Origin of the sequence: uncultured Sphingobacterium sp. (assembly GCF_964277905.1) — a bacterium.
In the GTDB taxonomy this organism is placed as follows: domain Bacteria; phylum Bacteroidota; class Bacteroidia; order Sphingobacteriales; family Sphingobacteriaceae; genus Sphingobacterium; species Sphingobacterium siyangense.
On sequence record NZ_CAXYKD010000048.1, the window covers coordinates 922,741 to 1,038,083 of the forward strand.

At 38.2% G+C, this 115,343-nt stretch carries 105 protein-coding genes (2 of these 105 only partly in view); 65 read left to right on the top strand and 40 right to left on the bottom strand.

The window, feature by feature from the left end:
* The 9 genes from ACHWSC_RS25725 to ACHWSC_RS25765 all read left to right on the top strand — a co-directional run.
* Nucleotides 1-466, top strand: partial view of a hypothetical protein gene (locus ACHWSC_RS25725; protein ID WP_394678759.1) — the final stretch only. 614 nt of this gene lie to the left of the window's left edge; the window shows 466 of its 1,080 coding nt (coding positions 615-1,080); its start codon lies beyond the left edge, outside the window; it ends in the stop codon at nucleotides 464-466.
* A gap of 423 nt (nucleotides 467-889) precedes the next feature.
* Complete coding sequence (locus ACHWSC_RS25730; protein WP_394678760.1) at nucleotides 890-2,290, top strand: amidohydrolase family protein; 1,401 nt, start codon at nucleotides 890-892, stop codon at nucleotides 2,288-2,290.
* A 402-nt stretch (nucleotides 2,291-2,692) separates the two neighbouring features.
* Complete coding sequence (locus ACHWSC_RS25735) at nucleotides 2,693-6,349, top strand: ATP-dependent RecD-like DNA helicase (protein WP_394678761.1); 3,657 nt, start codon at nucleotides 2,693-2,695, stop codon at nucleotides 6,347-6,349.
* Nucleotides 6,350-6,927: 578 nt separating this feature from the next.
* Nucleotides 6,928-7,698: a hypothetical protein gene (locus ACHWSC_RS25740; protein ID WP_394678762.1), complete on the top strand. Its 771-nt coding sequence runs from the start codon at nucleotides 6,928-6,930 to the stop codon at nucleotides 7,696-7,698.
* Nucleotides 7,688-8,887, top strand: a complete 1,200-nt coding sequence (locus ACHWSC_RS25745) for a cyclic GMP-AMP synthase DncV-like nucleotidyltransferase (protein ID WP_394678763.1) — start codon at nucleotides 7,688-7,690, stop codon at nucleotides 8,885-8,887. Before ACHWSC_RS25740 ends, ACHWSC_RS25745 begins: the two co-directional genes overlap by 11 nt.
* The gene (locus ACHWSC_RS25750; protein WP_306613584.1) at nucleotides 8,868-9,296 is read left to right on the top strand and encodes a hypothetical protein; all 429 of its coding nucleotides are present in this window, start codon (nucleotides 8,868-8,870) and stop codon (nucleotides 9,294-9,296) included. Before ACHWSC_RS25745 ends, ACHWSC_RS25750 begins: the two co-directional genes overlap by 20 nt.
* 61 nt (nucleotides 9,297-9,357) lie before the next feature.
* Nucleotides 9,358-9,954 (top strand): restriction endonuclease subunit S, encoded by a 597-nt coding sequence (locus ACHWSC_RS25755; protein ID WP_394678764.1) that lies wholly within the window; start codon nucleotides 9,358-9,360, stop codon nucleotides 9,952-9,954.
* Nucleotides 9,944-11,473, top strand: coding sequence for a type I restriction-modification system subunit M (locus ACHWSC_RS25760; RefSeq protein WP_306613580.1), 1,530 nt, complete (start codon nucleotides 9,944-9,946; stop codon nucleotides 11,471-11,473). Before ACHWSC_RS25755 ends, ACHWSC_RS25760 begins: the two co-directional genes overlap by 11 nt.
* 38 nt (nucleotides 11,474-11,511) lie before the next feature.
* On the top strand, nucleotides 11,512-12,690 hold the full coding sequence (locus tag ACHWSC_RS25765; RefSeq protein ID WP_394678765.1) for a restriction endonuclease subunit S: 1,179 nt from the start codon (nucleotides 11,512-11,514) through the stop codon (nucleotides 12,688-12,690).
* On the opposite strand, the gene ACHWSC_RS25770 is transcribed toward ACHWSC_RS25765, so the two are convergent.
* A complete protein-coding gene (locus ACHWSC_RS25770) occupies nucleotides 12,683-13,267 on the bottom strand; it encodes a restriction endonuclease subunit S (protein WP_394678766.1) in 585 nt (194 codons plus the stop codon). The genes ACHWSC_RS25765 and ACHWSC_RS25770 overlap by 8 nt on opposite strands.
* A gap of 79 nt (nucleotides 13,268-13,346) precedes the next feature.
* Here ACHWSC_RS25770 and ACHWSC_RS25775 point away from each other — a divergent pair, with 79 nt between their 5' ends.
* Nucleotides 13,347-13,901 carry a restriction endonuclease subunit S gene (locus ACHWSC_RS25775; protein ID WP_394678767.1) on the top strand — a complete coding sequence of 185 codons (555 nt, stop codon included), beginning with the start codon at nucleotides 13,347-13,349 and terminating at the stop codon, nucleotides 13,899-13,901.
* Here ACHWSC_RS25775 and ACHWSC_RS25780 read toward each other — a convergent pair.
* Nucleotides 13,894-15,129 (bottom strand): restriction endonuclease subunit S, encoded by a 1,236-nt coding sequence (locus ACHWSC_RS25780; protein WP_394678768.1) that lies wholly within the window; start codon nucleotides 15,127-15,129, stop codon nucleotides 13,894-13,896. The two genes, ACHWSC_RS25775 and ACHWSC_RS25780, sit on opposite strands and share 8 nt — an antisense overlap.
* Nucleotides 15,130-15,211: 82 nt before the next feature.
* Here ACHWSC_RS25780 and ACHWSC_RS25785 point away from each other — a divergent pair, with 82 nt between their 5' ends.
* From ACHWSC_RS25785 to ACHWSC_RS25795, 3 genes are all read left to right on the top strand, one after another.
* Nucleotides 15,212-16,138: a tyrosine-type recombinase/integrase gene (locus ACHWSC_RS25785; protein WP_394678769.1), complete on the top strand. Its 927-nt coding sequence runs from the start codon at nucleotides 15,212-15,214 to the stop codon at nucleotides 16,136-16,138.
* A 147-nt stretch (nucleotides 16,139-16,285) separates the two neighbouring features.
* The gene (locus tag ACHWSC_RS25790) at nucleotides 16,286-19,438 is read left to right on the top strand and encodes a type I restriction endonuclease subunit R (RefSeq protein ID WP_394678770.1); all 3,153 of its coding nucleotides are present in this window, start codon (nucleotides 16,286-16,288) and stop codon (nucleotides 19,436-19,438) included.
* Between the two features lie 4 nt (nucleotides 19,439-19,442).
* Nucleotides 19,443-20,135, top strand: coding sequence for a M48 family metallopeptidase (locus ACHWSC_RS25795; RefSeq protein WP_394678771.1), 693 nt, complete (start codon nucleotides 19,443-19,445; stop codon nucleotides 20,133-20,135).
* 234 nt (nucleotides 20,136-20,369) lie between these two features.
* Here the strand turns inward: ACHWSC_RS25795 and ACHWSC_RS25800 are convergent, their stop codons facing one another.
* Both ACHWSC_RS25800 and ACHWSC_RS25805 read right to left on the bottom strand, forming a co-directional pair.
* Complete coding sequence (locus ACHWSC_RS25800) at nucleotides 20,370-21,251, bottom strand: hypothetical protein (RefSeq protein ID WP_394678772.1); 882 nt, start codon at nucleotides 21,249-21,251, stop codon at nucleotides 20,370-20,372.
* Between the two features lie 5 nt (nucleotides 21,252-21,256).
* Nucleotides 21,257-22,048, bottom strand: coding sequence for a hypothetical protein (locus ACHWSC_RS25805; RefSeq protein WP_394678773.1), 792 nt, complete (start codon nucleotides 22,046-22,048; stop codon nucleotides 21,257-21,259).
* 1,197 nt (nucleotides 22,049-23,245) lie between these two features.
* On the opposite strand from ACHWSC_RS25805, the gene ACHWSC_RS25810 reads away from it, so the two are divergent.
* The 4 genes from ACHWSC_RS25810 (at nucleotide 23,246) to ACHWSC_RS25825 (ending at nucleotide 26,616) form a co-directional block, all read left to right on the top strand.
* Nucleotides 23,246-24,385, top strand: coding sequence for a helix-turn-helix domain-containing protein (locus tag ACHWSC_RS25810; RefSeq protein ID WP_394678774.1), 1,140 nt, complete (start codon nucleotides 23,246-23,248; stop codon nucleotides 24,383-24,385).
* Nucleotides 24,386-24,539: 154 nt separating this feature from the next.
* Complete coding sequence (locus tag ACHWSC_RS25815; protein WP_394678775.1) at nucleotides 24,540-25,598, top strand: serine hydrolase domain-containing protein; 1,059 nt, start codon at nucleotides 24,540-24,542, stop codon at nucleotides 25,596-25,598.
* A gap of 83 nt (nucleotides 25,599-25,681) precedes the next feature.
* On the top strand, nucleotides 25,682-25,900 hold the full coding sequence (locus tag ACHWSC_RS25820) for a DUF4287 domain-containing protein (RefSeq protein ID WP_120336027.1): 219 nt from the start codon (nucleotides 25,682-25,684) through the stop codon (nucleotides 25,898-25,900).
* A gap of 221 nt (nucleotides 25,901-26,121) precedes the next feature.
* On the top strand, nucleotides 26,122-26,616 hold the full coding sequence (locus tag ACHWSC_RS25825) for a hypothetical protein (RefSeq protein WP_394678776.1): 495 nt from the start codon (nucleotides 26,122-26,124) through the stop codon (nucleotides 26,614-26,616).
* A gap of 253 nt (nucleotides 26,617-26,869) precedes the next feature.
* Here the strand turns inward: ACHWSC_RS25825 and ACHWSC_RS25830 are convergent, their stop codons facing one another.
* The 5 genes from ACHWSC_RS25830 to ACHWSC_RS25850 all read right to left on the bottom strand — a co-directional run bounded on the left by ACHWSC_RS25830 (nucleotide 26,870) and on the right by ACHWSC_RS25850 (nucleotide 31,073).
* A complete protein-coding gene (locus ACHWSC_RS25830) occupies nucleotides 26,870-27,337 on the bottom strand; it encodes a hypothetical protein (protein WP_394678777.1) in 468 nt (155 codons plus the stop codon).
* 600 nt (nucleotides 27,338-27,937) lie between these two features.
* Nucleotides 27,938-29,635 carry an FISUMP domain-containing protein gene (locus ACHWSC_RS25835; RefSeq protein WP_394678778.1) on the bottom strand — a complete coding sequence of 566 codons (1,698 nt, stop codon included), beginning with the start codon at nucleotides 29,633-29,635 and terminating at the stop codon, nucleotides 27,938-27,940.
* Between the two features lie 32 nt (nucleotides 29,636-29,667).
* Nucleotides 29,668-29,853 carry a hypothetical protein gene (locus ACHWSC_RS25840; protein WP_394678779.1) on the bottom strand — a complete coding sequence of 62 codons (186 nt, stop codon included), beginning with the start codon at nucleotides 29,851-29,853 and terminating at the stop codon, nucleotides 29,668-29,670.
* A 12-nt stretch (nucleotides 29,854-29,865) separates the two neighbouring features.
* A complete protein-coding gene (locus tag ACHWSC_RS25845; RefSeq protein ID WP_394678780.1) occupies nucleotides 29,866-30,369 on the bottom strand; it encodes a hypothetical protein in 504 nt (167 codons plus the stop codon).
* A gap of 86 nt (nucleotides 30,370-30,455) precedes the next feature.
* Nucleotides 30,456-31,073 (bottom strand): RNA polymerase sigma factor, encoded by a 618-nt coding sequence (locus tag ACHWSC_RS25850; protein WP_394678906.1) that lies wholly within the window; start codon nucleotides 31,071-31,073, stop codon nucleotides 30,456-30,458.
* A gap of 214 nt (nucleotides 31,074-31,287) precedes the next feature.
* Between ACHWSC_RS25850 and ACHWSC_RS25855 the strand changes: the two genes are divergently transcribed.
* Together ACHWSC_RS25855 and ACHWSC_RS25860 are read left to right on the top strand one after the other, a co-directional pair.
* Nucleotides 31,288-31,590 (top strand): MGMT family protein, encoded by a 303-nt coding sequence (locus ACHWSC_RS25855; RefSeq protein WP_394678781.1) that lies wholly within the window; start codon nucleotides 31,288-31,290, stop codon nucleotides 31,588-31,590.
* 9 nt (nucleotides 31,591-31,599) lie between these two features.
* Complete coding sequence (locus ACHWSC_RS25860; RefSeq protein ID WP_394678782.1) at nucleotides 31,600-32,130, top strand: DUF1697 domain-containing protein; 531 nt, start codon at nucleotides 31,600-31,602, stop codon at nucleotides 32,128-32,130.
* A gap of 102 nt (nucleotides 32,131-32,232) precedes the next feature.
* Here the strand turns inward: ACHWSC_RS25860 and mgrA are convergent, their stop codons facing one another.
* Nucleotides 32,233-33,264 (bottom strand): L-glyceraldehyde 3-phosphate reductase, encoded by a 1,032-nt coding sequence (gene mgrA, locus ACHWSC_RS25865; RefSeq protein WP_120336018.1) that lies wholly within the window; start codon nucleotides 33,262-33,264, stop codon nucleotides 32,233-32,235.
* A gap of 218 nt (nucleotides 33,265-33,482) precedes the next feature.
* Between mgrA and ACHWSC_RS25870 the strand changes: the two genes are divergently transcribed.
* Nucleotides 33,483-34,124, top strand: a complete 642-nt coding sequence (locus ACHWSC_RS25870) for a peptidylprolyl isomerase (protein ID WP_394678783.1) — start codon at nucleotides 33,483-33,485, stop codon at nucleotides 34,122-34,124.
* A gap of 52 nt (nucleotides 34,125-34,176) precedes the next feature.
* Here ACHWSC_RS25870 and ACHWSC_RS25875 read toward each other — a convergent pair whose 3' ends face one another.
* The 4 genes from ACHWSC_RS25875 to ACHWSC_RS25890 form a co-directional block, all read right to left on the bottom strand.
* Entirely contained in the window at nucleotides 34,177-34,812 is a 636-nt protein-coding gene (locus ACHWSC_RS25875) for an HdeD family acid-resistance protein (RefSeq protein WP_394678784.1), read from the bottom strand.
* Between the two features lie 99 nt (nucleotides 34,813-34,911).
* Nucleotides 34,912-36,252, bottom strand: a complete 1,341-nt coding sequence (locus tag ACHWSC_RS25880; protein ID WP_394678785.1) for a TolC family protein — start codon at nucleotides 36,250-36,252, stop codon at nucleotides 34,912-34,914.
* Nucleotides 36,253-36,336: 84 nt separating this feature from the next.
* On the bottom strand, nucleotides 36,337-37,185 hold the full coding sequence (locus tag ACHWSC_RS25885) for a helix-turn-helix domain-containing protein (RefSeq protein WP_394678786.1): 849 nt from the start codon (nucleotides 37,183-37,185) through the stop codon (nucleotides 36,337-36,339).
* 175 nt (nucleotides 37,186-37,360) lie between these two features.
* A complete protein-coding gene (locus ACHWSC_RS25890) occupies nucleotides 37,361-38,200 on the bottom strand; it encodes an aldo/keto reductase (RefSeq protein WP_394678787.1) in 840 nt (279 codons plus the stop codon).
* A 273-nt stretch (nucleotides 38,201-38,473) separates the two neighbouring features.
* Between ACHWSC_RS25890 and ACHWSC_RS25895 the strand changes: the two genes are divergently transcribed.
* Nucleotides 38,474-40,693 (top strand): NADP-dependent isocitrate dehydrogenase, encoded by a 2,220-nt coding sequence (locus ACHWSC_RS25895; RefSeq protein WP_394678788.1) that lies wholly within the window; start codon nucleotides 38,474-38,476, stop codon nucleotides 40,691-40,693.
* Between the two features lie 81 nt (nucleotides 40,694-40,774).
* On the opposite strand, the gene ACHWSC_RS25900 is transcribed toward ACHWSC_RS25895, so the two are convergent.
* On the bottom strand, nucleotides 40,775-41,728 hold the full coding sequence (locus ACHWSC_RS25900; protein ID WP_394678789.1) for a glycoside hydrolase family 43 protein: 954 nt from the start codon (nucleotides 41,726-41,728) through the stop codon (nucleotides 40,775-40,777).
* A gap of 256 nt (nucleotides 41,729-41,984) precedes the next feature.
* A complete protein-coding gene (locus tag ACHWSC_RS25905; RefSeq protein ID WP_394678790.1) occupies nucleotides 41,985-42,878 on the bottom strand; it encodes a DUF4377 domain-containing protein in 894 nt (297 codons plus the stop codon).
* A 39-nt stretch (nucleotides 42,879-42,917) separates the two neighbouring features.
* On the opposite strand from ACHWSC_RS25905, the gene ACHWSC_RS25910 reads away from it, so the two are divergent.
* The 4 genes from ACHWSC_RS25910 to ACHWSC_RS25925 all read left to right on the top strand — a co-directional run bounded on the left by ACHWSC_RS25910 (nucleotide 42,918) and on the right by ACHWSC_RS25925 (nucleotide 47,996).
* Complete coding sequence (locus ACHWSC_RS25910) at nucleotides 42,918-43,799, top strand: hypothetical protein (RefSeq protein ID WP_394678791.1); 882 nt, start codon at nucleotides 42,918-42,920, stop codon at nucleotides 43,797-43,799.
* A gap of 4 nt (nucleotides 43,800-43,803) precedes the next feature.
* Nucleotides 43,804-44,730 (top strand): alpha/beta hydrolase, encoded by a 927-nt coding sequence (locus ACHWSC_RS25915; protein WP_394678792.1) that lies wholly within the window; start codon nucleotides 43,804-43,806, stop codon nucleotides 44,728-44,730.
* Nucleotides 44,731-44,867: 137 nt separating this feature from the next.
* The gene (locus ACHWSC_RS25920; protein WP_394678793.1) at nucleotides 44,868-47,192 is read left to right on the top strand and encodes a TonB-dependent receptor domain-containing protein; all 2,325 of its coding nucleotides are present in this window, start codon (nucleotides 44,868-44,870) and stop codon (nucleotides 47,190-47,192) included.
* Nucleotides 47,193-47,198: 6 nt separating this feature from the next.
* The gene (locus ACHWSC_RS25925; RefSeq protein WP_394678794.1) at nucleotides 47,199-47,996 is read left to right on the top strand and encodes a DUF4249 family protein; all 798 of its coding nucleotides are present in this window, start codon (nucleotides 47,199-47,201) and stop codon (nucleotides 47,994-47,996) included.
* Here the strand turns inward: ACHWSC_RS25925 and ACHWSC_RS25930 are convergent.
* A complete protein-coding gene (locus tag ACHWSC_RS25930) occupies nucleotides 47,993-48,544 on the bottom strand; it encodes a polysaccharide deacetylase family protein (protein WP_376747311.1) in 552 nt (183 codons plus the stop codon). The two genes, ACHWSC_RS25925 and ACHWSC_RS25930, sit on opposite strands and share 4 nt — an antisense overlap.
* A 114-nt stretch (nucleotides 48,545-48,658) precedes the next feature.
* On the opposite strand from ACHWSC_RS25930, the gene ACHWSC_RS25935 reads away from it, so the two are divergent.
* The 5 genes from ACHWSC_RS25935 to ispE all read left to right on the top strand — a co-directional run bounded on the left by ACHWSC_RS25935 (nucleotide 48,659) and on the right by ispE (nucleotide 53,795).
* Nucleotides 48,659-50,038: a TolC family protein gene (locus ACHWSC_RS25935; RefSeq protein WP_394678795.1), complete on the top strand. Its 1,380-nt coding sequence runs from the start codon at nucleotides 48,659-48,661 to the stop codon at nucleotides 50,036-50,038.
* Nucleotides 50,039-50,060: 22 nt separating this feature from the next.
* Nucleotides 50,061-51,365, top strand: a complete 1,305-nt coding sequence (locus ACHWSC_RS25940; RefSeq protein WP_120336006.1) for an efflux RND transporter periplasmic adaptor subunit — start codon at nucleotides 50,061-50,063, stop codon at nucleotides 51,363-51,365.
* Nucleotides 51,366-51,472: 107 nt separating this feature from the next.
* A complete protein-coding gene (locus ACHWSC_RS25945; RefSeq protein ID WP_394678796.1) occupies nucleotides 51,473-52,435 on the top strand; it encodes a helix-hairpin-helix domain-containing protein in 963 nt (320 codons plus the stop codon).
* Nucleotides 52,422-52,949 (top strand): adenine phosphoribosyltransferase, encoded by a 528-nt coding sequence (locus tag ACHWSC_RS25950; RefSeq protein ID WP_046676245.1) that lies wholly within the window; start codon nucleotides 52,422-52,424, stop codon nucleotides 52,947-52,949. The genes ACHWSC_RS25945 and ACHWSC_RS25950 overlap by 14 nt, the downstream gene beginning before the upstream one ends.
* 30 nt (nucleotides 52,950-52,979) lie before the next feature.
* A complete protein-coding gene (gene ispE, locus ACHWSC_RS25955) occupies nucleotides 52,980-53,795 on the top strand; it encodes a 4-(cytidine 5'-diphospho)-2-C-methyl-D-erythritol kinase (RefSeq protein ID WP_394678797.1) in 816 nt (271 codons plus the stop codon).
* 77 nt (nucleotides 53,796-53,872) lie between these two features.
* On the opposite strand, the gene ACHWSC_RS25960 is transcribed toward ispE, so the two are convergent.
* Nucleotides 53,873-54,718 carry an ATP cone domain-containing protein gene (locus ACHWSC_RS25960; RefSeq protein ID WP_120336002.1) on the bottom strand — a complete coding sequence of 282 codons (846 nt, stop codon included), beginning with the start codon at nucleotides 54,716-54,718 and terminating at the stop codon, nucleotides 53,873-53,875.
* Nucleotides 54,719-54,853: 135 nt separating this feature from the next.
* Here ACHWSC_RS25960 and ACHWSC_RS25965 point away from each other — a divergent pair, with 135 nt between their 5' ends.
* Nucleotides 54,854-55,150, top strand: a complete 297-nt coding sequence (locus ACHWSC_RS25965; RefSeq protein ID WP_046676248.1) for a DUF2892 domain-containing protein — start codon at nucleotides 54,854-54,856, stop codon at nucleotides 55,148-55,150.
* Between the two features lie 326 nt (nucleotides 55,151-55,476).
* Here ACHWSC_RS25965 and ychF read toward each other — a convergent pair whose 3' ends face one another.
* On the bottom strand, nucleotides 55,477-56,577 hold the full coding sequence (gene ychF, locus ACHWSC_RS25970) for a redox-regulated ATPase YchF (protein WP_075992480.1): 1,101 nt from the start codon (nucleotides 56,575-56,577) through the stop codon (nucleotides 55,477-55,479).
* A 68-nt stretch (nucleotides 56,578-56,645) separates the two neighbouring features.
* Between ychF and ACHWSC_RS25975 the strand changes: the two genes are divergently transcribed.
* The 7 genes from ACHWSC_RS25975 (at nucleotide 56,646) to trxB (ending at nucleotide 63,592) form a co-directional block, all read left to right on the top strand.
* Nucleotides 56,646-56,981, top strand: coding sequence for a Rieske (2Fe-2S) protein (locus tag ACHWSC_RS25975; protein WP_394678798.1), 336 nt, complete (start codon nucleotides 56,646-56,648; stop codon nucleotides 56,979-56,981).
* 88 nt (nucleotides 56,982-57,069) lie between these two features.
* A complete protein-coding gene (locus ACHWSC_RS25980) occupies nucleotides 57,070-58,074 on the top strand; it encodes an NAD(P)H-dependent glycerol-3-phosphate dehydrogenase (RefSeq protein ID WP_394678799.1) in 1,005 nt (334 codons plus the stop codon).
* A 19-nt stretch (nucleotides 58,075-58,093) separates the two neighbouring features.
* Nucleotides 58,094-58,990 (top strand): oxygen-dependent coproporphyrinogen oxidase, encoded by an 897-nt coding sequence (gene hemF, locus ACHWSC_RS25985; RefSeq protein ID WP_394678800.1) that lies wholly within the window; start codon nucleotides 58,094-58,096, stop codon nucleotides 58,988-58,990.
* A 20-nt stretch (nucleotides 58,991-59,010) separates the two neighbouring features.
* On the top strand, nucleotides 59,011-60,270 hold the full coding sequence (locus ACHWSC_RS25990) for a M16 family metallopeptidase (RefSeq protein WP_394678801.1): 1,260 nt from the start codon (nucleotides 59,011-59,013) through the stop codon (nucleotides 60,268-60,270).
* Nucleotides 60,260-61,582 carry a M16 family metallopeptidase gene (locus ACHWSC_RS25995; protein ID WP_394678802.1) on the top strand — a complete coding sequence of 441 codons (1,323 nt, stop codon included), beginning with the start codon at nucleotides 60,260-60,262 and terminating at the stop codon, nucleotides 61,580-61,582. The genes ACHWSC_RS25990 and ACHWSC_RS25995 overlap by 11 nt, the downstream gene beginning before the upstream one ends.
* Nucleotides 61,583-61,653: 71 nt before the next feature.
* The gene (locus ACHWSC_RS26000; RefSeq protein WP_201668499.1) at nucleotides 61,654-62,607 is read left to right on the top strand and encodes a 3'-5' exonuclease; all 954 of its coding nucleotides are present in this window, start codon (nucleotides 61,654-61,656) and stop codon (nucleotides 62,605-62,607) included.
* A 28-nt stretch (nucleotides 62,608-62,635) separates the two neighbouring features.
* Nucleotides 62,636-63,592, top strand: coding sequence for a thioredoxin-disulfide reductase (gene trxB, locus ACHWSC_RS26005; protein WP_075992486.1), 957 nt, complete (start codon nucleotides 62,636-62,638; stop codon nucleotides 63,590-63,592).
* A 44-nt stretch (nucleotides 63,593-63,636) separates the two neighbouring features.
* On the opposite strand, the gene rnhA is transcribed toward trxB, so the two are convergent.
* The gene (gene rnhA / locus ACHWSC_RS26010; protein WP_075992491.1) at nucleotides 63,637-64,131 is read right to left on the bottom strand and encodes a ribonuclease HI; all 495 of its coding nucleotides are present in this window, start codon (nucleotides 64,129-64,131) and stop codon (nucleotides 63,637-63,639) included.
* A 428-nt stretch (nucleotides 64,132-64,559) separates the two neighbouring features.
* On the opposite strand from rnhA, the gene ACHWSC_RS26015 reads away from it, so the two are divergent.
* From ACHWSC_RS26015 to ACHWSC_RS26030, 4 genes are all read left to right on the top strand, one after another.
* The gene (locus ACHWSC_RS26015) at nucleotides 64,560-66,398 is read left to right on the top strand and encodes an alpha-L-fucosidase (RefSeq protein WP_394678803.1); all 1,839 of its coding nucleotides are present in this window, start codon (nucleotides 64,560-64,562) and stop codon (nucleotides 66,396-66,398) included.
* Between the two features lie 160 nt (nucleotides 66,399-66,558).
* A complete protein-coding gene (locus ACHWSC_RS26020) occupies nucleotides 66,559-67,014 on the top strand; it encodes a hypothetical protein (RefSeq protein WP_394678804.1) in 456 nt (151 codons plus the stop codon).
* 77 nt (nucleotides 67,015-67,091) lie between these two features.
* Complete coding sequence (locus tag ACHWSC_RS26025) at nucleotides 67,092-67,781, top strand: NAD-dependent deacetylase (RefSeq protein WP_394678805.1); 690 nt, start codon at nucleotides 67,092-67,094, stop codon at nucleotides 67,779-67,781.
* A 32-nt stretch (nucleotides 67,782-67,813) separates the two neighbouring features.
* Nucleotides 67,814-68,911 (top strand): DUF2891 domain-containing protein, encoded by a 1,098-nt coding sequence (locus ACHWSC_RS26030; RefSeq protein ID WP_394678806.1) that lies wholly within the window; start codon nucleotides 67,814-67,816, stop codon nucleotides 68,909-68,911.
* Here ACHWSC_RS26030 and ACHWSC_RS26035 read toward each other — a convergent pair.
* Nucleotides 68,900-69,265 (bottom strand): helix-turn-helix domain-containing protein, encoded by a 366-nt coding sequence (locus ACHWSC_RS26035; RefSeq protein WP_153845908.1) that lies wholly within the window; start codon nucleotides 69,263-69,265, stop codon nucleotides 68,900-68,902. The two genes, ACHWSC_RS26030 and ACHWSC_RS26035, sit on opposite strands and share 12 nt — an antisense overlap.
* A gap of 91 nt (nucleotides 69,266-69,356) precedes the next feature.
* Between ACHWSC_RS26035 and ACHWSC_RS26040 the strand changes: the two genes are divergently transcribed.
* From ACHWSC_RS26040 to ACHWSC_RS26095, 12 genes are all read left to right on the top strand, one after another.
* Complete coding sequence (locus ACHWSC_RS26040) at nucleotides 69,357-69,728, top strand: DoxX family protein (RefSeq protein ID WP_201668495.1); 372 nt, start codon at nucleotides 69,357-69,359, stop codon at nucleotides 69,726-69,728.
* Between the two features lie 1,001 nt (nucleotides 69,729-70,729).
* Nucleotides 70,730-71,440: a hypothetical protein gene (locus ACHWSC_RS26045; RefSeq protein ID WP_394678807.1), complete on the top strand. Its 711-nt coding sequence runs from the start codon at nucleotides 70,730-70,732 to the stop codon at nucleotides 71,438-71,440.
* The gene (locus ACHWSC_RS26050) at nucleotides 71,373-73,706 is read left to right on the top strand and encodes a TonB-dependent receptor (protein WP_394678808.1); all 2,334 of its coding nucleotides are present in this window, start codon (nucleotides 71,373-71,375) and stop codon (nucleotides 73,704-73,706) included. The genes ACHWSC_RS26045 and ACHWSC_RS26050 overlap by 68 nt, the downstream gene beginning before the upstream one ends.
* An 81-nt stretch (nucleotides 73,707-73,787) precedes the next feature.
* On the top strand, nucleotides 73,788-74,234 hold the full coding sequence (locus tag ACHWSC_RS26055; protein WP_120335990.1) for a VOC family protein: 447 nt from the start codon (nucleotides 73,788-73,790) through the stop codon (nucleotides 74,232-74,234).
* Between the two features lie 1,140 nt (nucleotides 74,235-75,374).
* Nucleotides 75,375-76,721 carry a Gfo/Idh/MocA family protein gene (locus ACHWSC_RS26060; protein ID WP_394678809.1) on the top strand — a complete coding sequence of 449 codons (1,347 nt, stop codon included), beginning with the start codon at nucleotides 75,375-75,377 and terminating at the stop codon, nucleotides 76,719-76,721.
* Between the two features lie 301 nt (nucleotides 76,722-77,022).
* A complete protein-coding gene (locus ACHWSC_RS26065; protein WP_394678810.1) occupies nucleotides 77,023-77,778 on the top strand; it encodes an NAD-dependent epimerase/dehydratase family protein in 756 nt (251 codons plus the stop codon).
* A 331-nt stretch (nucleotides 77,779-78,109) separates the two neighbouring features.
* Nucleotides 78,110-78,943, top strand: coding sequence for a phosphatase PAP2 family protein (locus ACHWSC_RS26070; RefSeq protein WP_394678811.1), 834 nt, complete (start codon nucleotides 78,110-78,112; stop codon nucleotides 78,941-78,943).
* Entirely contained in the window at nucleotides 78,930-80,450 is a 1,521-nt protein-coding gene (eptA, locus tag ACHWSC_RS26075) for a phosphoethanolamine--lipid A transferase EptA (RefSeq protein WP_394678812.1), read from the top strand. Before ACHWSC_RS26070 ends, eptA begins: the two co-directional genes overlap by 14 nt.
* Nucleotides 80,451-80,489: 39 nt before the next feature.
* Nucleotides 80,490-81,344, top strand: coding sequence for a helix-turn-helix domain-containing protein (locus tag ACHWSC_RS26080; RefSeq protein ID WP_394678813.1), 855 nt, complete (start codon nucleotides 80,490-80,492; stop codon nucleotides 81,342-81,344).
* A gap of 96 nt (nucleotides 81,345-81,440) precedes the next feature.
* A complete protein-coding gene (locus tag ACHWSC_RS26085; protein WP_120335982.1) occupies nucleotides 81,441-82,091 on the top strand; it encodes an HD domain-containing protein in 651 nt (216 codons plus the stop codon).
* A gap of 268 nt (nucleotides 82,092-82,359) precedes the next feature.
* Complete coding sequence (locus ACHWSC_RS26090) at nucleotides 82,360-83,217, top strand: penicillin-binding transpeptidase domain-containing protein (protein ID WP_394678814.1); 858 nt, start codon at nucleotides 82,360-82,362, stop codon at nucleotides 83,215-83,217.
* 50 nt (nucleotides 83,218-83,267) lie between these two features.
* Entirely contained in the window at nucleotides 83,268-83,894 is a 627-nt protein-coding gene (locus ACHWSC_RS26095; RefSeq protein WP_120335980.1) for a trans-aconitate 2-methyltransferase, read from the top strand.
* 62 nt (nucleotides 83,895-83,956) lie between these two features.
* On the opposite strand, the gene ACHWSC_RS26100 is transcribed toward ACHWSC_RS26095, so the two are convergent.
* Entirely contained in the window at nucleotides 83,957-84,298 is a 342-nt protein-coding gene (locus ACHWSC_RS26100) for a helix-turn-helix domain-containing protein (protein WP_182332154.1), read from the bottom strand.
* A 93-nt stretch (nucleotides 84,299-84,391) separates the two neighbouring features.
* Between ACHWSC_RS26100 and ACHWSC_RS26105 the strand changes: the two genes are divergently transcribed.
* Both ACHWSC_RS26105 and ACHWSC_RS26110 read left to right on the top strand, forming a co-directional pair.
* Nucleotides 84,392-85,027, top strand: coding sequence for a peroxiredoxin-like family protein (locus tag ACHWSC_RS26105; protein WP_394678815.1), 636 nt, complete (start codon nucleotides 84,392-84,394; stop codon nucleotides 85,025-85,027).
* Entirely contained in the window at nucleotides 85,024-85,827 is an 804-nt protein-coding gene (locus ACHWSC_RS26110) for a DNA alkylation repair protein (RefSeq protein ID WP_394678816.1), read from the top strand. The genes ACHWSC_RS26105 and ACHWSC_RS26110 overlap by 4 nt, the downstream gene beginning before the upstream one ends.
* Before the next feature lie 215 nt (nucleotides 85,828-86,042).
* Here ACHWSC_RS26110 and ACHWSC_RS26115 read toward each other — a convergent pair whose 3' ends face one another.
* The 3 genes from ACHWSC_RS26115 to ACHWSC_RS26125 all read right to left on the bottom strand — a co-directional run bounded on the left by ACHWSC_RS26115 (nucleotide 86,043) and on the right by ACHWSC_RS26125 (nucleotide 92,069).
* On the bottom strand, nucleotides 86,043-87,194 hold the full coding sequence (locus tag ACHWSC_RS26115; protein ID WP_394678817.1) for an efflux RND transporter periplasmic adaptor subunit: 1,152 nt from the start codon (nucleotides 87,192-87,194) through the stop codon (nucleotides 86,043-86,045).
* Entirely contained in the window at nucleotides 87,187-91,584 is a 4,398-nt protein-coding gene (locus tag ACHWSC_RS26120) for a CusA/CzcA family heavy metal efflux RND transporter (RefSeq protein ID WP_394678818.1), read from the bottom strand. The genes ACHWSC_RS26115 and ACHWSC_RS26120 overlap by 8 nt, the downstream gene beginning before the upstream one ends.
* Nucleotides 91,585-91,691: 107 nt before the next feature.
* Complete coding sequence (locus ACHWSC_RS26125) at nucleotides 91,692-92,069, bottom strand: hypothetical protein (protein ID WP_147420974.1); 378 nt, start codon at nucleotides 92,067-92,069, stop codon at nucleotides 91,692-91,694.
* A 600-nt stretch (nucleotides 92,070-92,669) separates the two neighbouring features.
* On the opposite strand from ACHWSC_RS26125, the gene ACHWSC_RS26130 reads away from it, so the two are divergent.
* A complete protein-coding gene (locus tag ACHWSC_RS26130) occupies nucleotides 92,670-93,143 on the top strand; it encodes a hypothetical protein (RefSeq protein WP_120335973.1) in 474 nt (157 codons plus the stop codon).
* Between the two features lie 12 nt (nucleotides 93,144-93,155).
* On the opposite strand, the gene ACHWSC_RS26135 is transcribed toward ACHWSC_RS26130, so the two are convergent.
* Complete coding sequence (locus ACHWSC_RS26135) at nucleotides 93,156-93,689, bottom strand: O-acetyl-ADP-ribose deacetylase (RefSeq protein ID WP_201668480.1); 534 nt, start codon at nucleotides 93,687-93,689, stop codon at nucleotides 93,156-93,158.
* Nucleotides 93,690-93,973: 284 nt separating this feature from the next.
* Here ACHWSC_RS26135 and ACHWSC_RS26140 point away from each other — a divergent pair, with 284 nt between their 5' ends.
* Nucleotides 93,974-94,354 (top strand): DoxX family protein, encoded by a 381-nt coding sequence (locus tag ACHWSC_RS26140; protein WP_394678819.1) that lies wholly within the window; start codon nucleotides 93,974-93,976, stop codon nucleotides 94,352-94,354.
* An 88-nt stretch (nucleotides 94,355-94,442) separates the two neighbouring features.
* Here the strand turns inward: ACHWSC_RS26140 and ACHWSC_RS26145 are convergent, their stop codons facing one another.
* Nucleotides 94,443-95,501 carry a metallophosphoesterase gene (locus ACHWSC_RS26145; protein WP_394678820.1) on the bottom strand — a complete coding sequence of 353 codons (1,059 nt, stop codon included), beginning with the start codon at nucleotides 95,499-95,501 and terminating at the stop codon, nucleotides 94,443-94,445.
* A 472-nt stretch (nucleotides 95,502-95,973) separates the two neighbouring features.
* Between ACHWSC_RS26145 and ACHWSC_RS26150 the strand changes: the two genes are divergently transcribed.
* Nucleotides 95,974-96,327 (top strand): helix-turn-helix domain-containing protein, encoded by a 354-nt coding sequence (locus ACHWSC_RS26150; protein ID WP_201668478.1) that lies wholly within the window; start codon nucleotides 95,974-95,976, stop codon nucleotides 96,325-96,327.
* Between the two features lie 78 nt (nucleotides 96,328-96,405).
* Here ACHWSC_RS26150 and ACHWSC_RS26155 read toward each other — a convergent pair whose 3' ends face one another.
* The 3 genes from ACHWSC_RS26155 to ACHWSC_RS26165 all read right to left on the bottom strand — a co-directional run bounded on the left by ACHWSC_RS26155 (nucleotide 96,406) and on the right by ACHWSC_RS26165 (nucleotide 99,647).
* The gene (locus ACHWSC_RS26155; RefSeq protein WP_394678821.1) at nucleotides 96,406-97,476 is read right to left on the bottom strand and encodes a hypothetical protein; all 1,071 of its coding nucleotides are present in this window, start codon (nucleotides 97,474-97,476) and stop codon (nucleotides 96,406-96,408) included.
* Nucleotides 97,477-97,690: 214 nt separating this feature from the next.
* Nucleotides 97,691-98,872 (bottom strand): glycosyltransferase, encoded by a 1,182-nt coding sequence (locus ACHWSC_RS26160; protein ID WP_394678822.1) that lies wholly within the window; start codon nucleotides 98,870-98,872, stop codon nucleotides 97,691-97,693.
* A 298-nt stretch (nucleotides 98,873-99,170) separates the two neighbouring features.
* Nucleotides 99,171-99,647 carry a hypothetical protein gene (locus ACHWSC_RS26165; protein ID WP_394678823.1) on the bottom strand — a complete coding sequence of 159 codons (477 nt, stop codon included), beginning with the start codon at nucleotides 99,645-99,647 and terminating at the stop codon, nucleotides 99,171-99,173.
* A 229-nt stretch (nucleotides 99,648-99,876) separates the two neighbouring features.
* Between ACHWSC_RS26165 and xth the strand changes: the two genes are divergently transcribed.
* Together xth and ACHWSC_RS26175 are read left to right on the top strand one after the other, a co-directional pair.
* A complete protein-coding gene (gene xth, locus ACHWSC_RS26170) occupies nucleotides 99,877-100,662 on the top strand; it encodes an exodeoxyribonuclease III (protein ID WP_394678824.1) in 786 nt (261 codons plus the stop codon).
* The gene (locus ACHWSC_RS26175; RefSeq protein ID WP_394678825.1) at nucleotides 100,655-101,122 is read left to right on the top strand and encodes an NUDIX domain-containing protein; all 468 of its coding nucleotides are present in this window, start codon (nucleotides 100,655-100,657) and stop codon (nucleotides 101,120-101,122) included. The genes xth and ACHWSC_RS26175 overlap by 8 nt, the downstream gene beginning before the upstream one ends.
* A 34-nt stretch (nucleotides 101,123-101,156) precedes the next feature.
* Here the strand turns inward: ACHWSC_RS26175 and ACHWSC_RS26180 are convergent, their stop codons facing one another.
* Both ACHWSC_RS26180 and ACHWSC_RS26185 read right to left on the bottom strand, forming a co-directional pair.
* On the bottom strand, nucleotides 101,157-101,567 hold the full coding sequence (locus ACHWSC_RS26180) for a DUF6157 family protein (protein ID WP_312460120.1): 411 nt from the start codon (nucleotides 101,565-101,567) through the stop codon (nucleotides 101,157-101,159).
* A gap of 125 nt (nucleotides 101,568-101,692) precedes the next feature.
* Nucleotides 101,693-102,163 (bottom strand): hypothetical protein, encoded by a 471-nt coding sequence (locus ACHWSC_RS26185; RefSeq protein ID WP_394678826.1) that lies wholly within the window; start codon nucleotides 102,161-102,163, stop codon nucleotides 101,693-101,695.
* Between the two features lie 619 nt (nucleotides 102,164-102,782).
* Here ACHWSC_RS26185 and ACHWSC_RS26190 point away from each other — a divergent pair.
* The gene (locus ACHWSC_RS26190; protein WP_394678827.1) at nucleotides 102,783-104,957 is read left to right on the top strand and encodes an ATP-binding protein; all 2,175 of its coding nucleotides are present in this window, start codon (nucleotides 102,783-102,785) and stop codon (nucleotides 104,955-104,957) included.
* 16 nt (nucleotides 104,958-104,973) lie between these two features.
* On the opposite strand, the gene dapB is transcribed toward ACHWSC_RS26190, so the two are convergent.
* Complete coding sequence (gene dapB, locus ACHWSC_RS26195) at nucleotides 104,974-105,777, bottom strand: 4-hydroxy-tetrahydrodipicolinate reductase (protein WP_394678828.1); 804 nt, start codon at nucleotides 105,775-105,777, stop codon at nucleotides 104,974-104,976.
* 152 nt (nucleotides 105,778-105,929) lie between these two features.
* Here dapB and ACHWSC_RS26200 point away from each other — a divergent pair, with 152 nt between their 5' ends.
* Entirely contained in the window at nucleotides 105,930-107,015 is a 1,086-nt protein-coding gene (locus ACHWSC_RS26200) for a hypothetical protein (RefSeq protein WP_394678829.1), read from the top strand.
* 531 nt (nucleotides 107,016-107,546) lie between these two features.
* On the opposite strand, the gene ACHWSC_RS26205 is transcribed toward ACHWSC_RS26200, so the two are convergent.
* A complete protein-coding gene (locus ACHWSC_RS26205) occupies nucleotides 107,547-107,783 on the bottom strand; it encodes a hypothetical protein (protein WP_075992529.1) in 237 nt (78 codons plus the stop codon).
* A gap of 206 nt (nucleotides 107,784-107,989) precedes the next feature.
* Nucleotides 107,990-108,709 (bottom strand): DUF3575 domain-containing protein, encoded by a 720-nt coding sequence (locus ACHWSC_RS26210; RefSeq protein ID WP_394678830.1) that lies wholly within the window; start codon nucleotides 108,707-108,709, stop codon nucleotides 107,990-107,992.
* A 202-nt stretch (nucleotides 108,710-108,911) separates the two neighbouring features.
* Between ACHWSC_RS26210 and ACHWSC_RS26215 the strand changes: the two genes are divergently transcribed.
* On the top strand, nucleotides 108,912-109,319 hold the full coding sequence (locus ACHWSC_RS26215; protein ID WP_394678831.1) for a putative quinol monooxygenase: 408 nt from the start codon (nucleotides 108,912-108,914) through the stop codon (nucleotides 109,317-109,319).
* A 108-nt stretch (nucleotides 109,320-109,427) separates the two neighbouring features.
* On the opposite strand, the gene ACHWSC_RS26220 is transcribed toward ACHWSC_RS26215, so the two are convergent.
* From ACHWSC_RS26220 to ACHWSC_RS26230, 3 genes are all read right to left on the bottom strand, one after another.
* The gene (locus ACHWSC_RS26220; protein ID WP_394678832.1) at nucleotides 109,428-110,948 is read right to left on the bottom strand and encodes a glycoside hydrolase; all 1,521 of its coding nucleotides are present in this window, start codon (nucleotides 110,946-110,948) and stop codon (nucleotides 109,428-109,430) included.
* A gap of 288 nt (nucleotides 110,949-111,236) precedes the next feature.
* The gene (locus ACHWSC_RS26225; protein WP_394678833.1) at nucleotides 111,237-112,385 is read right to left on the bottom strand and encodes a serine hydrolase domain-containing protein; all 1,149 of its coding nucleotides are present in this window, start codon (nucleotides 112,383-112,385) and stop codon (nucleotides 111,237-111,239) included.
* 234 nt (nucleotides 112,386-112,619) lie between these two features.
* Entirely contained in the window at nucleotides 112,620-113,972 is a 1,353-nt protein-coding gene (locus ACHWSC_RS26230; RefSeq protein WP_394678834.1) for a DUF3472 domain-containing protein, read from the bottom strand.
* 77 nt (nucleotides 113,973-114,049) lie between these two features.
* Between ACHWSC_RS26230 and ACHWSC_RS26235 the strand changes: the two genes are divergently transcribed.
* Nucleotides 114,050-114,499 (top strand): CPBP family intramembrane glutamic endopeptidase, encoded by a 450-nt coding sequence (locus tag ACHWSC_RS26235; protein ID WP_394678835.1) that lies wholly within the window; start codon nucleotides 114,050-114,052, stop codon nucleotides 114,497-114,499.
* A 42-nt stretch (nucleotides 114,500-114,541) separates the two neighbouring features.
* Here ACHWSC_RS26235 and ACHWSC_RS26240 read toward each other — a convergent pair whose 3' ends face one another.
* Together ACHWSC_RS26240 and ACHWSC_RS26245 are read right to left on the bottom strand one after the other, a co-directional pair.
* The gene (locus ACHWSC_RS26240) at nucleotides 114,542-114,958 is read right to left on the bottom strand and encodes a hypothetical protein (protein ID WP_394678836.1); all 417 of its coding nucleotides are present in this window, start codon (nucleotides 114,956-114,958) and stop codon (nucleotides 114,542-114,544) included.
* Between the two features lie 76 nt (nucleotides 114,959-115,034).
* Nucleotides 115,035-115,343, bottom strand: partial view of a Crp/Fnr family transcriptional regulator gene (locus ACHWSC_RS26245; RefSeq protein ID WP_394678837.1) — the 3' portion only. The gene runs 264 nt beyond the window's last position; 309 of the gene's 573 nt are visible here — the last part of the coding sequence; the start codon falls outside the window, past its right edge — the gene reads right to left on this strand; the stop codon is at nucleotides 115,035-115,037.

Consider the following 115,343-nt stretch of genomic DNA (forward strand, 5'->3'; position numbering starts at 1 on the left):
GTGGAGTGCCAGCCCTGATTTAATAGGTGTTGGAAGATTTACAGGGGACGTGAAAGACTTGGTTAAAACTTTGTCTTCACTTGTTAATAAAGAACGTGAAAGTGGACTACTTGAGGTATTAAAGCGAAAAAATGATTCGACTTCAAATTTCACATCTACGGCGTACGCTATCCAAGATACATTATTGAATGATAGCTGGAAAGACTTTAATGATTTTAAGGATGAGATAAGGCTGAGGATTGACTTTGATTATGGAATAGCTGTTGACTCGAAAGTTCTTGATCTCTATATAAATAAATTAAATCCCGAAATATTATCAGTTGACAGAAACGATTTAAAAAATGTCAATAATCTTTTGTGGTTAGGTAAAGATCAGTATGAAAGAGAAAGTGTAAGAGCTATTATAATGGAGAAACCATATATAGCCTTAACAACCGAAAACAAAATTATTGTAAAAATAACATAGGAAGAGAAAGCGTCTTGCGTTACCGATTTGTTCGTAGAACTATTTAAAATCACATCTAAACCGAAGTAAACCATTTCAAATGTGCTGATAATGAATCAATTTGTAATATTTTTTATAGTTTGAATATCATAACTATTTGCATTATTTTATATATTTATTGCACTAACCTAAAAAACTAAAAATCATGAGAATCAATTCTACAAAACCGATCTGTCTGATCGGTAGGGTTTATGACTCGATTACCGATCAATGTTCAGTCAAGAGTTTATTTATTGACAACGGCACAATCATAAAAATTATCGAAGGGAAATCTGACATTGATCTACTTCCAGATAGTTTTATCATCGAACTTGAGGATAATGAGGTTATTTTTCCTTCTTTTATAAATCTTCATACACACATCGGTTATAATGTATTACCATTATGGAACTCTCCCCATATTTGGTCAACAGGCATCAATGGAGAAATTCTCCACAGTACGAAGCAGAAATCAAAGATTTTACAAACTTCATTAAAAAAGAGTGGGCCAGTAAGCCTGCACTGTTGGAAAGCTTTATTGCCGATTTTATTCCAGCAACAAAATTAGCTTCATTGCTATATTATGAGAGTAACAGTTCTTATCGTGAATTTTATATGTTCCGTGCAATAACCGAAGTTGAAAGAATTCATGCAATTCTTTCGGAAATTCAGGCTGTCTGTGGAGGAACAGGACTTCTGCTTCAGACTTTGAGCCTTGATGAAGAAGATCCAGAAATGAAACATTTTCTTATTCGGAATACCGGAAATTCGGAAGATATGGGAATTAATAAGTCACTGAAAGTGTTTCCTGTGGTTGATTTCTATAACCCAAAAATCAGACCGGATGGGACACCTGTCGCTGATACTTCAAATTGGTCTCCTGAAAAACAAGGGAAACTTGACAATTATATAAATTCAGTTAATCAAAATAATGCGAATTACTATTCGACGATTGCGCATATTTGCGAAGGTAAATCAGGAAACTTGTATAATGCCACCAAGAACAAGTATTCGTTAAATGAATGCAAACAACTATTCCACGAATTAAAACAAAAAGTGAAAAGTCAATATCTACGAGAGTCGAATTTGATCTTAGTGCACGCCAATGGAATTGATTATGAAGACAGTGATACTATAAGCTTTTTAAAAGATAATAATATCAGTATTGTATGGTCCCCTGTATCCAACTTGTTGCTGTATAATGATACTTTACCTATAGAAAAACTGTTGGATGAAAATATCAATGTTTGTCTTGGAACCGATTGGACACCAAGTGGAAGTAAGCATATGCTAGATGAGATGAAATTCGCCAGGTATTACTGTGACTATTTTAACAGAGCATGTTCAGACAAACAGATTTTTGATATGTCTACCACCAATGCTGCCAAAGCACTGGGGAATTTAAAGTATTCTGTTATCCAAGAAGGTGCATTTGCTGATCTATTCGTTTATAAAACAAATAATCTTGAAAATGTACTTGGAGATTTTTTACAAAGTGATGATGAAAAGATTAAATTTTTTATGATCAATGGTCGTATTATTTATGGGGACACCATAGTGTTTATAAATATGAAGGTTGATTACCAGAAATTTCCTGATAATGAGGGTCAATTTTCTAAAGATAAGGCGATCAGTATCAATGCGAACCTCAATTTTAATCTTGAAAATGCGATCAAAAAAATGGATAGTTTGATAAAAGCATATTCAACTGAGACTTTGGGACAGGAGCTTTTTAGAACTAAGTTTCTATCTTCAGACGATCAGGTCTATAAAGACCGGATATCAAAATTAATGCAAAACCTTTAGCAAAAGTTATCAAAAATTTAAACAATTACCAGCAGAATTAAAACTACTCGGTTATCAATCAATTTCTTCGAAACACCGAATCTGAACGGAAGCTGATTGTTGATGTTGCTGAATATTAGATTGTGACAGGGTCTCCTTGCTGTTGGGGAAATGCGCATATCATTTTAGATATAAAACAAGATCTAGTTATCTATAATGGAGCGGAGTGACAGACATGAATTTTATAATTATTTGGTCAGCAAAAGTTAAAATATCAGCACTTTATAGTAATGTATTAAGCAGTTATTACTGTTACATTTCGCAATGTTAATAAAATATACAACAATACCTGAGCGACTTATTAAAAAGGATAAAAATTTATTAAATTGCGGTAAGCCTTTAATAAAAAGAATTAACCATCAAATGATTAAACATTTATCCATCAGAGTAACATGGCATGATAGCAAATGGAACGGAACAATCTGCCAAAAACCATCACAAAATTCATTTTGCCTTAATCTCCCCCGCATTTACGCAGAAAAAGACGATGAAGTAGAGGATGATCTGGCAGGTCAGCACTGGGCTGATTTAGAACAGCATCAGTTACCACCATGTAAAGGTGAGGGCGGAGGCTTTATGAGCAGCCGTAGTTATAAACGTCTGTTTAACCATCCTTACAATAAGCCAAACAAGAGAAATATACCCCACTTGGCTTTATTGCCTACAAGCATTGAGGTGCCTCCATATAGTAGTTTTGCGGTTCCGTTTTGGTGGATGCTCCGTAAGAACCAACACGAAATCAGGGAACAGTATCCTGATATACCTGTAGATGAAAATCCTCCCTTTCCATCTTCATGGGTGTATTCAAGTGCAACTCAGGAGGCACTTTTAAACAAATTTTATGGATATATCAAAGAAAACCATTCACTGGTGGTTTTCTATGCTAAAGGAGCTAATCCGGTAGACGAGAACAGCCGTAGAATCATTGTGGGTATTGGAAGTATTTGGAACAAATCAAATATTTTAGAATATGAATCGTCAGCGGATTATACCTACCCATTGTGGGACAGGTTGATCGGTCATGGCATCCGCGCTAACGACCTAAGTAGCGAGGGCCTTTTATTGCCTTATCATGAGTATCTTGCCTTGCCCGACAATTTTCAGATCAATACCAAAGAGGGCGTAAAAACAAAACATGATTTACTGAACGAAATAAAGCTTACTCTTCAGGAGACTGCCAGTAGACAGGAAGTTATCGATGATTTTGCATACGGTACAGCGCATGTGAATGATAGCTCAATACTATTGATACTTGGAAAATTGAGGAGTATCATTGAACGGATTAGAGAGCATGGCATCGTTAAAGATGTTTATGAGCATCATTTGACTTGGATCGACCGTCAGATAGGTAAGGTAAAGGAAAACATGGGGCCCTTTCCCTCTTTTGCAGATGCCCTGCTGGCTCTTGGTTTCCAATTTGGATATTCGTTGGAAGAGGATCTCCGCAATAACGGACATTTGGGAGTTAAAGACAATCCCTGGGACGCATGGGAGGACGTTCTGTTTGGTAAGATTAGTATGGGACAAAGATTATATGTCGCAGACTTACAGTATTTTCGTGACATTTGGTTAAATGAAAGCACTGAACGTAAAGAGCTGCTGATGCTTCTGTCCCGATTTGAACTGAGAGAAAAACAGATCAAAAATTGGTTTGACAGCAACCAACGCCAGAAGCTCGGGTACAAGATCACTGATGCTGAGATATTAATAAATCCTTACCGTATTGCGGAATTGGATGAAGGAAATCAGGAATATTACCCAATTGCCGTTGAAACTATAGATAATGGCTTGTACATGGATAGGGCTATTCAGGGAGAGTTTGTTCCTGAAAAACCACAGTTAGTTGATTCACCTCTAGATCAACGGAGGATTCGAGCGATCATTACCGATGTTTTAAAACGTGCAGCGGAAAATGGTGATACTTTACTTTCTATAAATGAAATAACAGAAACGATCAATACGCTTAATTTTCAGCGAGCAACCGTTTTACCTGCAAATTATATTTTCGCAAATATTGCATTCATAAATGAACAGATTCCTTCTGTAAGATCAGGGGACCAGATTGCTTTACAACTTAAGAAATACGGAGAAATAGAATCCTATTTCCGAAAGATATTATTGGCCCGGGCCAAGAGGGGACTGGAAGGCATCGCTGAAGAATGGGAAAGTCTGATTAAAACTGCCATTGCCAATAATGGGATCACCTTTGATCCTTCGAATTCCAAGCATGCTGCCGCCCTTGCTGACCAGGTTACCGCACTCAGGCAGTTAACCGAGCGGAAAATATCAGTTTTGCATGGACCTGCAGGAACTGGTAAAACTACTGTTTTAGGGGCATTATTCGGATGTAAAACTCTTACAAGTGAGGGGATTTTGCTTTTGGCACCTACCGGCAAAGCTAGGGTAAAATTGGGTAAAATGGCAGGTGGGGAGGCTTATACCATCGCACAGTTCCTAAGTAAGCAAAAACGCTTTGATTGGGATAGGATGAAACCTATATTTCACTCCCCCCAAAAATATAAGGCAGAACAAAATGTGATTATTGACGAATCTTCCATGCTGACAGAAGATGACCTTTATTCATTGTTACAGGCACTGGACCTCGGACATATTAAACGTATTATACTCGTGGGTGATCCATATCAGCTTCCTCCGATAGGTGCTGGTCGGCCGTTTGCGGATTTCTGTACCTTTCTTGATAATCTCACTCCCGAGAGTGCAGATGGAGATGCTATTTCAGCATTGGCAAGGCTGAAAGAAGTCGTACGTAATGTCGATGGTGCTAATTCGGATTCTCTGACGCTCGCCTCGTGGTATTCAGGGATCAAACCTTCGAAAGACGCAGATAGCGTATTTCAGAAATTGGGGGATAACCTGTTGCTCAACGATCTATGTATAGCAACATGGGCAGACGAGCAGTCGCTGATAGAGTCCATGAACACACAGTTGATCGATAAGCTTGGTCTTACTGATGAGCGGGACTTTCAGACTTTAAATAAGTTTTTAGGAGTACAGGGTACAAGGATAGATACTAAAAAAATTGAGGGGTTTCAGCTATTGAGTCCTGTCAAATCGCCGTATTGGGGGGCGTTCAACCTGAACAGAGTTTTTCAGCAACAATTCCGGACTGGGCTTAAGGGGGCTGTTTCAATAGGTGATTATAGAATTGGTTTATATGATAAGGTAATACAGACTGTTAACGAGAAGAAAGACGGATTTCCAGGAGGCATTACATGTCAGATTTCCAATGGCCAGCTTGGACTTGTACGTGATATCACTAAGGGATTTGCTAATGTCATGTTTGCAGGTCAGGATAATAATCTGACATTCGGATATAAATCTCAGGGACAGGCTGAAGGCGATTCTGGTAATATAGAACTGGCATATGCTATTACTGTACATAAAAGTCAGGGAAGCGACTTTGATTATGTATTCCTTGTAATCCCTAAAACGGGAAGGATCATTTCAAGGGAGCTTATCTATACAGCGCTGACCAGGGCCAAAAAGCAGCTTATATTGCTCATTGAAGGTGATAGTCCACATTGGATAATTAATTTATCCAAACCACAATATTCTGAAACTGCTAAAAGGAATACCCATTTGTTTTCCTATGCAGTCCGTGATCAGCATAATACTGTTCCTTATGCGGAAGGTTTAATTCATAAAACCAAGAAAGAAGGGCTTCTTGTCCGAAGCAAATCGGAGGTTATAATCGCCAACATGCTCGTGGAAAAAGGAGTTGAGTTTGAATATGAACGAGAGTTCATCGGTAAAAATGACCAAAAAAGAATTCCTGATTTTACCTTTATTGATGCTGCTGGTGATACTATCTTTTTGGAGCACCTCGGTATGATGTCCTTACCAAGTTATAAGGCCGACTGGGAAAAGAAATTGGCCTTTTATGAGAATAATGGATATAAAATAGGAGATAATCTCTTTACAACGACCGAAAATGAAAAAGGCGGGATTGATTCTCTTGCTATTGCTGATATTATTGACAAAATTTTGGAACTAATATAATGAAAGGAAAAAGACGATGTCAGTAGAGATTTATAGCATCAATTTTACATTGTAAACTATCTGACTTATCAATAAAAATCATTTACTACATATGCTTTTTCGAAATCGCTTTGAACATGTATGCTGTACCTTCAGCTTACGAACTTGGTCGGGCGTTTAGCGATGCTAAGTGCCATGGGATAAGCTGTCGATTGAGATGTTGTGAAGTTGCAAAAAAAAATGTGAAATTATTCTTAAATACAATGAATTGAAAATAAGCTTGTTATGTTTTTAGTAATCTTTGTACTGGTAATTTTATTTGTTTTTTAAAAATAAATTTATACCTTTGTAATGTGATTATAAAATAGAAAAAACCAAATCTATTGGCGTAGAGATGGTTTTTATAAATTTTTAATGTTGACTTACAAATCCTGTATTGAGCTTACAATACAAACACGAGGCTGGTCACCTCATATATGATTTGGAGTGAAGTAGTCATTAATTCCACTACAAAGCTATGTATATTTTTGTTGATATGCAAGTTTTCATTGATTATGGCACTCCATTAAGCATTTTTTTTAAATTTTAAACATAAGCTAATGGCAGTAAAAACAGTTTTAGCGGCTCTTGGTATGGCTGCGGGGAAGGTTATTGTTAAAAAAGCAACAGAATCGTTGCTTGGTAACCTAAACCAATTATATACCTATGGAATATCCAATTTTACCAAAATCAGAAATCAGGATGTCCGTTTTTCAATCAGTTATCTAATCAGAATTAAAATTCCTGGAACTTCAAAATTCCTTCTGGTTCGTGGTCATAGAATTAAGAACCAGTTACAGCCCGTCGGTGGCGTGTACAAAAAAGTAAACGGTTTCTCTGAATTTAGAGAATGGGGTTATAAGGAAGATTCCTCCAATAAAGGAATAAGAACTGACGACGTCAGTCTGAATGACCTGAGATTCCGTGTACAGGGAAAATATACGTTGGATGTTATCAAATGGTTTGAATCTGCTGTAGGTAGAGAGTACACTTTTGAGCGGGAGTTTGAGGAGGAACTTATTGATACAGGTATTCTGGATGCTGAAATCTTTCGTAAGAAATCCCTTGAAAAGGTTTCTAAGGTCATGAAAGTCTTTAACTACAGTACATTTCATCAATGCTATGAGGTGCTAATCTATGACATCGTGGAATTTCATCCAACAGCAGAGCAGTCGCAGGAGCTGAAGCAGCTTCTGGACAGAGCTAGAAATGAGGGAGACGAGTACATGCTGGTTGATGTCACTGAAATCGAAAGATTACTAGTGATGGAAAATGAAGAACAGATTGCTAGAATTGGAGAACATACAAAATACTTAATCAATGAAAAATAACTTACATAAATATACAGAGCAGGAGTTTAAAAAGGATGAACTTCTAGCAATTATAGCTTCAAACCTGGAGCTGGATGAAACACGCAAAAATCAGATGGAATCTGCGTATAAGGCCGTTAATGACGTTCTCTCCAGAGACGTGAATTTTTTTAAGGGCTATACAATCAGTGTATATGCTCAAGGTTCATTACTGATAGGTACAACGATAAAACCTCTTTCTGGAAAGGAGTTTGATTTGGATATTGTCCTTCATATTGAGGATTCTTACCATAATCACAGTCCTTCGGAAATTTACGATGAGCTTTATCGTGTATTGAGTAATAATGGAACCTATCGTGCACTTTTACAGAAAAAAAACCGTTGTGTAAGGATAAACTATAACAGTGACTTTCATATGGATGTTCTGCCGGGATGCATAATAGCCAGCAATAATACCCGGTTGATGATTGCGGAAAATGAATATAGAAAATTTTGGTCAAGAACAGACCCAAAGGGTTATGCTGAGTGGTTTAAGGAAATCTCTGAAAGAAATAACGGGAGTTTTTTGCTCCAGGAAAGATATGGCCTCCTTTTGGAGGCTAAAATCGAAACGGAGGATTTGCCTACCCATCTTTATTTTAAGACTCCTTTACAGCGTACTGTACAGATTGTCAAAAGATATAGAGATTTGTTTTATCTTAATAAAGATAAATATACCAGTCCAGCTATCTCAAGTATAGTATTGACAACACTTCTGGCTCAATGTCACCAAGGTAATCTTTCTATACAGGATTCGCTGAGAAATGCAATGGTTCAGATGAAAAAGCTGGCTGATGACTATAAATACCATGGGATAAAATTTACAGTATACAATCCGGTTGACAATCATGAGGACAAAAGTAAGAGAGAAAATTTTACTGACTCATGGAAGGATAGACATTACAGTAGTTTTGTTAATTTTGTGGAGAGTTTTGAGAAAAAGTTGAATGCGTTCATCAATTACTCTACAACTGAGAGTAATTATACCGACTTATTTGGGGCCGGTTTTTATAAGGAGAATATACAGACTATTGTTCAGCTTGAAGAACGTGTTGCTGGAAATTCAAGATTAGCGGCGTTATTGTCGGGAACTGCATATACGAACTCTTCGGGTAAAATCAATGTGTCATCAGGTGTTAAAAATGGGAGTCATGGATTTTATGCTGAGTGATAGTGAAAAAGCCCGGAAATACTGGGTTGGCTTTCTGTTCAAAACCAAACTAGCTTGTGAAGCAGCTTTTGACTGGCTCACTTTTGAGCTGAAGGGCAGGGTACTGGAAGGAAGGGGTACTTTGGAAGAAAATGGTAAAACATATCATTTTACTATCTTGTATTCTCCGTTTTTCCCTGGTAGGTTTGAACGCGTGAGGGTTGAGACCAAAAAATTAAGAAAGTGTGCCGACACACATTTTAATGGTGACGGTTCGTTATGTCTTTATCATCCTATAATGGATTTAAAAGGTCGAGCTTATCTTGATTTGGTCGAGGTGATACCTTGGATATCCGAGTGGGTTTATTACTACGAAAAATATGTGGTGTATAAGACCTGGTTGGGTCCTGAATATCCCCATAATATTTGATAATAAAATTTTCAGGTTCTCTATCCTTTCGGGATTGAGAACCTGTTAAAAAAAAAATAAAATGAACAATAAGTTTAAATTGTCAGAAATTGTTAGCATCAGGTCTGGAATGGTAGTTCCAAAAACTGTGAATAATGATGAAGAGAAATTAACCGATGCTTTTGTTAGGATGATCGGTACTTCGGATTATAATGATCAGGGAGTTTTAAGACCAAACCTTGAGGCGAACGTACTGTTCAAACCTTCGATAGAAAAAAATTTCCTTGTGAAGAACGAGATCTTGTTTAATTCGAAAGGCAGACGCTTTTTTGCTGCGCTATTTGACAATGAGTATTCTCATACGATAGCCAGCGCCTCTTTTTTGGTATTGACTTTACAGCGTGATGATGTTCTGCCGGAATTTTTGGTCTGGTACCTGAGTCATCCCGAAACCCTGAAAGTCTTCGATTCAAAGATGGTCACGCAGACCATGCCTTCTATAACAAAACAGGAATTAGGTGAACTGGAAGTTATTATACCTAATTTGCATACCCAAAATCAAATCTTATCACTAGACTCCTTGAAAAAACAGCAAATCGCCATTCAGAAAGAGCTGATTGTTCTTAAGGAGGATTTTATCAATAAAGTAACCTATAAAAAATTAAAAAATGAGTTCTAAAGTAAGTCAAAGAGATATCAATAATACCGTATGGAATGCCTGTGATACTTTTCGTGGCACAATTGATCCGTCCCAATACAAGGACTATATTCTTACAATTTTATTTTTAAAATATGTAACTGATGTCTACAATGAGAAAAAGGAAGAGTACGCAAAAAAATATGAGGGCAATGAAGAGCGTATAAAGAGAGCGCTCCAGCGAGAACGCTTTATCGTACCTGATGAATCGAGCTTCTATTTTTTATATGATAATAGGAACAACCCAAAAATCGGGGAAATGATAAATCATGCATTGGCAGAATTGGAAGATGCAAACAGAGAAAAGCTTGGAGGTAATGATGGTTCGAATATTTTTAGGAGTATTGACTTTAACAGTTCCAATCTCGGGGACGAAAGAGGCAAGGTTACAAGACTGCGTACTTTATTAAATGATTTTTATAAGCTTAATCTTTCTTCATCAAATTTGGAAAACAGTGATGTGATAGGCGGTGCTTATGAGTTTCTTATTGCAAATTTTGCCTCAGATTCAGGAAAGAAGGCCGGAGAATTCTTTACGCCTTCTGAAGTATCGACTTTATTGGCAAAATTGACCAAATCCAAGCCTGGTTCACGTATTTATGACCCTACCTGTGGTTCTGGTTCTCTTCTGATCAAGGCGGGACGCGAAGTAGGTGACAACAATTTTTCCCTGTATGGCCAGGAAGCAAACGGTAGTACCTGGGCGCTTGCTGTAATGAATATGTATCTCCATGGTTATGACAGTGCGATTATCCGTTGGGGCGATACATTGAGGAATCCAAAACACAAAGAAGGCGATAACTTAATGCTTTTTGATACCGTTGTTGCCAATCCTCCCTTTTCTTTGGACAAGTGGGGAGCAGAGGAACTGTCGACTGATGTATATAACCGTTTTTGGAGAGGTTTACCGCCTAAGTCGAAAGGGGACTGGGCATTCATTTCGCATATGTTAGAGTCATTAAACATCTCAGGAAAAGCTGGCGTAGTGGTTCCGCATGGTGTTCTTTTCAGAGGAGCAGCGGAAGGAAAGATCAGAACTAAGATTTTGGAGGAAGATTTGATTGAGGCGGTTATCGGTTTACCATCCAATTTATTTTTTGGTACCAGTATCCCTGCTGCAATCATTATTTTCAATAAACAGAAGTTGAATAGGGAAAAAGTGCTGTTCATTGACGCAAGTAAGGCATTTGTGCCAGGTAAAAATCAGAATGTTCTTGGTTCCGATCATATTGCCCATATTTCTGATGTGTTTACGAGATTCCATGATGAATTGGCTCTAACTGGAGTAGTGGAAGACAAATTTGCATATGTGGCGAATTTAGATGAGATCAAAGAGAATGATTTTAACCTGAACATTCCACGTTATGTAGATACTTTTGAGGAAGAAGAAGAAATCGATATAAAATCTGTAATGCAGGAAATAAAGTCTTTGGAAGCACAACGTGCAGAGTTGGATAAAGAAATCGAGGGATATTTACAGGAATTGGGACTTACTCTTTAATTTTTACTATCCTTAATGTTTATAATAAAGACAATTAAATGATAAAGACCGAACAAAAGAAATTAAAGATAGGAAATGTTCCAAATTTGAGATTTCCAGGATTTGAAGGGGAATGGGAAACTAAGAAGTTGGGTGATATTTTACAATTTAAAAACGGAATAAATGCTTCAAAGGAAAAATATGGCAAGGGTGTGAAATTTGTTAATGTTTCTGATATACTTAATAATGAATTTCTTACATACGATAATATTATAGGGTCAGTTGATATTGACAATACAACCCATGAGAAGTACCTAGTGGAGTATGGAGATATCCTCTTTCAAAGAAGTTCGGAAACTAGAGAAGAAGTTGGGACAGCAAATGTATATTTAGATATTGATAAAACAGCGACATTTGGGGGATTTGTAATTAGAGGAAAAAAGATCGGTGATTATAATCCTATTTTTTTTAATAACCTGTTAAAAACTAACTCTTCCAGAAATAGTATAACCTCTAAGTCAGGTGGTAGTACAAGATATAATGTTGGGCAGGAAACTTTGAGTTCGGTAGAACTATTTTTTCCACAAATTCCTGAACAAAATAAAATTGCCGATTTATTGGTACTATTAAATCAACGAATACAAACCCAAAACAAAATAATTGAACAATTAGAAACCTTAATTAAAGGACTAAGTTATCAAATGTTTGAATTAAAGCAATTTGAATTTTCTGTTCTTCCATTAAAATCGATTTGTATAATAAAAAAGGGAGATCAGATAAACAGTTCAGCATTATCTAACACTGGACTTTATTATGTAATGAATGGTGGGATAATACCATCTGGTTACCATTCTGAATATAATTCAGAAGGCAAGACCATTTCTATAAGTGAAGGGGGGAATTCTTGTGGATATGTTCAATTTAACAATACTGAGTTTTGGAGCGGAGGACACTGCTACACACTTATCAGCATTGACAAATGTATTAAAAATAAATATTTATATTACTTTTTGAAAGCCTGTGAAAATAAAATTATGGCACTTCGTGTAGGTTCAGGATTGCCCAATATTCAAAAATCTGCATTGGAGAAATTTGAAATTAAAATTCCCAATCTTCATAAACAACAAAATATAATTTTAATTTTGGACAACTTGTCAAGCAAATTAGATATAGAAAAAGCTCTTCTCAAAGTATATCAACGAAAGAAGCAATATCTGCTGCAGAACTTATTTATATAAATAAGTTCTGCAGCAGATATTGTTTTTTCAATTGGTAGTTCCTTAATAATTTTTTCTCAATTTGTATCTTTGCATCGATAAAAGATAGGAATTCACCAATCGTAATCTGCTCATCTAAGCACGGTAGCGAAATATTCAGTTTCATTAATTCAACTTTTGACAAATTGTATCGCGTACTCCCTTGCGCAAGTTTGATTATCTCATTTCTGAAAATTTCACTCCTAAAAAAATAACTTGAAAATAGCGGATTAAGAACTTGAAATGAAAAAGGTCTATAACCGAAACAAAAACTATTTAGGTAAGTTTCATTTGTATGCTCTAACAGAACAGAAGACATTCCTATTTCTTTAGAAGTTTCGGATGATACAGTAAAAAACACATCTCCATAACGAACAGTATTCTGTTTTTCATTCTCTAAAATCTCAACAAATCCACAATTCTTTATTTCAATTTTTGAAGAATCGAAAACTTGCTTATATTGTATGTACGGTTTACCAAACCCAAAATTATCTTTGTTTTTTCCTGAAAGACCATTATAGGTTGCACCTAAATCTCCCAAATTCTTCAGTTTCCACACATTTTTATAATTCTTGAATCTACTACCCTGAGAAAATAGTTTTTCACTTAGTCCTTTAATTAAGGATTTAATTTCCTGTGTGAATACAATTCGTTATCGACTATTCAAGCAAGTCATTGAGAAAGAAAAGGAGTTCGTAAAGATTAAGAGTATTTTAAAGTATGAGCAGCCGTCTAAATATTTAGTTTTAGATACAAATTATTCATCGGACAGCTCTTTAATTCCGGTGCTAACAGCTAACAAAGCTTTCGTAATAGGCTATACTGAAGAAGCTTTTGGAAAGTATGACAAAGGTCCATGTATCATTTTTGATGATTTTACAATGGATATGAAGTTTGTCAATTTTTCATTTAAAGTTAAGTCTTCCGCCATCAAAATACTTACTTCTAGAGAGAACGTAAACTTAAAATTTGTATTTGAATATTTATCATTTTTAAATCTCTCCTCAAAGGAACATAAGCGGCATTATATTTCTGAAATTGAACCGATGGAAATACAATTGCCAAACTATTGTCAACAGAAATATATGGCCGATTTTCTATCAAAACTAGAGGACAAAATAAAAATTGAACAAGAAATTTTCTTATTATTAACTAAGCGTAAACAATATTTTTTAGCCCACTTATTTATATAAATAAGTGGGCTAAAAAATATGCTTTTTGTTCAATTAACTTTTGAAAGACTTTTATTTCAGTCTCTATTTTCAAATCCATACTAGAAAGAAAATTTGCTATTTTATTTTGTTCTTTTTTACATGGCAATGAAACTTCTATTTTTGAGAAGGATTTTACTGAAACTGTGTATCTTGTACTACCTGTTGCTACTTTAGATAATTGATGTAAAACAGATGGAACATTACAAAAATAATGTGAATATAAGATATCTAATTCTGTAGTTGGACGAAATCTCATTAAATGATAACTAAAAACAACATCTTTTAAATCTTCAAAAACCACCACAGAGTGTCCAATATCATTTGGCGTTTCAGAACTTGGAGTAAATAGGATATCACCTCTTTTTAAATTACAACTTTCAATTTGTGATTCTCTGGCGGTAACAATTTGTAAGGATTTCATTGTTTTTTTATCTATGTTCTGATGCTTGTAAACATTCATGTAATTTACAAGATAAACTTCTTTCTCACTGTCTCTTGATAATTTATCGATACTACTTGTTTGGAAATCCCCAATTTCTCCTAACATTTTTATTTGCCATTTTGGAAAATCTCTACCATTCTCGTCCTTAAACTTCAATTGGCCTTTAAAAATTTTTTCTATAAGTGTATTCTTTAATAACTTCAGCTCCTCAATTATTTTGTTTTGGGTGTCGATTCGCTGATCGATTACTGAAAGAAACCTTGCTATTTTTTCCTGCTCATCTTTTTTAGGTATAAATAGTTTAATACTTTTTATACTTTCAAAATTCAATCCTTCACGTCCACTTCCTGTTTGTAAATTATTAAAAATAATCTGACCTTTATTTGATGAAAATTTTGGTTGGATAAATCTTGGGCTATACTGCTGATTTAGTCTTATTATACATACATGTTGATTGACATTGCCAATCAAAAAATCATCAGGAACAACACAACTCCGTCCTAAAGAAGCACCAGTTATATTTAGAAGTATATCATTAGACTTAACAACACTGTTTTTCATTTGATTATTAATTTCCTCCGATATAAACACAGAGTTTTCTAACTCCAATCTATTGTTGTTGACATTTTGGCTTCTTATAAATAAAACACCTTTATCTATATAGACGGCTTCTCCTCCCAAAGGAGTCTTACCACTATTTACTTTTATGGTTATATCGCTCAATTTTTTTAATTCCCATTCCCCTTCAAATCCTGGAAATCTCAAATTTGGAACCTTAATTTAAAATTATCTCGAAGATTTAGAATCCTTAATTGCTTTCCTTTGGATCGTTAAAAATAATATTATAATGAATCAACAAAAACAACTCGCAGAAGTTATTGAATTATGGAAAGTGGACAAAAAGCAGTATGTAAAGAAATCAAGTTATTCCGCTTATATGCTATTGATAGAAAATCATTTGCTTCCAGTTTTTGGCGATAAGTATTCGATCGAAGAGCCAGATGTACAAGGTTTTGTATTTCAAAAACTTGAAAAAGGCCTGAGCCATAAGACGATCAAAGATATTCTTATAGTCTTGAAGATGGTACTAAAATTTGGAGCTAAGAAGAAATTATTTGAGTACACTCCCTTTGAAGTTCAGTTTCCAACGGACAGGGAAAAGAGCAATATTGAGGTGCTTAGCAGGTCAGATCAGAGAAAAATTATGAGTCATATTCAGGAGCATTTTACTTTTAGGAACTTAGGCGTTTACATTTGTCTAACTGCAGGGATGCGGATAGGGGAGATCTGCGCACTGAGCTGGGAGGATATTGATACCGATAGATCAATTATCAGTGTTAATAAGACGATACAGCGTATTTATGTGATAGAAGATGGTGTTAGGCGGACTGAATTAATTTTGGATACCCCAAAAACAAAAAACTCTATCAGGGATATTCCAATAAGTAAAGAATTGCTAAAAATTTTAAAGCCATTTAAAAAAATTGTTAATTCCTCATATTTTGTGTTGACTAATGATGCCAAGCCTACAGAGCCCAGGACATACCGGAGCTATTATAAAAACTTTATGAGCGAATTGCAAATGCCAGATCTTAAATTTCATGGACTAAGACATAGTTTTGCAACCAGGTGTATCGAAAGTAATTGTGACTATAAAACTGTAAGTGTTTTACTGGGTCATTCCAATATTAGTACTACCTTAAATTTGTATGTTCATCCAAACATGGAACAGAAAAAGAAAGCAATCGAGCAGATGTTTAAAGCACTTCGATAATTTCCATACCTTGAATTACGGGTTAACTGCCCGTAATTCGCATTTATTTCCGTAATTTGCCTAAGTACTAAAAATTAGTTAAACATATTGTTAAGGTTTGCATTGTATAGCAAATAAAGATGGCAAAATGTCAAAAACCGATTAACCATGGCTTTTACAGAAAATAATATATCACAGATTCCAGCACTTAAATTACTAGTCAATTCAGGTTATACTTATCTGAGTAAAAAAGAGGCTTTGGTACTTCGTGATAATAAGGAAAGTAATGTAATCTTAACACATATATTGCGTGAGCGGCTTATGCATATTAATGAAATTAAGATAGGTACAAAGAAAAGGAAATTCGATTCTTCTAATATTGAAAAAGCAATTCAGAAGCTAGGAGACATTCCGTTGTCCGAGGGGCTGGTACATGCCTGTAATCAAATTTACAACTTACTCATATTTGGTTATTCTTTAGAGCAATCTATAGATGGCGACAAAAAGAGCTTTACATTAAAATATATTGATTGGGATACTCCAAGTAATAATTATTTCCACGTTGCTGAAGAGTTTTCTGTACTGCGAACTGGTCGTAAAGATACGTACCGTCCGGATATTGTTCTCTTTGTTAATGGTATTCCATTGTCTGTTATTGAGTGCAAGAGTCCGCTTATCAAAGATTCTCTGAAAAAGGCAATATCTCAGCACATTAGAAATCAACAGGAAAACGGTATTCTTAATCTGTATGTTTACAGCCAGATTCTAGTGGCTACTTCTTTAGTTAGTACGAAGTATGCAACAACCAATACAAAGGAAGAATTTTGGGCGATATGGAAGGAAAAGGATCCTAATTTCCTAGAAGAATTAGATGTTTTAGTGAATACGGCATTGCCAGAAGCCGTAGAGGAAAAACTCTTTGCCGACCCCGATTTGAGAACTTCATCTGATCTCACGTTGTTCAGAGAAAAATATAGTCAATATATCGCCCCTAGCCAACAGGATATTTTCATACACGGTTTACTTAACCCTGATCGGTTAATGTCTATTGTAAAAGACTTTATTCTGTTTGAAGGAGGAGTCGTGAAGAAGATTGCACGTTTTCAGCAGTTCTTTTCAATTAACAAGATAATGGATCGTATTAAACCTATTCGTAATGGTAAAAGAAGAGGTGGGGTGATCTGGCACACGCAGGGTAGCGGAAAGTCATTGACAATGGCAATGCTTGCACGTAAAATCCAGAATACAATACAAAATCCCCAAATCATTTTAGTTACGGATAGGATTGACCTTGACAGGCAGATTACTGCCACCTTAAAAAAAGTTGAGGTTGATGTGATAAACGCAAATTCCGGTAAGCAATTAGTTAGTTTACTAAAAGGAAATGGCGATATGGTTATTACTACGATTATAAATAAGTTTGATGCAGCTGTAAAAAGTCTATCGGACAATCAGTTGTTAAGCCCCAATATTTTCGTTCTCATTGATGAGGCGCACAGGACTCAACATGGAATATTTAATGTTAACATGGAAAGAGTGTTACCTAATGCATGTTTTATTGTATTTACCGGTACTCCTCTAATGAAAAAGCAAAAAAATACAGCTAATAAATTTGGTGGAATCATAGATACCTATCCTATATCGGAAGCTGTTTTAGATGGTGCAATAGTTCCGATTCTATACGAGGGCAGATTGGCTGTACAGGATGTCAATAAAAAAGCTCTTGACAATACGGTTAATATGGTAATTGAAGATCTCAGTGAAAAACATCGTGGTGATCTTAAAAATAAAATGAGCAGGGAGAAACTGATTTCGAAAACTGAACAGAATATTTACCAGATTGCATTTGACATTAGCAAACATTTTCAATCAAATTGGGGAAACGATAGGTTAAAAGGGCATTCCGGTTTCAGAGGAATGGTAGTTTGTCCGGATAAATTGACTGCCGTTAAGTATAAAAAGAATTTTGATCTTATTGGCAAAGTGAAAACTGAGGTAGTAATGTCGGCATCAGATACACGAGAAAATAATGAGGACATCCACAGCTCCGAAGCGCCTGAAGTCACGCAGTATTATGAATTGCTTAAGGCAAAATATGGACCTGATATAGATAGCAATATTATCCAGCATTATGAAAATGGGGAGGATATCGAACTTTTGATCGTAATCGATAAACTACTAACTGGTTTTGATGTACCACAGACTATTGTCATGTATTTATGTAGAAAGTTGAAAGAGCATACATTACTACAAGCTATTGCACGTGTTAATCGAGTTTATCCAGGAAAGGATTATGGATTTATCATAGACTATGCGGGTATTATGGAAGATCTCAAAGAGGCGTTGGAAAGTTATGCTGGTGATGATTCATTTGATCCTGATGATCTTGTGGGTTCTTTGACAAATATTTCAGTAGAAGTGGAAAAATTGCCTCATGCACATAAAGATGTCGTAAATATTTTTAAGGACGTGACTAATAAACTCAACATTGATGAATATGTTGTATTTCTATCTGACCAGGCCATAAGGGAAGAATTCTATAGTAAGTTTAGTATTTTTGCAAGAATTTTAAAAGTAGCATTGTCTTCAATAGATTTTCATAATTCAATATCGGAAACTGAAATAAATCATTATAAGGAGGAATTAAAAAAATATGCTGGTATTCGTGTTGCTGCAAATTCAGTCTATATGGACACAATCAGTTTTGCACAGTATGAAAAGCAAATTCAGAAATTACTAGACCAACATGTGGTCACTGAAGAAATAATTCGTTTGGTTGAACCCTTGAATATCATGGATGTTGATGCTTTTGCGGAAGAAGTTGAAAAGTTGGTTGGTCCAAGAGCTAAGGCTGAGAAAATTGCAGCTGCTACAAGTAGATATTTGTCAATTAATTTGGAATTAAACCCAGCGCTATTTAAGAGATTATCCGAATTGATCAGCGATACTATTGCCGAAATGCGCGCAAATCGTTTGTCTGAATTAGAAGCATTGAAAAAGCTGACTGTATTCAAGGAACAGGCCCTGGATGGGCATACATCCTCGATTCCAGAGGAAGTCAGGGATAAAAAGAGAAATGTGTCGATTTATAATCTTTTAAAGGCCTATGGTGATTTGGATGGTAAGGAGATAGAGATTACCAGGATGTTTGATCAGGTTGTATCCAATTTTGAAGTTGTGGACTGGTACAAGCGGACGGACATTATCAACAAGATAGAATTGGACTTTGGAGATTATTTAATGGATGTTTTCGATTTATCAATAGCAAAGGCGGACGAATTGACTAAGAAATTAATAGAGATAGCAGTTGCAAATAGATAGTGTGATGGTGGATAGTATTCATTACGGAAAGCAGATTATAGAATTTGAGTTGCAATATTCAAAACGAAAAAGTATAGGGATAAAAGTTTTACCGACTTCTTCTGTTGAAGTTACTGCGCCGATAGGTTTGGGTGTTGATAAGATTAAAGAAGAGCTTTTAAAAAAAGCTAACTGGATTATCAAGCAAAAATCTCTTATGTTGAATTTGGACTCAAATCTTGTGGACTATGAAGTTAAATCTGGCTATTCGGTATATTATTTGGGGCGTAAGTATAAAATTGTAGTCGAACAATCGAATAAGGTAGAGGTCTTCTATAAAGGTAATCTGTTCCTGATTAATGTTAAGAGTAAAGATAAGGCTAGAGCTGTGTTTGATAAGTGGCTGAGAGAAAGGGCTATGAGTAAAATAACCGAGATCGCCAAACCTATTATTGATAAATTCTCTGAGCGATTTGAAGCGCCTGAGGATATTTTCTTTCAAAATATGTCTACGCGTTGGGGGAGTTGCACCATTAGCAATAAGCTTATCTTTAATCCTAAATTAATTCATACTCCTAAGCGCTGTATAGAGTATGTTGTTATGCATGAGTTATGTCATATAGTTTATAAAAATCATAATCAAAATTTTTTTAATCTTTTGACTATGATGATGCCCGACTGGGAGAAAAGAAAAGAAATGCTAGATTGCTTTGCCTAGACTGAACCTTGGTTAATACATGATAGATTTTGGTACTCAGAGAGAATGAACAGTAGAACTCCTTAGACAGATAGCTAAAATCTAAAGATATCCGGTATCCAAATGATTTATAATCAATGAGCCTAAAACACGTTAGCGCAGTTAATTACATCTTTTATTTAAATGCGATTTAACTTTGTTGAGAATTTTCTAGCAGCTCTCTTTTGGTTTAGGAAAATCGATTACCTGTAAAAATTATAATATCTTCTTAAGCTTTATGTAGGTATTTATTGAGTTTAGTAAGGTATAAAATACCCATTCCATTTGTTCGGGATAGATTAGATTTTTTGTAGTGTCCTTATTGTGTCGTATATCAAAGGTGTTGACAATCAGGAAGAAGTCTGATACATCTCTTGATGGCAGCACGGTAGAAATATCCTTTCTTAGTGGCTCAAGGACATAACTTAATGTTTCGCAGGCGGACCTCATATTTTCCATTGATTGTGGTTCAGAGAAGAATCGCTGACGTGCTTCGTTTATTTTCAGATCGATCGCTGTGTCGCCACTTGTGATTTCTTGACTGACAAGGCCAAACATTGGCATCTTGGGAAGTTGCTTTTTAGCCTTGTCTTTTCCTATATCTGTCATTGTTATTGCCATGTATAGCCGTGCGCCCCCAGCCAGTCGATGATCTTTACGAACTGATATAAAGTGATCCTGTTTAAGTTGATTAATAATTCTTACAAATTCCTCTGGGCTGGCGTACGCTAAAGCAAAATCTTTCGTGGAATTGAATTCGAATTCCCTGTTTTCTTTGCCATAATTCTCATATATATGTTTCAGCAGATGAACACATTTTTCTTCAAGCTGGGATGGCGGATTCGTATTTTTATATCCTTCAGTAATAAAAGCGGTATCTAGCATAATAGGCTCTTGATTATCTATAGTTCTTTGTTTACATATTCCAGCTAGCAGATAATTTTCATGTTTCCCATTTATAAGTTGACTATAAGTGGAAATGGGAATCTTGACTCTTCCGACATAATCTGTTTCATATTCAATAAACGTTCCTACGGTCGATTTAATATCTCCAGCGAACAAAGCATAGCCAGTTAGTGCGCATCTATCAAAGTTCATATTTATTATTTTTTATTTTGGGATAATTCTTTTTCAGCTAGCAGGTCAAAGGGATTAAAACTTCCCGTATAATTTTCATTAATGAGCCACGGCAAAAAACCTTCCTTTTCAAACGCATCAAAAAACAGCGGAAGCTCCCTTTTATAAATATCGTATACATCCTTGTATTTTTTGCGAACCCTCTCAATAGGATGATTATCTTTTATAAATGCTATTTCTCGCAAAAATCTGAGATCTTCGTCAACTCGGTGGAAAGTGTCTGTTTCTGTGAGTGCTTCCAAGGAAACGGGCAATATACCATTTGCGTAATCGTAAAGGTTTTTAAGTGACTGACAGAGCAAGATATAATCATAATTTTCGGTAAATTGGGTCTTATCAAAAATAACGACGTACTCCGTGAGAGTTTTGTGAATGTAGAGCCCAAAACCCTCCAAAGTACCCTCATCATGGTAGGTATCAATTAAGGCTTTACCATAGTATGCCTGAATGTTGGTTAATTGTGAAAAATTAAATTCCCCATAAGTCAATAATCCTTTGAAATAAACATTAATGAAGGATAGTCTATAGAAAAGCTCCTGCGCATATTCAATTAAGTAGGTACAATAATAGTCCGTACTCCAGTCATTATCTTTATTAAAAACAAGAATGGTATCGGAAAAGACAACAGTCTGGAGTGCATGATGGCTATGAACTTTAAGAGAATCAAAAATTTGGAAAATTTTGTCAATCTTCGAGGAATTGCTTCTTGCCAGGTTTTCAAACCCTAATATATCTATGTATAAAAATGCTCTTTTCATTTATGGTTATTAGATAACCAATATACAAAAAACAAATAAATGAAATTTTGTGTAAGTGTCCTGTATCTGTTGAAATTTGTTGCAATTTAATAAGTAGCTATGAGTTTACAGTGTTAACAAGGTAGGCTCAGTGTTAATCATAGAATAGATGCGCGTTAAGAAATACATAATCTTGGTTTTGTGAATATTTTGTGCTTCATAATTTATAAACAAATGTGTAACTTAGTTTTGAAAATTATCAGTTTGTGAGAGATTGGTACCGTCTTGTCCCCCTAAAGAAATTATAGCCCTAAAATTGGGAATGTCAATTTTTTGTATCGGAAAATCCTAGTTCAAATTTCTAAATTCAACCGGAAACATATCCACCTTCTTTTTAAATAGTCTGATAAAATATTGTGGATATTTAAAGCCAAGTTAAGGATGGTGTATTTCAAATACCACCTCGATGCGGTACTTGATATAGAAAGCATGCTTTATCTTTTAAAATTGTGAAAAAAGCTAGTAGTGGCAAAAGTATTTCCAGATTGACAACCTATCTGAGTAGTGCAAGGAATTTAAAAACAAAATACAAATACCTTAGAACTAGGCTTTTTGTCCTTGAAATGCTTATATTTGCGTATGAACTTAGTTTATTGTAATTAAGATTTTAAGAGAATTAACAAGATACGAGAGTGTGTGGCCCATATGTGGCATCTTTCAATTTTAAATTTGCAAATAGCAGATTTTCAATTGATTGTAAGGTAAGGTGGCAATCCCTCACTCTCCGCCAGGTGCAAATTTAAAGTTTTTAAAAAGCACTAAAAATTTAGAAGTCCTGCAAGTCATTGATTTGCAGGATTTTTTATGTTAGCACAAAGCTATGGATTATTGGCTTAATCTGTGGCTTACAGTTCAAGGCGGAATCAAAAGTTTGCGAATGACACTAAAGGAAAAACAGGCTGCAACACTGATTCTGCATTTGGATCGCCCTGAACGTTGAAGCGACGCATACCAATATAGAATTACCAAAAAAATGTAAGATGCTCGCAGCAATTAAATCAATTAGTGATGCCTCTGAAATATACTTTGATTTAAAAAAGTTCTAACTACGCCAATCTAATTTCTATATTTGCCATATTAGATTTTAAAGCGCGAAATAAGCGTGAAACTCCAATAAAAGTTTACATGTAAATAACCACAAACCCAAAAGAGTCAAAAATGGATAAAATTAATTTATTAATTATTGTAAATATAATTTCTTTATTCATTTCATTGTTTCTAGCATTTTTTCTGATTACACTTAGAACAAAGTACAAAATTAGTAATTCTCTCTTTGCTGTTTTTCTCATATTAAACGCCATAGATATTAGCGAGCCTTTGTTTAATATGGTGTTTGATGGTCTTTCTAATTTGGGAATGTTCAGGACTACCTTTGCCTTTTTGCAAATTCCTGTGTTTTATCTTTATATAACATCAGTCTGTTATTCTGATTTTAAGTTAAAACCGAAGTATTTATTACATCTGCTTCCATTTCTGATTGTTAATTTGGTCTTACTACCTCGTTTTTATACTGTGGATGCTGGATCGAAAATGAGTTTTATTCAAGATCGTCAAAATATGATAGAATTTCAATTCATTCATGTTTTAATACATCTTCAGATTGTTGCTTACATAATTAATGTTTTTAAAGTACTAAGGAAATCAAAGAAACTATATCTTGAAAACTATGCCGGGAAAAATATCAATGCCTATAATTGGTTATTTCAATTTACTGTTATACTGACTATTTTATATGTAGTAGCTCTTTTAAAGAATATGTTGAAATTTTCAGAATATCCCCATATTTCTGAAGGCTTAAAGATCAATATTTGGATTTCTTCTCTTTTTATTTTTTGCTGGTATTTATTCAAAGCATTGAATAATCCAGATCTTTTTAGAAATATGGATTCAAAGCTAAAGCTTGTCTCCGAACTTGTTTCTACAGAAAAAAAAGGTAAACCATTAATATCGATTGAAAAGGAATATAAGGAAGAATTATTGAGACTAAAACAGTATCTGATTGAAGAAAAGCCTTTTCTTAATCCTTCATTAACCATTCAGGACATTTCAAGTGAAATTGGAATTCCTACCAGAGAACTATCTGTCTTAATTAATCATCGATTAGGACAGCATTTTTACGATTTTGTCAATACTTATCGTATTGAAAGCGCCATGGAAATTCTAAAAGATGTTACAAAAAGGAAGGTAACTATTCTTGAAATTCTGTATGAAGTTGGTTTTAATTCAAAATCTTCCTTTAATACTGCTTTTAAGAAACACACGGGAAATACATCAACTTTTTACAGTAAAAATATGTAAATCAATACTTTGTGATTATTCGTGCTTTATTTTGTAAAAACTCGTACTAATTTTTTTGTACAAATTGGACTGAATACTTTTATTCGGTCGCAGGATTTTATCTTATCTTAAATCTTTGTATCGAAATAACATTTTTAACATTAAAAGCGATACAATGAACTTTTCATCAACATTTTTAGTAGTCCTGTTATTCATTAGCAACTTTTCTTTTGGACAAGGCATTTTCAAAAAAATTGACTCTATCATTAATGATAATTATCAGAAAAATCCTGAAGTAGGAATTAGTGTTGGTTTTGTTAATAACAATGAAGAATATTTTACAGCATACGGTAATCTGAATGCAGAGAGTCAAATAAGAATTAATAAAAACTCCTTATTTGAAATTGCATCAATCACTAAAATCCTGACTTCAAATTTAATTGCTCAGGCAGTTATGGATGGTAAAATAAAGCTGGATGATTACATCGATGGATTTCTTCCTAAAGAATATGTATTCCAACAAAATCTTAGAAATAAAATTAAAATTTCAGATCTGGCATCACATCAGTCGGGTTTACCTGATCTAGATTTTGCGAAATTGATTGAACAGGATTCTCAACAGCCCGTAAATAGTGTTACTTCAGAAACATTAGTTGCAATAATCAATAATTGTAGTGACTTAAGTGACTATGGTAAATATCGCTATTCTACAATAGGATATACTTTGCTGGGGCAAATACTGGAGAGCGTCTATGATATGAGCTATGATGAAATTATCAGAGTTAAAGTGATAAAACCACTACACATGACCAATACTTTAACTAAGAATTTCGACGTAAATAACAGAACCACGGCTCATAATCCGAATGGAGGTATCCAGGAATTCTTCAAGTGGAATATCACTGCTTCTGCCGGATTGGTAAAATCTGATGCTTCTGATATGGTTAGATTTTTAAAGGCAGTTTTAAATAAAGAGGCGACAGTAGGCAAAGCCGCTATTATCTCGGAAAAAATAATGTATAAAGATGAAAAAAGAGAAATGGGACTGGGGCTAAATATTGTTACGGATGATAAAAATACAATTTATATGAAGTCCGGAGATTCTATGGGGCAGTCTTCCATTATCTGCTACAACAGGAATAAAAAATGGGGTATTATTATACTTCTTGATCAGAGAAATTCAAAAATGAGACAGGATTTGTTGAATAAAATCTATGACACAGTCTTGAAATAAGGATTGTTTAACGAAACGAAGAACTTCATAAATACACTGGCTATTTAATTACACTATATATTAATTATTAAGAATAAAATTTTATGTCATTTCAAACCTATATTAAAAATATTGAAGAGAAAACGGGAAAATCCCGCTCTGATTTTGAAAAACTTGCTGTTGAAAAAGGGTTTACAGAAGAAGGGAAGCTCAGGAAAGGAGTCAAAGCGACAGAAATAGTCAATTGGTTAAAGGGTGATTTCGAATTAGGGCATGGACATGCAACTGCGATGTATGCCTATATTACTGGTAAACGCGAATAGTAGAAAAAACTTTCTTTTCTCGGGCTGACAGATCTAAATTCACCGTTTTTCAGCCTAAGCTGTCAACTCAGCGAAGTTGATTAATGTGAGAACAAAGTGATTCAGAGGTATGTAATATTCTATCAACTTTTGTAAATTAGAAAAGCGGTAATGGCTTTGTTTTTGCGACATAAGCCTTTCGCTATGCAGTTAATTACTTCTTAGGGGTGAAAGGATAAAATATGGGTGGAAAATTGATTTTAATTCTCTCGTTTCTGTTTGCGCAGGTGCTTCTAGTACAGGGTTGTTTGTACAAATCGCAGCAGACAATAACGGATAATACTAAAAAGGAAATCACAGCGGTTTCAATTTCTACTATTGGCGGATTTACCGCAGTACCCTCAAACGGTTATACGATGAGGATAACAAGAGATAGTGTATATTGTCTGTTTTCAGCAATTGATACAGCCCACAGTGCCCTAAAATCATACAGCAATACGGAGGAAAAATGGAACTTACTATTGAATAAAATTGAATTAGAGAAATTTGCTGACGCTAAAGAAGGGGAATCGCACCAGCCATACGATGGAATAGATATTAAAATAAGCATCGAGACAAAAAGTGGAAAATATGCAAAGCTGAATGCTGATAATAGTCCAAGTTGGGATAGATTGTATAGACAATTGGAAGGATCTTTTTCCCCGCAGTCACTTGAAAACGAAAAAAGTAAACATTAAACAAGGGAATTAATTAAAAAACTTTTGCTTAAAGGAGCTTTTCGTAAAATAGGATATTTTGAAAGTTTTCAGATTATAACTATCCGTAAAAAAATTCATAAAAAGACACTTATGTCAACGGTATTAATGATAAGAAATGTTGCAAGTAATCTGTTTTCCAGTCTCTTTACTGTTAATAAAAAAACGGTGAGTAGAAACCTGAGCTATTCGCTCAGGTATTTCTCTTTATTAAAAGTTTCGGGACAATACGGTTTTATGCTATCACACTGTATATAGCTGTAACCAGTAAGAAATAGACTGCAAAAGCGGCTACAGTGATGCCGATCACCTTGAAGTATTTAACAGCTGCGCTGTCTTCATTTCTAAATACCTGCATATTAAGCATCGCTGCAATTGCTCCAGCGCCGCCACCCAAAGCTCCGCCATATAAAAGTAAAAGAGGAAGAAGTGCTAAGACAAGCTGATACCAAGGGATTTTTGCAACTATTCTGTGTTTTTCACCATTGATTATTAATATGGGGGCAAAGTCGGGAAGGGATGGCTTTGGATAGGCCTTTACAATCGTTCCATTATCATCAGGTATTAAAAAAGGCTTCCCTTTTTCTCCGGATTGCTCAACAAGAGCATCGTTTTTGAACAATATTTGCTTACCCGTCCAGAATGTGATCTGCATGACGAAGCTTGAATCTGGAAAGTCTGGTAAATTAAAAAGGTACTTCATCTAATATGGACTTTTTTCTTTGTACTTGCTGCAAAAGTGCGAAAAATTTGGATAATTGATTAAAACAATATCTGTTTAAGCTCAAATATTCTATCACTCAATTGACTAAGTTTTTTTGTACCGTTAAAGAGTGAGACATTGCGACAAACAACAATAGTAATTGATTTCCCTTTAATGTGCGTTGAATCTGTAACATTGAATCCAATTCCTGGCCGAGGAATAATGTCGGATTATAGCGTGAAGTATTATCCCCAGAACCTCATAGAAAAGAGAGATCGCGATCTTGAAAAGCTATGCAACTGATAAAGTAACCGGTTGATTATCCAGTTGACCACACAACGGTCGAATGAATCGAAATATAGTTATCTGAACCCCGAAACACATATAGGATAATGTTGAAATTTCAAATTTCAAACACATTTTTCTTACGTAGAGCTGTTTTGTGTTCTATGTTGATATTAAGTGTGTTAAGGTGAGGTTTTGTATAATTGGATTAACAGGAAAAGTCTTCTCTTATTAGAAGACTTTTCCTGTTAATCTGAATTCGACGGAATATACTATTTAGCCAACAACTACATTATTCGCATCATTTATTTTTCTTTACTGAGCAATGCATCTGATGTTTTCGCTAGTTGCCTGTTGGTCATAGTTCGAATCGCCAAACATCGGACTTATACCAGTGTTTGTAAAATAGACATGTGAAACCCTACTTGAAGCGTCCGCTGTGCTGAGCCAATATAGTCCAATAACTCCTCTAAAAATGAGGTTGGTAGGAGTTATTCCATTTGCGCCGCCAGTTCCATATCCGTACCCTCCTTGTATAGGGAAGTAAATCACCACATCTCTACGACGTTTACTTGTTAAAATTTTTGCTGCTGTAAAGTTGTTCTCATCGGGCGACCAGGTTCCTTTTTCGCTTGCAACGGTACTATTGATTAATTTCTCCATTTCTGTCTTTGTGGGTACTCTATAGCCGCTTGGGCATGGGTCTCCACTTGCCTTTATCGGATTGGTCTCGGTACCAAGATTCCATGAGTTAGTTGGTAAATCTGTAATACTACTCCAATTTGAGTTGGGGTAGGATTCTGTTTTACCAGCGACAACAGTATTTTGTCCCCATTGATAATAGTCGCCGAAAAGTGAGACTGTCTGTGGAGTCTGTGCAGGGTCGATGCTGATATCGGCCCCGAGATTATGTTGCATCCATATATTCCCATTTATCCTGACAGCAGGGACACCACGATGTGTTAGATATTCGTCTGTAGGGACAATTTTAAGTTTCATATCGTATTTTACACCAGGTGTGATATTCAGACTGCTAAACGGAATTACATTTGTTTGAGTCAGGGGCCCGATGGTAATTGAAGCAATTTTTAATGCCACATTATTACTGGCTTCCGCATTAATAATGTTTGATAAGCTTGTTAATAGCATTCCTCCTGTTGTAGGAAATGTTAAGCTAATATCTGTCCCTGACCCCGAACGTGAAACTGCGCCAGTAGATAAATTAATTGCCGCATTGGGCTGATGTGAAATGGCAATCGACGAGCTGACATGGGTGATATCATATTTGGTTTGCGTAGCGTCTATACTGGTTGTAATCTGACTGAATAAGTGTTTAAGTATAATTTCGAGATTGTTTTGTGAAGTCGCAGAAACAGACATGTCTTTTCGGAAATACATAAAATCTTGTTCACCAGCAACAGATATGTTAGAAGTGGACAATGTTTTGTTACCAATGTCAGAAAAATTTATGGAGGGTAGCTCAGTGGTACTATTAACCGAGTAGGCAATAAATGAATATGTCTTACCGGAAGGAAGCTGAAATGTGTCAGCCAAATTTTCCTTTCCATGCACATAATCCTTTTCAAGAATATATTTTCCTGTTTCGTTATAGACTACGATCTTGTAACGTATGTCAGCATCGACATCATTATTTTCAATAACAGCTTTTTTGTTGCTTGCAAGTGCAACTTTTGCCGGACTTGAACTATTTTCAGCAGGGGCCAGTTCCGCAACTAGTAAGAAGTCATTATTTAGCTCAATTGTATTTGTTTGAATTGGTAGTGATTTCGGGGTGCTGTTCGATTTACCTATGCTTGATTTGGTGCCCAAGGTACCTTCATTTTCGTAAATTGAAGCCTTAAAAATTACATTAACTTTGGCAAGATTCCCGTTTTCTGCGTCGATTTTGGTATTAGGCTCTTTGCTACAGGAGGCGATAGTGGAAAATAGAAATAGACAGGCGCTTAATGTAGCCAATAATATGCTATTTTTATTTATTGATTTCTTTTTCATGATTTGTTTTACGGTTTATACAAGAGTTTTATTTACCAAGAGAGATCATTTTGATATTCTTGTGTTTCCCATTCGTCCTTTAGACCTCCTGAGTTGAATGTTTTAGTAGAACCTGCGGCGATCCCGTTTTCTGTTTGTAATAATATGAACTCAATTTTTGGAGATTCATATTGTTTTTTTGCGCTGGCTGCAAAATTTACCAATACTTCTGTTTTCATTGAAATTTATTGTTAGTTAAATAAGTGAATTATTTTATCGAGGGAAAGTAATAGCGAACTTTTTTGGGGATTATAAGTTGTACTCCAGTTTTTTTCGTCTAAAAAATATGGAGATGGGAGTGGGGGCTCGCAAATTTTTGTTTTATTTTTTGATATAGCATTCTGATCAGATGGTATTTCGATATTAGTCGGCATCGAAATACCATGACGATAATGGGACTGTAATGCTGAGGAACATATAGCAATTATTGCGGCGGCGATAGAAACCCAGAGCAGGTTACTGCTGTTTTGTGATTTTGTCTGTAGACTTATTTTTTCCAACAGTATATGCCGGTTCTTCCTAAGCATGATCGTAAGGAAATCGGGTAAGGGTTGACTTTCTTTTTTTAATAATTCCTCCTGAATAAGTTTTTCTAACTGTGCGGAATAGGTTTCATTTCCAAAATAATGCAATAGGAGTTTCATGTCCTTTGCTTTACAAATACCTTTTAGATACTGCTTAAACAATTTATTCATATATGGCTGCTGCAAATAAGTTTCTTTTCTAGTCTAATAGACGAAGAGAAAAGAAAAAGTATCGGCTCAGTGAAAAAAAATATAGTTTATTTAAAGACGATATATACAGCTATTGCAAATGTAATGTGTGGATTTTGTGCAATGTAGTTTTTAAGAAACTCGGATGATTTGGCCATATGATCTTTTATGGTGCTTGTGGAAACACCAAAATGGATAGAAGTTTCTTCATAGGAATAGCCATCTAACTTGACCATTCGAAATACTTTTTGTCGCTGTGGAGGCAATAGACCTATTAAACTCTCGGCAAGTGCTTTACTTTCTTTTTGGGAAAAAAGTTGTCCAATTGGGTCATAAGAGACGTCTAGATGTTTGATAAGTTGTCTTTCTAGCTCTTTATCCTTTGATGCTTTCCTGTAAAAATCTATTGTTAAATTTCTACAGGTGGTGAATAGATAAGCTTTAATGTTTGTGTTTTCATCCAGTTCATGTCGGATTTTCCATAATCTTAAAAATGCTTCCTGATGTAGCTCCTCAACTATAGTATGGATCTTAATCAATTTGTGAAGCTTTGCTGCCAATATTGCTGCATATTGGTCGTAGATTGACGAAAATGCCATTTTATCCCCATTACGCAATTGAGATAGTAATTCCTTATCGGAAAAGTACTGGATATGATTTTCTTTTTTAATCTTTGGGTTAATTATTTATTAAAGGTAAAAATAGTGAAACAAACCCGTTTTTAAATGTCATTTTTGTCACAAAAAGGTCTGTTTTTGTTTTTTAGGACATCCACAAGGGTAAAGTATATTACCGATGACCATGATGGATTCGCTTATTGAAACGGTGTTTTTTGTATCTTTATTTGGTTCTAAAAATAATAGACGGGATATTTTCCGAAAAATGAAATCATAATATAGTATGGATGAGATTTTCAAAAAACAGGTTTATGAAGTGGCTAAACTCATTCCGAAGGGTCGAGTAACGACTTATGGAGCCATAGCAAAAGCTTTGGGTTTTCCTAACCACTCAAGGCACGTCGGGAAAGCGATGGGCGGATGCCCGAAAGATGTTCCTGCTCATCGTGTTATATCAAGTAGCGGTATACTTGCTGTGCCTGGGTTTCAAGAACGGCTTGAAGCTGAAGGGCTTGTTGTGAATAATTTACGGATCAAGGATTTTAGAAAGTTGTTTTGGAATCCGATGGAGGAATTAATCGATTAATTTAATAACATGAAGAAATACTGTGCTTTTCTACGCGGCGTCAATGTGAAGGGAACCAATATGAAGATGGTAGATGTCTGTCAAGTTTTTAAGGACGCCGGTGTAACTGACGTTACTTCGGTACTGGCTTCTGGAAATATTGTTTTTTCGTCGGACAAAGCGGCCGACCCGCTCAAGCGTCTATTGGAGGAGTCCATGTCGGCATATTTTTCTTATGAAGCTTTTTTATTCATCCGGTCGCAGGAAGAGGTGGAATTGCTGCAGGCAAACATTCCGTTCGAAATGCATAGGGACTTCCATGTATATGCTTTTGTAGGGACAGAGGGTGTCGAAACAATACTGATGGATGAATTCCGCAATTCGACGCAGGTGCCTGGGGAGAAGGCTGAAATTGTCAATACAGTCTTTTATTGGCGTGTGCCTAAGGGAAATACTTTGGACTCCAGCTTTGGAAAGGTGCTAGGGAAAAAGAATCTTAAAGATAAGATGACAAGCCGGAATATCAACACCTTTGAAAAGATATTGAAAAAAATGGGTTAATCAACGGAAAGAGCCCGGATAGTGCCGGGCTCTTTTTCGTTTTATGGAATTCAACCGAGCGCAAAGCGGTTTCCGGGATGAAAACTTCTATTGCTTTAAATCTTAGTCGATCTCAGCCGATTTAGCCCAGATATTAATATGGCCATCTTTTGCATAGAGATCAATTTCGTGAATTTCCTCTGGACTAAACGACAGATTTTTCAGTGCGCCAACGCAATCAACAACCTGTTGTGGTCTTGACGCACCAATGAGCGCCGATGTAACCTGCTTCTTACGTAATACCCAAGCAATTGCCATCTGTGCGAGCGACTGTCCTCTACGCTGTGCAATTGCATGTAAAGCCTGGATGTTCTTTTGATTTTCTTCGTTCAGAAATTTCGTCTGAAGTGATTTAGACTGCGAAGCGCGACTATTCTCCGGGATATGCTGTAAATATTTATCGGTGAGCATACCCTGTGCCAAAGGAGAGAATACGATAGAACCAATGCCTATCTCATCCAAGGTGTCAAGCAAACCATCGGTTTCTACCCATCTGTTTAGCATGGAATAACTAGGTTGATGAATAATAAAAGGTGTACCTAATGATTTCAGGATCGCGTAGGCCTCTTTTGTGCGTTGCGAGTTATAGGATGAAATGCCGACATAAAGTGCTTTTCCGCTGCGGACTAGCTGATCCAGTGCCAACATGGTCTCCTCCAAGGGGGTATTGGGGTCGAAACGATGTGAATAGAAAATATCGACGTAATCGACACCAAGGCGCTTGAGTGATTGCTCACAGCTTGATATCAGATATTTGCGGCTTCCCCATTCTCCATAAGGCCCATTCCACATGTGATATCCTGCTTTTGATGAAATAATCATTTCGTCGCGTAAACCGTAAAATTGTTCTTTTAATATTTGTCCGAAGGCCTTTTCGGCGCTCCCAGCAGGAGGACCGTAATTGTTTGCGAGATCAAAATGGGTAATTCCCAAGTCAAACGCGGTTGTGCAAATATCAACTTTGGTTTGATGGGGCGTGTCGTCACCGAAATTATGCCACATTCCCAATGAGATGGCAGGCAATAGAAGACCGGATTGACCACAACGATTATAGATCATATCTTGATATCGGTCTGGATTTGCTGTATACTGCATAGTCTTGAATAGTTTTAATCCAAACTAAGATAAATTTATGCTTATTTGCAAGTTTTAACTAGACACTTTATATGTAATTTTTTAGTACAGGGCAACTTTCGAAAGGATCTCGAACAAATGTCTTCAAGCGCATTTGGAAAACTGCAGGGTAATGTCTTTCATAAATCGAAATTTAATGTATTTTTATATGAAATCTAAGAAACTGATTAATTCGTACTATGAGGAAAATTCTGACCATCCTATCCTTTGTTTTTATTGTATTAGGGAATTGTTATGCACAATCAAAACATTTGCTTTTCAAGACTGATTTTGGCGATTTTAAAGTTGTACTTTATGACTATACGCCCAATCATCGCGATTTGATGTTGCGATCTATTCGGGATACTGTCTATCAGGGTGCATTGTTTAATCGCATTATCGAAAATTTTGTCGTGCAGGGCGGAGAGCATGATATTGATATTGAAAAACGTGAGGCGGCAGACCCCCTTCATAAAAAACCACGATTGGCAGCAGAGTTCGATGACCGCGCTTTTCATAAAATGGGTGCTCTGGGTGCAGGACGGGATGGAAATCCCGCGAAAGCATCTTTTTTGAATCAGATCTATTTCGTGGTTGGAAAGAAAATCACGGCAGCTGAACTTGATAGTCTTGAATTAAAGAAAGGCATAAAATATACTGCAGCACAACGTAAGGAGTACTTAGCTCGCGGGGGACAGCCAAGACTCGATCATGATTTTACCGTTTTTGGTGAAATTTATGAAGGCTTTGATGTGATCATGAAAATAAGTCGTGTAAAAACGGATAAACAAGATTATCCACTTCATAAAGTGCCTTTTAAGATTGTTGAAATAAATAAATAACCTTGACCACCGAATTAATATTGATAAAAAAAAGGGCTATTAAGCCCTTTTTCTATTTACGATGTTGATCAAATTCTTCTTTAAGTTTCTGATAACGCTCTTTCCACTCGTCTGGTAGCTTTTTCGGGATATCTTTGAGACTTTTCAGTTGAAATGCAAATACACAGGCAGCGAAACCAACCGTACTAATAGCCATTCCTGTCCAGATCATCAGTGAGAAACCGGCAAATAATGGATTCCAAAGCAAGATAAAGCTGAAAATAATGCCTAAAATGGCAAATAACAAATTCCATCCCCAAGATTTACTACCGTAATTTTTGAGATCAAAGGAAAAGGACAGCAGTTGGAAGGATTTAAAAAGTGCATAAAAACCCACGATAAATGCCAAGGTGCTCGCTGATAACAGCGGGTTAGCAATCAGCAATATGCCGAATAGGGTATAGAGGATGCCCCCGGTGAGGTACCAGCCCCAACCATCCACTTCATCTTTATTCTGCACGGCAAAAATGATTTCCAAAATACCGGAAATAATAAATGACCATGAAAATAGAATTGCTAATGTGAGAAATGCAGCAACAGGTGTGGAAATGGTATAGAAACCCAAAAGAATTAATAGAATACCGATAATCAATGGGATATACCAGTGCTTGATGGATGTCCGGATCGTTTTAAAAAATGAATTTGCCATAATAATGAGTTAAAATATTGCAGATAAAAAAGCCCCATTAATTTCTTAACGAGGCCTTACATATATAAAACTGATTAAATTAGGCAAAAGGAAAATGTACTAGATCTTTCCAGTCTCTTTTAAAAGTTTGTAATATGCATACACAATATTGATTTCAGCATTTGTGTATTTCAATTCCGCTTCAAGTTTTGAATTTGAAGCATCCATGATATCGACGATCAACGCCAATTGGTTCAAATACTTTTTCTCAATAATACGATAGTTCTCATCTGCAAGCGCTTTATTGTACTCCAAAGTCTTGCGTTGTGAGTAGGCCTCATTGTATTTAATGTATGCAGTATTAACAGCTACGCTGGTTTTTTGTTTCAGAGCGCTTGCGTATTTCTCGTTTTTTTCAATTTGTAGATCATTTAGCTTAAGCTTTTTTCCAGTTGTGTAGACTGATGAAATCGTATAGCTTAGCGAGATACCCGTATTCCAGGTATTCATGTATTTGTCGATCACCGGCATCACATTGGTGATGGGTTTCACAAGACTGTTTCCCGCGAATACGCTAAGGGCAGGGGATCGTTCTGATTTTGTAATCGCCTTTTCTGTCTGCAGAAGCTCGGTCTCTTTGGCCGCAAGTTGAAGGCCCGGGCTGGACACATAAGCATCTTGTTTCAAGCTCGCAAGGTCTGCCAGCTGAAATCTGCTATCTAATAGTTTATCATCCGGCTCAATTACTGTGCCCTCCTGTAGTCCTAACGCAACTATAAGCTCGTCATTCAGGATTTTCCGATTGTTTTGAATGACCTCTTTTGCTAGTTCCAATTCAGATATTTGCAATTGGTTTCGGATGACATCATTTTTGGTGATCATGCCCTGTTTATATAATTTTTCCGTCAGGTCAAGCCTTTTGTGGGCGAGCTCAATATTTTGATTATAGACAGCTTCTTGATTTTTAAGTTTGAATAGATCAAGGTAATACCCTAAAACCAAAATTTTAATGTTCTGTTCTTCATTCTTATGATCTAATTCAGCCAGTTCTTCTCCAAGAGAGGATGCTTTGATACTATTTTTTACCACACCTCCTTTCCAGATAAGTTCTTTCGCCTCCAAAGCATAATTATTGCCGAAATGGGGTAGAGGTACCTTTTCCGACCCCGAGAGGTCTTTGTCGATCAACGCAGCATCGCCGAGGTAAAAGGCAGATGCCGAAGCGCTGATTTCGGGAAGCCTTCTTAATTTTGCAACTTCAGTTTTTTGTTGGGCGATACTTACAGCTGATGCCGAAACGATAAGATTTGGGTGGTTATGGATAGCAAGTTCGAACAGTTTTTCAATTGTTATTTTCTGGCTGTTTATGCTGTCTTGACCGTATGTTTGATTGCAAAAGAATGTAAAGAAGCATAACGTCAAGTAAAAACCTATTTTTCGGGCTCTTGACTTCGTATTCATGGTATTTAACTTTGTTTATATATGTGATACAAAGTTAGTATGCCTTGGGGGGACAAGAAATGTTTGATTCCTGCTTTATGATGTTCAATTGGTAACAAGATTGGCTTGCTGTTCACGAAATAGCTTGGGTGTTATCCCGACATGTTTTTTGAAAAACTTGCTAAAAGCATATTGATCTGAAAAATTAAATTCCTGTGAGATTTGATTGATTGTTTTGGTAGAAATGGTGAGTTGCGCTCTAGCTTCTGTGACTAGCCAGTTACTAATAATTTCAGAGGGCGATTCTTTTGTGATCTCCTTGACGCTGATCGACAGGTATTTGATGGAGATGTTGAGGCGGTCGGCGTAGAATGCTAGATCGCGCTGTTCTTTGTAGTGATCGGCTATAAGCTGTAAAAAATGAACGGTAATTTCTTCCTTTCTTTTGTTGTGTGTCTTTCCAGAGCTTTCGCCGGCGGTATAGATCACATCGGCCAAAAGGTAAATAATCGCCATAAAAATATTGATATTGGCTTTTTGGAGAAAATCCTTCTTCGGATCGATCGGTTTTTTACGGTTGCTATGCAAAGTGCATAACAATGCCCAGATCGCTTCAAAATCGTTGGGGGCGGGAGTAAAAGGTGTGGAACGATTGGCATTGATTAACCGATACGCATCGTATCGACTGATCGACAATCGTATTCGGTTGGAAAAATTCCGGTCATAATGAAGTATTTTAAATATAGCATCGGTACTAATTGTCGTAAAGCAGTAGTACTTATTGTATCCGATAAAGAGGATATTGCCAGCTTGGAGATCGGTGGGCGTACCATTGCTATTGACCTGAATAGAGCCTCTATACAGCAGGATACAAGTCGTCCATAAGGGGTGATAGTAGTAGTCTTCTCCCTGCGCAGGAAGTTCTGATTGATCTATAAGTTCTATTTCATTCATTTTTTCAATAAAAAAGTAAGGAATAGCGTAGGCAACTTTACCGCTATAATAGCAAAAAATTGTTATATCCTGTTTAGGAAAAAGGGACAATCAGTTTCTTTTGTGCTGGAGGCTCTGCAATATAGGATTTATGGAGCAGCCTTAGAGCGACTCCATAAATTTTGTATTACCGCTCTTAAAAAGCGACTTTTTTAGGGTCCGATCCGGAAAACCCCATTTCAGGTAAATCGAGGATAGTTTTGATATCGTTTACTGTCAGCTCAAAATCGTCGATAGCTAAATTTCTTTTTATATTATCGGGATTGGTTGATTTTGGTAACGGCAAGATGCCCTGAGATAAGGCAAATTTGATACAGAGTTGTCCAACACTTGTATTCTTTTCCTTAGCCAGTGCAACGAGTATTTCATCCTGCAATATTCTGCCCGAACCCAGGGGTGACCAAGCCTGAACAAGGATGTCATTGGATTGGCAGAGCGCCACGGTATCTTTCTGAAGATAACCCGGATGAAATTCAATTTGGTTCACGGCAGGTATGATTGTCGCTGACTCCAATAATTTGGCGAGGTAGTCTTTTGGGAAATTACTCACACCAATGGCTTTTATTTTTCCCTGTTGATAAAGATACTCAAAAGCTCGCCAGGTGTCCGCGTTGATGTCAGCCCAGTTTGCAAATTGTGTTTCATTGGCTGGCCAGTGAATCAGGTAAAGATCGAGATAGTCCAATTGTAGATCGCTGAGTGATTTTTCAAATGCAGCAATAGTCTTATCGTATCCACGTTCGGTATTCCAGAGTTTTGTTGTAATAAACAGTGAATTACGATCTATACCACTGTCTTTTATAGCCTTTCCAACACTCTTTTCGTTTCCATATATAGCCGCAGTGTCAATATGTGTGTATCCAGCGGCAAGAGCTTCTTTAACTGCATGATAAGCTTCTTCGCCCTCGGGAATTTGCCAAGTTCCAAATCCAATTGCCGGAATTTCAACTCCATTGTTCAATTTGAATGTTTTCATTGTCAGTTGTGTTTTTTAATTTGAGCTAAAATAGGATTTCGCCTGTAGTATCCGGTCACTGAAATGTCAAGAGGGATACTTTTGGGTGGAGGTGAAGCGACTTATTCTGTATTGCCAAAATATATTTATTTTCACAATTTTATTGTCAAAAGGGGGGCAATTCCTCGTTAATTATGGCATTAATTCTTATCTTTAGGCGAATTTTTGAGAAATTCAGATTTTTCAATGATTTCACATAGCATTAAAAATTAAACATATTTCTAATAGATTACTATGTCAAACAAATCAAAAATTGTTTGGACAAAAACAGATGAAGCTCCTTTATTAGCGACTTATTCGTTTTTGCCTATCGTTCAAGCGATTACAGCTACAGCTGGTATCGATGTTGAATTGAGAGATATCTCTTTAGCAGGCCGTATTCTTGCTAGCTTTCCAGAATTTTTAAAAGAAGATCAAAAAATTGCTGATGCATTGGCTGAGTTGGGACAGTTGGCAACAACTCCTGAAGCAAACATCATTAAGTTACCGAATATCTCCGCATCAATTCCGCAGTTAAAAGGTGCTATCGCTGAATTACAGCAAGCAGGATACGCCGTTCCGAACTATCCTGATGAAGCGACCACAGATGAAGAAAAGTCAGCCAAAGCTAAGTATGCAAAGGTATTGGGTTCTGCTGTAAATCCTGTATTACGTGAAGGAAACTCAGATCGCCGTGCACCTAAAGCGGTTAAGAATTATGCAAAAGCAAACCCACATAAAATGGGTGCTTGGGCGAAAGATTCCAAAACAAAGGTGTCATCCATGACTTCAGGTGATTTCTATGGTTCAGAGCAGTCGGTAACCGTTGAAAATGAAGGCCAATTCAAAATTGAGTTTGTTGATGCGCAAGGTGCAGTAACAGAATTAAAAGGACTTTCTGCATTGAAAGCGGGTGAAGTTATTGATTCTTCAACGTTAAGCTTAACTGCATTGAAAGCTTTTGTAGCTGATGCTATCGCTGAAGCGAATGCCGCAGGAGTATTGTTGTCTGCGCATTTAAAGGCAACAATGATGAAAGTTTCTGATCCGATTATATTTGGTGCTGTTGTTGAAACTTATTTTGCAGATGTTTTTGCGCAATATGGCGATTTGTTCAAAGAGCTGGGTATCAATAAAAATAACGGTTTAGGCGAGGTTTATGCTAAAATTGCTGGTCATGCAAAAGAGGCTGAGGTGAAAGCTGCTATCGACGCTGCTATCGCAAATGGCCCTGCTTTAGCGATGGTAAATTCGGATAAAGGCATTACAAATTTCCACGTGCCTTCTGATGTAATTATTGACGCTTCTATGCCAGCAATGATCCGTATCGGTGGTAAGATGTGGAATAAAGACGGTCAAGAAGAAGATACGATTGCTATGGTTCCTGATCGTTGTTACGCTGGCGTTTACGAAGCGACAATTGAAGACTGTAAGGAGCATGGTGCTCTAGATCCAAAAACAATGGGCTCTGTGCCAAACGTAGGTTTGATGGCGCAAAAAGCTGAGGAATACGGATCCCATGATAAAACTTTTCAAGCTGCAGGAAACGGAGTTATTCGCGTGGTTGATGCGGAAGGAAATGTTTTCATGGAGCAAAAAGTAGAGACAGGAGATATCTTCCGTATGTGTCAAACGAAAGATGCTCCGATTCAAGACTGGGTGAAATTGGCTGTAAATCGTGCTCGTTTATCTGAAACACCAGCTGTATTCTGGTTGGACGAAAACCGTGCACATGATAGAGAAATTATCAAAAAAGTAGAAAAATACTTGCCAAACTTTGATACAACTGGTTTGGATATTCGTATTTTATCTCCGATTGATGCAACGAAATTCTCTTTGGAACGTATTCGTAAAGGCGAAGATACTATTTCCGTAACTGGTAACGTATTACGTGATTATTTGACGGATTTATTCCCGATCTTAGAAGTGGGTACATCAGCTAAGATGTTGTCGATCGTTCCATTGATGAATGGTGGTGGTTTATTTGAAACAGGTGCTGGTGGTTCGGCCCCGAAACACGTAGAACAGTTCCTTCAAGAAGGTTACTTGCGTTGGGATTCATTAGGTGAATTCTTGGCACTTGGTGCTTCTTTGGAACACTTGTCTCAAACACAAAATAATCCAAAAGCGCTGGTATTGGCGGAGACATTGGATGAAGCAACGGAGAAATTCCTGGCTAATGACAAATCTCCGGCACGTAGAGTTGGTCAGATCGATAACCGTGGGTCGCATTTCTACTTGACATTATACTGGGCTCAGGCTTTGGCAGCACAAACAAAAGATGCTGAATTAGCTGAGAAATTTGCGACCGTTGCAAACGTATTAACAGAAAATGAAGCGAAAATCAATGAAGAACTGATCGCTGCTCAGGGGCATGCACAAAACATCGGTGGTTATTATTTCCCGAATGATGAATTGGCAGCTAAGGCAATGCGTCCATCTGAAACATTGAATAATGCAATTTCCAGCATTTAAGCTGTAATTGCTTTCATAAAAAAAGAAGCCCAGTTCGATTGATCTGGGCTTTTTTGTTGTTTGCAAAAAGAAATAATTCTGCTATTTTAATGGATGTTTGACACCTGTAAAGGTCATCTTAACAGGTATGATATGTCCATTTTTGTCAAATTTCATTTCTTCGATGCAGGTTACCCGCTCATTGGCTCCATCTTTGCCAAGTGGTCTACGGTGATAGACAATAAAATATTTGTCCTTGTTGGGTACTTTGATGACTGAATGATGTCCGGCGCCAACAGCGACTTCCGGATCCCGTTCCAATATTGTCCCGATGCGCTCAAAAGGGCCAAAGGGCGAGTCGGCGATGGCATAAGCGACTTTGTAGTCGGGGCCTGTCCAGCCGCCTTCCGACCACATGAAATAATATTTTCCGTCTTTTATAAACATAAATGGTCCTTCGACGTAATCTTTAGGGGTGATTTCTTTATAAAAGGTCCCATCATCAAAAGGGAGCAAGCCTGTGAAATCTGGTTTGAGTTTGACCATATTGCAGTGTTTCCAACCGCCGTAATACATGTAGAAAGTGCCGTCTTTATCTTTGAAAACAAACTGATCTATCGGCTGAGCGCCATTGATAATATCGTTGATTAAGGGTTTGCCCAATAGGTCGGTATAAGGGCCTTCTGGCTTGTCGGCCACAGCGACCCCAATGCCTCCGATCTCTCCCTGATGCACATCATTGGCTCCGAAAAACAGATAATATTTGCCCTTATTTTCCAATACTGCAGGTGCCCACATGGCTTTTTTCGCCCATTTTACGTTGCTGTTCTCCAAGATACGGCTATGTTTTGTCCAGGTGGCCAAATCGGAAGATGAAAACGCGTCAAAGAATATCTGCTCTTCATAAGGCGCTGAATAGGTTGGGAATATCCAGTATTTATTGCCATAGATAATACCTTCAGGATCAGCGTAGTTTCCCTTGATAACAGGGTTCTTCTGGGCAAAAAGAGTAGCGGTTAAAAGTAAGGTTGTTGATGTTAGAAATGTTTTGATCATTTTGTCTGTTTAAACTTGTAAGTTACGGGATAGATTTGATTGGGATGTGCCTAAATGGATCATTTGTATGCCCATTTGTCTCATTGTTTTCTTTAAAAATGTTAAAATTTTGTTAAAATATTATTATGCTTTCGATTGTTTCCGATTTATTTCACATATTTGTTTATGTCATTTCCAAATGGCATAAATACTTTTCATAAAATAGGTTAATAATATGGCTAAGATACCCAAAGTCTCCCAGACTTTGGGTGTTTTTTTATTGTCGCTCCAATCCAAAAATCATGACTAGTTTTCTTTCATTATATAAATTTAAGGTTTGTTCAGCTATGTCAAATTGAATTTGTCTTTGTTCAAAAATTTGAAAAAAATCATTTTCGATATTTATGCCATTGCAGGCGCGCATGGTGCTTGCGAGGTGCAGAAAGCTGATTTTGTCGTCTTTAATGACGAAATTTCCCCAAAAATTGTTGCATCCCGTTGTCCCGGTAATCGTGCCATTTTTGGCATCGAACCCGATACTTGCTTTGCTGGAGCTAACATCCTTTCCATTTAACTGAAGCAGATTCCACTTAAAACGGGCAAGAAATGCGGCCACACTGGGCAGTTCGTTTGCACGTTCTTTCGATAGGACTTCAATTAAACTATAACTGACGGAGTCTGTATCTTTTTGTTTCGTTTGTTTTACGCGAATGCGGTAACGGTAGCCTTCCTCGTAATCGAAACCTTGAATTGTTGACGTGAAGTATTCCCATTTATTCCTTTTGTCAGATTTTACCTGTAGACATTTCAGTTTGCCAAGGCTCTGGGCATTCACGTAGTTTTCTCCAACTTCCCATGTGGCCACCGCTGTATTTTCCGATAGTGATTTTGTAATCGTTTTGGCTAAGGTATATGTCGAATGTGAATCGTTTTGACGTTTGCGAATCCTGATGTCATATTCAAATTTGGGGTCATAATCAAATTGCAAGATTTCGGCATAGAATTTCTCCCAATCTTTGCTGTTGTAGTACTTGACAAGATACGGCGGTGTTTGCTGAAGACCAGATTTTACTTTTACGCGAAATGAAGAGCTCTGGGCAAGTAAGCTTTGACAGGGCAGTAAGAGTGTTAAAAAAAGGAGTAATGAAATGTATGTGGAAGGCTTCTTCATAATTAGCATGTAAATATCAATAAAAACGTATCTTTAAACATGAATATTGCACGAATGAATCTGTGCCTGCTACTTGTATTTTTTCTGTTAAGTCTGCAGGTTTACAGCCAAAATAGGAAGGATTATTTTAAAACGCAAATTGCCCTTGGGGAATTGACGGATCCACAATTGAAAGAGGTGTCGGGTATTACACCGGCTTATCAGGAGGGCAATTTTTGGGTACATAATGATAGTGGTGATGGTGCAACTATTTATTTAATCGATCGTCAGGCCAAACTACTCAAGAAGTTTTCACTCGAAGGGGTATCTGTCGTCGACTGTGAGGATATCGATCGGGTGAAAATTGGGGACACCTATTTTCTCGTCCTTGCGGACATCGGAAACAATGCCGGGAAAAGAACCTGGACATGCCTGTATGTATTTCCTGAGCCTCAGGCTGATGATGCTGGGCTTATTCCGAAGAAGTCGATTCGGGCTATCTTTCTTAAATTTCCGGGCCAGAAACGTTTAGATGCCGAATCGATTATGATTGATCCAATAGACAAAATGTTGTATGTAATATCTAAACGTGAATTTCGATCGACTGTTTATTCCGCAGCGGTATTTACAAATTCTAAACAGCAGTATTTTACCTTAAATAGCGTAGCGGAGCTGCCATTTACTTTTGCTACTGCTGCCGCTATAGATCCGACGGGTACACAGTTGCTTGTAAAGAATATTACCCATATTTTCTATTGGCAGAGAGACCGGAATGAATCCTGGAAACAGTTATTCCAACAAAAGCCGGTTATTCTGCCTTATCAGGTGGAGCCACAAGGGGAAGCGATAGCTTTCGATAGCAAGGGAAATGGATTTTATACAATTAGCGAGCGTCCATTTGGTTTAAAATCCTATCTTTATTTTTTTGAAAGAAATCAATAAATTTATGATAAACACTAGACCTATTTTCAGTTATTCGGTGCATAATTTTCATCAAACCGAACCTATCAAAAACTGCCTATTTTGTTCAAGAGGTATTAGGCTTATGTTAATTGCCTTCGTTTTATTTTTATGTACTCCGACGAACACCTTTGCTGCCAAAGTGGACACCCTGTCCATTCGGAGTCCATCCATGGGTAAAGCAATTAAGACTGTCGTAATTCTTCCTCAAAATTACTCGAACAAAATCAGTTATCCGGTCCTTTACCTGTTGCATGGTTATTCCGGTAATTATAGCAATTGGGTTAAAAATTCAAGTGTGAGCGCATTGGCGGATCAGTATGGTTATATGGTCGTTTGTCCCGATGGTGGTTTCGGAAGCTGGTACTGGGATGTCGCGAATGATAAAAACTACCAATATGAAACTTTTGTGTCCAAAGAGCTGATTGATTATATGGATCAGCATTATTCGACGATCAAAGATCGGAGCGGAAGGGCAATTACGGGATTAAGTATGGGTGGGCATGGTGCGCTGTCGCTGGCCATAAAACATCAGGATAGCTATGGCGCCGCTGGAAGTACAGCTGGTGGGGTAGATTTTAGACCTTTTCCCTTAAACTGGGAAATTAAAGATCGCATCGGGAATTACGCTGATGTACCGCAAGAATGGGATAATCGGGTTGTTATTAATATGGTGCCCAAATTAGTCAATAATAAACTTCGCCTAATCATCGATTGCGGTAAGGAAGATTTTTTCTATACCGTGAATGTTGCACTGCACGATAAATTGATGTACCATAATATAAATCATACCTTTGTTACAAGTGAAGGTGGACACAATTGGGAGTACTGGTCTCGGTCAATTGTTTATCAAATGGCTTTTTTTAAGGGATATTTTGATCAAGCGAAGAAAAGTGAAAAGAAAAATAGATAAATATTTGGCATAAATGAATAAAATGCTATTTTTGTTAAACAGAGACCTTAACTAACAAATTATAAACTTATTATTAAGCCTTACAAATTGTAAGGCTTTTTTATTATTTTCAGCAAAATTTTTGACTTCACTTGATTATGTTTAAACCTATAAAGGTTGTATTTTGTTTTTCTCCCATTTTGTTCTGCGCGCAGCAAGCGTATAGTCAACAGTCTAAATCTATTTCTGGGTTTGTTAGGGACAGTATCAGTGGTGAGAATATCATTGGCGCCGTCATACGAAACGATACAGAGAAAAAATCCACCGCTTCAAATAAATATGGTTTTTTTAGTTTGTCTGTCCGTGATGCCGGCAAAGGAATGGAAGTATCATCTGTAGGCTATCGAACGAAAGCATTCTCTGTCCACCTTGACAAGGACTCCACGTATATTATTCAGTTGGTACCTGAGGAAAATCAGCTCGCTGAGGTTACCGTAACTGGAAATAGGCGCAAATCAATAAAGGATCTAACCCCTGGATTGACACAATTTAGCCCTAAGGAAATCGAAAAAGTTCCTGTACTATTTGGAGAAAAGGATATTCTCAAGACCATTCAGCTATTTCCCGGAGTAACCAGTGGGGGCGAAGGAAGCAGCAATTTTTACGTGCGTGGCGGCGGTGGTGACCAAAATCTGATTTTGCTGGATGAGGCTCCTGTCTATAACAGTTCTCATTTGTTCGGTTTTTTTTCGACCTTTAATTCCGATGCGATCAAAGACGTGAATTTCTACAAGGGAGGTGTTCCAGCCCAATATGGAGGCAAAATATCATCGGTGATGGAAATAACCACCTTGGATGGAAACAACCAGCATTTCAATGTAGAAGGTGGCTTGGGTCTTATTGCTTCGCGTCTTAAATTGGAAGGACCAATTCAAAAAGGCAAGAGCTCATTTATGATCTCCGGTAGACGTACCTATGCCGATCTTTTCTTAAAGCTTTCAAGTGATGAGAATATTAAAAAGAGTGCGCTCTTTTTTTATGACCTCAATGCAAAATTAAATTATCGCATCAATGATAAGAATACACTTTACTTGTCTGGATATTTCGGCAAGGACGCGATGGCTTATCATGATTTGTTTGATTTCAATTGGGGAAATGCGACTGGAACCATGCGTTGGAACCATGTGTGGAGCAATAGGTTGTTTAGCAATACTACGCTTATTTTTAGCAAATTCAATTATCAGGTTAAGATTGAGGATGATAACAACTTTAAAATTCGTTCAGACATCTTTAATTATAATTTTAAACAAGATTTTCAATACAATCTTTCGGACCGTCACAATCTAAAATTTGGATTGCAGGCAGCCTTGCAGGAAATCCGACCGGCAAGTATCGAAGCGGGGGAAGATTCGAAGGTGAATTCATTGCAAATTCAACATCGCAAGGGTGCTGATGTTGCTGCTTATCTAACCGATGACTGGTCTATTACAGATCGTTTAAAATTAAATTACGGACTGAGGGCATCCGCTTACGCAACATTGGGGCCGGGTACATTTTATACCTTCGATCCTGCAGGTGAGGCCGTAGATTCTACCTATGTGGGAAATGGCAAGTTGGGTAAAAAGTACTTTTATCTGGAGCCTCGCGTTTCATTAAACTACGCTATCAATGATTTAACGACGGTAAAGGCATCTTTCAATACAAATGTTCAGTACCTGCATCAATTGAGCAATACAACCAGTAGTCTTCCTACAGATCAATATGTACTGAGCAATAATACGATTAAGCCGCAGCTATCCAATCAGTATTCGCTAGGTTACTTTCGGAATTTTGCATCCAACAGATATGAATTCTCTGTTGAAGGTTATTATCGAGATTTAAAGAACCAGATTGACTATAGGAATGGCGCCGATCTACAGGCAAATGAATTGCTGGAGGGAGAATTGCTGTTTGGAAAAGGTAGAGCGTACGGAATTGAATGGTTTCTGAAAAAGAGACTGGGACGATTTAGCGGCTGGCTGAGTTATACTTTGTCCAAAAGTGAGCGGCAATTTGAACAAATCAATGATGGCGCATGGTTTAGTGCACGGCAGGACAAAACGCATAATATAGCTATCGTAGCGCAGTATCAGTTAAATCCGAAGTGGAATTTAAGTGCAAATTTCGTATACTATACAGGAGATGCTGTAACGATGCCCGCGGGGAAATATTTTGTTGACGATCGTACGATCTTTTATTACGATAAAAGAAATGGGCAGCGGATGCCTGCTTATCACCGTCTGGATTTGGCAGCAACTTATGATATTAAGCGAACAAAGAATAGCTACTCGAGCTTGTCGTTTGGCCTATATAATGCCTATAATCGAAAAAATGCTTATTTGATCGACTTTAGAGAAAAAGAAGGACAATCCAATGTCACCGAGATTTATCGGATAGCATTATTTGGGACGATCCCATCGATTACTTGGAATTTTAAATTTTAGCAAAGAATGAAGAAGATATTAGGAGTTATAGCTGTTGCATTATTTACTTTAGTGAGCTGCGAAGACAAAATAGATTTGGAACTGCCCGAAAATACAGGTCAATTGGTTATCACCGCAGATTTGATGGTTTCAGATCAACAACATGAGATTAGTATACAGAAGGTTGTAAGTATTAAAGACTCTCTATTTTCTCCGATAACAGATGCAGAAGTGATCGTTAAGAATATGCAAAATAATCGCACTTATATGTTTCAAGCGGGGGCTGATGGGCTGTATACCAATAAGACATTACGGTTACAGGAGAAGGTCACTTACCAGTTGCAGGTAAAGACCGCTGATGGAAGGGAGATTCAAGGGGTATCAAAGGTTCCCAGCTATGTGGAGGTGGATTCTATAGGGCTTTCAGAGCGAATTATTTTTACTGACACGATTTACTATCCGACCCTCGTATTTATCGATCCACCGGAAAAAGGTAACTATTATAAGTATAAAATGTCGGTCAATGGAGGTAAATTACGTTTTATTGATGTCTTTAACGATAAGTATAACAATGGTTTAGAGGTGCAGCATGATATTGTCGACCGCGATAGAGATTTGAAAGTTGGTGATCGTGTGCGTATCCTGCGTCAATGTATCGATGTAGGCGCCTACAATTACTGGAATAGTTTTCAAATGATCAATCCTGGTTCGGCTTCGCCAGCTAATCCGATTTCAAATTTAAGCAACAATGCACTGGGGTATTTCAGTGTCAGTGTAGGTAAATATTACGAATCTGAGGTGACGTTTACTAGAAGTAAACCTTAATCTATTCTCGAAAGCTGATAGTGATTTTTTAATAGAAACTCTATTGTTTTAGGCAGAACATATTCGACACGGGGAATGGCTTTGATATTATCATGAAAAATAATAACAGAGCCATTTTTAATGTTGGGCAGAACGTTTTCCAGGCATTTTTGGGGACTTAAATTCGGATCAAAATCACCCGACATAATATCCCACATGATCACTCGGTATTTTTTATAGAGTTGGCGGAGTTGGGATTTTGTTGCTCGGGCATAAGGCGGACGAAAAAGATCGGTCTGGGTCAGTTCCTGGCATTTCGCAACATTTGCCAAATACTGCTCATCATTTGTTTCCCAGCCTTTGAGGTGGTTGTAGGTATGGTTGCCTACCTGATGCCCTTCATCTAAAATTCGTTGAAACAAATGTGGATTTTTTTTAATATTTTCACCAACACAAAAAAATGTTGCCTTTGCCTGATATTTTTTTAGGATATCGAGTATAAAAGGTGTAATTTCAGGAATTGGACCATCGTCAAAAGTAAGATAGACTTTTTTTTCATGACGTGGCATATTCCATATTGATTTGGGATATAGCCATCTAAGGAAAAATGGAGATTTGACAAAATACATAACCGATAAATGAAGTTCAAATCTAAAAAAAAATGTATGGTTCTACATATGGACATGAAAAGATTTTATTATTCTGCAGTAGTATTTACTGGGTTATTTCTAGGAACTAATGATTTGGTTCAAGCCCAACAGGTTGTAGGGGTGGCAGAAGCCATTCGTATGACATTGGAACGGAACGTACAGACAAAACAAGCGGCGCTGAACAAAGATCTTGCGGAGCAGGACTTGTTTCAGGCAAAAAGTAATTTATTGCCAAACCTGAGTGCTAGCGTGGATCAAAGTTTTCGTTATGGCTTTGGTTTTGATTTAACTTCCGGACGAATCGTCAATAACACCTGGACAAAAGGAACCAGTGGCTCGGTGGGATCGAGTGTCAATTTATTTCAGGGCTTTCAACAGATCAATCAGATCAAAGCGAATAAATTGCAACTGGAGTCTACGGCGACTCAGGTGGATAAGATCAAGAATGACCTTGTGCTCAATGTGTTGGTTAATTATTTGGAAGCGATTACCAATCATGAGATGATGGTTGCGAGTGAAGACCAGATCGCTTTGTCGAAACAGCAATTTTCATTGGACTCTATTCAGTTTGCGGTTGGCAATAAAACAATTGCCGATCTTGCCAAATCAAAAAATCAGGTTGCTACAAATGAATTGAACAAAGTTAATTTGAAAAATTCATACGAAATGTCTTTGTTGACCTTGAAGCAGCTGATGGAAATGCCTCCTGAAACGCCTATTTCCTTGGAACGTCCAAGCTTGGAATCTATATTGGTTCATGCAGTGGATAAAAATGCGGTGGATGTCTACCAGAAAGCGCTCACATTGCAGCCGGATATTCATAAGTCTGCATTGGATAAAGAGGTCGCATTGAAACAAATCGATATTGCGAAGGGGGGCTATTATCCGACACTCAATTTGAACGTGAGTTATGGAACGAATTACTCCTCTGCAACAACAAGGCAAACAGATCCATTGGATCCTGCGACCCTTTTTAGAGTGCCTTTTGGCCAACAGATATCGGATAATAAGTCTTTTTTTACCGGTTTATCTCTTGCTATTCCAATTTTTTCAAGAAATCAGAATAAAGTAAATGTGGCAAAGGCAAAGATCGGTTTGAAACAGGCTGAAGCCTCCGAGCAATTGGCAAAAAATAACTTAAACAAGGCCGTTAATCAGGCTGTGCTGGATGTGAATGCGGCCAAACAACGCTATAGCTCGGCTACCGTAGCATTTGAAAGTGCTGAAACAGCATTTAAGGCGACAAAAGAACGTTACGATATTGGTATGGCGAATTCATTGGAGTTGTTTACTGCTCAAACGGAACGAAATAAGGCCGAATTTGACCTTATTCAAGCAAAATATAATGTAATATTCAGATCAAAGATCATCGATTATTACCTCGGAAATCCAATTCAATTCGATAACAATTAACCTATTTGATTTAACAAAAGAAATGGCAAAGAAAAAACGTAGCATTGGAAAAATTATATTGATTATAGTAGTGCTCTTGGTAGTCCTTGGTTTTATAGGTTTTAAAGCAGGCTGGTTTGGCAAAGGAGAGATTACTAAAGTCGCGGTGGATGTAGTAAAAGAGACTGATGTTGATGAATTAGTTTCTGCAAGTGGGAAGATTCAGCCTGAGGTGGAGGTTAAACTGAGTTCAGAGGTATCTGGAGAGGTTGTTGAGCTTAACATTAAAGAAGGTGATTTTGTTAAAAAAGGACAAGTACTCTGTCGGATCAAACCAGATATTTTGCAATCTGGTTATGATCGATCTGTTGCAGCAATGAATTCACAGCGGGCCAATTTAGCCGCTGCACAACAGCAATTAAAACAACAGGAAGAAAATTTTAAAAATGTAGCTGCTACCTATAAACGGAATCAGGAACTTTTTGAAAAACGTGTTATTTCTGCTTCAGAAATGGATAAGAGCTCGGCCGAATATTATGCAGCACAGGCTTCTATCCAGGCACAAAGAGAGACAGTGCGTTCTACAAAATATGGTATTGACCAATCACAAGCCTCAGTAAAAGAAGCGCAAGATAATTTAAATCGGACGACAATTTACGCGCCATCAGATGGCATCATTTCTCTCTTGTCTATCGAAAAGGGAGAGCGTGTGGTTGGAACGGCGCAGATGGCGGGTACAGAAATTATGCGTATCGCCAATATGAGTTCGATGGAGGTTAATGTCGATGTAAATGAAAATGATATTAACAATGTAAGAGTAGGGAATCAAGCTGAGATTGAAGTCGATGCTTTTAAGGACAGAAAGTTTAAAGGTGTTGTGACCGAAATCGCTAGCTCGTCTAAAAACATCGCAACGACTACTACGGCGACATCATCGACAGATCAGGTGACAAATTTTAATGTAAAAGTTCGCATTAGTGCAGAATCGTATCAAGACTTGATGAAAGAGAATGTGGCATCGCCATTTAAACCAGGACTGTCTGCAACAGTTCAGATATTTACAAAACACGATAAAGGACTGGTTGTACCGATTCAATCGGTGACCGTGCGCTCTGATGATAAAGACTCTACAAATACAAATAAGAAAGTTGATGAATATGTATTTGTCCTAAAAGATAAAATAGTTAAGCAGGTTTTGGTTAAGACAGGTATTCAGGATGATAAAAATATCATTGTTACCTCAGGACTGAAAAAAGGAGACGAGGTCGTTTCTAGACCATTTGATGCGATTTCCAAAACCTTAAAAGACGGTAGTCAAGTTGAAAAAGTTGATAAATCAAAGTTATAAATCTCTTTGTAGATAATAATTAATAAAAAGGGAATTGTTTTTTAATAATTCCCTTTTTATTTTCCTTATAATTTATTAAATTTAAATAACCCAATTGTTAGCGGCTTATGAAAAGGCTATTGGCTTATTTTAAATTTAGTAAAACAGAACAAAATGGATTTTTCATTATTTTGGTGATTATCGTTTTGTTTGTGACGATTTATACGCTGATCAAACGTAATACGAGGGATCCTATTCCTAATCAGGCCAAACTTTTTGAACAGTCCTTTCATGACTCCATCGAGATTTCCAGTCCTACCGATAAACAGGAGTTTAACAATCCCTATTTGAATAAAAACGAAAGTAGGGAATCCATATCGCCGACTCCAGATTTAAATGATGAAAAGCTATTTTATTTTGATCCAAATAATTTACCTCACGCCGACTGGCATAAGTTGGGACTTTCTGATAAACAGATCGCGGTGCTGAAAAACTATGAAAAAAAAGGGGGGCGATTTAAGGTAAAAACCGATCTGAAGAAAATCTACTCTATTAATGAGCGACTTTACAAGAGATTAGAGCCTTACATCCAAATAAAAACAATTCCCGATTCGGAACGAACAAAACAACAGGACAGAGCGTCTTTGTTGTATGATAAATTTGAAAGAAATAAAGCAGAACTTATTGATATTAATACTTGTGATACTACGGCATTAATCAGTCTTAAAGGGATAGGCTCAATTCTATCCAAGCGCATTTTGAAATATAAAGATGTTCTTGGTGGTTTCTATCGTATAGAACAGTTAAAGGAGGTTTATGGAGTTACGGCTGAAACGTATGATCTAATTAAAGACTATATTGTTGTAGCTAATTTAGATGGAATCAAAAAAATCAATATTAATAAAGTTGATGCAACTTCATTGGCTAAACATCCGTATCTTAGCCCTAAAGATGCGAAACTAATCGTCAATTATCGGGATCAACATGGAAGTTATGTCAATATAGAAGATTTGACAAAAATAGGAACACTTTCAGATCTTGCGATTGCGAAGATTGCGCCTTATTTAATATTTGAGAATGATTCAAGATAAATTGAAACTGGAAATCCGGGATATTGTGGATTTTCCTAAACCTGGTATTGTCTTTAAAGATATTACCCCTTTGTTGAAAGATGCGGCATTGTGTAGCGAAATGGTTGATGCGATTATTGATCAGTTGCAGGGAATAGAGATAGATGCTATTGCTGGAATTGAGAGCCGGGGTTTTCTATTTGGATTTTTACTTGCCAATAGGCTGGGCTTGCCTTTTATTCCAATTCGAAAACAAGGTAAATTACCTTTTAAGACCGTCTCTGAATCTTATGCTCTGGAATACGGTCAGGCAACGATTGAAATCCATGAAGATGCTTTTGAAAAAGGAAGCCGCATATTGGTTCACGACGACCTTTTAGCAACAGGGGGTACCGTCGTTGCTGCCAGTAAACTTATTGAAAGACTTGGTGGCGAGATCGTGGCTTATAGTTTTATCATCTCTTTGGACTTCCTAAAGGCGAAAGGAAGATTATCCAGGTTCAGTGATAATATCTTTTCATTGGTAAGTTATTAATTTAAAAATATACGATTTAGAGCATCTCACATGATACTTTTTGCAAACGCTAAACTAAACATTGGACTGCAAGTAATTGCCAAGCGTACGGATGGTTATCATGAGCTGAACAGTGTTTTTTATCCACTTCCAATTTACGATATTATCGAATTATTGGATACGACTGGCACGGAGACAACACTAAATATTCAGGGAGAACATATCCCAGGAAATCTCCGTGATAACCTTTGTATAAGAGCTTTTGAATTGTTGGAAAAAGATTATGGCATTCCGCCCGTTTCAATTGATTTGATCAAACAAATTCCGATTGGAGCAGGCTTAGGTGGCGGTTCTGCCGACGCGTCTTTTGTTTTGAAAGGGCTCAATACGCTCTTTCAATTGAATCTTACAGCAGAGCAACTAGCGGGCTATGCCGCAAAGTTAGGAGCCGATTGCCCTTTTTTTATCGCAAATAATCCTGTTTTTGCAACAGGTATTGGGACTGATTTTAAAGACTTAAATCTAAATTTGGATGGCTACCATATTGCAGTCATTATGCCCAATATTCATATTTCTACAGCTGAAGCCTATGCTGGTGTACAACCTAAGGTACCCGAAGTTAATTTGGAAGAAGCGATTCGTTTGCCTATCCAAGAATGGAAGTTTCATATTCGAAATGATTTTGAGGACGGTATTTTCGAGAGTTACCCATTGTTGAAAGAAATCAAAGAAACTTTATATCAAAAAGGAGCGATTTATGCTTCTATGTCAGGTTCCGGAGCGGCTATTTATGGTATATTTTGGGAAAAAACAGATTTAAGCGGGCTTGCAAAATATGGCAAGATCTATCATCCAACCAAGCTGTAAGAATATTATCGATTACTAAAAAAGCGTTATGTCTATCTGTTCAAACGGGTATACATAACGCTTTTTTTAGTATGTTATTAATACTCTTCTTCCACTTGATAGTTTATGAGTTCGCGAGCCTCATTTAAAACCTTTTCTTTCCGTTCTTTTGTTAAGTTTAGGAGATCCAATTTTTCGGGATTATTAACGATATCTTTCACTAAAATAAGCTGATTTTTGAGCAGTTGTTGTTCTTCAAGGTCTGAAAGAGTTGTTAGACAAGTGACCGGATAAAAAACTGCTTTATCTACTCTTTTTTTAATGCTATTTTCTTTGGGGTAATCCCAAGAGAGCAGGTTGATATTATAATATTTGGCAAAATCAATCGAATCGGAGGTGAAGTAAGCATTGGTAATCAGCCAGCCTTCTTGAAACTGCAGCTGCTTCCCAAAAAACTGATACTTGATATTGCTGATATCGTTGAATCTGGAAAGATAATACATCGGCGTTGTGACCGATATTTTAGCGTCAATATCGTTTCGAAATTTACATTCCGCGGTGATCAGTTTGCCGTCCTTATAGGCGACAACGTCCAATTCATGCGAAACAGCATGCCCCTGCACGGTCTGTCCCGTGGTGCTTTCATAGCCGATGGATCGCAATAGGTGAGCAATGTATTTTTCGAAGTAGAAGCCTTCAGGACCAAGTTCACGCAGAGCTTTCTTAAGGCTATAGCGTGCGGCAAAGGAATTTCGTACTGTTTTTAAAGTATCAAAGGCCAACTGATAGAGTTCTCTTGTTGAAATGCCATCATATATTTCGTTGAGTACCTTATCGTAGACCTGATTGACCTGGTCAGCATTGGCACCGGAACGAGAAAGCGAATGGCGTAGCGATTCACCATTAAAGGGTACCAATTCACCAGAATATTTTTTGATTTGCATGTATTTCTAATTTGTTAAATACGAATATAAGAGATGTCGTCGGAGAAACAACATAAAAAACTATTATTCTATTCCTAAACTTTTTTAGGGCACCATTTGTTTATAACATGTACGATAAATAAAATAGAGATAATTATGAGTAACCTACTAAACTTTGCATTTGATAAGATAAAAACAAAGATCGAAGACGATTGTATCGAAGAAAATATTGGCACTTCAGAGCGTGTTCTGTCGGTGATTGCCGGCGGATTCATATTGGGCTTGGGTGTTAAAAAACTGTTTAAATCCCCACTTACTGGATTGTCTGGACTAACCCTTGGTGGAGCTTTGATCTATCGTGGCGTAACCGGCCATTGTGATGTTAAGAAAGTATTAGAAGATAAGGATATCAAAAAAGTAGAGGTGATAGAGCATCGCTATTTTGTTAAATAGTAAGCCTTGTATCCCTAGCTTAATGTAAAAGTGTTTTTAGTGGAGGCTTCTATAGGTCTGCTTGACAATAATGCGGTATTTACTTCGCCCTGTGAGCGGGGTTCGACTACGGTGAGCGCACAGTGACTGTACAATAAAAAGGTGGACTCAACGTGGACTCATGGTGGACTCACTGTGCTTACAAGGCGAATTTGGTAATGGCCCGTCCGCTAGGTAGGGCATAGTTTTGACAATAAAAAAGGAGATGATAAAGTATAAAAAAGAGGCGAACACTTCAAAAGTGTTCGCCTCTTTTTTATGCTTACCTGTTTGAACAGGCGGGATGGTTATACGTTAAAACGGAAGTGCATGATATCGCCATCTTGGACAATATATGTTTTTCCTTCCACTGATAATTTTCCAGCTTCTTTTACTGCATTTTCGGAGCCAAGCGTGACGAAATCGTCATACTTAATTACTTCAGCGCGGATAAATCCTTTTTCGAAATCTGTGTGAATTACACCTGCAGCCTGAGGTGCTGTAAATCCATTCTCAATCGTCCAAGCGCGGACCTCTTGTACGCCAGCGGTAAAATAAGTTGCCAGATTTAAAAGCGAATATGCGGCACGGATCAGCTTGTGTACGCCAGATTCTTCAAGACCAAGGTCATCTAAGAACATTTTGCGTTCTTCGTAGCTTTCCAGTTGTGCAATTTCGGATTCGATCTGAGCAGAAATAATCAATACTTCAGCTTTTTCGTCTTTTACAGCTTCCTTAACACGTTCTACATAAGCGTTTCCTGTGTTGACGGAGCCTTCATCTACATTACATACATAAAGTACAGGTTTAGCGGTCAATAATGCTAAATCCTGAATAAACTCAAAATCTTCAGCTTCAATCGCTGCAGTCCGTGCAGATTTGCCAGCCTCAAGATGATCTTTAACGATTGATAGGATGTCAAATGTTCTTTTTGCGTCTTTGTCACCGCCTGTTTTAGCCATTTTTTCAACCTTTTGGATACGTTTTACAACAGTATCCAAATCCTTAAGCTGTAATTCGGTGTCAATGATTTCTTTATCTCTGATCGGGTCTACCGAACCATCAACGTGGATTACGTTTCCGTCGTCAAAACATCTTAAAACGTGAATAATAGCATTGGTTGTACGAATATTTCCTAAGAATTGGTTGCCTAAGCCTTCACCTTTTGAAGCTCCTTTTACAAGACCTGCGATGTCGACGATCTCGATTGTATTTGGAACAACGCGTTGTGGGTTGACTAATTCAGCTAATTTATTGAGACGGGCATCCGGTACGGTAATTACCCCAACATTTGGTTCAATTGTACAAAATGGAAAGTTTGCCGCTTGCGCTTTCGCGTTCGACAAACAGTTAAATAATGTTGATTTACCGACGTTTGGTAAACCTACGATACCGCATTGTAAAGCCATATATAGTGCAAATTTTTGAAATTGCACAAAGATAGAAAATTCACTGTAATTTTTAGCTATCTTGTCGAATGGTTCATTGGTACAAAATTGAACATGCCGATTTTCTGAAAAATCAGGGCATCAGCGAACATAAATTCGGTGGGAAAATTATTTGCATTACCTGGTTTGAGGACCAACTCTATGCGTTCTCCCGAAAATGCCCACATGCTGGAGCACCACTGAAAAATGGCTGGTGTGAACGTGGAAAAGTAATCTGTCCTTTTCATCGCCATGAATTTGATTTAATTTCAGGAAGAGGTAATCCCGAGCAGCATGATTTTATTACTATTTACCCCATAAAATTCGAAGATAAAGACTATTATGTTGGTTTGGAAATAGGCTTTTGGCAACGTTTATTTGCTTAGAAAGTAACGAAAGTATCATATCTCACCGCATGAATCGTATATCTAATGAGTAAATAAGTATATTTGCTATCGAAAACAAATTAAAGACATGCAGGGGAAAAAGATTGGTATAATTGGTAGCGGAAGTTGGGCTACCGCTATGATCAAGATGCTATGTGAAAATGACCAAGACAAGCATATTTTTTGGTGGGTAAGAAAGGAAGAAGATGCAGAATATATTCAAAAATTCAAACACAACCCGACTTACCTGAGCAGTGTTTCGGTTGATCTTAGTATTACAACGATTGATACCGATGCAAAAAATGTAATTAGGAATTCGGACATTGTCATTTTAAATACGCCTGCGGCTTATTTGAAGGATGCACTGGCGAATGTTACGAAGGAAGATTTTAGAAATAAAATTGTCGTTTCGGCCATTAAGGGGATTATTCCCAAAGATAATTTGATTATCGGTGAGTTTTTGGAGCAACGATATGAGGTCGATATTGAACAGATCTGTGTGGTTGGTGGCCCATGTCATGCGGAGGAAGTTGCTTTAGGCAAATTGTCTTATTTAACTTTCGGCTGTAAAAACCTGGATAGTGCAGCATTGGTTGCTTCCTTTTTATCGTCAAGGGTCATTAAGACGATTCTTTCGGAAGATGTCCTAGGGATAGAATTTGGTGCAGTATTGAAAAATATATATGCTTTGGCGGGTGGTATTTGCCATGGCTTAGGTTACGGTGATAATTTTCAAGCTGTGCTGGTATCCAATGCAATTCGCGAAATGCGTCGTTTTGTAGGAAAAGTGGACGGTGATACTTCCAGGGATGTGAATACTTCGGCTTACTTAGGGGATCTTTTGGTAACAGCCTATTCCCAATTCAGCCGAAATAGAACCTTTGGAAATATGATTGGAAAGGGGTACAGTGTGCAATCTGCTCAATTGGAAATGAATATGGTGGCTGAAGGGTATTACGCTTCGGCATGTATTCAGGAATATGCAAAAAAATACGCAGTGGAATTACCTATATGCGATGCCGTGCACCAAATTTTGTATGAACACCTACCTGCATCTAAAATTATTCAAGCATTAAGCGAAAAATTAACATAATAAAGTAGCAATAGAGTAGATGATAACAAAAGAAGCGATTGCTTTAGCTTATAAAGAAATTCAGGACGAAATATGTCAGGCGTTGGAGAAATTAGATGGATCGGCGCGCTTTGAAGAAGAATTGTGGGAACGTGAAGGTGGTGGCGGAGGTCGTACCAGGATCATTCAGAATGGTCAAATTTTGGAAAAGGGAGGTGTTAACTTTTCGTCTGTCTATGGCAAATTACCCGAAGCGATTAAAAAATCATTTGCTGTAGAGGAAGATGATTTCTTTGCGACAGGAGTATCCATCGTCATTCATCCAAATAATCCCTTAGTCCCTATTATACACATGAATGTCCGCTATTTTGAGCTAAACGATCAGATTCGTTGGTTTGGTGGTGGAATCGATTTAACGCCCCATTATGTCGATGAAGAGGATGCCAGCTATTTTCATCAGCAGCTGAAAGATGTATGTGATCGACATGATGCTACATTCTATGAAAAATTTAAAAATTGGGCGGATGATTATTTTTATATCCGACACCGCCAGGAAACGCGGGGAATAGGAGGTGTATTTTACGATAAGTTGAATACTGAAAAAACAGGGATGAGTATGGAAGATATTTTTGCTTTTTCTTGTGATCTTGGCCGTACCTTTGCACCAACCTACACCGCTTTGGTCGAGAAAAATCGACATAAAGCCTTTACTGATCAACAAAAAAATTGGCAATTAATCCGCCGGGGACGCTACGTCGAATTTAACTTGGTATGGGACTCGGGGACTAAATTTGGACTTGAAACGAATGGTCGAATTGAGTCGATACTGATGAGTCTACCTGCCCAGGCCAATTGGGTGTACGATTATCGTCCTGAAGAAGGCTCAGAAGAAGCCAAAACCTTAGCTTTACTACGAAAAGGTATAAACTGGATTTAAAAACATCGAGGAAAAATCAGATGGTTTCTTATCAAAAATTTACGTTAGAAAACGGCCTGCGTGTATTGGTACACGAGGATCATAATACGGCCATGGCTTGTGTCAATATCTTGTATGATGTGGGCGCAAGGGATGAGTCTCCGGAACAAACCGGATTTGCACACTTATTTGAACACCTGATGTTTGGGGGTAGTATTAATATTCCTAACTTCGATACCGAATTGCAAAAAGTAGGTGGTGAAAATAATGCATTCACAAGCAACGACATCACAAATTACTACATCACCCTGCCTTCTTCAAATCTCGAAACAGCATTGTGGCTTGAGTCGGATCGGATGTTAAGTCTGGCATTTTCAGCGCAGAGCCTTGAGGTGCAACGAAATGTTGTGAGTGAAGAGTTCAAACAGCGTTATTTGAATCAACCTTATGGCGATGCATGGTTAAAATTGCGGCCATTAGCTTATCAGGTACATCCTTATCGCTGGGCGACTATCGGAAAAGAGTTAAGCCATATTGAAGAGGCTACCATGGAAGATGTAAAAGCTTTCTTCAAATTACATTATAATCCACAGAGTGCAATTATGGTTGTTTCGGGAGATGTACATTTTGAAGAAGTAAAGGCTTTGACCCAAAAGTGGTTTGGCGATATTGAGGCTGGCGAAAAATACAATCGTCAATTGCCTAAAGAGCCGGCGCAAGAGGAGATAAGGCGTGAGACTACTTGGGCAGAAGTGCCTCTAGATGCACTTTACATGGCATTCCATGGCCCCGCAAGATTGGAAGAAGGGTATTTCGCAATGGATCTTTTGTCGGATATTTTATCAAGAGGATCTTCTTCACGTTTGTATCGTCGATTGGTAAAAGAGGGACAGTTATTTAGTGAAATAAACGCCTATGTAATGGGAAGTATTGACAATAACCTCTTTGTCATTGAAGGGAAACCATCGGAAGGGATCTCGTTAGAAGAAGCTGAACGTGCGGTTTGGGCCGAGTTGGAGGTCATAAAATCCGAGTTGGTACCTGCAGTCGAATTGGATAAAGTAAAGAATAAGATCGAATCGACAAATGTTTTTGCGGAACTATCTATTTTGGATAAAGCCATGAACTTGGCTTTCCATGAGTTGCTGGGTGATGCAGATGGCATTAACACGGAGGTCTCAAAATATTTATCGGTGAGTGCAGCGGAAGTTCAACAGCAAGCTCAGGCTATTTTTAGACCGGAGAATGCTTCTATATTAATGTATAAATCAAAAGAAGAGGAGGCTGTACATGTTGGATAGAACAAAAGCACCTGAGTTCCGTGAAATTGGAAATATAAGTTTGAAAGAGCCAATCAAGAAGCAGTTTGCAAACGGATTGCCTGTCTATGTTTTCCAGTCGCCCGAGCAAGAGCTTGTGCGAATAGAATGGATCTTTGAGAATACCTATCTTGACGGGCAGATTGAAAACCCGTTGTTAAATAGTGCTTTAAGCGCCTTACTTAAAGAGGGAACAAATACCATGTCCAGTGCAGAGATCGCAGATAAAGTAGATTTCTATGGTGCATTTCTTGTCCCTGAATACTCTTTTGACGTAACTTCTTTGTCGCTTTATACATTGAATAGACATAGTCAAGTACTCTTGCCGCTTGTAAAAGATATTCTGACGGAAGCATCGATTCCACAACAGGAATTGGATACCTATTTACGCAATAACAAGCAAAAGTTTCAAGTTTCTATTCAGAAAAATGATTATCTGGCGCGACGTAAATTCTATAACTTGATCTTTGGTAAGAATAATCGTTACGGGCGTACACCAAAACTGGAAGATTATGATGCGATTACACGTGCGCAGTTGATCGCATTGTACCAACAGGAAATTGTTCCTAGTAACTGTACCTTAATTGTTTCAGGTAATGTTTCGGATGAGCTATTGCAAGAACTGGAACAAATTTTTGGCGTAGATTGGAAGGGCGCAGCTATTGACTCTTCTTTGAATGGGCCTGTTTTGGCGCAAGGATCTAATGATCTGGTTTACGAGGAAAAAGAAAATGCATTGCAGTCAGCCATTCGTTTAGGTTGCCAGACGATTGGAAGGACACATCCTGATTATCCTGCACTACAGTTTGTCAATACTTTGTTAGGTGGTTTTTTTGGTTCCCGTCTGATGCGAAATATTCGTGAAGAAAAAGGGTATACCTATAGTATTGGTTCGGCTGTCGCAACCTTGAAACATACTGGTTTTATGACCATTGTAACCGAAGTCGGGGTAGATGTTACTCATGCAACCTTGACAGAAATAGAAAAGGAGATCAATTTGTTGAAAACAACATTGGCCTCCGAGGAAGAGGTGAATCTCGTTAAAACCTATATGGAAGGTTCTATGTTGGGTTCATTGGAAAGTATCTTTTCGCATGCGGACAAGTTTAAAAGTGTTTTGTTAAATGGGATGACATTAACGTATTATTCCTATTATATGGAACAGATCCGAAACATGTCGCCAGAGAAGGTGCGGGACCTTGCCAACAAATACCTGGACTTTGATGCAATGGTGAAAGTTGTTGTTGGGAAAATCAGTCAAGCTGAATCAGTTCATCAAGCGGTTGTAAATTAAATTTCTTAGACTACAAAAATCGAATACTACTTTGTATTTTTGGTTTTTGATAAAAAAGCGTATTATCCAGCATGGAATTAAAATTAAAAAAACCATTGGTATTTTTCGATTTGGAAACTACAGGTGTTAATGTGGCGACCGATCGTATTGTCGAAGTATCATTTTTGAAAGTGATGCCCAATGGTGAAGAAACAGTCTATACAAAGAAGATCAATCCAGAAATACCTATTCCCGCAGAATCCTCTTTTTTTCATGGTATTTATGATGAAGATGTGAAGGATGCTCCTAATTTTAAAGCAATTGCAGTGGAGCTTGCGGCTTTTATTGAGAATGGAGATCTGGCGGGATATAATTCCAATAAATTCGATGTCCCTATGCTTATGGAAGAGTTTTTGCGGGCGGGCGTTGATTTTTCATTGGAGGGAAGGGCATTTGTAGATGTTCAGAACATTTTCCATCAAATGGAACAACGAACGTTGAAAGCGGCATACAAGTTTTACTGCAATGAAAATCTTGAAAATGCACATACGGCTGAAGCTGATGTTCGCGCAACATATGAAGTATTGAAAGCACAGTTGACGAAATATGAAGGGGCAGCATTTGAAGATAAACATGGTGTCGTATCTTATCCTGTAGTGAACGACGTCGAGGCTCTTCATGCGTTTACCAACCTCAGCAAACCGGTAGATTTTGCCGGACGTCTCGTATATAATGCGGAAGGATTGGAAACAATCAATTTTGGTAAACATAAAGGAAAACCTATTATCGAAGTATTTGAGCAGGAGCCTAGTTACTACGCTTGGATGCAGAATGGTGATTTTCCATTGTATACCAAGAAGGTCTTAGAAAATATCTGGAATCGGTATAAAAAGGAAAAGAGTGAGCAAAAAGCAAAAGCAGCAGCCACACATTCTGTAGAAGATAAAAAACTTGCGAAAAAGGAATTCAATCAGCAAAAAGAAGAAGCGCCGCAGAACATTTCTTTAGATATGTTGAAAGGATTGCAAGATAAATTTAAAAAATAACGTTAATTAATAGCTTAGAAAAAGGATTATGGAATTCAAACAAGAAGTGGAGCATGTACAGTGTTTGATTATTGGTTCGGGGCCAGCAGGTTATACTGCAGCAATTTATGCTGCGCGTGCGGATATGAAACCAGTGGTTTATACCGGTATTGTTCCAGGAGGACAATTGACACAGACTACTGAGGTGGACAATTTTCCTGGTTATCCAAAAGGTATTACTGGACCGGTGATGATGGAAGATTTACGTGAGCAAGCTGAGCGCTTCGGAACTTCAGTGCGTTTTGGATATGTGACTAAAGTAGATTTTACTGGTGAGGTACACCGTGTTGAGATCGATGGAACAGTACAAGTAACCGCAGATACTGTGATTATTGCAACAGGAGCTACAGCAAAATGGTTAGGCTTGGAATCTGAACAAAAATACAACGGTTTTGGTGTTTCAGCATGTGCTGTATGTGATGGGTTTTTCTTTAAAAACCAAGAAGTTGCTATTGTAGGTGCTGGAGATACTGCGGCAGAGGAAGCTACATACCTCGCAAAATTATGCTCAAAGGTACATATGTTGGTTCGTCGGGATGAGTTCCGTGCTTCAAAAGCAATGGTGCACCGCGTGATGAATACGCCAAATATTGAAGTTCACTACAATTCTGAGGCAAAAGAGGTTTTAGGAGATGGTCAAGTGGTGACCGGAATACGTGTTATTAACAATAAAGACCAGTCTGAAAAAGATCTAGAAGTAACAGGCTTCTTCGTTGCTATTGGGCATAAGCCTAATACCGAGCTTTTCACAGGTGTACTGGATATGGATGAAACAGGCTATTTAATCACAAAACCAGATAGTACTGCTACAAACATACCGGGTGTTTTTGCTTGTGGTGATGTTCAGGATAATATCTTCCGTCAGGCAATCACTGCTGCAGGTACAGGTTGTATGGCAGCATTGGAAGCTGAAAGATATTTGGCAGCTAAAGAAAGCGGCGAATAATCGCATTGGAATAAAAAAACGGGGCATCGTACAATGCCCCGTTTTTATTTGCCTTCTTCAATCTCAAAAACACTGTCGATTTTCCAATTTGCCTTATCTTTGGAGGCTGCTACAGCTAAGCGATCACAGCGCTCATTTAACGGATGCCCAGCGTGGCCTTTTACCCACACAAGACGCACATTATGCAGCTTGTAGGCACTCATTAGACGTAACCAAAGATCTTTATTCTTCTTTCCGGCAAAACCTTTTTGTATCCAGCCATATACCCATTTCTTATCAATGGCATCAATGACATATTTGGAATCAGAATATACCGTAACTTGTTGCTGCAGGTTTTTCAGCGCCTCGAGACCAACGATCACGGCCATCAATTCCATCCTGTTGTTAGTTGTTTTGCGGTAACCGCCCGAAAACTCTTTTTCGATAAGTTTGCCTTTAAAAGCTTCATTATCGCCTGTATAAATGGTTCTTAAGATTGTTCCATAGCCCCCAGGGCCCGGATTTCCACTTGAAGCCCCATCTGTATATAATTCGATCATACCTGCCAAATATACATGAAGTTTTTGTAAGCACACACAAATGGATAAAAATGATCGAGACTAGTTCATATTTTGATGCTCGAAGTGGAAGATTTTTGTACCGTTGCACCTTCAATAAATTCAACGATAGGGCATAGCGCTATAAGCGTCAAATTTAATAGATACTCACAACCGATTTAATAGGTATTAAAAAGGGACTTTACACGGTTTTATCCGAATGAAGTCCGAATGAGGTCCCTATAAAGTCCCTATTAGATCCGTTTAAGTTATGGGAATATTCCCTGCGTGTTTTAAGTTTGAACTAGAGAAAAATATAATGTTAGATTTCAACCGCTCTCCAACGTAATTTATCCCTTACACAATTGGATTTTGCTGATTTATGTGTATTTTGCCGGCTTAAACTCGTTATGTAATCGATAAAATAGCTTATGAAGTTTCGAAAGATTTCTCTTTTTGTTCTTTTGGCGTCTGCGTGCTTAAACGTTTCAGCTCAGAACAATGTATCAACGCAAAAAATGGATTGGTTTGAAGATGCCAAATTGGGTATTTTTATTCACTGGGGTATTTATTCTGTAGATGGGATCTCAGAATCTTGGTCATTCTTCAATAATTATATTAACCATGACAATTACATCAAACAGCTTAATGGGTTTACAGCAAAGGATTATAAACCCAAGGAATGGGCCAAATTGATTAAAGAAGCTGGTGCGAAATACACGGTGATTACGACCAAACACCATGACGGAATCTCGATGTGGAATACGAAGGCTGATAAAGCGATCACTACATTACAAGACGCGGCTGCAAAACAGGATGTAATTACACCGTTTGTGAAAGCAATACAAGAAGAGGGCTTGCACACTGGACTGTATTATTCGTTACCCGATTGGAGCCACCCATATTATGATGTTTTTACGCGCAATAGAAAGCGTTATGAATTGAAAGGTGAGCCTACGCGTTGGGATAATTATGTGAAATATTACCAAAAGCAATTGACTGAGCTATCCGAACAATATAAGCCAGAATTACTTTGGTTTGATGGAGATTGGGAACATAGTGCCGAAGAGTGGAAAGCGAAAGAGACCTTAAATCTTTTGCGGAAATATAATCCGAATATTATTATAAACTCGCGATTGAATCATCATGGAGATTATGATACACCTGAACAAGGGATTCCGGTCACGCGCCCTGATGCTAAATTTTGGGAACTCTGTTACACGATGAATGATTCTTGGGGCTATCAACCCTTTGATAAAAAGTACAAATCACCCAATATGATCATCCGAACGTTGGTCGATTGTATTTCTATGGGTGGAAACTTATTATTGGATATTGGTCCAAAAGCAGACGGTACGATCCCTGAGGAGCAATTAAATATTTTGAAACAGCTGGGGCGATGGACGCATAAGCATGCGGCTGCGATCTATGGTACAAGAGCCGGTATTCCTTTTGCGAACTACGGTGGGAAATCTGCTTTATCAAAAGACGGAAAAACACTTTATCTGTATGTGTATGAACAGAAACCCGAATTGCAACTCAAAGGTTTAGTCAATCATTCGGCCATTAAAAGCATTTCAGTTGTTGGTGATGCATCCGCGAAAGTAAGTGTTAAATCTGAAAATGAAACCGTTCGAGTAGACTTGACGAAAGTAAACTTTGATCAGGATGTTACCGTGATTGCACTGAACTTTGCGGAAGCGCTTCGTTGGACTGCACCTCAGGAGACTGAAGTTACGTTGAAATCTGTGCTGGATAATAAGTTGACAGATCGTGCTTTAGGTCAAATCGCGTCAACACTGCATGCAGGAAAAAATATTTTTGATAATTCCGGGTTAACTGTGGATGGTTTAGATACGAAATTGCCGAGTAGTAACACGACTAATCCGACGGTATTAAAGTGGATTAAGGATCATGCTGAAGCACTTTATGAGACCGGAAAGGGCTTGCCGGAAGGACATTATGAAGGATTAAGTGCACTTTCCAAAGATCGCCAGACCTTGTATCTATTTGTTGAGGGAAAACCTACTGGCCCAATTGCATTAAAAGGTGTTAAAAATGGAGTCGCTAGGATCCGGGTGGTCGGTGACGGTTCCATGATAAACCATGAGGTTTTCAATAAGCTCTATTGGAGTAGCATCCCGGGTATTATCTACATTCAGGCACCAGTGGAGCGCTTGGATAAAAATATGACCGTTATCGCTGTGTTGTTGGATGCGCCAATACAACTATATCGTGAGAAAGTGGGTGCTATCGAAAATAACCTTTAAGAGGTTGGATTGCGCTGAGCATTGAAAAGAAGCCTAGGATAACAAAATATCCTGGGCTTTTTTATGGGTGATGTAAACCATTCTGATCAATTTCGGGGGTATTCGATGCATTTTCTCCTGAATTGTGGCAAGGAAGCATTTTTTATTATAACTTAGGCCTATGAATCTAATCAAAACTGTTTTGATCCCAATTATTGTTTTTCTTTGTATTTGTTGTTCTTCCGGTGACGGAAGTAAATCCGAGCGGTTGCGGGCAGATTCGTTAGTGAATGAAGTTGTTGATGGAAAGTTAAAGATAACCACACTCGCAGAGTCGAATGAATTTATGTATTTCAACGATAAATACTTTCATGAACCGGCAGATTTAAAAGTCATTCCAAAATTTGATAAAGTACAGATTCAAGTTGTTACTTACCGAATTTATCAGCATGTCAGACTGAAAAATAATCGTTATGAGTTCAATGTGCAGAAAGCCTGTGAACTGCATATTCCAAATAGCGCTTTTGTGTATTACCAACGTTCTTTTGATGATATGAACCGAAAGGCTGCCTTGAGTAAAGATTCTATCCGACTTGAGCTGCCGGATAACTATGCATCCTTGTTGATAAATGAATGATCCAGATCTACAGACATGATGAAAGTCATATAAAAAGTCAATCTTAACTATAGTATGGAGTAACAAACAGACTTAAGATGAAAAAGAAAAATATTGTTGTATTGACGGGGGCCGGTATTTCTGCTGAAAGCGGTATACCTACATTTAGGGATGCCAATGGATTGTGGGAAGGGCATGACGTCATGGAAGTTGCTTCAATTGAAGGTTGGCACAAAAACCCAGCCTTAGTCCAGGAGTTTTATAATCTGAGACGGAAAGCGGCTTTGGTGGCACAGGCAAATGCGGCTCATCATGCGCTGGCAAGATTGGAATCAGCGTACCAGGTGAGTATTGTAACGCAGAATGTAGATCTACTGCATGAACAGGCGGGATCATCTCATATTGTTCATTTGCATGGCCGCTTGGATCAGGCCAAGTCGTCTATCGATGATCGCTTGGTGTATCCCATTGTCGGTGATGAGATTAAGATGGGCGATCTTTGCGAGAAAGGTAGTCAGCTGAGGCCAAATATAGTCTGGTTTGGAGAAGCTGTGCCAGCCATTGAGGAGGCCATAAGCCTGGTTTCGGATGCCGATATGTTGATTATTATTGGAACCTCCCTACAGGTTTATCCTGCTGCAGGACTTAAAGAATTTGCGCCTAGTCACTGTCAAACGTTTTTAATTGACAAAAAAATACCTAGTGACAGGGCTTTACGTAATATACAGTGTTTTGAGGAGTCGGCGACAATAGCTGTTCCCAATTTGGTAGAACAATTACTTTATTAAGTGTTGTATAGTGATATATAAAATAGAGGTTTATGAAAAAAATAATAGGGATTCTTTGCCTATCCGTTGCTTTTGCAGCATGTCAAAATAATTCGGAAATCAAAGTAAATACGAGTTCAAATGATCAGCCTTTGACCTTGGATAGCGTCCAAGCCAAGCATTTGCTCAGTTTGCCATTGCATTGCATCGAAGTGGAATATCCCAATAAGTTGGGGCAGGTACTCGGTAGTGATAGTGATCTAAAAGCACCGCGTACATTGCATCCAATTTTTTACGGTTGTTTTGACTGGCATTCTTCTGTACATGGGTATTGGTCAATTGTACATATTTTGAAGGAATTTCCAAATTTGGACAGTTCGGGTGAAATTCGGCGCCAATTGAATCGAAATATTACGGCAGAAAATGTGGCCGTTGAATTAGATTTCTTTCAAGATAAGAACAATAAGAACTTTGAGCGCACGTATGGCTGGGCCTGGTTGTTGCAGCTGCAGAAGGAATTATTAACTTGGGAAGATACAGATGCAAAACGCTGGGCTTCGAATCTTGATCCCTTGGTGAAACACGTCGTAAAATCTTATCAAGAATATCTGCCCAAATTAGCCTATCCGATTAGGACAGGATATCACGATAATTCGGCATTTGGCCTTTCTCTGTCTCTGGACTATGCAAGAAGTACGGGAAATGTGACGTTTGAAAAATCATTAATGACGAATGCTTCTCGTTTATATAGTCAGGATAAGAACTGCAACATTTCTTTTGAGCCAAGTGGAAGCGACTTTCTTTCTCCTTGTCTTGAAGAAGCCCTTTGTATGAGTTTGGTGCTGCAACAGGAGGACTACCGTAAATGGTTAAAGGATTTTATGCCGGATCTGTTTAATCCCGATTTCAATTTAGAACCAGGTATCGTGAAAGATCGAACAGACGGACATTTGGTCCATCTGGATGGACTTAATTTTAGTCGCGCAAACTGTTTAAACGGTATCGCAAAAGCGCTGCCTGAGTTAAGTTACTTGCATAAGTTGGCGAATAAACATTTAAAATACTCTTTGCCCAATATTACCACCAAGGATGACTATATGGGGTCACATTGGTTAGGCACATTTGCACTCTATGCATTATCAAAGCATTGATTCGGGGAGATTATCTTCTCCCCATTTATCCATTAGTGTTAATATTTCCTCGAGCGAACGGCCGAGCGCAGTTAATTCATATTCTACCTTTGGCGGGACTTGCTGATATACTATTCGAGTGATCAGATTGTCCTGTTCAAGTTCCTTTAATTTAGCAATCAGCATACGCTCTGATATGCCTACGAGCTTTTTCCGCAACTCACTATAGCGGAGTTTACCTTCATTTAGCAGATAGGAAAGAATGTTGATTTTCCATCTGCCGCCTATGGTGGCTAAGGTAAATGCAATACCACAACGATCTTTCCAGTATAGCTCATTGATATGATTGGTTGAATTCTCTTTTCGCGTGTTCATACGAACTTTTTTGTTGGTATCATACAATCTTGTACGTACTGTTATTCATGCAAATTAATAAAGAAATTTGTAGGAAAACAAAAAGTATAAAATGGAAATGATTAAATCAGTCGCTCATTGGTTGAGCTATGCATACTACCTTTATGTATTTGGTTATGCATCATTGTTTAAAGTGTTTCAGAAAGGCTCCATGATGCAAAGCATGCAGTCTCTGGGTTTTAATAAGACTTGGACGGTCATTATTGGAATAGGAGAGCTTATGGGAGTGGTATTACTCTTAATAGGTTTGTATAACCCGCAATTTAAGAATGGGGCAGTACTTGTATTGTTCCCCTTTGCAGTAGCAGCATTTACGGCGCATATGGCACATCAGGAGTACCATCATTTCTACAACTCATTGCTTATGTGCATACTCAGTATTTTGCTGCTGGCCACAGACAAAAACTTTAAAATTATACTTTAACTCCTGCATCCGCTTAAGCATGATCGTCAGAAAATTTAGCTCATTTATGTAGATTAATTTTCTGATGATCGTGTGTTTATTCCGATGAAACTGGAGCTTAAGATACAGAGGCTATCCTAATGAAATTGAACGATAAGCGGCATGGCGAGCCGGTTTCCTGTGATGTTATTGGATTCATATGCTGTTATTACATACTTTCATTATAAATAGTCTGGACTATCCTTGTTTATTTATGGCCGATAGCCGCAAAATAAATGAATAATAGGATAGGATAAAAAAATCGTGATTTGTGCTAATTTAAACCTGTTGATTTATACATATAAATCTTGTTTTTTATCTTATATTGCCTATTTGTTGGTTTAAATGAAGTTTTTATCTTGTTTATTTAGCTGCCTGTTTTTTTTGCTAGGTTATAAAAAGGCTATAAAATTCAAGATTTGTGCTACTCTGAAAGGGCAAACTTATAATAAATTTGATCCATCAATCCCATAGGGATGCGACATGCTATGTATAGGTATATAAGACATCTTTTAATGTTATTGCCCATTGTTTTTTTCTGTATGTTTATTACAGGTAAAATAAACAAGGATGTCTTTTCACATGCTGCCTATAAAAACGAGTCAAAACCGTCAATAGCTTCATCACAATCCCATTTCGATTTCTATCTCGGATCGATCGAAGAATGCTCATTCGAATTGAGTTATGATCAACATTTAGCATATGCCGTTCGGCTCTGTGCCTTGGGACTGATTCTGCCTATTTTCTTGCTATTTACGGATAAGAAGTCGTGGCATAGTTTTTATGAACTCCAAAATAAATATTTGTCTAACAGACTGCCAGACAAGTGTATCCTATACCATTCCTTTAAAATTTTCGGTTAATCCCCTTTTTCTTTTGGTGAATATCATTGGTTGAGTCAATACACGACTATATAACCTATGTAACAAATCATTGCTTGAAGAAAGCAGCTTAATCATCTGCTTTGCTATTAAATCATTTATATGAACACAACACTTTATGCATTAGCTATTACAGCTATTACGATCAGTTTTTTTCATACTGCATCGGGGCCAGACCATTATCTGCCCTTTATTGTATTGTCCAAATCGAAAAAATGGTCGTTGGGAAAAACTATATTATGGACAATTATATGTGGACTCGGACATGTTTTCAGTTCGGTCATACTAGGGATTATTGGCGTTTATCTCGGATGGCAGCTCAATAAAATCAGCTGGTTACAGGACGTGCGTGGCAATGTTTCAAGTTGGGCACTATTTATTTTTGGACTTGGATATTTGATTTACGGGATCTGGAAAATATCAAAGAAGCATTCCCATAAGCATTTTGATGTAATGGGTGATGAAGTTTATGTGCATGAACATACCCATGGGAAAAGCGCATCAGGGCATCATCACCATCATCAAAAAACAAAGGTAACGCCTTTGGTATTATTTGCAATTTTCGTCATGGGACCATCGGAACCATTGATACCTCTTTTATTTTTTTCAGGTGCACACCGCTCAATGACGGAGGTCATTACGCTGATTAGCACTTTTACCATTACGACGGTGGTAACCATGGTCGGAATGGTCTTGTTGGGAATTTATGGTTATAACTTGCTCAATACCGAAAAACTTGATCGATATGTACACGCCATTAGTGGCGCAGTCCTGTCAATTTGCGGTGCGGGGATGTTATTTCTGGGATGGTAATTTTTTTAATATTATGAACAAACGTCAAAATATAAACAAACGTCAAATCACCTTTTTTATAGGCTTGCTGGCTGCTACCCACAGTTACGCACAGCAACACGTAATTCAGGGAACGGTAAAAGATAAGGATAGTAAACAGCAATTAGAAGAAGTCAATATACGTTATCAACGGGGAATAAAGCATAGTCATACGGCGTCGAATGGTACTTTTTCGGTACAGCCGGGAACATTTCCGGATACCTTGTTATTGAGCCGGATAGGCTATCTCGATCAGATGTACATCCTAAAAGAAGCGAAGTCTCCTATTGAAATCGAAATGCAAAAAAATGAAGTGCAGTTGAGTCAAATTCAGGTAGATGCATTCAATAGCAGTAAAACATTGAGCAAAGTTGATTTAAGTAAGATTCCTGTTAATTCGGCACAAGATCTATTGCGGAAAGTTCCTGGGCTCTTTATAGCACAGCATGCCGGCGGTGGAAAGGCTGAGCAGATATTTTTGCGTGGATTTGATAATGACCACGGTACAGATATTGCCATTACTGCAGATGGTATTCCAGTTAATATGGTCTCCCATGCGCACGGTCAGGGATACGCAGATCTCCATTTTATTATTCCAGAAACGGTTAAAGATATTGATTTTGGCAAGGGGGCCTATTATGCAGATAAAGGTGATTTGAACACATCGGGTTATGTTAATTTTACAACCTTGGATCATTTGGATCATAATCTTTTTAAGGTTGAAGGAGGTTCTTTTGACTCATGGCGTACGGTAGCCATGCTTAATCTGGTGAATAACCATGAGCAGAATAAGTATGCCTATGCCGCAGGTGAGTTCAATTATTCAAATGGTCCTTTTGACATCAAGCAAAATTTTAGTCGTGTCAATCTATTTGCGAAGTATAATCAGTGGATCGATGAGAAACATTATATCAATCTCCAGGGGTCCATATTCAGTTCGGGTTGGAATGCATCGGGTCAGATTCCGGAGCGGGCCGTTCGGCAGGGACTGATTAGCCGTTGGGGGTCGATCGATTCTACGGAAGGCGGAAATACATCCCGCATGAATTTAGCGATGCAATACCGTGCACTGATTAATGATCAGGAAAGCTGGGAAAGCAATGTTTACTTGTCGCGCTATAAATTTCAGTTGTTTTCCGATTTCACTTTTTTTCTGAAAGATCCCATTCATGGCGATGAGATAGAACAGGTTGATGATCGATACCTGTACGGGATTGAAAACAAATACAATCGCCAATTTCAGTTTGATCATAGTCAACTTTCTTGGACATCCGGTTTTGGGCTTCGAGTGGACGATATCAAGGATCTTCAACTGAACCATGTTTATCAGCGCGACGAATTATTGGATCGGCTTTCGCATATTTCGGGCGTAGAAATGAATCTGCATGCCTATAGTAATTTGGATTGGCGTATTGGTAAATGGACTATTAATCCTGCAATACGTGTCGATCATTTGATTTTCAACTTGCATGATAAACTGAAAAGTGATCCCGCTGGACAAGAGGCTTCCGCTACAAGGGTCAGTCCAAAGCTTAACTTTGGATATACGTTCAATCATCGCGCACAATTATATTTGAAAACGGGTATGGGATTTCATTCCAACGATATCCGCGTGGTGATGGAACAAAATGGAAAAGATATTATGCCCATTTCCTATGGTGCAGATCTTGGCTTGATCTGGAAGCCAACTGATAACCTCTTTATTCAGCCTGCTTTATGGGGGTTGTACCTTCAGCAAGAATTTGTGTATGTGGGGGATGAAGCTGTCGTGGAGCCTTCGGGGAAAACGAAACGTCTGGGGGCAGATTTGAGTTTACGCTATCAAGCTACCCCTTGGTTATATTTTGACGGCGACATAAATTATGCTTACGCGCGGGCGATTGACGAACCTAAAGGCGAAAACTATATCCCGCTGGTGCCTTCTTTAACAAGTACAGGAGGGGTATCTGTGAAGTTACCACTTGGCATTTCGGCCAATTTACGCTATCGTTATATGAATACAAAACCAGCGATAGAAGATAATTCGGTACGTGCTAAAGGTTATTTTGTCAATGACCTCCTGCTAAACTATGGCATGGGAAAATGGAATTTTTTGGTGCAGATCCAAAACTTATTTGACACCAAATGGAATGAAGCACAGTTCGAGACCGAAACTCGATTAAGAAATGAACAGCAGCCCGTTTCTGAATTGCATTTCACACCTGGAACGCCTTTTATGGTAAAAGGAGGCCTGAGTTATAAATTCTAAAGACTGGGAGCGATGATCGCTTTAAAATTTTCCTTTGTATCTTTAATAGGGATTATAACTCCTTATAAATAATAACGTATTATGGAAAAGAGTAAGTTACTTCGAATGGATAATATGGGTATCGTGGTGGAGTCATTGGACAACGCGATTTCCTTTTTTTCAGAACTTGGTTTATATCTGGAAGGGCGAGCACAGATTGAAGGTGAATGGGCAGGTAGAGTGACTGGTCTTGGTGCGCAGCATGTCGAGATCGCCATGATGGTGACACCAGATGGACATAGCCGATTGGAACTTTCAAGATTTATTGATCCTGCGATAATTGCAGATCATAGAAATGCTCCGGTCAATGCCTTGGGCTATTTGCGGGCAATGTTTACCGTTGAAGATATAGATGATGTACTGCGGAGGCTAATTGGCAATCATGGCGCTGTCCTCGTAGGGGAGGTGGTACAATACGAAAATGCTTATCGCCTTTGTTATCTAAGAGGAGTAGAGGGATTATTGATTGGTTTAGCCCAACCTCTATAGGGTAAATGATTGAATCGAATCTTTGTGCGAAAAAAGAAAATTTAAGAAATTTCTATGTTGTACAAAATAAATAGAAAACTAAGACGTTATTGATACAAATACTTTTCATAAAATAGGTTAATATATGGCTAAGACCCTAGAGTTCCCCGCTCTAGGGCTTTTTTGTAATTATACCTGTGGGAATAACGAAGTTTAGCACAATCTGTTCGGATTGTGTTCTTTCCTGATCAATAAAGTGAAATTTATCTGCTTGATGAAAGCCATGAGGAAGGCCTAAGAATCTATTTTTTAGACTCTATTTTCAAGGATGAACTCGTCACTACATTCATGACTGGTTTTACAATTTTGCCCAAGCTGGAAGTAATTTAGGCAATTTTTGAACACGTGGTCATTAGTACAATCACACATAGGACGAGCAATATAATAACAGATGTGGTGTAAGGCGTTCTTCTCATAATACTTTTTTTTACTTAGTAGTTTACAAAAGCCGTGCCTTTATTTTTGGAACTTGCAGTGAGTCTGATTGTTGTAGCTTCGTGTCTACAGGATAGTCGATATGAAAAAGGGATTGTATGTTGGAAAAAGCTTGTGCTGGTACCTTGCGCATCGATTTTGGGATTAACGGATCTGGCTCATATTGTTCCCTTGAAACGATGTTTTTTTTGATAGCGTATAGACGATCAAACTACTTAAAAGCATTAGGATAGTATAGGTAATAAACGCGATGTTTTCAGACTGATGTTCACTGCCCATTGAAACATTTTCTATCCATAACCCTGTATTATTTTTAAACCCCAAAGCCCAATGGGTTAGGTTCCATCCGAAGTGTAGTCCTATAGATAGTGCAATATTGCGGGTTCTTAGTGCAGTAAGACCAAAAAGTACAGCTCCAAGTCCTGAACCCAGTACTGCCGCCTTTAAATACCATTTCTCTTTTCATGTCTTAATTGTTTAGCTCGATATGAATTTACGCTATTTTAGCTTAAATGAAAAAAATGATGTGCTACTTGTTGATCTTAAAGTGCAGGTCTTGTTCCTGTAGGTAGGTTCTTTTGCTTGTCACGTATTTTGCTGCTTAAAACAGGTTGATTTATCGTTTGTTTTTTATTATATTAGGCAATAAACCAATGAATTATCGCTATGGTCAATCTAAATCGGAGAAAATTTATTCAAGGAGCGGGGGCAGTTTTAACTTTATCAGCCTTAGAAGTTAAGGGGCTTTCATTTCGTGATACGATTAAAAATTTTCGGGTCGGATTGATTGGTGCAGGTTGGTATGGGAAAAGTGATTTATTCCGTTTGATTCAGGTTCGGGATGTCGATGTCATCGCCATATGCGACGTCGACGACAATCAGCTGCAGGAAGCTGGGCGGCTGGTTAGTGAGCGTCAAATTTCAAAAAAAGTTCCAAAATTGTATAAAGATTATAGGGAAATGCTCGCCAGTCATAAATTCGATCTAATTCTCATTGGAACACCAGATCACTGGCACGCCAGACAGGCAATTGATGCGATGCGTTCGGGTGCCCACCTCTATTTGCAGAAACCGATCAGTGTTGATGTGCTTGAGGGGGATGCTATATGGCGTGCGGCAAGAAAATATAATCGGAAAGTTCAAGTGGGAACACAACGGAGAAGTACAGCCCATCTCATTGACGCCAAGAAGCGAGTGATCGATAGTGGCTTACTTGGTAAGATTTCGCATGTGGAAATGTGCTGCTATTATCATATGCGAAAGAACGGCAATCCACCGATTGAGCCGGTTCCAGATTTCCTGGATTATGAACTTTGGACCGGACCAGCACCTTTGCGGGCTTATGATGGTTTGCCTCATGGTGGCTGGTGGCGAACTTTTATGGCCTATGGGAATGGAATAACAGGGGATATGGGAATGCATATGTTTGATACTGTGCGTTGGCTTCTGCAGCTTAAATGGCCCAAAAGCGTGAATGCGAAAGGTGGCATTTATGTGCAAAAAGGAGGGAAATCGACGATCGCGGATACGCAGACAGCCTTATTTGAATACGAAGATCTTAATTGTGTCTGGCAGCATAGGACATGGGGGGCAGCAGCAGACCCTGAATACCCCTGGGCATTTGTGATATATGGTGACAAGGGTACCTTAAAGGGAAGTGTGATGAAATATGAATTTATTCCAATCGGAGAAGGCAAGCCCATCCGACAGGATGTTATCTTAGAAAAAGAGAAGTTCCCCAAAGATTTGACGGAGCATCGAATCGAGCTACATACAGCGCCTGCAACTAGACAACATATGCTAGACCTTTTATCGGCAATTGAAAATAATCATCTTCCTGTAGCGGATATTGAAGAGGGCTATATATCCACCGCAAGCTGCATTCTGGCGAATTTGTCGATGCAGTTGAATCGCCCCTTAATTTATGATCCAATACAAAAAATATGTGTCGATGATCCTGAAGCAACTCAATTACTGCAAAGACCGTATCGCAGTCCCTGGCAACATCCTTAATACTATAGGTCATGGGCGCTGAGAAAAGTTGAGCTCGGGTGTTATTCGGTATTGAACCGCAACGGTGCGGTAAATTGAATAAATATCAATATATTGGTATCAGGTGGTCATAACATAGAAAAAGGAATATTATGCAGACGATATTGGGTGCCAATGGACAAATTGGAGAAGAACTGGCGCGCGAGCTAAAGCGAAATTTTACTTCTGCTATCCGCATTGTCAGTCGAAACGCAAAAAAGTAAATGATACTGACCAAGTTTTTTCCGCGGATCTATCGATCCGTGAACAGGCAATCGAGGCCGTGAAGGGGAGTGATATCGCCTATTTCACGTTAGGGCTTCCCATAAGTTCGGATCTATGGGAGGAACAATTTCCTGCTATTCTTCATCATGTAATTGATGCCTGCAAGATCAACGGTACTAAGCTTGTCTTTTTTGATAATACATATATGTATCCCCAAGACGATCGTGTTTTGACGGAGGAAAGTACCTTTGCTCCTGTCGGAAGAAAGGGGAAAGTGCGGCGGAACATGGCTGAAATGGTACTTGCTGAGATAGCGTCGGGCCAGCTTGAAGCCGTTATTTGTCGAGCACCTGAATTCTATGGTCCTGGTAAAACACAAAGCATTACCAATACCCTAATTTTTGATAATATTAAAGCGGATAAAAAACTGAAAGTGCCTTTACGTGTTGATAAGAAACGAAGTCTGATTTGGACTCCCGACGCAAGCCGAGCAACTGCACTTATCGGAAATACACCCGATGCCTATGGACAGATCTGGCATTTGCCCGTGGATAAAGCGCACCCGACTTACCAGGAGTTTATCAGAATGGCAGCAGACATTTACGGTAAGGAGTTCAAATATACTGTAGTTCCCAAATTTATCTTTAAAATAGGGGCTTTGTTCAATAAACGGCTAAAGGAGCTTTTGGAACTTCTTCCACGATACGAACACAATAATCTATTTGATGATTCAAAGTTTAGAAATAGATTTCCTGAATTCGAGGTTACTTCTTACGCGCAGGGAATTGATCAGATTCAACAAGACAAGTTTTAACCTATGCATAAATGAGAATACAAGCGACTTTGTTCACCTGACGACAACCGCATCTGGTCATAATATTATGCTTGAGGAGCCAACTTTGGTCATCAGCGCTTTTTCACAGCTGCTGGGAAAACTGTAAGATAAGGAAACCGATCTTCAGCCTTGTGGTCTGAGATGAAGCAAAATACGTTGAATATCGGTTTTCTTTTATGATAAAGCTTTTTTTGAAGGGCAAGTGAATCAATAATGGGCACGGAATAAGAAAACCTACGCTGCATTTGTAAATTCTAAATTTCTACAGAATTCGTTCCGTTCTTTACGCGTTTAAAAAGACGCGTGCGAGATGAATATTAATTCGACGATAATCCATAATTATGCTAGGCTTAGAAAATCGTTGTTCTTTCTACCTATAATTCTGTTAGCTCTGCTCATTCTATTTCTATATTTTAATCATGCATTGAATGTATATGGCTATACCGTCATTCAGAAGAGTAGTTTTTTCGCGATAAATGCTTATCTGGGGCAATATCCAAATCTTGAGTCCAATTTTACACAGTTTGGAGATTGTTTAATCAGTCTCTCGCTTTTGAGTGTCTTTCTGTGCTATGGTCCTAAATTATGGGAGGCATTAATATCAGCATCTCTAATTTCTGCTTTCTTTTCGATCCTTTTAAAGGTACTATTTGCTGTGCCACGACCCGCAGCAGTATTTAATCATACTAGTTTTTTGATTACCGGTAAGATGCTTCTGGGGAATAATAGCTTGCCTTCTGGCCATTCCATCACGATATTTACAACCTTGACCGTTATCATGTTTGCTTTTATGCCGCAACGATTGAGTTATAAAATAATGTGGTTTTTAGGTTTAACATTTATTGGGTTAATGCTTGCTTTATCTCGTGTCGCATTGGGGGCACACTATCCATTAGACGTGCTCAGTGGCTGTATTATAGGATATCTTTCGGGGCTGTTCGGAATTTTTTTTAGCAGGGAATTTAAAATATGGAACTGGATCAACAACAAAAGGTATTATCCAATTTTCATATTATTGTTCCTCGTTTTCAGTATTGTATTGATCAATAGAATAATTAATGATAATTTGCTAATATTTTATTTTACATTTATCTGCTTAATTAGTACACTTTATAAAATCATTACCGTTTATGCTAAAAAATAGCTTAAAATTAGTTCATTTTGTCCTTTTCATGAGTGTGTTGAATTTTATATTCTTCCATTTTCCATTTTATACTTTTGTTTTTAATAATGTTGATTACAGGAGCTTTGGGGGTATTGTTCTGATCGGTAGTTTAATGGTTCTGATGCTGGTGATGAATGCTTTTGTACTTTATCTGTTTTTTTCGGCGTCACGGCGCTTCGGGAAATCCATACTTGTTTTGTTTTTTCTGATCAATTCAGTCGCCGTTTATTTTGTTAACACATATAGCGTTATTTTGGATGAAACAATGATCGGTAATATCTTGAATACCCGATATTCCGAGTCCAGCGGTTTCTTTTCTCTGAAACTGATCGTCTATCTCGTGTTTCTCGGTATTATACCCAGTATCTTCATCATTAAAGCTAAAATAGTAAAGGATAAACCAAGGAAGTTTTTTATCACTTCCTCACTTTCGTTATTATTTATCGTTATTTTAATATTTGCTAATGCGAGTAATTGGTTGTGGATCGATAAGAATTCGAAGACTTTGGGTGCACTTGCCATGCCTTGGTCTTATACCGTCAATATTTCACGCTTTTATATTCATGAATACCAAAAAAATAAGAAAGAGATTTTATTGCCGGATGCGACGATAACTGACCACAAAAAGACAGTAGTTGTACTTGTTATAGGTGAATCTGCTCGAAGGGATAATTTTTCGTTGTATGGCTACCAGAAGAATACAAATCCTCTGCTTTCCAAGACACCCAATCTTTATCATTTTGACGCAACTTCTTGCTCTACCTATACGACAGCTGGAGTAAAATGTATATTGGAACATAAAAATACGGATGATTTGTACGAAATCCTGCCAAATTACCTTTACAGAAATGATGTCGATGTGATCTGGCGAACGAGTAATTGGGGGGAGCCACCTGTACATATTAAAGAATATGAAACAAATGATCAACTTGCTACAAACTGTAAAGGTGAAGGATGTGCTTACGATGAGGTACTTTTAACAGGTCTAAAGGAGCGGATATCATCCAGTAAAAAAGACAAGATTTTTGTTGTGCTCCACACAAGTACAAGCCATGGACCAACATATAGCAAGAAATATCCCGCTCAATTCGAGCAGTTTAAGCCGGTCTGCAATAGTGTTGAGTTAGGGAACTGTTCTAAAGAAGAATTGATAAATGCTTATGATAACACCGTGGTTTATACAGATTATATTTTGCATAATCTGATTGAGGATCTAAAACAATTGAAGGAATATAACAGTGCCATGTTGTTCGTCTCGGATCATGGAGAATCACTGGGTGAAAATAACCTGTATATGCACGGACTGCCGATGAGCATTGCACCAAAAGAGCAATACGAGATTCCTTTTATCGTCTGGGTGTCTGATCATTCAAAACAGTTGAAACCAAATAAAACCTTGACCCAAAATCATGTATTTCATAGTGTGCTGAAATTTCTGGATATGAAGAGCCCTATCTATGATGAGAATATGGATATTTTCAAATAGGGAGCAATAGATATTGTCAAGGTTTATTGATTTTATAGTATGAAATCAGCTAAGAAGATTATAATTGAACCTGTAATAGATGATTCTTTTTCTATAAAACGGATAGATTACCACCTTAACGATCATGAAACATTTAATAGACTGACCTATCATCGTATTTTTTTTGTCGAAACCGGTGCCGGCTATCTTTCTATTGATAATAATGTATTTGAGCTACATGACAATAGCATTTTTCTCTTATCCAAGGGACAGATCTATGCTTTTTCAGATCAGACTTCGGTAATGGGTTTTTCTATTTCCTTTGGAGATTGTTTTTGGCAAAAGACACCTCCGAGCGCAAGTAACTGTAAAGCTGTATTGTTCAATAACACCAATGCAAATCCATATCTGAAGCCTAATACTACCGAAGTAGTGGAGCTGTTATTTCTATTCAATGCACTGTTGTCAGAATATTGTGGTCCCCAGTATATCAATCAGATGGATGCTCTTGCGGCGTTTTTGAAAATTATTATGATTAAACTTGCGAACGTTAAACTGACCGCGGAAGCAACGTTCGATAGTCAGGATTACATCTTGTATCGAAAATTTATGGAGATGCTCAGTGCACAGTTTGATCAATATCATGCCGTGTCGGATTATGCCAAAATGCTTCATATTTCAGCACGAAGATTAAGCGAACTTTGTAAACGATGTAGCGGGATTAAGGCGAAGGAGATCATTAATGGGCAGCTCATAGCAGAAGCGAAACGATTGCTGCAGTTTAGTGCGATAACAGTGAAAGAAATCGCCTATGCACTTCATTTTAATTCGGCAGAACAATTTAGTCATTTTTTTAAAAAGAATACAAAAGTGTCTCCCCTGAACTACCGTAATCAATTTGTCGATGCAGATTGAAAATTGCACACGGTAAATTTTGACATTTCAAACGTACTTATTGCTATTCCTATGGGGCTGTTGCCATCATAACTTTGTCCTAAATATCTTAAAGTTATGGCAGTAAATCATTTAAAAAAAGTGGCCGGAATTGTTATTCCGGACAGTAAAATCGCAACGCAAGCGACAGCATTACTATTGGAACATGGTACTGAATTTATCTACAACCATTCGTTGCGTGTCTTCCTATTTTCATCTTTGAATGCAAAACGCAAAAATTTGGTCTACGACAGTGAATTGTTGTATGTAGCTTCCGTATTTCATGATTTGGGCTTAGTATCGCATTACAGCAGTGCAGATCTTCGTTTTGAAGTGGATGGCGCGAACGCCGCCCGAGACTTTCTAAAAAGCCATGGTGTAGAGTCGACGAAACTACAGCTCGTATGGGATACCATAGCACTCCATACAAGCATAGGAATTGCTGAACACAAAGAAAATGAAGTTGCCCTGATGTACTCGGGCGTTGGGCTTGATGTGATGGGGGATGGCTATGCGCATTTAAGTGCCAAAAATAGAGAAGAGATTGTTCAAGCCTTTCCAAGGGATAATTTTAAAAAGAAAATTATCCCGACTTTTTTCGAAGGTTTTGAGCATAAGACAGAAACCACATTTGGCAATATAAAGGCAGATGTGTGCGCTTTTATGATCCCTAATTTTGAGCGAAAGAACTTTTGCGATTGTATTCTTCATTCGCCTTGGTCTGAATAGTAAGTCTAATCCCGAGGTTTGAATAACAGGTTCGGATCACATAGCTTTCGGGACTATCTTGCTTTAGCGATAGTCCCGCGCTATTTTCTCCTATTCAATACTATCCCAATAATCGACGACTGACTTCTAACCGAGCTAAAGTACATCTTGTATGTATATCATGTATTGGATATTTGAAATTCGTTGAATTTATGTCTTAACTTTATAAAGGATCTAGTATAGTTTTCAAGTTTCAATTTGTATAATGGCTTATTAATGGTATCAACGTATGGTTTTAAATAATATTTATCAGATGGTCTTCAAATCGATTTTGTTTATAACAATGACGGTGATTTCGTTTGACTTGTTGGCCCAAGCTCGAAATCCTGACAAGAAGATCGTCAGATCTGACTTTCAAAAATATTTTGATGAGTGTCATGTTAATGGCGCTGTTGCACTTTATGACAATAATAAAGGTGCTTGGATTTTGTCCGATACATCGGACACACAAGTTGCAACATTACCTGCGTCAACTTTTAAGATTATAAATATGTTGATTGCCTTGGAAACTAAAACGATCAAAGATGAAAATAGCATCGTTCCATGGCCCGGATCAACAGATACCTTAAAATATGGCTACCGACCGGATATTTATAAAAATATCAGTGTAAAAGAAGCATTCGCGGTGTCTGCAGGTTGGGCATTTATCGAGTTAGCAAAGAAAATTGATCGTTCTGTCTATCGGAAGTATCTCAAAGCTTGTAACTACGGGAATGTGGACCTTTCCGAATCAGGTCCCGACTTCTGGAATTTTGGTCCAATGGGCATCTCACCAATTAATCAGGTTGAATTTTTGAAAAAGCTTTATGATGGAAATTTGCCATTTTCAAAAAGAAATATGGATATTGTCAAAGGTGTTATGATTTCGGAACAAAACGCAGACTATACGGTTCGGTCTAAAACGGGCTGGACAATGGCTAATCAGATCAACACTGGATGGTGGATAGGCTATGTTGAACAAAAGGAAAATGTTTATTTCTTTGCAACGCGACTTATTCAGGACCGGAAGTTCAACAGCCCTGATTTCTCGAGCTGCCGCAAGGCGATTACACGGAAAATTTTTAAGGATCTAAAGATTTTGCCCTAAAACCAAGGCTGTTCGTTATCAGTCAATAAATTTATCAGGACAATAGACAGATGGAAAATTTTAATCGAAAAAAGCATTGGGAAGAGATATACGAAAATAAGCCGTTGGAATCAGTTAGTTGGTATCAGCCTACCCCAGAAGTATCACTACATTTTATAAATCAATCTAGTCTTCCAAAAAAGGCTAAAATTATTGATATAGGTGGTGGTGACAGTTTCCTGGTTGATTTCTTATTAAAAGCAGGATTTGAAGATATTACTGTATTGGATATTTCCAGCGCTGCCATTGAAAGAGCGAAGAAGCGATTAGGGGATCAAGCGACTAAAGTCAAATGGATTGTTTCAGATATCTTAGACTTCGTTCCCGATACACCATATGATTTTTGGCATGACCGGGCCACATTTCATTTTTTGACCGCTCGCCAAGAGATTGAACGCTACATCGAAATCGCAGACCAAGCAATTGCGATGGGAGGTACTTTGGTTGTTGGAACCTTTTCTGAACAGGGGCCAACGAAATGCAGTGGCATTACAATTAAACAATATTCAGCACAATCGATAAGCGATTTGTTCCAGACATATTTTAGGAAAATTGAATGTATAGATATTGACCATATAACACCCTTCGACACGAAACAGCGTTTTGTGTTTTGCAGTTTTCGCAAAGAGCTGTTATAGCAGGGTCGAATACTTCTCTCGCAATAGAGCATCGCAGTGTCGATCGAATCTGCCCGTTTGTGCTAACTTTTATTGGAATTTTCCAATAAAAGTTCTCCCCAAGCATTCAATTTCCAGAGTACTTCTACTAAACTTTCCCCTAAGGGGGTCAATGAATACTCCACTCTTGGAGGAAGCTCATGGAAAGATTGTTTGGTTAGAATGCCATCATTGACCATTTCACCCAATTGTTGGTTTAGCACTCGTCTATCAACTTTTGCAATACCACGAAGCATTTCACTTGGGCGTTTTTCCCCTTCATTGATACGCCATACAATCGGAATTTTCCATTTCCCACTAATCGCATTGACGGCAAATTCCAATGGACATATTTTTTGTTTTATTGCTTTCTCTGTTATACGCATAATATTGACTTTTTTGTCCCATAGGGATAATAAAATGCGGTATTGTGATTGTGCATTTACTTTTAAAACTTTGCAGAAATAACATACAGCATCATGAAAAATTTAGAATACGAAATTGCTAAATTAAATGCGAATTTAGCAACTCTTCCTCTCGAAATAAAGGAAATATTTGGCAGATCGATTCAGGATCTACAGTCTGGGGATCTAACCGAAAAGAGCCTGCAGATAGGGGACAAGTTCCCTGATTTTAGTTTGGTGAATTCGAAGCGTGAAGAAATTGAGCTGGGAAAACTTCTGAAGAAAGGAAAGGTCATTGTGGCCTTTTTCCGCGGTAGCTGGTGTCCCTACTGCAATCTCGAGTTAAGAGCTTTACAACAGAATTTGACTCATTTTACTGCTGTTGAAGCCACTCTTCTTGCAATTTCGCCACAAGTGCCTAAATTTAGCGAAGCACTTCTGACGGACAACAATTTGGATTTCGAATTGTTGTTTGACGAAGATAATACTTTGGCAATCAGTGTTGGCATCTCATTTGAACTTCAGGATTATGCTATTTCAAGCTATGATCGCTTGGGAATCAATTTGTCCGCCTACAATGGTAATGACAGCAACAGACTGCCGGTCCCTGCTGTTTTTGTGATCGATCCTGATTATACGATATCTTATCGATTTATGGATGTCAACTATATGAATAGGCTTAATATCGAAGAGTTAATAGCACAGCTATGAGTAATATACAACGTAAAGGAGCAAGACGGATAGCGGATATTTCGATAGATTGCCTGGCCAGTCTGAACCGCGGAGAAATTGAAACTGCAAATCTTATGGAGTGGCTCGCTGTTGACCAACGGTTTTTACTCGAGTATATCCTTCAGCAAAATGGGCGCATTCATTACTTGAAACCAATCTTGGTGCTGCTTGATCAGTTACAGAAACCGACGGTAAATTCCATCAATGAAACGATCGGGCGGGCGCTGCTCGATTTGATCACACAATATCGTGATAATACCTTCCTGACAATACTATCCAATCATACTGCAGATCTCGTGCGTTGCTGGGCAACCTACACGGTCGGAGATGATAAGCAGCTTGAAATTGAGAAATTACTGTTGTCAATGCGTCCTTTTGCCGCAGATCGGCATTTTGGGGTGCGAGAAATCAGCTGGATGGCGATACGTAATAGGATAGCTTTGGACTTGGAAAGGAGTATTGCCGGTCTGAGTTTATGGACGGTGGAGAAGGATGAAAATTTGAGACGTTTTGCTTCGGAGGCAACCCGACCGAGAGGCGTATGGTGTAAGCACATCGATCGCTTGAAGCAGGAGCCAAGTCTAGCCTTGTCTATTTTAGAACCGCTAAAATCTGACCCTTCAAAATATGTTCAGGATAGTGTTGGAAATTGGCTGAATGACGCAAGCAAAAGCCAACCCGGTTTTGTTAGGGCACTTTGTAATCGCTGGGAACAAGAAAGTGATACCAAGGAAACACGATACATCATTCGAAAAGCACTTCGAACTATCCTGAAATAAATATGTCCGGTAATTATCGAACAAAAAATGATGATCGCCTGCTTGAGCGACATTTGACCTCAGTTTACGGCAATAAATCTGAGTTTGCGTACTTTAACTAAAGCAGTTTAGATGGATGATCGGCTTATCCGAAATTAAAAGCCGCCATTCATTGTTCTTAAAAGGACGATAAATGGCGGCTATCACTTGAAATGATTTATTCGATATGTATGATTTTACTCTTCCTTATTCTGTGCTTTCATTAGTAACGCGAAAGCATTTTTTAGTGCTAATTGTGTGTTCGGTTGAATGTTATCGGCCTGAATCTGCTGTTTTCCGTTCTCTTGGATACCTAATTTTACCTCATTCATTTGAAATGAACCAGCGCTATGTTGCACAAATACAAAATATTTATTTTGCCAACGTACGATAGCCTCTTCTGGTACAACCATTGCCTTGGTATTATTGATATGAAGATCGGCATTCATGAACATCCCAGGGATCAAAATAGCATCGGATTTTTGAAAACGGCATAGTACTTCGGCCATTCTATTTTCATCAAAAGTGCGGTTGACAAGAAAGACTGTGGCCGGAATTTTTCGAGCGACTTCCGTATTGGCATATGCAGAAACGGTATTTCCTATCTTGACTTTAGCCAGATCTTTTTCGAACAGCTGTAGGGAAAGATACATGTCTGATGGATTAACAATTTCAAATAGAATATCTGTGGGGGCAGTATATTTTCCAACACTGACATTCACTTTGGTGATAAAACCATTGGTTGGAGACAATATAGGTACGTCTTTTTTGATACTTGTCGTCGTTAGTTTCTTCGGCTCGATTCCGATAAGACGCAGTTTTTCAGCCAATGAGTGAATTAGGATACGTTCACGATCCATATCTGCTTTGGCCTGCTGGAACACCTTGTCGCTGCTTGCCTTGCTTTGATTGAGCTCGTATTGTCTTTTATATTCTGTTTCGGCGAGCACATAATTTGTCTGTGCAGTCAAATAGTCCTGTTGGAGCTGGATAAACTGCATATCTTCGATAGTTGCCAATACCTGACCTTTTCGCACGGGTTTTCCAGGGAGCATAGTCGTCGATTTAATATAGCCACCAATGGGAAAACTTAGGCTCACAGTGCTTTCCGGCGCAACAGCGATATGGCCCTGTAATGTAATTTTGCCACTGACATTTTCGATTGTAGGGGGTCCGATGACAATACCGGCTGCTGCAATCTGTTTGGGTTCAAGTTGAACACTTTGCGCTACAGGTGTAGAATCTGCCACGGGCGCAGGCTTGTTATTTTCGGTGTTTTCTCCTTGAGCACAGGCAACGAAGGAAAAAAGGATCAAACTGTATACTGTGTTTTTTAACGATTTATTCATTGTATAACTTACTTAATTGGATGGCTGCTTGATTGTAACTGTTTAATGTATTGATGTATTCGCTTTGTATGCCAATGGCTTGGTTGACAAGAATGACCCATTGTAGGTAGTCTATTTCGCCATTGACAAATTGCTTGTCGGCTGTTACAAAAATTGTATCTGCATGCTTTAATCCACGATCTTCATAGTATTTTAGTACTTCTTTAAACTTCTCAACCTGCTCGATGGCATTGTTTGATTCTGTCTTCAATTCACTTTTTACGTATTCAAGTTCTTTCAACTGACCTTTCCAAGCGAGTTTTGCCGCGTTTATTCGATTGGACTGCGCTCCAAAAAATAGGGGCACACTGATGCCGGCGCTGAAGTAGCTCAAACGGTCGGACGAACGGTACAATACCTCCTGACCACGGAAGGTTTGTACCCCCTGCAACGTTTGACTATTATATCCTATTGTAATTTCAGGAAGCAACTTTGAACGCTCCAATTGCCATTGAGCATGTGCTGTCTGTGTCTGAAGTTGCGCAATCTTATAGGCTGGAAGTGCTTCAGCCTGACTGGATAAGTCCGGGTGGATCGACATAACTTCTTGATATTTAATTGTGTCGGAGGCTGGGATGTAACGAATGCTGTCCTGCAATAAGAAATTGAATCTGTTCAGGGTGATGTTCATATCTTTTTGAAGCAGCTTTAATTGATTATTGATTTCTTGACGCTGTGTTTGGGCTGCGGTTTGCTCCAGGATATTTGCTGCGCCAACTTCAAAGCGTTTGCTTGTCTTTGCTTCAAAAATACGATATAGACTATCTGCGCGTAACAAGAGCTCCTTTCGTTTGCCCATTGCCAGATAATCGAAATACAGACTCTTAACGGCGGTTCGAATCTCCAGGAGATTAAACTTGGTAGATTCACGCGCCAAAGAGAGCTCGTTTTGTAAGACTGCTGTCTGTTTTTTATAAACAGCAGGAAAACTAACCGTTTGGCTGATACCGATGCGATTATCGGTATACGCACTATTCACATGACCGTAATCGCCTGAAATAGCTAATTTAGAAGGGTCGAATCCGGTTTTGGCCAATTTTTCCTTAGCTTGTTCATTGATCCTGAGCTGTTGGATACGCGGACTATTATGCTCTGCCCGCTGTATGGCCTGCGCTAAAGATATATGCTGTGTGCTGGTGATCGTTTGTGCCGAAATCTGAGCGTCCTGAAAAAAGGAACAAGACAATAGAACCAAAAGGACTATTTTGGTTACAGCCGAATTTGGTTTGCTAAGGGCTTTGTCAGATTTATTAAATAACAGATATAATGCGGGCAAAACAAAGAGGGTTAGGAATGTTGCTGAGATTAAACCGCCAATAACAACCGTTGCCAGTGGACGTTGCACTTCAGCACCTGCACCATTGCTCAATGCCATTGGTAAGAATCCCAAGGACGCCACGGCGGCGGTCATCAGTACCGGTCGGAGACGATTGCGAGTGCCCATCATGATCAGTTCCTGCATGTCGGTAATAATCCCTTCCTTTTTAATACGGTTAAACTCCGAGATCAAGACAATGCCATTTAAAACGGCAACACCAAATAGCGCAATGAAACCAATGCCTGCCGAGATACTAAAGGGCATCCCCCGAAGTGCCAGGGCAAAAACACCTCCAATAGCCGACAGGGGAATTGCAGTGTAGATTAAGGCGCCATCTTTTAACGACGAAAATGCAAAGTAAAGCATACCAAAAATTAATAGCAGAGCAATGGGCACAGCAATGCTCAGGCGGGCCTTGGCCTGTTGCAGATTTTCAAATGTACCACCATAAGTCAATGTGTAGCCTGTATCCATTTTAAGCTGGGCAGCAACCTTATGCTGCAGTTCCTCCACGATGCTTTGCACATCACGCCCCCTGACATTGAAGCCCACGATAATACGGCGCCGTGCATTTTCCCGCTGGATCTGATTAGGGCCCTCCATTTCATCAATATGTGCAATCTGGCTAAGTGGAATCTGTATCCCTTTGGCGGTCGTTACCTGTAGATTCCTGACATCTTCAATATTACGGCGACCTTCATTACCTACGCGCACAACAAGATCGAAGCTTTTTTCACCTTCATAGATCTTGCCTGCGGAAGCTCCTGCGAAAGCCGAATTGACAGTACGATTGATGGAAGCGATATCGAGACCATATTTTGCTATCTCATCCCGGTTGTAGTCTATGACAATCTGGGGCATTCCTGTGACTGATTCGATGTACCAGTCTGCAGTTCCTTTTACTGTCTTTGCAATATCGCCCAATTGCTGCGCATAGTTCGCCAATTTATCGAGGTCTTCTCCATAAATCTTGCACACGACATCTTGTTTTGCGCCCGTCATTAATTCATTAAAACGCATTTGAACAGGGAATTGAAAGCCTGTCGTTATCCCGGGCATAACTTCTTGTGCTGTTGCCGACATTTTACCTGCCAACTCCACAAATGATTTAGCATTTTTCCATTCCGACTTTGGTTTTAAGACAATGATCATATCGCCTCCTTCAATAGGCATTGGATCTGTTGGTATTTCTGCGCTTCCGATCCGCGACACGATTTTTTCAACTTCAGGATAACGATTTTTTAAGGCTTCTGAAACCCGATCAATTGCATTTATCGTTGTCGAGAGATTGGTACCAACGAGCAGCCTTGTCTCTACAGCAAAGTCACCTTCCTCCAATTGGGGTATAAATTCACCGCCCATTTTTGAAAATACAGCGATTGAAATAGCGAAAAGTGCAATTGTGATGGCAACGAGTATTTTACGGATAGCAAGTGCACCAGTGAGTGCATTCTGATAACCCCGTTCGAGACGGGTCATAATCCGATCCGAAATATTGGGTTTATGATTGAGCTTTTTGCTCACCACCAGTGAGCTTATCATTGGTACATAGGTCAAAGATAGAATGAAAGCGCCTAAAATAGCGAATGCTACCGTTTGAGCCATCGGTTTAAACATTTTCCCTTCGATTCCAGTAAGCGAAAGAATGGGCAAGTAGACGATCAAGATAATAATTTGTCCAAAAACTGCGGCATTCATCATTCTGGAAGCTGAAGAAGTCACTTCCTGGTCCATTTCCTGTTGGGATAAACTGTCGATGCCCTTATATTTTTTTGAAAAATGAATATGGTGTAGGATGGCTTCAACAATGATAACAGCTCCATCGACAATTAAACCAAAGTCCAGTGCTCCTAAACTCATTAGGTTGCCGCTAACGCCAAATGTGTTCATCATGCTGATGGCAAAGAGTAGGGATAGCGGGATGACCGAAGCAACAATTAAACCTGCCCTCAGGTTGCCTAAGAACAGCACAAGAACCAGTATGACAATGAGAGCTCCTTCCAAGAGATTGTGTTCTACGGTTCCAATGGCGTTGTTTACCATTTTCGTGCGGTCGAGGAAGGGCTCGATAAGGACTCCTTTGGGAAGTGTTTTCTGAATTTGATCAACTTTATCTTTGACGATTTTGATCACATCCGAAGAGTTTCCACCTTTGAGCATCATGACAATACCACCGCAGACCTCGCCTTGTCCTGCCATTGTTAGTGCGCCATAACGAATCGCTGAGCCCAACCTGACTTCTGCAACGTGATGGATGAGAATCGGTACGCCACCATTATCTCTGACCACAATTTTATTGATGTCGGCTATTGATTTTGTCAAGCCAACACTTCGGATATATAATACTGCGGGGCCTTTTTCGATATAGGCTCCGCCTGTATTCTGGTTGTTGTTTTCGAGTGCCGTAAAGATGTCGCGTATGCTGATATTCAAGGCTTTAAGCTTGGATGGGTTTACAGCAACCTCATATTGTTTGAGTTCTCCACCAAATGTAGCAACATCAGCAACTCCGGGAGTTCCGAGAAGTTGACGGCGCACAGTCCAGTCCTGAATGGTGCGCAAGTCTGCCAGCGAATAGGTCTGTTCATAACCTTTTTGAGGTTTGAGGACATATTGGTAGATTTCACCAAGTCCTGTAGTAACGGGAGCGAGTGTAGGAGCACTTGCATTTTCGTTTATTTCAATTTGTGCGAGACGCTCTGTGACTTGCTGTCTAGCCCAGTAGATATCGGTGCCATCTTCAAATACGATGGTTATTAGAGATAGACCGAACCGCGACATACTTCGACTTTCCTTGATTTCGGGAACATTGCTGACAGCCAATTCCACGGGAAAGGTGATAAGTCGCTCAACGTCTTCGGCACCAAGAGAGGGCGCAGTCGTGATAACTTGAACTTGATTGTTCGTAATATCTGGTACGGCATCGATAGGCAACTTGGTCAATTGGTAGATGCCATAGCCGACCCATACCAATATAAAAAGACCAATCGCCAGTTTGTTTCGAACTGAGAATTGTATTATTCTATTAAGCATTTTAGTAAAATCTAAATTATAAGAAATCGTGCAAACCTTATTTTGGGACAAAAAAAGACCTGCAACTTGAAAAATCAGGTTGTTTCAACATGCTGATTTAATATAAATTAGACTTGAGGGGGACGGAATAATGCGGAAATATGCGATCGGGAATAATTATTCGGTTTAGGCAAACCAAAAGCACTATCCACTACGACTTGATGCGGCCTAACATAATGAATCTTATGGTTGGACACAAAGACAAATGAAAATGCTGTTAGATCGTATTTTTTGAAGGGCAGTTTCATGTCTTCCTGCTCATCGTTGTCAGGCAGATCCTGGCCCCAATAATGCATGGAAAGAAATTCCACAAAGGTTATGGGCGGACCTATCTCATTATGGATTGTAAAATGCTGATACAGCTTGGGCAGTTTCGCCAGCTGGGACAGCATCGTTGATTCTCCAATGACCAAAAATAGAAATATGTAAAGAAAAAATCTTTTCACCACTGTAAAAATACAGTTGTTCAATCAATTTCGCAACAAAACTATCACTTATTATGCAGATCGATCGGGGAAGGGAAGCTTTTTTGAAACGATGTCATAGTGAGCCGATTTCGCATGGCCGAGTATAAGTCTAGGTGAGCCTGTCGGGTGCCGTTTTACTGATTTGTGCGTTTTTGTGGTTTGACTGTAGTCGTTTGTGCATTATAGTATTTAAATGACCGTCGAACAATATTTCAAGCTGTGTTTGGGTATTGTTCAATATGACGTAATGGGGGAGAGAACTTCATGACAGCTTCTTGCAAAAAAAAGGTTACCCAAATATTGGATAACCAATGTTTTAAACAGATACTGGTAGGGTGTTTATTTTTTTTAAAAATCGTGAATTCTAACGACTTATAAAGAAATTTTAAAAAGATGGCCATATCTGTTTGTTTACCTCCTTTTTGTTCCGACTAATTTGTATCTTAATAAACTGTATAGCCATCCGCAATCTCATGTTTTAAGGCCTTAAATAGGGTTATTAACTTGTTGGTTATATTGGCTCCAAATCGCTGTCAAAAGAATATTGCTGCAGTTTTAAAAATAAGGAGAAAATACGAAATGAAAAAAATTATCGTCGTTGCTGTCTACTGTGTTGTGTTGTTTATGTCGTGTAACAATAGGGATGAAGATAGGGGAAATGATGAGGTTGCTGAAGTATCTCAAAATGGAATAGCCTCGGTCGTAAAATCATACTTTCTCTATCATGAAATAAGAAATGTAGACTATGCTATCTATATCAATGACGTATTGGCAGGACAATCTCATGAAAATGATGGTATTCCGGGGCCCTATAAGCTGAACCAGTATATAACTTCATCAGGAAAGCAAATTGTGAAAATGATCATATCTGCCAACAGTCGAGAAAGAGAGATCACTCCAGAAATATTGGGAGAAATCAGTAAGAATGCGGGTATATATTTACTCTTAAATAAAGATTTTGAGAATATTAAGGAGCTCAAAAAACTGCAATTTCCACACATCGAAAAGTCTGTTCCTTCCTATGAATGTATATGGGAATTTGAAGCGGACTAGGATAATTTTCCCCTAGGCTTGCATTACTAGCTGATCGACCAGCCGGAAGTTTTCATCGTCAAAACAGACTATTTTGACTTGCGTAAGTGTTGTATCCGCCATCAGAAACTGCGTAATGACGCGGATGGATATTTGAGCAGCTAGTTCTTTCGGGAATCTGTAAATCCCTGTACTGATATTGGGAAAGGCGATCGAATGGCAACCATTTTCTACAGCTAATCTGAGCGCATTAAAATAACAGCTTTCTAATTTTTCAATTTCGTGATTTTTCCCTCCATTCCACACAGGACCAACTGTATGAATTACATATTTAGCGGCTAGCTTGCCTGCAGTTGTGATGACCGCTTCACCTACCTTGCAGCCTCCTTGTTTAGCCACAATGTTACGGCATCCTTCCAGAATTTCCGGCCCACCGGCGCGATGAATAGCGCCATCTACACCTCCACCTCCAAGTAGCGATGTGTTGGCTGCATTGACAATAACATCGACTGCAATTTTTGTTATATCGCCCTTTACTACGGTTATTTTATTGGTATTATGTGACATAAGATTAATCTTAATTCAAAGATATGAAAAATAAAATAGCAGGTCTAATAACTGTATTAGGGGGATAGTCATTGAAGTTAATGCCCAAGGTAAAAAAATGAAATAAAATATTGTGTAGTTAAATAGCTTCACTTATATTTGTAGTCAAATAACTACATAATAAGGAGCGGTCGGTAAAAGACCTCGCATATTTTAGGAAATAAGAATAAGACCAAGTGTCGAAGATAGGAGAGATGACTATTAACGTGAAGTAATTAACAGTATAATAAGTAAATCATAGCATTATGAAAAGGAATAGGATAATTTATTGGATAGCGACCGTATGGTTGGCTGTAGGATTATTGTCAACTGCCATCATACAGATTTTTAAAATTCAAACGGAAGGAGCAGGTGGGATACAAAATGTTACTCATTTGGAATATCCTAGTTATATACTTCCTTTACTTGGAATTTGGAAGCTTTTAGCCGTGGTTGCCTTGCTTTGGCCCAAAAGACCTCTTTGGAAAGAATGGGCATATGCGGGTATTTTCTTTACCGCTACTGGTGCTTTGTATTCACATATTGCATCGGGAGATTCTTTCGGTTTAATGGCTCCGGCACTATTATATATTATTCTAATTGCTACTTCTTGGTATTTCAGACCAGCCGATAGGAAATTCAATTAGAAATCGTGTTGAAACCTGTACCGAATTTAATGAGTTACCCGAAAATATGCACTGGATTACCGACTCATCAGGAACAGTATTGAATGCTTTAACCTTTACTCTTCAGATGAAATATGGTGATTTCCGGTAGTATCCCAACTCGGCTTGGATAATCTAGATAACCGAATCCAACATTTACGTACAGTGCCTGATGCTTTTCACGGTACAGGCCGGCCCATTCACGGTAAGCATATTTCACTGGACTCCACTGATAATTCGGGTTGTTATAACCGAATTGTCCCCCATGTGTGTGTCCACTGAAAGTGACGTCGATTGTGGGATATTTGGGTATGATCTCCCCGCGCCAATGGGAGGGATCGTGTGAAAGCATAAAGTTGATGGGCGAAGATTTATCTACTTTAGACATGGCCAAATCGATATTCCCATAATTTTTGGGATTATTTGCTCCCCAATTTTCAACGCCTATAATGGTAATCTTTTCGTTATTCAGTATCAGTTCTTTCGATTCATTGAGAAGTAGTTGCCAGCCTAGTTGTTGATGAATGGATTTGAGATTTGAAAGATTTTGTTCCTTGGTCAAGTTCATTTGATCAAAGAAATGATGTCTGTTAAAATGATACTCTCCATAATCGTGGTTTCCAAGTATAGAGAATGTGCCTAATGGAGCCTTCACTTTATCAAATATGGATAAATAGTCCTCCATTTCAGCAGCAAAATCATTGACTAGATCCCCTGTAAAAAAGATGATGTCAGGCTTCTGTGCTAACAAGAGGTCGATCCCTTTTTTTACAGCAGTTGAATTAAATAGACTACCTGCATGTATATCGGAAATTTGCGCTATAGTAATTCCTTCAAATGATTTCGGTAACTTAGGTAGGATTAAATCGAGGTGATTGACCTGGTACTTATACAAATTGAAGGCAAATCCACGTGTAAGTGCAACGATGGGAACACTGGCTAGCAGAAGGCCGCTTTTGACTATAAAATCTGATCTTTTTATAGGCGGTAAATTTCCAGTCTGTTTCGGCGAAGATTTAGTTTTTTTTAAACGTTTGTTAATTATTTTGAACGTATATACAAGAGTATCAATACCGATAAAGAAAAGACAGATTATCTTACCAAATAGCAACGAAAGTGGAAAAAACACGAAACAGGCAGATTCAAAACTAGTCCATTTAAAAAATAAATTAAGAAATATGCACAGATAGGAAAGTATACTGACAGACCACCAGACTATGTTTAGTAGCTTTGGATTGGATTTCCAAATTGACAATGTCCGAATTCTTAAGAAGATTAAAAGATCTAAAAAAATGAATAGCATTAAAATTTTTAGATAAGCATAGAACTGTTGGAGCATATTCGAAGTCTAACTAATTTGGATCAGGCGTATTTGGAATAAATAATTGGATTACAAAACCTAAAATAGGTGTTTTTTTCCGTAATCATAATTTCGGTGTTAAATTATTTTCATAGATAAAGACTATTACGCTTTGGAGCCTATAACCTCCTATTGCTTTGTGTCATATTATTGACGAATGTGATGTCACAGATGTAGGGTAGAAGTTTTAAATTTGTCCCTATTTGCAACGGATTGTACGCTATTAAAGAAATTTTAAATCATGGGAAAACGAAAAGAAAATTCGACAAATAGGATTAATGAACAATATATTATTGAATGTGATTTAGCATATGCTGTATGCAAGATCGGCGGCCGATGGAAGCTGCTGATACTTGCTAAATTGCAGCATGGAAAGTTGCGGTTTGGTGAAATTAAACAATTGATTACAGGAATTACAGATCGCATGCTCACCTTGCAGCTCAAAGAGTTGGAAAAGCAAGGACTTGTTAAAAGGATTGCTTATGCAGAAGTGCCCCCCCGAGTGGAATATGAATTGACTGAAATTGCGGCAGAACTTATCCCTATTTGGTGTCAGTTGGAAAAATGGGGCGCCAAGCATAAAATGATAACGTAACGGCAACGTTGTTTTCCGTAATTTTTTTATCAATACCCAAATCAAAAAAGATTATTATGGGCGCAATGGAAATTCACACTATGATTGTTTCTTAAAGATTTTTATTTCAGAAAATCGACCTTGTTTTAGATCCCAGGTATATTCGAAGGCAATGGAATAGCCTAAAGATCTAATTTTCCACACCTGGTCTTTTTCATGGCCAACTATGTAGTGTAAGAACCCTGACATTGCATTTTTTCCAATTTCTTCAATATCTTGATTAAAGGGGATAATGCTATTTGAAAATGAAAATAGCTGCTGTGCAGCTTCATCGGGTTGCAGCATATTGTTTTTTAAAGTTTGTGTCAATTGTATATTTTCATCGGAAGATAAATGTAATTCCTGCCAGCTCGCATCCAAACCGTTTCCTTTTTCTATATCCTTGAGTATTTCATTTTGAACTTTTATGAAACGGGGATGATTTTTTAGGTAAAACTCCGATAATCGCTTATCAATAGTATCTTGCCATTCTTGAGGACTGACTTGCTGTATACCTGTTGATGAATAGCTGTTCCAGCGTATTTCATCCATTTCTTGATAAAGTTTCTCTAATTCATTGGCTGGCTTCTGAATTACGAACGGTAACTGAAGCCGTAAATATTCCGCTTTATTGGGCAGCGTATATTCCGAATGATCGATAACCATAGTTTGTAGATCCAGGTTAAACCTAAGCATATAAAGCCTATTTACTAACCAAATTTGCCAAATATCCTCTTTTAACTGTTTAGCGAATGCTTGATTTCCAAAGGTATAAGCTATTGTAGCTTCGTTTGTTCCTGTATTAGATTGCTGATAAATCCCAGGTTGAATAATTCCACTGATAAGTCGGCCTATTTCAATAGGTCGATAACATTGCAGCAAGGTTACTGTCGTGAATTGTGGGGTTCCCAACATTTTCGATAGCTCCGCAGGAGGCTCGCTATCAAAAATAAATGCATTAAGTACTGATGGCGGAGCCTGTATTTTTTTAAAATATTTTTTGCGCAATCGTGTTAAGTCAGCATGCTCTTTGTGAGCATACGCAACAATTGGATTAAATAATGCATTTTGTTGTTCTTTTGTTAAGGTTGAATCTGTTATTTTGCTTCCTAATTCAGTAATAAATTTCAAAAATTCCTTTTGCGTCCTTTCCTTTTGATTCCTCAGTTCGCGATCAAAAACCTGGCCCGTACAAATGAGCGCCATCAATAATAAAAAAACTGTTGACAGCGCTATTTTCGAATATATCATGTGCTGATGGATTTTATCTTAATGTTAGCGTACAAAGATCGTCTTTTTACTTAACATGCATATCATATAAAATGTTTATGCTTTTTCTATCAATTTACGCTTCCCTTTTTAGATCCATTGTAATATATTGTTCATAATCAATTAAAGATCTTACTGGAGTTGCTAACCCTTGTAGAAGCTCCAGATACGTTTTTGCCACATTTGCCCAAACTGTTTGTTCACCATAACTACGCGCTTTGAAACGATGCCAGGCTAGTAATCGATGTGATTGGTACAGCATTTTAATATTAGCACGCATTGCGGCGATATCGTTGAATGGACTCAGGATACCACGTTCGTCTTTCAATAAATCTTTTGCATGCCAGTATGGTGTCGAAATAACAGCTGCACCGGCACCCACAGCAAAGGATAAGGTACCACTGCTGATTTGCTGTTCGTGTGGATAAGGAGACAGATAAATATCACAGGCTGTTAAATACTCCTTAAGCTCCTCGTCCGTTAAGAATTTATCGATAAAAACAACCTTATCTTGTAAACCAAGCTGATCGACTAAATTTTGGAGTTCAAAACGGTAAGATTCCCCTTCATGGGCCAGAACATTTGGATGTGTTTTTCCGATGATCAGGTATTTGAATCCTGGGAGCTCAACTTCCGACAAGGATTGAATGGCATATTCCAATCCTTTACTTCTTCCGATGAGACCGAAAGTCATCATTACAAAATTGTGTTGAAGGTTTAATCTGTATTTGGCGAGTCCCTGATTGTAATCAAAATGTGGTACGCCATGTGGTATCACTTTAATCTTATCTGTATGGGTAGAGTCGAATTGCTCCTCTAATAATTCGATACCTTTGGGCGATAAACTAACAACTGCCTGAGATTTCTTCAACAACAGCTCGGTGATTTCCTTCTGCTGCAATGATGGGGTTTGAAGAATGGTATGGAACACGGTTAGCAGGGGTATCTTTAGATTATTGGCAATTTGTGTTATGAAAATGCCATCGGCTCCTCCAAATATTCCAAATTCATGTTGAATAATGCAATAATCATATTCTTCATTAATAATACGAGTTGCCTGATGATAACTATCGAGTCGATCCCTGTATATGACAAATCGTATCGATTGGTCAAAATCTTCCGAACCGAGTTTAGATACAGCGACAATATCGATTTGGACATTCGGATAGAGCTCCATTCCCTGTTTGAGATCTTTGGTAAATGTTGCTAGCCCACATTCTTGTGGAGGACAAGTACTTATGATTGCTATTTTTTTCATATGACTTAATCCTCCTTTACAGCATTTTGTACGTCTTCAACTGGAAGATCTAGAATCGCCATTAACAATAAATAATAGCCCTTCTCTAGACCCATTTTTTTCGCTTTTTTATCGATATTTTCCATATTCAGTACCTTGTTTGAGTTTAAATTCTTTTGCTATTGTTGGATCAAAAGTTATACCCAAAGCAGGTTGAAAAGTTTTAACCGTAGTTTTTGAAAGGAAATAACGTAGCTTAAGTGAGATCGCTCGGAAAAAAACAGGTCGATTACGTATTTATAGCGCTAAAGAACCTGATTTATTTTTCGACCTTCTCTTTTTTGCTTCGAGGGACAGGTGGTTTTACGTCAACTACAGTGGCGGAACTTTTACTTTGAACATCCTTTAGCTTAAGAGACTTACTTTCGATATCGCTGTGGTCTGTATCCGCTCGTTTGGCAACTGGCTTTTTTGTTGTATCAGTATTTCGATTTGCTGTACTTTTGGAGGGTACTGTGATTTTTTCTGTAGTATCATTTAGTGTAGGATCAACGGCCGGCTGATCAAGATCTTTCTTGGAGGAAGCCTTAGTCTTACTATCGGTCTTTATAAGTTCTCGATGGTTTAATTTCTTAATTTTCTTCTTTTTGATACCCTTGCTTAATAATTTAGCTGCTTTTTCTATGCGAGAGTTGAGTTTTTTGTTACTTAAATAATCTTTTAGGTACGGTAGTGAATCTTTTAGGTTAATGACAATGTCATTTCGTAAGACTTTTTTTGGGGATGTTTTTGTCATGATCTAATGCTTATATATATGGTTATATAAATATAATATTAATTTAATGTTATTTAACCTATTTATGAAAGATTTTAACGTGAATAGCACCATTGGTCTGCAAGACAGATGGAATAAAGGATTCCTTCCAGACTGGACTTGTTAAATTATACTATTAAATTTTTCTGAGCAGTTTTCAAACAATTGAAAAGCTTCTTTGGTTGTCTATTTTAGTTAGAAGGACAATTTCATGAAAATAGCCACCTATAATATTAATGGCATCAATGCACGTCTTCCTGTGTTGTTACGTTGGTTAGCAGAAGAATCGCCTGATGTCGTATGTCTGCAGGAGTTGAAATCTCCGCAGGAACGTTTTCCATTGAAAGAAATTAATGACAGCGGATATCATGCGGTTTGGCATGGTCAGAAAAGTTGGAACGGAGTTGCGGTACTTTCCAAATATGAGATCGAAGAAGTAGCTAGAGCTCTTCCAGGCGATCCCGAAGATGTACAAAGCCGTTATTTGGAGGTTATGATCCAGCAAGTCGTGATTTGCTGTCTTTATCTGCCCAATGGCAACCCATTTCCGGGACCCAAATTTGACTATAAGTTGACGTGGATCGAGCGCTTAGCAAAGCGGGCTAAAACGCTGCTTAGTATGGATGTTCCAGCGATACTCATTGGGGATTTTAATATTATTCCAACAGAAATGGATACGTATAAACCTGAAAAATATGTCAACGATGCATTGTTTAGAAAGGAGGTGAAGGATGCTTTCAGTCAGCTTCTTGAAGAGGGTTGGCAGGATTCTATTCGTCAGCTTTTTCCGGATCAGCAGGTTTATACGTTTTGGGATTACTTTCGCCAAGCTTACAGTCGAAATGCTGGTTTACGTATTGATCATATCTTATTGAGCCCTTCAATTCAGGATCGTTTAATTGAAGGCGGAATTGATCGTGATGTGCGCGGCTGGGAGAAGAGCAGCGACCATGCGCCTACATGGATTCGATTACGAAATATCAGCACAAATGGCTAAGAAGATAAATACCAGTGCGGGAATGTTATTGTATAAATTTCAGGCCTTAGAAATTTATTTTTTCTTAGTACATCCTGGAGGACCCTATTTTACTAAAAAAGATGAGGGCTCGTGGACAATACCTAAGGGAGAAATCGATTTGAACGAAGATGAACTTGATGCGGCCAAAAGAGAGTTTATTGAAGAAACAGGCTATCTTCCCTGTGGAAATTTTATTGCGCTAAATGCTATTCAACAAAAAGGAGGCAAAATAGTTAAGTGCTGGGCAATTGAAGGAGATATAGATCCTGCTAGACTTGTAAGCAATACCTTTGACATGGAATGGCCACCTAAATCGGAAAATATGCAAACTTATCCTGAAATAGATCGTGGAGATTGGTTTACGTTTGCGGAAGCTAAGAGGAAAATAAACGAACGACAGATTTCTTTTCTGGAGCAAGTTATTGCTCATGGGAAGTGATCGCTTATTTCCATACAAGTTTATTGTGCGAGCGCTACCTAGCAGATTTCATTGCCTTAACTTTTGTTGTGTTGTCATCCGCTACAAATTGTTGATAAATAGCTGTTTCCATTCCGTATAAGGCGACCTTGCCTTCACTATTGCTATGAATTCCATACCCATATGTCTTAGTAAGAGGGGAGGCGCGCAGGCAAGCTTGTCCTCTAGAGAAAAAAACTGTTCTTGCTTCGGGATACTCATCTGGCGTTAGGTCCCTTCTTTCCGCATAGACTTGGAAAATAATATCGTCAGATGTATACTGATAAGGCGCAGCGGCGATTAATTCATATTGTCTTTCAGCTATGGTTTTATGGCGTTTTGATGGTGGAATAGTACCCTTAACTACTTTGGTATCTGTTGCAGCTTCAATTAAAGTATTGAAGTAATTTGTCGAATGGGTTTTCATAATTCTTATTTTTCTTTAATCAAAAGGCATGTAATGATAGAAACAAAAATAATAGAATATCTTGCGATCTGATAGTGGATCGCAAGATATCTTATGAATTACTGATTATCAGTTGTTGTTCTAAATTACAGGGCTGCTTTTATAGCGGCTAGGCAGTCGGACTGATACTTCATGATATTATCTTTATCCGAAGCGGAGATTTTTCCTTCAACAAGATTTTTTTCAATTTCATTTTTAATATCCAATATCGATTTTTCTTTATCCAATGCTTTTTCTGCAGATTCTGCATTGATGCGGTCTACCCAAGTTTTGCCTAACTTTGTATAAAGCTCTTTAGCTTTATCATTGGAGAGTACTGGGGCAGTCACCGAAGCAATTGCCGCATTGGCCGCAGCTTTATCTGAATAAATAACTGCTTCCGCATCTTTTGTTGCAGCATCTTCTGAGGTTTTCATGGCCTCTTCATTAGCGTCAGCTGCTTTTTCCTCCGCATTTTCCATGTGCTCGGTTGCTTTTTCTTGTGGTGTTTGATTGTTACATGAAACTAGAATTGCTGCAGTCGCTAATGAAGCGAGTAATGTTTTGTTTGAAATCATAATATTATTTATTTAGTGACAATGTTCAAAGGACAAGATTTACTGATGAATAGTTTTACTAACTAAAGACTAACATCCTATCTTTGCGTAAATATTACGGAAAATGTGGTTTATACTTGTTTGTTGTAAATAGTTCATTATGAGCTTTGTGGTGTTTTGCTTCAGGACTTCTCAATCTATTAGCCAATGATATAAAACCGTATAAAAGTTTCGCTGATGCTTATATTCTTTCGAATTCTTTATATGACGTTATTTATACTTTAATTGAGTAATATCCAAGATAATCCAAACAAAGTCGTAAAAAGTATTGTTGATTAAATAAAGACCACTTGTCCGGTCATGAAGAAAGTTTTAAAAGCTAGGCACCTTTCCAACCTAGCTTTTTTTTGTTTATGCAAACAACCTATTAAAAGCCGTCAATACAAGCCTTTTGGAATATTCGAATCTCAAAATAAATATTAGACAATCGATTGACCCGGTTTTCCTAGTTATTTTTTTCTATATTAGCCCTAGATATGACATGTTTGAAGAGGGGTGCTAGATTTATTATGCGAGGCAAATTATCTCTTTCGAGAATTTCCTATTATTAGCAAATTAAAAGATTAAAAACTAGTAAACTATGCGTCAACTGGAGTGTCACGAAGAAGAAATCCACCTATGTGGTAAGATCCAATATTTTGGTTTCCTTTGTATTTTCGATGAGAATGGGTGTATCGCCGCAAGTGAAAACCTATCTGTATTGCTCGATATTCCTATGAAGGGAATCTTAGGGAGATCGATCGAGCAGCTATTGCCTTTGATATCGTCCGAACCGGAGTTGAATCTCAAAGAAATGGAAAAACAGATCACAGGGGAGATATTTACCCGTTTTGTAGAACGTATTCGTATCAAAAATGTAGATTATTATCTGAGCATTTACCTGTATGATGAGAAAACATACGTTGAAGTCGAGATCTGTAGTGAGAATCATCTAAAAGCGACCCGTTTATTTTATTATGCGAAATATCTTGAAGAGCAACACGGAAATGCTTGGCAATCATTGACTGTGTTGATTCGTCAGATTATTGGTTTTGATCGTGTCATGGTATACCGTTTCGAAGAGGACAATAGCGGACAGGTAATCGCAGAGTCCATCGCAGATGGAATGACCTCATTGATGGGGTACCGTTATCCAGAATTTGATATTCCGGCGCAAGCACGCGCGCTGTATGTTAAATTCCCTGCGCGCCATGTTGCGGATATTGAGGCATCAACTATTGCTATACAGGGCCTTGAAGCAAGTGAAGTGGACCTGACTCGTTGTAGTCTCAGAGCATTGTCTCCCGTACATTTACAGTATCTTAAGAACGCGGGGGTGCGTGCCAGTGCAAGTTTTTCCATCGTTATCGAGGGGAAACTCTGGGGACTGGTGGCCTGCCAGAATAGTCTACCTTTGAATGTAGACCTAGGCCAACGTCATTTATGCGCCTTTTTAACGCAGTACGCTATAAATTATTACCTTTCAGAATATCAAAGAGAAAGTCTTGTTGCACAAACTATAATGGGGGTTATGGAACGTGACCTAAAGTCTGAATTATTGGTAAACAGTGATATCGGAATTGTGCTTGAACGTTTCGCACCGCAAATCCTGGAAATAGTGGAGGCAGACGGATTGATGATCAAACATGACCGTGGTTCCAAAACTTGGGGTGTAGTACCGACAGAATTAGAGCAACGACAGATTGATCTGTATATAGAAAAACAGGGCGAGAGTGATTTATTTTTTACTTCAAATTTTGTTCCTAACAGGACCGACTCAGCACAATCGGTTATATTTCCTGGAGTTTTACGGATAAATATTCTTCCCAGCAATAAATGGTACATTTATTTATTCCGTAAAGAGCACGTATACGAAGATGTATGGGCAGGGAAACCCGAAAAAATCTATCATTATGATTCCGAAAAGAAAATAGAGTTTCCGTCACCCAGGACATCATTTGAAGCTTGGCGTGAAACGATGAAAGGAAAGTCTATTAAATGGAAAAAAGCGGAGCTTTCTTTTATTGAAAAAGTAGCACAAATAACCCAACAGGCTATTGCGCAACGGGGTGGGGAGATTGCTCAGCTCAATAAAGAGCTCGTAAGATCAAACAATGCCTTAGATACATTTGGCTATACGTTGACTCACGATCTTAAAAACCCTCTTTCCTCGATAAAGCTCGCTGCACAGATGATGTTGATGAAAGATGATCTCCCGAAAGAGACATTACGAAAAATGGCAACGAATATCATGGATGCCACTGGACTGATAACAGAAATGATGGACAAGGTTTATCAACTTACGCAGTCTAATTATGTAGCCTTCAAAACAGAACTGATCGATCCACGAAACAAAATTCTTAATATTCTCGAAAGCTGCAAGCAGCAGTTTGATAGTACAAGGTTGGAATTTGTTTTAGGGGAGACCTGGCCAATTCTCGGGGAAAGAACACTGCTATATCAACTATTTTTAAATCTGATCGGCAACGCGATAAAATACAGCAGTAAAAAAGATCATCCGAGGGTGGAAGTTTATAGTGAAAAACACGGCCATTCAGTTTACTATTACATCAAGGACAATGGTATCGGCATAGATATTCAGGACGACAGTAATATATTTGACATCTTTAAACGCCTGCCGAATTCACAGGGCTTTGAGGGATCGGGGATTGGACTTTCCATCGTCAAACGTATAGCGGATCGTCTCGATGCGAAGGTCACTGTAGAAAGCGATCTCAGTGTGGGTACAACGTTCTGTGTTAAATTTAGAGGTTGATAGATAATGATCTAATTTACAGATTCATTATGGTGTCCAAACCACGTTTTAACCCTTTAAAGGTACCCATTTTGGCAAGGGCAATCTTAATGCCATTCAGATAGGGTGCTACACCAGTTCCAGCTTCATGTTTGATGATTAATTTTTCATCTTCCATACCAAAGATTGTTTCTACACCTAGTACATAGCCCGGCAGTCTTATCGCATGCACTTGAATACCATTGATATTACCACCACGAGTCTCTTTGTTGCCGACGGTATCCTTTATGGGAAATTCAATCTTCGGCGTTTTAATTTTGGAAAGACTATAGGCTAATTCTGCTACTGTGCCGCTTGGCGAGTCTACCTTTCTTTGGGATGCATAATCTATGATTTCAAATTGATCAATATATTGAGCAGCTGTTTCTGCAAATTTCTTTAACAAAACAGCGGTGATCGAAAAATTACCGGCGGCGAGTACGGATACCGCGCTTTCTTTAGCATGTTCTTCAATTTCCTCATAATCCTGATTTGAGAGCCCTGAAGTCCCAATAAGGACATGCCTACCTTTATCTATCGCATTCAGGATGTTCTTCTTGGCAATAAGTGGACTGGTAAAGTCAATTAAAATATCAAAATCAATATCCCCCATTGCATTTTCTATTGTATCAAATAGGGGAATCGGCGACGTCTTTATCTTTAGAATCTCAGCAAGATTTTCTCCTGCATAAGAGCGCGAAAGCCCGCCAACCAATTTATAGTTTGTATCGTCGATTATATTTTTACTTAATTCTTTACCGACCCAGCCTGTTGCTCCTGCAATAAACACCTTTTTCATCATTGTTTTTTTAACTATTAATAACTATAAATAAGCTGTTTTTGTTTCGATAATCACCTAAATGAGGTAATACTTACTCTCATTTTACACAAACAAGAAGGATCTTTAATTTGTTGTTATGAGTAAAGTGTCTTCAATTTTTTAACTATTTGTCCATGATTATGACCGAAAAACAACTTCTACAAATGCTTATCCGAGTTCAGGATGAGCTATGCATTACCATTTCCATCAATACCCATCGCACACATCCTGATAACCTAAGCGATCGAATAAAGATCAAAAATTTTATCGGAGAAGCGATTGATAGACTAACGGATAAGTATGATATGAGGGACGTTGCTGGCCTCATCAAACAATTGGAAAAGATAGCGCAAGAACTCGATATTAATTATAATCTCGAAAGTCTGCATATCTTCGTTTCAGATACGATCGCAGAAGTTTTCAAGTCATCATGGGAGACTAACCAAGAAGGTGTCCATATTAGCAATACATTTGCTGTACGCCCTTTGGTTAAGGAGATTGGGCGTCAAACCAGTTATCTTGTGATGTTGCTTTCGCAAAGTGGCGTTCATCTTTTTCGTGCCTTGAACGGTCGCATTGTTGAGGATATCAGTAGTGAAGAGTTTCCAATTGCCGAAAATCAATTTTACAATACATTTCCCGATAAAAGTAGCGATGCTAAACATCTTGATGACCTCTTAAGGGAATATCTTAATAGAGTAGACAAAGCGCTCCTGCGTTATATTGGGGACACAAAGAGTGTAACACTCGTGTTTTGCACGGAGAATAATTATAGTAAGCTCTTACAGGTTGCGGATAGACCGTCTATCTATTATGGATACTTACCTATAGATTACAATAACATTGAAACACATCAGTTGGAGAGCCGTGCCTGGAATTTTATGAAACAGGAACTGGTACGAAAAAATGAAGACTACTTCAAAGAACTGGAAGAAGCTGTGGGCAAGGGTTTAGTGATCACTGATCTGCAAGAAATTTATCGTGCATGTCAAGATGGCCGTGGGGATATCCTGGTCGTTCAAGAGAGCTTCCATCAAGCCGTAAAGATTCTTTCAGATCAGGATATAGCTATCGTAGACAATCCTATCGGATTGGATACGGTCGACGATATTAGCAGCCTATTGGCCCTATTGATCGACGAAAGGGGAGGGCAAACCGTATATGTTCCCCAAATACCGGATGAGGAATTGCAACCTATTGCTCTTAAGATTAGGTACTAGCCGCGGTTAATTGCACAATGGTAATTAAGATGTCTATTATTCATTGCTAGGTTAATTGTTTCGTGCAAATGTAGATTTATTATAAAAAAAACGAACGACTTCACCCTTTAATTTTCATCGTACTGAATCGCGATTTCAACGAAAAAGGAGGCAAGACAATCATTCCCGCTCGGAGGCTATTAAACTAGTATTTATCTTTGAAGAGTAAATCGGTAATGAAACTTACAATACATGGTAGCAGAGACGATCGAATGAGGCGTTCGAAGAGCATGTGAATCTTGATTAATTTTTATGGAAAATGAATTTTAAATGCATCGTTTAGATAAGTGGTCCGATAGTACATTCTTTATCCCGAAAAAAAATATACCTATTTTATAAAGTAATCGATCAATTTGATTGTGCAAAAGCCTCTCGATTTTCCAAAAATCAGAGGCTTTGTTTTTAGTCTCAGGTCAAAGGTAATCTTTAAAATAACAAGGCCAATTCTGTGGAAAAGGCCTTGTTATTTAAATTGTTCAATCTAAGTGAGTTTTAATCATTTCCATGATCCTCTGTCGCAAATGAAAATTTAACTGATTTTTGCGGATAAGCCTCCATACTCTTACGGCTTGTATTTTTGATAATGGTTTTGATACTAACGCGATCGCCCAATTTATAGTAAGTTTCTACGGTCTGATAATCCAGTAGGTAGGGGCCACAAAAGTAGTTCCCATTATCATCTTTTTCGATGATTCCCTGATAAAGCCCTGTTCTTGTCTCTTTTGGCATGTTAATTTAATTTGAAGAACAAAGGTAGCAAGAGTATTTGGAGAAAGTGATATGAAAGATGAAATTAGGAACATTTTATTAAAAACTGAAAAGATACCTCCCTTAGCCGTTCTACATATAGTATATGTTTTCGTTCCATAGGGCGCGAATGTAAAAGGCGAAGCGCTTATTGGAATAGATGACATGAGGAGGGGAGGATTTTGTAATTAAAACCGGTAACCTATGGATAATGCGGTGCGGATACCAGCAAATGGTCCGCTAGTGCTTAATGTTACACCATCAGCATTCACTTCCTTTTTGATCTTCATGAGATTACTGTCAAATTCCTCCAGCTGTCTCTTTACTTCGCGTTGCTCGTCCGCATTTAATGGGGTTTTCCCCTCGAACTTTCCATTGTTGAAGCCATAACTGGGACCGACAATGCGCCAGTCTAAATAGATGTTTTGTCCAAGCTTCCATTGGTTTCCGACAGCCACACCAGCGGTAAAAGCATTTAAGGTACCCGATATGGGTACTTCGCTGTGATAATTTGATTCGTCAACGGTAATCTTTGTGTGTACACTGTAATTGGCGTATTTAACAAAAGGTGCTATATAGAATCCCTTTAACACTTCTTTATTACTGATGTAGAAACGTACTTCTGGGGTGATGGAAAAAGCCCCTAATTTAGCTTCACCCAAAATATTATTATCATCGTCAAAAGCAGATTCCCAAAGGGATTTAAAGGGTAAATTGGCATTTGGACGATAACTGATCGTTCCATTGATCGATAGATGCTCATTGATCGATCTTTCATACTCCAGTGCAATATTCCCAACAGATAGAGGCCAGAGATTTAATTTGATAAGATTTGATTTTTCTTGTGCTTTTATTCCAGTGATAGTACATATCCCAATTGTAAGCACCGCAAGGTAGTGCAATTTCATCGTAGTTTTTCCAAAATTCAGGTAGCAAAGATATTGGATTATATGATTTAAGAGAAATCTAAGACATCGATATTTTGACTTAAATCCGTAAAACTGGTAGATATTTCAGTAATATATTGGTGTTATCATCCAGTATAACGAAATTTGTGAAGGGCTTTGATTGGAAAAAATGATCAGGGCCACAACTTTTAAACTTAATCACATGAAATCATTATTACTTTTGCCCTTAACGCTGATCATACTTTTCTTATGCGCGGATATTGTTCGTGGACAAGGTAAGGAGTCTATGGTACGTATTTCTGAAATTGAGGTTTATGTTGAACACCTCGAAGAATACAAGACCATTTTAAAAGAGGAGGCTGCTGCATCTATCGCGCTTGAAGAAGGTGTTGTTGCGATTTTTCCAATGTTCAAAAAAGATAATCCAACACAGATACGTATCCTGGAAATCTATCGGGACAAGCAAGCTTACCTTGCCCATTTGAAAACAGCACACTTTTTAAAATATAAGTCTACTACGCTCCATATGGTGAAATTATTGAAGCTCATTGATATGGACGTATTGGATCCAGATACTGCAAAACTTATGTTTACAAAAATGAAAGAATAGGTGTGGAGCTAAATGGGGATTTGACGATCAGTAACATGTAGGATTTAGCGCATATCAAATATTAAATTATATACCGAGGGAGCGCACTCCCTCAGTATAATTGATAAATTAAAGTTTGTTGCCTTCTAAAGTGCTTATACTTTTAGCAGGTATTGTTAAAGAATAGACGCCTGAACTATTCGGACTTATAGCGCCAACGTTACCCCAATGCCCCGAACTGCTTGCGGTTGTTTGGTAATTGTTCAATGCGCCGCTTGCAAAACCTGTAAGGTTGATATCCAATGGAACTGCTGCGGTTCCCGTGTTGGTGACAACTAAGACAAACTTACCTGTTTGTGGATCTTTGTAAGCCGAAATTAATAAGCCATTTCCATTTTGAACCCCTACATTGATTCGCATATACCCTGCTTTGATGAATCTGGAATAATGTCCCATCACATCGTACGTTTTTGGAAATTCCAAGGAACCATCACTCTTTGTACAAATAAGCGCCTCATTATTTTGAAATGCCAGCATACCTAGCCAAAACACATAAGCATTGGCGTTACAATCCGCAAGAAGCTTGTGCATATTAACCGCCAGTTTCAAGCCTCCTTCAATACCATTGTCATAATTGCCGCCATCATCGGAAGCTTCTGTTACCCACATTGGTTTACCTCCAATACTAAAATTCCACATGGAAGGGCTCTGGTTAAATCCACGTTGACCAGTGATGATGCCACTTATCTCTACATAGCCATGCCCGGCGAGAATGTCGACTTTGCTTCTGTCCATGCCCGAAAGGAAATTATCGGCAGTTCCCCAGGCCGCATTCTCAGAAGATATGATCTTAGTGGATTGAAGACCCGCGCTATTTAATTCGGGACGGAGGTTGTTGGTAATAAACTGTCCCAGATGTGAAGAGTCCCAATAAGAAGCATCCCAGTCTGAAAAAACATTTTCAGGCTCATTTGAAGGAGAAATAGCATTGATTGTAATTCCCTCGTTCTGAAACGATTTTACAAATCCAGTCAGATAGCGAGCAAAAGCTGTTGAAGAAGTATTAAAATTAAGCCCATTAAACCATTTCGCGGAAATACTACTCGTATTGGTCTTCATGTATAATGGCGGAGTCCAGGTACTTGCCATAACGAAGGGAACTTCATAGCGTTCTTTCGCTTTCTTGATGATCCAGACCTGCCCAAGCTGTTCTTTTTCGTCTGCTGTCAAATTCTGATATGTTGCACTATTGGGATCCACGTCAATCGAAACTCCTGCAGGTTTAATGGTGACGACCTTGGTCTGTTGGTTAAAAGGGTAGGTATGAAGTACCTTGCCACGAAGGATATTCAATTTCAACCCACTGCCTCCCCATAAATAATCGAGGATACTATCTCTTTTTGCGGATTCAAAGAATGGAACAATCCGACCGCCGAATGCACCAAATCCATCAATTTTTTGATAGGTTTGATCCCAATTCAATGTTGCAATTGTAGCTCCAGCTTGCGCAGATACTGCAGCTTTTTTGTTAAGTTGTGCCTCTGGACTCTCAAGAGTCAATGAATTTTTTTGGCAACTAAAAATAGAAAATGTGGAAACTACGGCCAAAACAGTATAAAGTCTGCTCCAGCGACTGGTTAATTTTAACATAACTTAGTTTTTAAGATTTGTGAATGAATCATTAATTTAATTGTGCTTGGTTTTTCAAGCGGTTCTCATCGTCGTTGTTTTGTTTGCCTCCTTTCTTTGGTTAAAAAATAAACATTCACCGATTTCCACATTGGTTAGTTTCTGAAAATTAATAATATTTTGGGAGAATTTATTATTACTTCTATTATTTTAATTTTATTTTTTATTGATTTAAAAATAAACACATATTTTTTTAATGATGACTTAATTTTACCCCTTCTTTTCAGCCGAAGATGAAGATCAAGCTTGTCATTGATTACGCATTAAAAACTGATGTCTGATGGCATTTTCAATTTCACCAACCTTATGTTGATCCACAGTATCGTTGACAATAATGATGATGCCATAATCGTCTGTAGGATACAGCACACATAAGGTATTGTAGCCTATTTTAGTATGCCCATCGTGATAGAAATAGCGAGCACCACGTTCATCACGATTGATCATCCAACCTAGCCCCATACCAAATCCATCGTCTTTTCCATAAGTCAGTTGATGTGTTAGAAGAAGGGCTTTATCGTTTAATTTGAGATTGGCTTCGATGTAGGTCAACATATCATTGATCGTTGAATTCATTGTAGGACCAAAGTAAAATCCCCTCAAATTGGCAAATGGAACTGGTTGCCCTTTATTATCATGGCCCTGCACGATATCGTTTTTTTGCAACTCATTCAAGTAGGGGACTGTATGGTACATGCCAAGATGCCCCTTCAGATACGCGCTGATAAGATGTTCATAGGAATTCTTATAGCTATTTTCCAACAGCGCAATAAGTACCATTACAGCCATGCTATTGTAACTGAATTTTGTACCTGGAATACTGTCCAGCGTGACTTTCCTCAGGTCGTCAAATAGGTTGTCGCGACTATAATTTCCAAGGTAGTCTACCTGTTCTGGAATAGCGAGCCCCTTTAAACTATCGACAACTTTGGTAGAAAGCAATCTGAAAGTCTTTGGAAGCGCGGAAGTATGATTTGCAAGATGTTTAACGAGGATTCCATGGCCATTGTATTGCAAATTGGGATAGTTTCCGGGCAAGTATTTACGGATATCATCATCGAGGTTGATTTTCTTCTCAATGACCGCTTGTGCAAGTAAAGCGGCTACAAAGGTTTTCGCTACCGATCCAATGTTGTAATAGTTATTGGCGTTTGGTAACTTTTCTTTACTGTAGTAGTAGGTTGTTTTGGACCCTTTATTATAGATTCCAATAGACACACTAAACGTATTGTTGTTGGAAAGATAATCGACAACGCAACGGTTTACAATCGTATCAAGTTGAGTTTTTAGTTTATGGTCCGTTTTTATGGGTTCAAGATACTGTCCTTTTGATGAAAGGCTATTGATGAGCAACAAAGTGCTCAAAAGGATTGATAAGGGGTTGGATAGTAAATTCATAAACAGGTTTATCATTCTTGAAGTTTGAATTTATCGTCGTTAGTTGGAAAAGCCTTCAGGTTACCTACAAACCCAAGGCGGGGGATCAGCTATTTATAATAAGGTGTTACTGAAAGGTACGAATTGTTAATGTAAATACGACAAGGTTGAGTTTAAAAGGGACGACAGTTCTTAATGAAGTATTGTCCCTTTTAATGGATGTAAATTCAGAGTAATTTACTGTAAATATGTCTGTTAAGGTAGCGTTGTTAAATTTATTGAAGGCGCTGTGCCAGAACCTGGTTGTGTGAACTTCGTTCCGGGATTTACGACGGTATTGAAAAAACCGCCATTTTTCAGGAAGAAGCTTTTTCCGGCTGTTCCGCCAATAGCATCTATACGCTGGTTGTTTGAATAGGTCGCATCAACTGTAAAGGTACTTTCCACAACTTTCAGCCAAGTTCCAGTAGCTGTACGAACCCATTGATTACTATATTCTGCAGAACGGCCAAGGAAGCCGTTGTCGGCATTGAAGTTTTCGAGGAAGCTATGAAAGCCAGTTAAATAGGTGTTTGTTTTGGGACGTTTCCAGCTTGCAATGAGTATCCAATTATTGGTCGAAGGATCATTAAACCATGCCGTAAAATCAGTACTTCCATTGTTATCAGGTTCTCCCTTTAATAAAAATTTATAGGTAGTGGCGGCAGTCCAGTTATACTTGAGGTAGCTTTGTCCACCAGAACCTTCGCCACCAAACTCACCTGTTGTCGTATTTGTCCCTTTTCTATTTAATGTGATGCGATCCTCTGCCGGTATTTGAGACGGGTTATCGGTGCTATATGGACTCCAAACAGAAAATAGTATTCTGCGCTCTGTCGCTGAATTGACCTGCATACCGAAATATCCTTGGCCGAACCCATTTGCCATAAAGTAAGAACCTATTTTATCTTCTCCTGCAGGTACTTTCAGCTCGCTATAATAATAGGATACTTGCTGATTTGTTGGAATGGTATAACTCAAATGGCAGGATGGGCCCCGTCGCGACCAATAGTAAGTATTATCTACATTATTGTCACTATAAATTACAGTGCCATTTGTTGCCGAACTGTCTAAAATCAAGTGTGATACATCTGCAAAATAACCGCCTGATTTGGTCACACCTTGAAGATCCATTTTTATATATCCCGCCGTATTTAGCGAATAGGTACCGACCGTGTAATCCTGTAATGTTCCACCCTTAAGTTTGATTTGTTTGCTCACACCGTTGATTGTTAACTTCACCGTACTACTATCGCCTGAAGGTAACACTTTAGCCCTTATTTTAACACGTAAAGCGCCCGCTTGGGGGACCTTAGCATAGGTACTGATCACGCTATTGGCATAGGTCCAGTTTGCCAATCCATTGCTATTGATGACTTCTACTGCACCGGAAGGTGCCGAAGTAACAAAAGCATTGCCACCTAAGGGAACTTCGTATCCGCTTATACCAGGGGATGCGGCACGTAGCGATAATTTCTCGTCTAAATTTGTTTGTACCTCGCTTTTTTGGCAAGAAAGAAAGCTTGCCAATACTGTGCAGAGCAGTAGCGTAATTTTGGGATATCTCATAATTTAAATTTAATTGTTCTCCCTAATTTTATAAATACAATTAAATTAAACGAAAACTATGCAATGCAATCGTTTGTGTGAATTGCTCTTGTAACAAAAGAGATACTTTAAGTAATAGTCATTATCCATCTAACGAACTGTTGTTCTGCCTGTTTACATTGCAGTATGATATCATGGAGGAATTTACTTGGCGGGGCTATTTGAATGATAGTCTAGGTGAAATAAAATGGCCCATTAAAAGTGTGATAACGGGAATATTTTGGGCGATTTGGCATCTTTTAATTTTTGATAATTTTAGCCAATTTAGTGGCTTTGCCGGATTTGTGCTTTTGTGTATTGTCTTTTCATTTGTATTGACTTTCTCCACCATAAGAACCAATTCAATTATAGCTCCAGCTACTTTACACGCACTGTTGGGGAAGACAAATTTAGTCACCCTCTTATTATTTATACTGTTTATTATTTTATTACTCTTTTGGAATAAGAAATTCAAGGGATCAACCAGCGATGCCGAACTCAAATCGTAGGAAATCGCTGGAGGACCATTGTTGCTCCCTAGGCCATTTAAACTATTCGGACAGGGTATCGGCATGTCGATGCATAAGCTTCCAGGTACCTTGCTCTTTTCTGAAGATTTCGGTGATTCGGAGATTGAAAATCACCATGGTATCTTGCCCTTTTACGTTGACGGACGAACGTTGTATACCCGTCCAATAGGCTAGCGTATCACTTGCATCTTGATGGATCACCTCAAAGTTGTTTTGCGCATCCGGGAGGAAATTGGAAGCTCCTTTTTGGTTAAAATCATTGACCCTTAATACCCCAGAAATATATATTCCATTGGGCGGAAAAATTGTTGCAGGCTCATTTGAGACAGAAATATCTTTTAGGGAATCAAAATGACCCTCCACAAAATCTGTTGAGGCTTTTAAACGGATAGCCATAAATTTTTCGAAATCCAAGAGTGCATTATTGGCTGTTTTCATATCTTTTATCTTTGTTTAATTGATACAAAGTTCCCAAAATGAAATTATTTTAACCTGTGACAATTGTCACATAATGTCAGGTGTTTAATCTTCTTCGACGAATCCGGCTTAAGGTTTCTCGAGCTACTCCCAAAAAAGAAGCCAATTGAGAAAGTGGTACACGTTGTAAAATTTCCGGATATTTGTTTTCTAGATAAGACAGACGTTCGGCAGCCGAATAGAGTTTAAATAGCTTAGCAAACTCTTCCTGGCGTGAAGCAAACTGCCTGATACAATGCCGTCCCAACCTTTCTATTTCTATAGCCTGTGCAGCAAGTTCAAATAGTGTCGACTTATCAAAAATAGTGGTCCTTAAGTCCTCACAGGCAACGATGTTAAATTCGGA

What these genes read in the sequence shown, in the direction of transcription:
- ACHWSC_RS25730 (WP_394678760.1), top strand. Translation starts at nt 890, where the DNA reads ATGGAACTCTCCCCATATTTGGTCAACAGGCATCAATGGAGAAATTCT.
- ACHWSC_RS25735 (WP_394678761.1), top strand. Translation starts at nt 2,693, where the DNA reads ATGATTAAACATTTATCCATCAGAGTAACATGGCATGATAGCAAATGG.
- ACHWSC_RS25740 (WP_394678762.1), top strand. Translation starts at nt 6,928, where the DNA reads ATGGCAGTAAAAACAGTTTTAGCGGCTCTTGGTATGGCTGCGGGGAAG.
- ACHWSC_RS25745 (WP_394678763.1), top strand. Translation starts at nt 7,688, where the DNA reads ATGAAAAATAACTTACATAAATATACAGAGCAGGAGTTTAAAAAGGAT.
- ACHWSC_RS25750 (WP_306613584.1), top strand. Translation starts at nt 8,868, where the DNA reads ATGGATTTTATGCTGAGTGATAGTGAAAAAGCCCGGAAATACTGGGTT.
- ACHWSC_RS25755 (WP_394678764.1), top strand. Translation starts at nt 9,358, where the DNA reads ATGAACAATAAGTTTAAATTGTCAGAAATTGTTAGCATCAGGTCTGGA.
- ACHWSC_RS25760 (WP_306613580.1), top strand. Translation starts at nt 9,944, where the DNA reads ATGAGTTCTAAAGTAAGTCAAAGAGATATCAATAATACCGTATGGAAT.
- ACHWSC_RS25765 (WP_394678765.1), top strand. Translation starts at nt 11,512, where the DNA reads ATGATAAAGACCGAACAAAAGAAATTAAAGATAGGAAATGTTCCAAAT.
- ACHWSC_RS25785 (WP_394678769.1), top strand. Translation starts at nt 15,212, where the DNA reads ATGAATCAACAAAAACAACTCGCAGAAGTTATTGAATTATGGAAAGTG.
- ACHWSC_RS25790 (WP_394678770.1), top strand. Translation starts at nt 16,286, where the DNA reads ATGGCTTTTACAGAAAATAATATATCACAGATTCCAGCACTTAAATTA.
- ACHWSC_RS25795 (WP_394678771.1), top strand. Translation starts at nt 19,443, where the DNA reads ATGGTGGATAGTATTCATTACGGAAAGCAGATTATAGAATTTGAGTTG.
- ACHWSC_RS25800 (WP_394678772.1), bottom strand. Translation starts at nt 21,251, where the DNA reads ATGAACTTTGATAGATGCGCACTAACTGGCTATGCTTTGTTCGCTGGA.
- ACHWSC_RS25805 (WP_394678773.1), bottom strand. Translation starts at nt 22,048, where the DNA reads ATGAAAAGAGCATTTTTATACATAGATATATTAGGGTTTGAAAACCTG.
- ACHWSC_RS25810 (WP_394678774.1), top strand. Translation starts at nt 23,246, where the DNA reads ATGGATAAAATTAATTTATTAATTATTGTAAATATAATTTCTTTATTC.
- ACHWSC_RS25815 (WP_394678775.1), top strand. Translation starts at nt 24,540, where the DNA reads ATGAACTTTTCATCAACATTTTTAGTAGTCCTGTTATTCATTAGCAAC.
- ACHWSC_RS25820 (WP_120336027.1), top strand. Translation starts at nt 25,682, where the DNA reads ATGTCATTTCAAACCTATATTAAAAATATTGAAGAGAAAACGGGAAAA.
- ACHWSC_RS25825 (WP_394678776.1), top strand. Translation starts at nt 26,122, where the DNA reads ATGGGTGGAAAATTGATTTTAATTCTCTCGTTTCTGTTTGCGCAGGTG.
- ACHWSC_RS25830 (WP_394678777.1), bottom strand. Translation starts at nt 27,337, where the DNA reads ATGAAGTACCTTTTTAATTTACCAGACTTTCCAGATTCAAGCTTCGTC.
- ACHWSC_RS25835 (WP_394678778.1), bottom strand. Translation starts at nt 29,635, where the DNA reads ATGAAAAAGAAATCAATAAATAAAAATAGCATATTATTGGCTACATTA.
- ACHWSC_RS25840 (WP_394678779.1), bottom strand. Translation starts at nt 29,853, where the DNA reads ATGAAAACAGAAGTATTGGTAAATTTTGCAGCCAGCGCAAAAAAACAA.
- ACHWSC_RS25845 (WP_394678780.1), bottom strand. Translation starts at nt 30,369, where the DNA reads ATGAATAAATTGTTTAAGCAGTATCTAAAAGGTATTTGTAAAGCAAAG.
- ACHWSC_RS25855 (WP_394678781.1), top strand. Translation starts at nt 31,288, where the DNA reads ATGGATGAGATTTTCAAAAAACAGGTTTATGAAGTGGCTAAACTCATT.
- ACHWSC_RS25860 (WP_394678782.1), top strand. Translation starts at nt 31,600, where the DNA reads ATGAAGAAATACTGTGCTTTTCTACGCGGCGTCAATGTGAAGGGAACC.
- mgrA (WP_120336018.1), bottom strand. Translation starts at nt 33,264, where the DNA reads ATGCAGTATACAGCAAATCCAGACCGATATCAAGATATGATCTATAAT.
- ACHWSC_RS25870 (WP_394678783.1), top strand. Translation starts at nt 33,483, where the DNA reads ATGAGGAAAATTCTGACCATCCTATCCTTTGTTTTTATTGTATTAGGG.
- ACHWSC_RS25875 (WP_394678784.1), bottom strand. Translation starts at nt 34,812, where the DNA reads ATGGCAAATTCATTTTTTAAAACGATCCGGACATCCATCAAGCACTGG.
- ACHWSC_RS25880 (WP_394678785.1), bottom strand. Translation starts at nt 36,252, where the DNA reads ATGAATACGAAGTCAAGAGCCCGAAAAATAGGTTTTTACTTGACGTTA.
- ACHWSC_RS25885 (WP_394678786.1), bottom strand. Translation starts at nt 37,185, where the DNA reads ATGAATGAAATAGAACTTATAGATCAATCAGAACTTCCTGCGCAGGGA.
- ACHWSC_RS25890 (WP_394678787.1), bottom strand. Translation starts at nt 38,200, where the DNA reads ATGAAAACATTCAAATTGAACAATGGAGTTGAAATTCCGGCAATTGGA.
- ACHWSC_RS25895 (WP_394678788.1), top strand. Translation starts at nt 38,474, where the DNA reads ATGTCAAACAAATCAAAAATTGTTTGGACAAAAACAGATGAAGCTCCT.
- ACHWSC_RS25900 (WP_394678789.1), bottom strand. Translation starts at nt 41,728, where the DNA reads ATGATCAAAACATTTCTAACATCAACAACCTTACTTTTAACCGCTACT.
- ACHWSC_RS25905 (WP_394678790.1), bottom strand. Translation starts at nt 42,878, where the DNA reads ATGAAGAAGCCTTCCACATACATTTCATTACTCCTTTTTTTAACACTC.
- ACHWSC_RS25910 (WP_394678791.1), top strand. Translation starts at nt 42,918, where the DNA reads ATGAATATTGCACGAATGAATCTGTGCCTGCTACTTGTATTTTTTCTG.
- ACHWSC_RS25915 (WP_394678792.1), top strand. Translation starts at nt 43,804, where the DNA reads ATGATAAACACTAGACCTATTTTCAGTTATTCGGTGCATAATTTTCAT.
- ACHWSC_RS25920 (WP_394678793.1), top strand. Translation starts at nt 44,868, where the DNA reads ATGTTTAAACCTATAAAGGTTGTATTTTGTTTTTCTCCCATTTTGTTC.
- ACHWSC_RS25925 (WP_394678794.1), top strand. Translation starts at nt 47,199, where the DNA reads ATGAAGAAGATATTAGGAGTTATAGCTGTTGCATTATTTACTTTAGTG.
- ACHWSC_RS25930 (WP_376747311.1), bottom strand. Translation starts at nt 48,544, where the DNA reads ATGCCACGTCATGAAAAAAAAGTCTATCTTACTTTTGACGATGGTCCA.
- ACHWSC_RS25935 (WP_394678795.1), top strand. Translation starts at nt 48,659, where the DNA reads ATGAAAAGATTTTATTATTCTGCAGTAGTATTTACTGGGTTATTTCTA.
- ACHWSC_RS25940 (WP_120336006.1), top strand. Translation starts at nt 50,061, where the DNA reads ATGGCAAAGAAAAAACGTAGCATTGGAAAAATTATATTGATTATAGTA.
- ACHWSC_RS25945 (WP_394678796.1), top strand. Translation starts at nt 51,473, where the DNA reads ATGAAAAGGCTATTGGCTTATTTTAAATTTAGTAAAACAGAACAAAAT.
- ACHWSC_RS25950 (WP_046676245.1), top strand. Translation starts at nt 52,422, where the DNA reads ATGATTCAAGATAAATTGAAACTGGAAATCCGGGATATTGTGGATTTT.
- ispE (WP_394678797.1), top strand. Translation starts at nt 52,980, where the DNA reads ATGATACTTTTTGCAAACGCTAAACTAAACATTGGACTGCAAGTAATT.
- ACHWSC_RS25960 (WP_120336002.1), bottom strand. Translation starts at nt 54,718, where the DNA reads ATGCAAATCAAAAAATATTCTGGTGAATTGGTACCCTTTAATGGTGAA.
- ACHWSC_RS25965 (WP_046676248.1), top strand. Translation starts at nt 54,854, where the DNA reads ATGAGTAACCTACTAAACTTTGCATTTGATAAGATAAAAACAAAGATC.
- ychF (WP_075992480.1), bottom strand. Translation starts at nt 56,577, where the DNA reads ATGGCTTTACAATGCGGTATCGTAGGTTTACCAAACGTCGGTAAATCA.
- ACHWSC_RS25975 (WP_394678798.1), top strand. Translation starts at nt 56,646, where the DNA reads ATGGTTCATTGGTACAAAATTGAACATGCCGATTTTCTGAAAAATCAG.
- ACHWSC_RS25980 (WP_394678799.1), top strand. Translation starts at nt 57,070, where the DNA reads ATGCAGGGGAAAAAGATTGGTATAATTGGTAGCGGAAGTTGGGCTACC.
- hemF (WP_394678800.1), top strand. Translation starts at nt 58,094, where the DNA reads ATGATAACAAAAGAAGCGATTGCTTTAGCTTATAAAGAAATTCAGGAC.
- ACHWSC_RS25990 (WP_394678801.1), top strand. Translation starts at nt 59,011, where the DNA reads ATGGTTTCTTATCAAAAATTTACGTTAGAAAACGGCCTGCGTGTATTG.
- ACHWSC_RS25995 (WP_394678802.1), top strand. Translation starts at nt 60,260, where the DNA reads ATGTTGGATAGAACAAAAGCACCTGAGTTCCGTGAAATTGGAAATATA.
- ACHWSC_RS26000 (WP_201668499.1), top strand. Translation starts at nt 61,654, where the DNA reads ATGGAATTAAAATTAAAAAAACCATTGGTATTTTTCGATTTGGAAACT.
- trxB (WP_075992486.1), top strand. Translation starts at nt 62,636, where the DNA reads ATGGAATTCAAACAAGAAGTGGAGCATGTACAGTGTTTGATTATTGGT.
- rnhA (WP_075992491.1), bottom strand. Translation starts at nt 64,131, where the DNA reads ATGATCGAATTATATACAGATGGGGCTTCAAGTGGAAATCCGGGCCCT.
- ACHWSC_RS26015 (WP_394678803.1), top strand. Translation starts at nt 64,560, where the DNA reads ATGAAGTTTCGAAAGATTTCTCTTTTTGTTCTTTTGGCGTCTGCGTGC.
- ACHWSC_RS26020 (WP_394678804.1), top strand. Translation starts at nt 66,559, where the DNA reads ATGAATCTAATCAAAACTGTTTTGATCCCAATTATTGTTTTTCTTTGT.
- ACHWSC_RS26025 (WP_394678805.1), top strand. Translation starts at nt 67,092, where the DNA reads ATGAAAAAGAAAAATATTGTTGTATTGACGGGGGCCGGTATTTCTGCT.
- ACHWSC_RS26030 (WP_394678806.1), top strand. Translation starts at nt 67,814, where the DNA reads ATGAAAAAAATAATAGGGATTCTTTGCCTATCCGTTGCTTTTGCAGCA.
- ACHWSC_RS26035 (WP_153845908.1), bottom strand. Translation starts at nt 69,265, where the DNA reads ATGAACACGCGAAAAGAGAATTCAACCAATCATATCAATGAGCTATAC.
- ACHWSC_RS26040 (WP_201668495.1), top strand. Translation starts at nt 69,357, where the DNA reads ATGGAAATGATTAAATCAGTCGCTCATTGGTTGAGCTATGCATACTAC.
- ACHWSC_RS26045 (WP_394678807.1), top strand. Translation starts at nt 70,730, where the DNA reads ATGAACACAACACTTTATGCATTAGCTATTACAGCTATTACGATCAGT.
- ACHWSC_RS26050 (WP_394678808.1), top strand. Translation starts at nt 71,373, where the DNA reads ATGTACACGCCATTAGTGGCGCAGTCCTGTCAATTTGCGGTGCGGGGA.
- ACHWSC_RS26055 (WP_120335990.1), top strand. Translation starts at nt 73,788, where the DNA reads ATGGAAAAGAGTAAGTTACTTCGAATGGATAATATGGGTATCGTGGTG.
- ACHWSC_RS26060 (WP_394678809.1), top strand. Translation starts at nt 75,375, where the DNA reads ATGGTCAATCTAAATCGGAGAAAATTTATTCAAGGAGCGGGGGCAGTT.
- ACHWSC_RS26070 (WP_394678811.1), top strand. Translation starts at nt 78,110, where the DNA reads ATGAATATTAATTCGACGATAATCCATAATTATGCTAGGCTTAGAAAA.
- eptA (WP_394678812.1), top strand. Translation starts at nt 78,930, where the DNA reads ATGCTAAAAAATAGCTTAAAATTAGTTCATTTTGTCCTTTTCATGAGT.
- ACHWSC_RS26080 (WP_394678813.1), top strand. Translation starts at nt 80,490, where the DNA reads ATGAAATCAGCTAAGAAGATTATAATTGAACCTGTAATAGATGATTCT.
- ACHWSC_RS26085 (WP_120335982.1), top strand. Translation starts at nt 81,441, where the DNA reads ATGGCAGTAAATCATTTAAAAAAAGTGGCCGGAATTGTTATTCCGGAC.
- ACHWSC_RS26090 (WP_394678814.1), top strand. Translation starts at nt 82,360, where the DNA reads ATGGTTTTAAATAATATTTATCAGATGGTCTTCAAATCGATTTTGTTT.
- ACHWSC_RS26095 (WP_120335980.1), top strand. Translation starts at nt 83,268, where the DNA reads ATGGAAAATTTTAATCGAAAAAAGCATTGGGAAGAGATATACGAAAAT.
- ACHWSC_RS26100 (WP_182332154.1), bottom strand. Translation starts at nt 84,298, where the DNA reads ATGCGTATAACAGAGAAAGCAATAAAACAAAAAATATGTCCATTGGAA.
- ACHWSC_RS26105 (WP_394678815.1), top strand. Translation starts at nt 84,392, where the DNA reads ATGAAAAATTTAGAATACGAAATTGCTAAATTAAATGCGAATTTAGCA.
- ACHWSC_RS26110 (WP_394678816.1), top strand. Translation starts at nt 85,024, where the DNA reads ATGAGTAATATACAACGTAAAGGAGCAAGACGGATAGCGGATATTTCG.
- ACHWSC_RS26115 (WP_394678817.1), bottom strand. Translation starts at nt 87,194, where the DNA reads ATGAATAAATCGTTAAAAAACACAGTATACAGTTTGATCCTTTTTTCC.
- ACHWSC_RS26120 (WP_394678818.1), bottom strand. Translation starts at nt 91,584, where the DNA reads ATGCTTAATAGAATAATACAATTCTCAGTTCGAAACAAACTGGCGATT.
- ACHWSC_RS26130 (WP_120335973.1), top strand. Translation starts at nt 92,670, where the DNA reads ATGAAAAAAATTATCGTCGTTGCTGTCTACTGTGTTGTGTTGTTTATG.
- ACHWSC_RS26135 (WP_201668480.1), bottom strand. Translation starts at nt 93,689, where the DNA reads ATGTCACATAATACCAATAAAATAACCGTAGTAAAGGGCGATATAACA.
- ACHWSC_RS26140 (WP_394678819.1), top strand. Translation starts at nt 93,974, where the DNA reads ATGAAAAGGAATAGGATAATTTATTGGATAGCGACCGTATGGTTGGCT.
- ACHWSC_RS26150 (WP_201668478.1), top strand. Translation starts at nt 95,974, where the DNA reads ATGGGAAAACGAAAAGAAAATTCGACAAATAGGATTAATGAACAATAT.
- ACHWSC_RS26160 (WP_394678822.1), bottom strand. Translation starts at nt 98,872, where the DNA reads ATGAAAAAAATAGCAATCATAAGTACTTGTCCTCCACAAGAATGTGGG.
- ACHWSC_RS26165 (WP_394678823.1), bottom strand. Translation starts at nt 99,647, where the DNA reads ATGACAAAAACATCCCCAAAAAAAGTCTTACGAAATGACATTGTCATT.
- xth (WP_394678824.1), top strand. Translation starts at nt 99,877, where the DNA reads ATGAAAATAGCCACCTATAATATTAATGGCATCAATGCACGTCTTCCT.
- ACHWSC_RS26175 (WP_394678825.1), top strand. Translation starts at nt 100,655, where the DNA reads ATGGCTAAGAAGATAAATACCAGTGCGGGAATGTTATTGTATAAATTT.
- ACHWSC_RS26180 (WP_312460120.1), bottom strand. Translation starts at nt 101,567, where the DNA reads ATGAAAACCCATTCGACAAATTACTTCAATACTTTAATTGAAGCTGCA.
- ACHWSC_RS26185 (WP_394678826.1), bottom strand. Translation starts at nt 102,163, where the DNA reads ATGATTTCAAACAAAACATTACTCGCTTCATTAGCGACTGCAGCAATT.
- ACHWSC_RS26190 (WP_394678827.1), top strand. Translation starts at nt 102,783, where the DNA reads ATGCGTCAACTGGAGTGTCACGAAGAAGAAATCCACCTATGTGGTAAG.
- dapB (WP_394678828.1), bottom strand. Translation starts at nt 105,777, where the DNA reads ATGATGAAAAAGGTGTTTATTGCAGGAGCAACAGGCTGGGTCGGTAAA.
- ACHWSC_RS26200 (WP_394678829.1), top strand. Translation starts at nt 105,930, where the DNA reads ATGATTATGACCGAAAAACAACTTCTACAAATGCTTATCCGAGTTCAG.
- ACHWSC_RS26205 (WP_075992529.1), bottom strand. Translation starts at nt 107,783, where the DNA reads ATGCCAAAAGAGACAAGAACAGGGCTTTATCAGGGAATCATCGAAAAA.
- ACHWSC_RS26210 (WP_394678830.1), bottom strand. Translation starts at nt 108,709, where the DNA reads ATGAAATTGCACTACCTTGCGGTGCTTACAATTGGGATATGTACTATC.
- ACHWSC_RS26215 (WP_394678831.1), top strand. Translation starts at nt 108,912, where the DNA reads ATGAAATCATTATTACTTTTGCCCTTAACGCTGATCATACTTTTCTTA.
- ACHWSC_RS26220 (WP_394678832.1), bottom strand. Translation starts at nt 110,948, where the DNA reads ATGTTAAAATTAACCAGTCGCTGGAGCAGACTTTATACTGTTTTGGCC.
- ACHWSC_RS26225 (WP_394678833.1), bottom strand. Translation starts at nt 112,385, where the DNA reads ATGAATTTACTATCCAACCCCTTATCAATCCTTTTGAGCACTTTGTTG.
- ACHWSC_RS26230 (WP_394678834.1), bottom strand. Translation starts at nt 113,972, where the DNA reads ATGAGATATCCCAAAATTACGCTACTGCTCTGCACAGTATTGGCAAGC.
- ACHWSC_RS26240 (WP_394678836.1), bottom strand. Translation starts at nt 114,958, where the DNA reads ATGAAAACAGCCAATAATGCACTCTTGGATTTCGAAAAATTTATGGCT.